This window comes from Flammeovirga agarivorans (assembly GCF_012641475.1).
GTDB lineage: Bacteria > Bacteroidota > Bacteroidia > Cytophagales > Flammeovirgaceae > Flammeovirga > Flammeovirga agarivorans.
On sequence record NZ_JABAIL010000003.1, the window covers coordinates 729,002 to 844,344 of the forward strand.

Below are 115,343 nucleotides of genomic sequence, written 5' to 3' on the forward strand. Positions count from 1 at the left end.
GAAAGATTGCAATAGCAAAGAGTGGAGCAGTCACTAAAAGTCTTTGCAATAAACTTTTTTGTTTGACATTAAAAGCATCTGCAACAGTGAGTCGAGCACTTCTAAAGGCCGTATCTCCTGAGGTGATTGGTGCAGCAACAACACCGAAAATAGCCAAGATTCCACCTATTTTACCTAGCATTGTATTACAGATTTCATTCACTACCCATGCGGCATTGTGTCCTTCCTCTGCCATTGTTTTTCCTAATGCTTCTACGCCGCCAAAAAAAGCAATAGCCGCCGCCGCCCAAACCAATGCAACGATTCCTTCCGTTATCATTGCTCCTGCGAAGATGATTCTTCCTTGTTTTTCATTTGTAACGCATCTAGCCATCATTGGAGATTGAGTAGAATGAAAACCAGAAATTGCACCACAGGCAATAGTAACAAAAAGTAGTGGAAATATAGGATTACTCGCTTCATCACTATGCATATTTCTAAAGGTAGAAGCGGTTAATTCTGGAATTTGATAATCACCAACCAATAACACTGAAAGTATTCCGACAGCCATAATCAAAAGGCATACACCAAAGAAAGGGTATAATTTGCCAATCAATTTATCAATTGGAATCATGGTAGCGAGTAGGTAATAAATAAAGATGGCTACCACTAGAATTTGTGTATCAATATCAGTCAACTGATGGATGATGGTTGCGGGACCTTTTACGAAGACTACTCCAACTAATATCAACAACAATACAGAGAAGCCCGTCATAAAAATGCGTACTTGCTTCCCAAGAAATTTACTGACGATTTCAGAGATACTGCCCCCACCCATTTTAATGGACAACATACCCGATATGTAATCATGAACTGTACCCGCAAAGATGCACCCAAAGACAATCCATAAAAAAGCCACCGGTCCCCATAAAGCTCCAGCAATAGCACCGAAAATTGGCCCTAACCCAGCAATATTTAAGAATTGTATTAAGAAGGTTTTCCACAGTTTCATGGGGACGTAGTCTATTCCATCTTCTTTGGTTATAGCAGGTGTAGGAGCTGATTCATCTACACCAAATTGTCGCTCTAAATAGCCCGCATAGAAAAAGTATCCACCGATTAAGGTAGCTATGCATAACAAAAATGTGATCATTATGTATGTTCAGTCAGTTGTATTGTAATAATGTTCTATTGTGAGGTAGTGCCCTCAATAGAAAGAGAAACGAGTCTTCAATTGTCTCTCAAGTTAATAGATATCAATAAAAATCCTTCTACATTCAATACTTTTTGTAAGTAGAGTGTAAAATTATTCCATATTATACCAATCCACTTCTTGGTAGTCACCATCAAAATTACCTTTTGTAAATATGCGGTAGCCTGTAAACGACATTCCATTGGGATCTTTTGCCTTAATTTTAATGATATGGCTTCCGTCTTTAAAATCTTTAGGGAATTCACCAACCCAAATATGTGAAGGAAGGTTTTTGGGATACCCTGGACCAAGGTGTGATTTACGATTAGCAATCTTCAAAGAATCCCTGATATAGACTCTTCTGGCTGTAGGGTCTACAATCTGTTCTTTGCGTTCTAATTTTTGCCATTCTGCATCATCAACTTGTGCATAGACTTCTGTATGGATTGACCCTGCCCAGATATTTGTGAGGAAATGGTTTTGAGTGAGCCCATTGGGGATATGAATCGTAGGATCTACTTTAGCATTTTCGGGTTGGTACACCCAAATTTTCATCTGCTTATTTTTAGGTTTCCCCGTCGCTTTGTATTCCATTGTTACCTCATTCCCATCAAAATGTGCAAGATAATACCCTTTGGGAGAACCATCACCCATTAACCCATGAGGTATGCCATCAAGGTCTAATTCTCCTCCCCACCACAAACCACATGTGGCACCGGTTACTACTTCATGTAAAATATTATTTTCACCATAAGGCAAATACATATGGGTCATAGCATGTAAATGACCAGAAAACGAAGAAACATAAGGGAATTCGCTTATCATCTCCATTAGTTCATTTCTACTTTCTTCCAGCATATGGCCTAACGGAATATGTTGTAAGAAAACGATCAATCGATCTTTAGGAACAACAGACAAATCATTTCTAATCCAATCCATTCGTTCTTTTGGAATATAATCTTTGTATTGAATCCCTTTGATCGTAGTAACATTATTGATCGCAATAAAATGAACATTACCAATATTAAAAGAGTATTGATCAGGGCCATAAAACTTCTTAAAAGCACTAAAGTCTTGTGATACATCTTCTATATCGTAGTTCCTATCATGGTTTCCCGCTACTGGATAAACGGTAGTAGTAAACTGTTTGAAAAGCTGATTTAAGGCAGGGAAAATACCTGCATTATCATCCCCCATATCCCCAAGCATCACAGCTCCTTTTAGGTGAGGGTATTGGTATAACTCTTCTGCTATTTCATGTGCAAAGTTTACTTGGTATTGATATCTGGCTTGTATATCACCGATCATTGCAATGGTAAACGGAGACGACTCATCCACCTTAGCTAAAGGAAAATTAAGGTACTCAGGTACTTCCTTATTTTGTTGAATAGTTGGCCCATACGATGATGCTGTAGGGTTGGGGTAATAATGTAAAAAGTCTGACATGGTATTGTAGTCGTTCGTTCTTAGAGAATACCCGCTTGGCTTACTAATAAATATTGTTTGTTGAGGTTGTAGAGGTAGTTGGTAGAAACCTTTCTCATCGGTAACGACTACATCTCTACCGTTGGATACAGCAACACCCTTAACAGTTGGTTCATGATCATCGAAAAGGCCATTATTATTAAGGTCTTCATAGACATACCCCTTGACATATTTTGGTCTTTTCTCAGTGACGCCAAAACTGGGGATATATAAAATCATTAAGAGTAGATAAATTGTAGTTTTCATTTAGTTTAGCTTGAAATTAAAAAGTAATACGATAAAATAGTTGTACTAAAGTACTCGGACAATTCTGTTTTTGGACCCGTAAAGATAATAGTAATCAAACGTATTTTAATGACGATGATTAAACTTTTCCAACCGTTAACTTTTAAGTAATTTTTAATAAATCGCTGACAATGTGATTACAAATAAGAGATGGTGTTGTCATAATTATAAATCAGATGATTTTTTTATCAAACTATAGAAAATATAAAGGGTCAATAAACAACATAAAAAGCATTCACAGTTATCAATTAAAGGGGATATATACACAGAATCACGACATAAAACCCAGCTATATAAATGTGCACTAACTTCTAACATTGGGGTGTTGCTTACGAGCGACACCCTTTTTTGTGTCTTATTGCTAGCATTTGCTGAATAATATTTAATGTAGGAGTGAATCCCTTTAAGTTACCTTTCATTAACTAGTAGAACCTATTGTTTTTAATATTTTTGCAGTCCAAAATTCTAGCCCTATTACTCTATTAAAATAATTTTTAAACATCATTATAAATTAAATTAATATGAGAAATGGCAACCCCGCCGTTGTTGGTTTAGCTGGTTTTGGCTTAACTACTTTACTGTTACAATTCCACAATTTAGGGCTTATCGGTATTGGTCCTGTATTATCAATGGGTGTGATCTTTGGTGGATTGGCTCAGTTTATTGCTGGTTTCCAAGAACAAAAAATGGGGAACAGTTTCGGTTTTTCAGCATTCGTTTCTTACGGAGCATTTTGGATGGGCCTTTGTATCATCTGGTTGTGCAACCACTTTGGTATATATGAGTCGAGCCATACAGATGTAGGCTTCTTTCTTTTAGCTTGGATGTTATATACAGCTATTATGTTTGTGGGTAGTTTACGTATTCATACAGCAATGGCATTTACATTTGGAACATTACTGTTAGGTTTCCTTTTCTTAGTACTTGAGCATTTTGTTTCACCTGCTTTCAAAGTGATTGCCGCTTTAGATCTTATTGTTTGTGCCTTATCTGCTTGGTACATGATGGCTGCTGCAATTATCAATGAATTGGCCGACAAAGAAGTACTTCCATTAGGAAAGAAAATCATCAAATAATAGATATAAAAGAGAGCAAGTATTCAGTATTTGTTCTCTTTTTTTTTATGAATTTACCCAAAAGACTGTCAATGAGACTATTACAAAAAGTGATCTTTTAAAAAATTATAGGTTTCAAAAGGTTACAATGCTATGCGTAGTGATTGTGAGCCTTGTTGAGTATATCTAAACTCCCTAATTTTGTAATAATTAAAACGCATACTTTCATCTACTTTATTCTTAAAACTACCTCACTCGTCCAAGTCCAAATGATTGGATGCAATAGCTACTTTTTAACTAAATAGCATGAAAAAACTTCTATTCTCTTTGGTGTTTATTCATCACATCTTTTCAGTTTTTGCTCAAGAATCTTTAGAAGGAGTCTATACCGTTAGTGAATCAGGAGACTTTCAAACTATAGATGATGCAGCAGAAACACTCAATCAAACTCCTTTTGGTGGTGATGTTACTTTATTAATTGATGAAGGAACACACTATGGTAATCTAATTTTAGATAGCCTAGAGTTGAATGGGTTTACATTGTCCATTACTTCTAATGGAGAAAAAGAGAATACAATTATTTATCCTTTGGAATCGGAGGATAATTACAAAACAGGTTTTTATTTTAAAAATATTTCTGGACTGAATATCTCAGACCTCATCTTTAGAAATGATTCCATTGGTGATGCACCTTTAGATAGACTAGTAATTACTAATAGTGTCATAAAAATAGACTCTTGTGATAACGTTCAGATCAACAATATTACCATAGAGTCGGATACAGTTGATGATTTACAACTTGAAATGTTTGTTTCTGCAAATATTGCCATGGAAGGGGTCAATGAGGTGGAGATCGATTCTTGCTTTTTTGAATCAGCATTCTTTAACCTTGCTTTTTCAGACTATGACAGTTCAACCAATATAAAAGTACAGCACTCTACTTTCCAATATTCTATTTTTGATTTAATCGGTAGAGGACAGTATGGAGGAGACTTCGAAATAAATAATAATCAGTTTTTATCGGAAAGAATTGTCTCATCGACCAACCATATTTATCTACATGGAAGTAGTAGAGAATACCCTTCAAGAACTGGTTTTATTGGAGATGTGAAAATCACTAATAACGCATTCAATGGGATAAACTCTTCGGGAAATACAAAGTGCATTTATCTGCAATATTTCTCTAATGCTTTAATAGAAGACAACGATATTCTAGGTGGATATTATGCCATGTTCCTAACTTACGGTGATACAGTGTTGGTCAATAGAAATAAGATTTCCACTACCTTATATTCAGGAATTGAATGTGCAGCCAATAATGTCTATCACATAACAAACAACACTTTTATTTCTCATAATGCCAGCTATATCATCGATGATCAGGTAACAAGAGATGAGCTGGTCATTGCGAATAATACTTTTTACAGGCAAGAGGTTCCCAATCATTCTACTTCTGGTTTTCTTCGTCTAAGAGACTTTGAAGGGGACTCATTGGCGATCGTCAATAATTTATTTGTATTAAGTGATACTATTAGTAGAGGCATACGTTTAGAATACTTCGATTTTGATATCAACTCTTCTAAATGCCTGATTGACCATAATGCTTTTATTAAGAGTAACGATCAAGCAGAGTTACTAAGCCTTTACTCTTTCAGAAGAGTAACAGTGAATGGGGAATCAGATATCGATTCTTCATTTGTAACATTGGAAGATTGGCAAAACTTTCAATCCAATTGTGATCAGAATACGATGGTTACTGCTGATCATAATCTTAAATATATTCCGGCTTCTTCTACAGATGGAGAATCCTTTATCAAAACGGCAGATTTTCATCTCACCAATGGAACAACTTTCCGTAAGGGTTTATTCTATGAAGGAATCGGTACGGATATCGATGGAAATCCCCGTAGCGAATACGCGGGGGTAGACTTAGGTGCTGACCAATATTATTTAGAGCATGCGGTAGTTGCGGAAACATGTGATGAAGATCTAACCTTGTCATTTTCCCATTTGGATGAAGTAGTAGTTTCCTACACTTGGTATTTTGGTGATAGTACTACTTCCTCTGAGGTAAACCCTACGCATACTTATTCAGATTTAGGACAGTATACAGTGTCTTTGGTCGTTTGTGATAGCAGTGGCTATTGTGATAGTACTTCTTTTGTTATCAATATTGAAGACGAGGATTGTAAAGTAGAATTAGAAACCCCTCTTGCAGCTTCTCTGACAGACAAAGTATCAATTTTAGTATATCCAAATCCAACGAATGGGCCTATCCACTTTACAAGTCAATTATTAAGTGGAGATGTGGGTGCACAGTTGATCAATCTTTCTGGAGAACTGTTATTTGAAGGAATAGGAACCTTACAAGATATCAGTGTGGATTTAAGCGAGGTACTGAAATTAGTCTCGCCAGGGGTTTATATCCTAAAGGTCGATGATGAAGAGAATCATTTTACTAAGAAGATAATTGTTGGAGACAACAACAAATAATATAAATACAAAAATCTTTCTCAAAGTTTATAATCAATAGCAAATAAGACTTAGGCCCAGGGGATATCCTGGGCTTATTTATTTCCTATAAATGCCAACTTTATCCCCAAAGTTTTTCATCTTAGTAATGAATTAAAGAAATAGCATTAGAGTAAGTATTCTATGGAGTTGAATATTAAGGACGGTAGTGCCTTTGAGATTTTAAGTCAAGTACATGAGAAATTAGGAGGCGAATTGACGGAAAAAAAGTATGAGGTTCATAATGAATTGGTAGACATCGTCGCACATCAATTTATCTTGATTAGAGGAAGTAACATTATGGTCAATTCAGTCAATACCAAAGAAGATCTGAATTATAATGTTATTGGAGATACTTCCGGTAGCCGCTTTATCAACTTCCGTTTTGAATATAATGCAGACCTTATCCGTAACACTTCAGACTTAAATGAAGAAGTAGACTTTCCTGTAAGTGGTATCGCCATTTATGATACTTCCTATTCTTTTAAGACCTTCAATAAAAAAGACCGATTGAACCAATGGGTATCGCTTCGCATAGAGCGTACACAAATTAATGGCTTGTTTTATGAATTTGAACGCTATTTGGATGTGATTTTCCCAGAAGGGCAACAGTTGGTCCGATATGATATTGTGCCTCTAGAAATGCATCTACTTCTAAAGGATATTTTTGATCTTAATTTGGATGAAAGAACACCTGTTGTCAATAGCATTATTCTTTCTAGATTAATTGAATGCTTAGGCATCTTTTATCAACGCTCCATCGATAAACATTATAAGGCGACACATAATCTACACCCTGATGATTTAAAACAACTGATGGAAATGAAAGATACATTGATTAATCCTTACAAACCTTTACCTTCCTTAGCCAATTTGGCTGAAGGGTATGGATATTCTTTATCAAAACTGAAGAGAGATTTCTCTAGTGTCTTTGGATCAAGTATCAAAAAGTTCCATACCGACTTACGCTTAGAGACGGCAAAACAGTTATTACAGAACGAAAATAGGAGTATCACAGAGGTATCGAGAATGGTAGGGTACAACAGTATCTCTAAGTTTTCGGCAGCATTTAAAAAGAGTTATCAGATTTCACCTAAGGAAGCATCAACTAAATATCAGAAAAAATAACATTTGGCTTTTTGGTATACAGTTAGAACTTTAATCACAAATTGCAACTGCTTTACCCGCGTTTTTAATTACATAAAGAATTTAAATCAACCGATGCTTCTCAACAGAAAAATCGGTCTAGAATCAATTGTAATGAGAAACAACTTAACCACCTATTTTAGTAAAAAGCTGAGTGTAATAATGGTCAGTCTAATAGTGATCACTTCCACTTTTGCTCAAGAAAATCACAAAGAAACAGTGGCCTACAAACAAGCTTATAATTTAGCTGTACAGGCTACTATTTATGGTTGGGCACCTGTAATGATGGATGTCGCTTTGGAGCTACAAACAGACGTTGATGCTCCCATGAATAACGGTCAGGCTCCTATCAATCAATTGGGGCCCATCACAAGACTTTGGGATTATAGAGACCGTTCTTATACTACACCCAACAACGATACTTATTATATCCAAGGTTGGGCAGACTTGGAAGATCAGCCGATGGTGTTATATATTCCCCCAGTAAAGAACAGGTATTTTATCGAACAAATATTAGATATGTATACCGAATCTGTAGTAGACCTTTGTAATGCTACTATCGGTGAGGAGGGCGGTTACTTTATCCTTGCCAAGAGAGGAAAGGCTTTTGACAATCCGAATTATCTACCTGTATTTTATTCTAACACAAGATATATTTGGTTGGCAGGGCGACTTGGAGTAAGTGCTTCAGCAGAAGACCATAAAATTGCCCAACAATTACAAAAAGAATTTAGATTAATGCCTTTAAGTGAATACCCTAATGGTGGTGTTCAGCCAGTGCCTTTGGTTAGAAAGGGAGCACCTAAAGTGAAATTCCCTAAAGGTTTGGCATGGTTCAAACGATTTGAAAAAGTACTTTTAGAAAACTATCTGGAAGAAGACAAAAGCATCACAGATCAGTTTAAATATATAGGCATTGGTAATGGCCAAATCGATGAGCTTTCGGAGGTGCAGAAGGAGGCACTAGTACAGGGTTTTGCAGATGGTTTTGAGATGATATTACATACTGCTCAACATACAAATACACCGGTAAATGGTTGGAATTATGAATATACAGCAGGGAAATATGGGGCAGACTATTTACAAAGAGCAGCCATTAATATGAACTCTATTGGTCTGAACTCGCCAGAAAGAGCCATGTATCCTAAACGATATTTTGATCAGAATGGAGAAGTGCTTCATGGGAAGAATGTCTATGAAATCACTTTGCCAAAAGACATGCAGGTCAATCAAGCGATGGGTGGTTTCTGGTCGATTACGATGTATGATGCTGAAGATCGTTTTATGGTAGACAATGCCATCAATAGATATAAAATTGGTTCGATGACAGAAGAGCTTGAATACAATACGGATGGGTCGCTAACGATTTATATCTCCTATGAGCAGCCCAAGGATCCAAAGCAGTTGAAAAATTGGTTGCCTGCGCCTAATACTGACTTTATGTTGCAAGCGAGGTTTTACGAACCAACAGAAAAAGTAGTGAATGGAGAGTTCCATTTACCACAGCTATACCTAACGAAGTAATAAAAAAATAGGCTATTTCCATAGATGGAGATAGCCTATTTTTAGATACCAAGATCTTGTGTGTGTAGTGTAATAAAATTCGCAGTTCCTTTCGAATCTTATAAGAAGTCTACTTTTCCTGAATCTAAGTTATAGTAAGCAGGAACGATTTTCACCTTACCGCTTTCTACTGCTTCAGTGATAATAGAAGATCTCTTCACTAACTCATCAGCATTTAACTCAGCATTTTTCTTCACTACAGTGTTTACGTCAGCACCTTCACCTGAAGCTACAACTGCAGGAGTAATTTGACATAATAAGTGGTTTAAGTTGTGTCCGTTGTCACCTCCGCCTAAAGCAGCTCCTACAGCACCACAGCTTTGGTGTCCTAAAACAACAATTACAGAAGATCCTAAGTGAGCAACAGCATACTCAATAGATGCAATACTGTCTGTATTTGCAATGTTACCTGCAACACGAACTACGAATAGTTCACCTAAACCTTTGTCGAAAGCGATTTCAGGAACAACTCTAGAGTCAGCACAGCTAAGAACGATTGTATTTGGCTCTTGACCATCTACTAAATCTGCTCTACGAACACTATCTCTAAGGTTTCCATCTGCTTTGTCTTGGACGAACTTTTCGTTACCAGCTTTTAAGCTTTCGATAATTTCCTGTTGTGTCATACTTAGTTTTAAGATTAAGATTGTACTTCTTGTGTAATAAATTCTTCTGAAAGATAAAGGCTAGATCTCAAAAATAAAAAGGCAGCCATATATTTTCATTAGTATACAAATCACACTTTATTAACGGACCATAGTTCCTCGTCTATGATAAATTTTGTCTAAAATCTTCAGTGATAACACCTTACAAAAGGTTTTGTTTATTGATAATCATTCACTTTCATTGTCTTAATTTAATTGCGCTGCACTGTGTTTTAGTGGTATCTTGCAGATTATTAATGAATTAAGCTATTTTCAACTTACGATTCATGAACACTCAACTATCAGAAAGCAGCTACAAAGAAGAGGTGAAAATCTATTATGATTCTCCTCAGAAATTAACACAATTTTATTGTGGCGGGCTTTTCGTAATTATAGGCATACTATTGACACCTTTTAATTCAATAGACCTTATCGAATACATTTTTCCGGTAATCGTAGTCCTTTTTGGAGCATACATTACTGTGAAATCCTATATACAATGGAAAAATATTAACCCTCAATTGCTTTTCAATGAGGAAGGCATCAAGCTAAGTAATGGTGAGATCATCCACTGGAATGAAATCTCTATTATCGAAGCGATAGAGAAGGAGGGATACATGAAAGGGAGTACTACTTTTTTAGTAATTGAAAAGATTGATGGCCAATACTTAGAGCTATCGCTCAATGATTTCAATACTACGGCAGAGGAAGTGAATAGTATACTTTATAAGTTTATTCGTGGCCTGTAGCTCACCCTGTCATGAAAATAAAAAATCCGAAGTAGTCATCACTGCTTCGGATTTTTTTATGTTATAAATCTGCTTTTAACTCTTCCATATCCTTTATCATATCCTTCAGTTTTCTAAACTGAGCACCATAAACAATATTCATGTCCATATAATAAAGTTTTTTAGTGAAGAGGCAGAGTAAAACCGCACCAATTCCAAGTATAATTAACCAATGGATTGGCATACCATAGAATAACTCTTCCGGAGCAAAATTGTCTTGGATGGTTTGTTGTAATTCCGATTGCCATACCCCCATTGTAAACAGAATCAACAAGGCAGGGTAGACATAGCGGTAAATTTTGGTATATCCTTGAATTAGTTCTTGCAACCAATCATTAAACTGATGGATATACGTATAGCTATTGTCCGTTTTATCTAAAGAAGTGAGTTCATCTAATTTTTTCTTACCATAGTAAACAACAAACCAGAGGTGTAGTGAGATAAGTACCCCAAAAGTGAATGCTTTGAGTAGCCCACTAACGATTAGGATGGGCACAGTAAAGATCAGTATACCCCATAAGTTGATCTTAAAGTCTCGAATAAACTTATCGACAAAATTAATCGACTTCTTTTCATAGAGTGCATTTATCTTTGGAGCCACTAACGCGTCTTGGTCGATAAATCCTTTTTTCCAGATAGATTCAATTGACTTTTCCATTTAATATCTTTTTTAATCGTTCTTTAATTCGTTTAATTCTTACCCCAATATTATTGGGGGTTACCTGAAACGTATCAGCAATTTCCTTATTACTCTTCTCCTCTAGATAGAGAAGAATAATGGCCCTGTCGATTTCGGAGAGTTGACGGATCGCATCATAAAGCATTGCAAGGTCCTCGTCAGGAAAAGCTTTACTTTCCTCATAGAGCTCTGGAGGAAGGTAATCACTAGCAAAGTTCTGAGCGTTGTTCTTTTTCTTTTTGAGTAATGTTAGGCAAACATTTAATGACAGTCTATAGACCCAAGTCGACCAATCAGCATCTTCCTTAAAATTGTCTTTGCTTCTCCATAGTTGTAGACAAACTTCTTGGAAGTAATCTTCAAAATCCTCTTGGGAGTTGGTATATGCCCGGCATATCTTAATAATGATACCACTATGAGGCTGTATAAATGTAGTATAGAAATCACTGCTCACGTTTCTTTTTTATTTTTATTAGTGGCTTGCGTTAGGATAATATTACACCCTTCTTCAATTTTTTTCAAAAAACTTTTTTGGGTATCGAAATACTGCCCTAAAATAACGTGGTTATAGTTTGGGATTATGATCATTGCTTACAAAGAAATGACTCAACTATGATGTCTCACTACGAAATAGATATTTATTCTTTAAGTAACTCTTGGTAAAAACATTCAATATTTAGTGTCGTTTGTCAAAATATGACAAGTAATTGGCTTTATTATTCTCCTGTGACCTCAGAAAACAAGAGATGACTCTTTGGTATATCAATTGAAACATAGGGTATATAGAATGAACCAAAACTTTTTTTATTATGTCATCTCTTTTCAAAATAGTACTTTCCTTTACCTTGTGTTGGTTACTTCCAATGAGTTTACAAGCACAATTTGCTCAAGTATTTTTCCATAAAAATCAGCATCAATTAAATTATAAAGCGAGAACGGTCCTCGATAATATTATATCAAAAAGCAAAGAAAGTGGTGCTTGCCGCGAACTTACTTTATATGGATTTACTGATCAGGATGCTTCCTTTGAGCACAATAAGAAATTGGCGTTGCAGCGTTCGATGTCGGTCTATCATTATTTATTAGAAGCAGACGCTCCCTTTATCTATAATTTTGTAACCATTGGTGAGGACGATATAGAAAAAGTACCTGATCATATCAAAGATAAAGAAGCCTATATGAGAAGGGTCGACTTAAAGTTCAAACGCAGCCACTATGATCGTACCTTTACAAAACAAGACTTCCCTAAAGAAGAATTTCTTATTGACCTGACCAGAGACACGACCATAGTAGGTCAGCAGGGAACAATACTGAACATTCCTGCTTACAGCTTTGCACTAACTGAAAATAAAGAAGTAAAGATTGTTTTAAGAGAAGCATATACTGCTTCTAGTTTTATAAAAAATAAGCTGACTTCTGAAACAAACGATGGTGGTTTACTATCCTCTAAAGGAATGATACATGTAGAAGCCTATAAGGAAGGAGAAAAGGTAGATTTGGCTCCCTATAAATATATCTCTGTGAAGTTTAAAGGGAAGAAAGATGGAGATGGAATGTCTCTGTATTATCCAAAAAAAGTAAGAGATGAGATGTTGTGGGAAAACGAACAAGATTTCTCCTCCCAATATTTAGCTAACAATATGTACTTCTCTTGGAGGTCGTATGCCTATTACGAAACCTATGAGCCGGTAAAGGATACCATCAGCTTATCACATGAAATTGATACCTTGATTGATGGAAAAAAGTATGTCTATACCAGAATTTATAAGCCAAGAGAGAATATCAATTATACATCTCTTACGGAAATGTCTATGGATGTGCCTGCAGTGGACAATTACTTTAATGCATTTAGTCTTGGTTGGTTGAATTGTGATAGACTGAATGGTTTCTCTGAAAACCAAGTCACAGAATTATATGTAGATATTAAAAGTGATGACCAAGCACCAAAAGCAGTGCTATATTTCCCCAAATTAAACGCGATTACTTCGAGTCATTATCATATCGATGGGAAAGCTTATTTCTATCAAATACCTAAAAATGAGGAAGCCTATTTGGTGTCTTATTTTTCAAGAAATGGGGAAAACATTCTGTTTGGTAGTAGAAAGATCAACACCTCTACAGAGAATATTCAATTGACATTACAACGCATTACTCCCTATACTCTAAACAGAGAGCTTGAGAAATTGGATCAGTCCATCAGGCAATGACCCTTATTGTACTTCAAGCAAACTTCAAAAAAAAGCGGAAGGTGTAACTACACCTTCCGCCACTTTATTTTATACGATAACGCCTAAACTTTCAATGATCTGTTCATCATCATCGGTAGCAAAGCGAGCCGCGACCATAAACTCATCGCACCATTCGATCAGTGCGGAGATGCTCTTGTTTTTCTTTTCAGTAAGTGTCTGATCCAACCCTTTATCTAGAGTATTCTGCGATAACAGTTTCTCAAGTTCTTTGATCTCTTTAGTGAAAAGCTTTAGATTTTCTTCATCCAGTCTTAGTGCCAATAATTTAGCATGAATCGCCTTATTGGCCTGTAGCTTTTGGATTAGTTTCTTTACGTTATCGATTTGATCCGTCTTTGGTCTCGGAAAACGTTGGTTGAGCCCCAGATCAGCAATCAGAATAGCATCCTTTTTAAACAATACCTTTAAGCCTTTTCTGATCTTACTGATTTTGTCTTTAAAGACCATATAAGCCTCATCTCTCTTTATTCTGGTCTTTTGTGATTCTACCTGTTGAAGGTAGTTGTTGTCTACATCTTCTTTGGCCTTTTTTTGTAATGCTAGCCCTTGTTTGATTTTCTTCTCATCGTACCCCACAGTAGTTAACCGTTGCTGAAGCCCTTCGACCTCTGGGATATTACTAAACATACGTTCAGTAAAACTTAATAGTTCGCTTTCTTTTAATGATTTAAAGTTCATAATAGTTGAGTTTTGAGTTCATAAGAATAACGTTAGCAGTTTTGTCTATGCTCTGAGACATTTTACGGTTACACTCCTCTGTTTTAGTCTTACCCGCCCTTATTTTGGCGTTGCATATAGGCATTTTTACATTACATGCCCCTGTTTCACCGTTACTTCAAGGCAAATTCGTATTACATACCCATGAATTATCGTTGCATATACCCATTTTTATGTTGCAAAGGGTCATTTTACCATTACATCGGTCTATTTTATGGTTACCTAACCATAAACTGACGTTACATCAGGGCAAATCAGGATTGCATCCATATAAATAAGCGGATTGAAGGTATAAATCGAATAAACAGTAGGGTATTGGACTAGAAATAGCACTTCTATAGTTAGAAGAATCGTATAATGAATAGATCCATAGACATAAAATTCCCCTTAGAAAGTAGAAGGAAACACATAGTTAGCTTTATTATTTAATGAACAAGTTGAAAAATTAATTACGTTAAACAGCTGATTAGCTTTCGGTTGTAAAGATAGACTTAACCAGATGAAATGCAAAAGTCTAAGTGTATTTATCTGTTTCTTGTAAAATCATTTAAATAGTAAGTACTTTTTTTACTACAATTTCTTTATAGACCCCTAATATTATTATTAAATAAATAGAATATTGCTGAACGTATCAAGGTTATGTTCTTTGTAGTTTAATTTGTTTTAGAAATAGTAGTATTTCTTGACAAATAAAAATGATTCATAATTCTTAAATAATACATCTAAAATGGGATTTTTCAGTTGGATAACTCAGGACACTAACAGGAGCATAGCAAACGTAAATTCTTCTAAAGAAACGTTTCCTGTTTACTTAGTTGATAACAAAGGAAACTATTGGAAAGAAAATCTTTACAAAGGTTACGGTTCTTTTTGTGGTAAGGATTATTTTGAGCTTTTAGCTGAAATGAACGGAATTACAGTAGTAGAAGCTCAAAAACAAAATAAAGAGTTGAGAGAACTTGGAATTTGTTTAGAAGGAAATAATATCAAATACCCAAACCTTGTAGAAAATTTAGAAAATTGGGTTTGGAGAAATGAGGAGCCTAAGAGTTGTAGAGATCAAGGTTTTTTTTATGATTGATGACTTTCTTTTAATGATAAGATAAAGCTACTAATCTGTTTGGTAGCTTTTTTTATTTCTTCAATCGTATTTAATATTGAAAATGAAAATCTTAGACTTGAAAAAGCATCATCGTCAGAAAAATTCATAGCTCTTAATACATGAGAGGGTTCAATAATTTCAGCTGTACATGCTGACCCTGAGCTAAATGCTATTTCATTTTCAAATTTCCTTAAAAGCATATTACTATCTATACCTTTAAAATTGATGTTTGAAATATTAGGTAATCTATCAACCTTATTAGCATTTACTTCAACACTTTTTAGTTTAGTTATTTCCTTTTCAAAATACTGTTGAAAGTGTTGAAGTTTTTCAATGTTTTCTTCCAAATCAATAAAAGCTAATTCACATGCTTTTCCTAGGCCAATGATATTTGAAATATTATATGTACCTGATCTAAGACTATTTTGTTGTTGTCCTCCATGTATTTGAGAAATAAGGTTAATTCCTTCCTTGATCAATAAACCACCAACTCCTTGAGGGCCATGAATTTTATGACCAGAAAATGTTAGTAAGTCGATATTACTGTAATTTAGATCAATTGCTAATTTTCCAACAGCTTGTGTTGCATCAGTCATAAAAATAACGTCATTCCTTTTACAAATATCACTGATTTCGTTTATAGGTTGTATAACCCCAGTCTCATTATTAGCATACATGATAGTGACAAGAATAGTTTCATCAGATATTGATGTCTCAATATCTTTTGGATCAATAATACCATTTTGATCTGGGGTTAAATATGTTACTTCAGCTCCTATATCTTCTAAAAATTCACAGGTATCTAACACAGCTTTATGTTCAGTTTTAGAAGTAATAATATGATTTCCTTTTTCAAAATAGGATTGGAAAATTCCTTTTATAGCAAGGTTTATTGATTCTGTAGCACCAGAAGTAAAAACTGTTTTATAATCTCTTGCATTAAATAAAGCTTCAACTTTTTGAATAGAATTATTTAATGCATTCTTAAGTTTTTTCCCATAAATATGAGTACTTGAAGCATTGCCAATTTGATGCTCATAAGTATCGATAATAACTTCTAATACTTCTTTTTTAATAGGTGTAGATGCGGCGTTGTCTAAATAAATCATAATACTTTTTAAACGTACCTACTATACGTTCATCTTTTTTACTTTTACTTCTAAATATAAGATGTATTTCTACGAATATAGTTGTATTTTTGATGTTTGTCGTTAAGAAAAAAATATAAGATGAGATATAAATTTAGTGGTCATGATACTTTTAGTTGTAGAGCTCTATGGCTTAAGAAAGGAGTTGACTATGCGTTATTGGAAAAAGCCTTTAGTTCAGACGAATCTATTATTGATTTAGGTGTAGGAAAAAATATGGTTACATCTATTAGTTTTTGGTTGAAGGCTTTTGGATTAATGACAGAAGATAATAAAGTAACTACTATTGGTGAGAAGGTGTTTTCTGATGATGGTTTTGATCCTTATATTGAAGATATTGGTACATTATGGTTATTACAATACTTAATCGTTAAGAAAGAATATGCATCTATTTATCATATCTTATTTGTTGATTATAGAAAAGAGAAAAAAGAGTTTACTGTAGACTCTTTGAAAGAATATCTTAATTTAAGACTAGAGAAAGATAACTTCAATCTTAATTTGAAATCTCTAGAAAAGGATATTCGAGTTTGTTTTAAAAACTATTTGGTCGAAAAGACCAAAAAAACAAATATTGAGGAAGAGTATTCTAATGTTTTATTGGATTTAGAGTTAATTTATAAAATACCAAGAACTGAAAATGGAATTTCATTTTATCAGTTAAACATTACTGATGGAAAAAGGATTCCTAAACTATTATTTCTTTACTGCTTATTAGATTTTGTAGGTGAAGAACGTTCTATTAATATGGAAAATATTGAAAGATTAATAGGAGGGGCATTTGCTATTACTAAAGCCGGTATCTTTCAAATAATAAATGAATTATGTGAATTATACCCTGGACACCTTGTTTATACTGAAGATGGTGGTTTAAAACAATTACAAATTAAAGAAGACCTAGATAAAGATTCTATCCTTGAGGAGTATTATAATGGAAAATAATTTAGTACAAAACACTTTTAATGTATCTACTAATATTCTTAGAGATACTGATGTTGATATCAAATATATTGTTACTCCTAACACAAAAAATATCTTTGATAGAATCATTCAGAATTTTAACTCAGGTGTTAAGTCATTTAATATAATCGGTTCATATGGTACAGGTAAATCAACTTTTGCTTGGGCTTTTGAAAAGAACCTTACAAATAAGATAAATTTCTTTGGTGATCAATTAAGTTCTTTGCCTGTTGATAGTTTCGAATTTATCAAATTTGTTGGTGAAGCAGCTTCTTTTAAACAGTCGTTTATTCAATATTTTGAATTACCATTAGAAGCTACTGATAAAGAAGTATTTGATGCTTTACGTAAAGTATATGCTAGAGCTAAGAAAAATAACATAGGTCTAATTATACTGGTTGATGAATTTGGCAAGTATTTAGAATATGCAGCTAGTCATAACGCAAGTGAAGAACTCTACTTTATCCAACAGGTTGCTGAATTTTGTAACACTAGAACAAGAAATACAATGTTTATTACAACATTGCATCAGAACTTTTCTAGCTACGCATCAGGACTTACTTTTGAACAAAAACAAGAGTGGGATAAAGTAAAAGGTAGAATTAAAGAATTAGTTTTTAACGAACCTGTTGAACAACTTTTGTTTTTATCAGCTCACCGTTTAAAAGATCGTTTTGAAGGTGATGAAAGTAAAATAAATGAAATTACTAATCTCTTATCGGACCATAAAGTAACAGATAAGAACGATAAGATCAATAGAGATTTAGTTAGAGATATTTATCCTTTAGACTATTTTTCAGCTGAGGTATTAGTAAAATCTTTACAACGATATGGCCAAAATGAAAGATCATTATTTACATTCCTTGATGTAGATGATTCAAATAGTGTCTATCGTTTTCCAACTTTCAATGTTCCATTTTATAATTTAGCTAATGTCTATGATTATCTTGCTGATCATTATGAAACAGCATTATGGACAAAGTCTAATCCTAATTTAACAAAGTGGAATATTTTAAAATATGCTTTAGAAAAAGTTGAAAGTAGGGTTTCTCAGGAGTTTATAAAAAATGCACTAAGTTTAGTAAAAGCTATTGGCTTAGTAAACATTTTTATGCATCAAGGGGGTAATGCTAACTATGACTTTTTAATGTCGTATGCAAACCTTTCTTTAGGCATAGATAATGCAGATGAAATTCTTCAAGAGTTAGAAAGAAAGCATATTATTAGATATGTAAACTATGCTACTCGATATGTTTTTGTTGATGGTACAGATGTAGACATTGAGCAAGAATTATTAAATGCATCTCAAGAAGTTGATCAAATAGAGGATGTAGTATCTAGGATTAAAGAGTATTTTACATTCTCATACACTTTTGCTAAAGCAGCTCAATATCGAACAGGTACACCGAGAATCTTTGAATATGTTATATCTAAAAAGGTTGAATCGGAAATAGTAGCTGAAGGAGAAATTGATGGGTATATTAATTTAGTCTTTAACAAAGATCTTTCAGTACAAGAACTGAAGAAAGTGACAAAAATAGAGAATTCAAATACTGTTTTTGTCTGGTATAAAGATACTTTTGAGATATTAAATACACTGTATGAGCTAGATAAATTAAAGTACCTTAGAAAGAAACATTCTGATGACTTAGTTGCTGTAAGAGAACTTGATGATCGTTCTATTGTTGAGCTACAAAAATTGAATTCACAAGTAAAAGAAGGGTTATACAGCAATGAAAAAACTATTTGGTTCTATAATGGAAAACAAAGAGATATAAACTCTTTGAGAACTTCAAATAGTTTACTTTCAGAAGTTATCAATACTATCTATTCTCAGACACCAGTACTAAGAAATGATCTGTTTAATAAGCATAAGATTAGTGCTGCAATTGCTACAGCTAAGATTAAGTTAATTGATGCATTTATTGAGAATCAAGGTGTAGAATTATTAGGGTTTCCTGTTGAAAAATTTCCTCCCGAGAAATCAATTTTTATGTCTTTATTATACAACACAGGTTTGTATAATAAAAATAGTCATATAATTGAAATACCTAAGAAAGATTCTCCATTATATGGTCTTTGGAAATTCTCAATCGAATTTTTAGAGGATGCAAAAAATGAAAGATTACCTTTAACGGAATTTATTGATAGGCTGAAATCAAAACCATTTAAACTAAAACAAGGTTTTATTGATTTTTGGTTACCTGTTTTCTTAATTCTTAATAAAGATAAGTATGCCTTTTTCAATGAAGGGGGATATGTACCTGTAATTGATAGAAGGTTATTGGACCTTGTTTATAAAGACCCTAGAAAATATGCTATTAAAGCTTTTGATTTCTCAGGTGATCGATTAGATGTCTTTAATTTATATAGAGGTATTATTAATTCAGAAGAAGTTGATAACAATCCAACATCAGAATTAATGATTAATACTTTTGTTCCATTAATTCAGCTTTATAGAAAATTACCAGAATTAACAAGAAATACACAAGCTCTATCATCACCTACCAAAAGATTCAGAGATGCAATTTCAACTGCAAAAGATCCTGAATCTGCTCTTTTTGTCACAATACCAGAAGCGTTTGATTTTGATGCAAATACATTAATTAAAGAAGGTAAAGGTGATAAGTTTACAGAGAAGGTTTCTAATGCTATTCAAGAGTTAATTAACTTTGAAAAGAGTCAACTAAAGAAATTTGAAGAGAACTTTTTATCTACTTTAGGTTTTAAAAATATTCAATACCCACAATACAGAGAGTTATTTGAAAGTAGGTATACACAAATTGATTTACAGAGAATCAAAAATGATAACCGACTTTTTAATTTCTATAAGTATGGCATACAACCATTAGATTTTGCTCAAGACTACCTTTCAAGATTAATGGGATTATTATTAGGTAAAAATATTAAATCAGCGTCAGATAAAGATTTAGAAAATCTACCAACGACTCTACCTAAATTAATAACCAAATTAGACCAATTAGTAGTTGTACATAAATCTTTGGGTAATGTATCTAATAATGAAGAGATTTATAATGTAATGATTACTAGAGAAGATGGTTCTAGTGAAAATGAAAACATTATTATTTCAAACTCACAAAGTCAAGAATTAGAGGAAAACCGTAATGAGATTAAATCAATTATTGATAAATCTAATTTATCTCTTAAATTACGTAAAGCCCTATTAGCTCAACTTTTAAATGAGACATTAAATAATGAGTAATGTAAGACATTTATTGGGGATATCAGGCGGAAAGGATAGTGCTGCTTTGGCAATATACCTGAATAAGCTTTACCCAAAATTAGACATGCAATATTATACTTGTGATACCGGTAGGGAATTACAAGAAACATATAAATTGATAGATCAATTACAAATTGAATTGAATAAGGATATTCTTCAATTAGATTCTGTTGACCTCTCAAATCAAAACCTTGAAAGTGCTTTTGATTATTTCTTAGCCCAATATGGTGGTTTGCTACCCGCTCAAAATATGAGATGGTGTACAAAAAAAATGAAGCTTGATCCATTTGAAAATTGGATTGGTGATGTACCAACTATCTCTTATGTTGGTATCAGGGGTGATGAAGATCGTGAAGGGTATATTTCTACAAAACCGAATATTCAATCTATTTTTCCTTTTAGAAAAAATATTTGGAGTGAAGATGTTATCAAAAGAGTACTTGATGCTAAAAATGAAGAGCAAATTTTAGAGTACTACCCAAAGTATCTTGAAGGGACTAAATTGGAGAAAGCGGTAAAGACTTTTAAAAAGAAATTGAATTTCGCTTTTTCAAAGAAACAAAAGGTCGAAGCTCTTTTAAATATTGATATCAAAGCATTTAATAAAGTAGTTTTTGATTATCTAAAGACTACAGAGCTTCCTGTTGGACAATTGGATGAATTTCCTTTAGTTGAGAATAATGAAATTCTTGTAAGAAATGACATATTCCAATTAATAGAGGAAAGTGCGGTTGATTTGCCTGGTTATTATAAACCTCTAGATTATGTAGTTGATGGTGAAAAAGGAAAATACTTCAGAAGTAGATCAGGATGTTTCTTTTGTTTCTATCAACAAAAAATTGAGTGGGTATGGTTATTAGAAAATCACCCCAAGCTTTTTGAAAAGGCAAAATCTTACGAAAAAGAAGGGTACTCTTGGATTGAAGGAGAAACACTTGATGATCTAGCAAAACCTGAAAGGGTAGAGGCGATTAAAAGAGAACACCTTAAACGTAAAAAAAGAGCTTATGAAAAGCTCTATAAAAGTACAGATTGGCAAGATGCTGTACTTGGTGAAGATAACAAGCGTAGCACAACATCTAACGCTAGTTGGTTAGATGAGCTTTCTGATGCAGAAGGCGATGGTTGTGCTAGTTGTTTTATATAAAATTTAGCCTCAGATAATGAGGCTAAATTTTTCTATTTTATTTTATCACTTAGGCATTTAGTTGTGTTAAGCGTAGAAGTACTATAATCTTCTGAATTGTTAAAAACGCTCAAAGAATTAATAAATATATCTTTAGATTTTAGAATCTTTATTTTCTCTTTACTAAGTTCTCCAACTTCTATAAAGTTATTTCCATTTTTATTTTTTTTACCAATCAAATATTCTAAGTCTAAATTATCAAAAGTAAATGATTGAGTTATATCCATATTGTCTTTACCTTCAATTGGTATTTTAAGTAATCTATCTTTGCCTTTACCCGTTAAAGAGATTTTTTCATAATCAACCTTAAATTTATTTTTCTTAAAAAAGATATCTAAGTTGTGTTTTACAATTTTACGATTTAAAAATAATTGACTATCCCATAAATATGAGATTTTTTTGAAAAATTCTTGGTTACCTGCTTTTCCATTATGCAGTTTCTTTAAAATTGTTAGGTTACCAGGAAAACCCTTTAATGATTTATTTTTACTTTGAGGGTATATATGCTCTACTTGTGGCTCTAATTCCCCTTCATCACAAATAATATTAAAATCTGGTTTTAGTTTATTGAAGTCATTATCGTTATTAAATCTAAGGAAACCTTCGTGTAATATACTAATTATACGCCCAAGTTCACCTCTAGAATAAAAGTCGATATCACTATCGATGAAAGCTCTTTCAATTTTAGAATCTTGGTCATCTTTTAGTTCAAAACATTCTTTAATTTTACTTTCTAACTCGTAAAAATTATCCTTTGCACTAAGAAGTTCTTCGAATTTTGGAACTAAACCTTTTGTGTTTTCAGTTACAGTATACCTAACTAAATAAAATAATAAACTATTGATTAAAGATAGTCTGCCTTCAAAATTAACATTATCATTACTTAAATTAATAATACGAACTAATACAGGATATAAAGTTTTATTTTTTCTAGCATATCTACTTAATACATGAAGTGATGCTGAATAATTTGAGCTTATAATACCATCGTTTATTGAATTGATATTTTCAAGAAACTCGTTAAATTCTTCAATGAATTTGATAGGGTCGTCATCAAGGTTCTTTATTACCTTTTGATAGGATCTATATAAGTCTGCTTTAGAATATTTCTTAAGATGAAATGATAAGAAAAATTTAATAGCATCATCAGTTTTAAAGTTTAATAACTGATTTTTCTTTATCAAATCAATCTGAAACTGATTAATCTGATCATCTATATCCTTACCTTTTAATAATAAGTCACTATTAATGATGTCAATTACATTTAAACCTTGTCCAGTACTATTAATACTTTTGAATGCAGATAAGGCGGAATCTATAGCTGTATTTCTATCACTTGAAGTAATTTTAACACTTGAAAATTGACAGTTTTCTAATCCTTTTTTAATAGCATCAATAAAATAATCATCATATGAGTAATCATTAATATTTTCTTCTATGAAATTTTCATCATTTTCAAGATTATCAGGATGTTTGATGAAATATTCTTTATAAGTGTTGTGTTTATGTGCTATATTATTAAGAATAATATTTAAATTATTTTTAATAGTATAGAAAGGATCTTTCTTATTTGTTTTGAAGAATTTAAGAGTTTTTTCTTCGTCAAACACGATGAAAAACTGAAGAATACGATATAAGAATTTTGAATCATTAAACTTAGCGATATTTCGGTCTGATGGTGTTTTGTTTGAATTGAAGTACTCTTTTTTACAATTTATCAGTGATTCATTGAATGCCTGTTCAATTTCTGAATTACATAAATTATCAAAGAACTCATCTTCTAAAATATTTTTTTTGTAAATTTTATTTGCCTTACACAAGAAAATACAATTTACAAGTGAGAATATTTTTTTCTCCTCGATAGAAGAATTAGATTTTTTTATTAATTCAATATTATCTAAAAAAGTAGAATTTACATCACTTGATTTGTCAAAATTAGATGAAATATCATTAAAGGTTTTTTCATCTAATTTTGAATGTTTAGATAGATTATTATACTCTTCGTCCTTCGATAATATTTTTAAAATGTTAAAAATATATTCTGGAGTAATTTCTTTATATGATAAAACATCTTTTCGGAGAAGTCTATTTACCTTGAAACTATTGCTATCATTTTTGATGGAACTTAAATAAACATTTTCTGTTTTATCTAGATTTAGATTCTTGTATTTATCAAGGTTTAATAGTCTTATTTTTTCTTTTTTGATGCTAAAATGACTAGAGTTAAATAACTGTTCTAATATATAAAATAAAAGAAAAGTAGAGATACTTCTTTGCTGACCATCTATTATTTCGACTCGTTTATTATTAGTCTCAATAACAACCATTGAGTTAAAAAAATGGCTATTACTGTAATTGTTCCCTTCAACTACATTGAAAATATCATTAATGAAGTCTTGTAAAACCTCATCATTCCATTCGTATTTTCTTTGAAACTTTGGGATTTCTACATTTGTTTCATTATAAATTTTTCTTAAATCATATAAGTTTTTTACCTCATTTTGTATTTGAGGTGTATTTGCTTCACTAATTGAGTTTATTAATTTCATGTTATTAATTGTTATTCCACTCCCAAAATGCCTTATCTCTAATTTTAATTGGTGCACTACCAGCATTATTTACAATACTATAGTGTTTTTCAAGTCCTTTAATTACACCAATTAAGTCATCTCTATCATTACGACTTGGCAGATCGAAAAGTGATGATACTTCTTTGTCTTTTATTTCGTTTACTCTATGTATAATCCAAGTAAGGATATAGTTTGAATACTCATTGTCACCTGTAGAGAAGTGATTTAAGAATTGAGTAGATAAAATTGTTCCTACGCCATATTCTCTACCTTCTTTAAGTATCTTTCTTAGTGATTCGAAGTTTTTACTAAGGAAATTATCAGCCTCATCCACTAAAATCATTTTGTTTAGTTGTCTGAAATTTCCATCAATTTTACTGTGACCTCTGTTTTGCATTTGAGAGTAGAATTGATCTAGAGTAATTGCCACAACTAAGTTTTGAATTTGTGGGCTATAACCACTTAAATTGATTACTGTAACACCATCAATCAAATCAAATAGAGGAGTTGCATTTTTACCATTTGGTTCGAAAATTTCGTAATCATAAAGCTCCTTTAAAGCTGCATTTAAACTGTCTTGTGCAAAATCTTCATGCTCCTCAAAAATACGGTATACATCATGTAGAGTAGGAGAAGGTTGTTCCCAAGTATCTCTTCTATGTTTTATGATTCCCTTATTTTCATACGCTTGCATTAAAAGTTCTTTTAAGAAACTTCTTTGCTTATTGCCTAAATTGTAAGCAGTAGATATTGTATTTTCAAGAGCACTTGCTGTATGTAAAGGTAACATTGGTTTTGTGGTACTTCCTACAGCTAGTGCTAATGGATTATAAGGTAAATGGTACAATTCGTATACCTTAGCATCTGTGGGTTTAGTAAAATCTTCTTTGATATAATCACCCTTATAATCAAAGATTAAGATGCCAATTTTTTTACCATCAACGTTTTGTTCAGCATTTTTACTCAATTGTAAAATCATAGATTTAGTGAATTGAGTTTTACCTGTACCCATTGTTCCAATGATACCAGTGTTAGTATGCATTACTTTATCAGTAGATGTTGGATACCAATAAAGTTCTTCTTTGGTATTACTTTTTGTACCAAATAAAATTTTCATTGGTTCTGTAATTATAGGTTCTTCAACTAATGTAGGTGAAGGTGTAGATTCATTATCATTTGTTTCTTTTTCTACATAATCACTAGTTGAAGTAGTTTCTATATCGTGTTCCTCAAAGCCAGAAAGGTTTTTATCAATAGAATATGCTTTTCTAAGAAGTGTACAATGAATAGAACAATCTCCTTCATCATCATGGTACCTTTCAATTAGATCATCCATTGTTGTTTTTAGATCATTTAGACCATCAGATTCCAATAATTCAATAATTAAGGCATCATCATCTAATTTGATTGACCTAGCTTGGAACGAATCATTAGCTTTAAATGATAAAACGGAATATTTACCGACTATCTCATTAATATTCTGACTGATTATAAATTCATCATTATAAAGCTTACCTTTTAGCTCGTGTAGGTTTTTCCACTTTTCATTATAATCTTCCCATACCTGATAAAGTCTTAATTTATCAGCAATAGTGATGATTTGTTTAGCAAAGAAGTTTCGATAGACTTTATTTTTGAAGTTGTCACCACCTAAAACTTCTTCAAAAAACTCAGCAGTCTTTGCTCCTTGTTTTAATGCTTTATTCTCTTGATTAGTCTTTCCAATTTTCACTTCAACGGGATGGAAGTATAGTTCAATACCATTTGAAGTTTCTTCTACACCAACCATTAATAAATCATCGCTATACATTCCTGACTTCCCATGACTTTTTACAGACATCAAACTGTTTTGAGGCAGGGCAACACTACCAGATACTCTTAAGATTTCTTCTAATGACATTGGTACCCAAGTGATACTTGGGTGTTCTAAAATAGCCATCATTTCTTTTACAGCACTTAGGACACTAATTTTTTCTTTGTCCATTTGATACCTTTGGTTGTGTGCTGCAATTTTTAGGAGCCAATCTCCATTAATAGCATTGAACATATTGATGATAGGAATAGTATCATCTTCATTAACCTCTAATTGATTTTTCTTTAGATAGTTAAGAATAACATCTCTATATTGTTCCCATTTCTTAGTTACTGTAATAGCATCATAGCCACTATTAGAGGTGTAAAGATCACTGTAATGTATTATTACTACACTATTGTCCTCTTTAAAGAATGATAGATCTACCTTTGGGTCAATAAACGTTGTCCATTGAGAGCTTTCATAGATTTTTTCTAACTCACCCTTAACCTCTTTATCTATTGTTAGTGCAATTGTTTTATTAAACTCTAACTTATTTGGGCTATTTAGAACATTAGCCACTTGATTATAAGATGTACTCAGTTTTGAAATTGAGTTCTCTTTTGGTCCTTTTTTAGTTCCGTAACTTGACCAGTATGCGCCTCCATCGTAAGCTGTTGCAGTTTCAGATAATACCCCTCCTAAACTTAAACCACTATCCATTTTATCCATCTCATTGTGTGCGTAACTAACATCACTAAGATTGCCTTCATCATGAATAAATTGATAGAATGAGATATGAGCATACTCGTAAGTATCACTTTTCTTCTTAGTAAAGAAATTTACTTTATTATGATATAGTTTTAAAAGTTCGTAAGCATCAATCTTTTTCTGTGATGAGAATAAATCGATACCAAATACACTCTTTATCTGTTCAGGGTTATCATATTTAGATAATTGCTCAAATTTCGTAATATAATCGTCAGAACCATAAATAGTGAAATCGATAGGTGAAATATCTTCAGGTGTTTTATTTCTTTTTGAAATTAAGAAATTGAAGTATCTAAATATACCTAGTAAAATCTCAGAACAATCTCCTTGATTTATTAGATTTACTTTAATAGGAGCATTAGCATCCAAGAAAAGGAAAGAAAAATGGTCAGTAAATTCAATGATCTTCTCTTGAAGTAATTTTGGGACAAAACGATTAGTGGCTGTTTGTCCTTCAGTTTCTTCCTTTACATAGTGATTCCAAAGAATAGAATCTTCATTCTCTATCACATGATAAAATGTATTCTTTTTACCTCTTAAATAGGGTAAAAGGTTATCACTATTAAGTTTTGAGATGATTTCTTTAGGTAGATCACTATCTACGTTTTCTTTTAAAAGAAGTTGATAAGCAACATTAAGTGGGTGAAGCGAAGTGAATTTTATAAATTTCTCTCTGTCTTCACTTATAATTGTTCCAATTTTTAATAAGTTTTCTTCTTCTAGGTTTAATTCATCACCTTCTTTTATACCATCTAAAGAGGATTGAATAACTTTTAAATAGGTTTGATAAAGTTCTTTTAATTCTTCATCAATTACAGTAAGAGAAGGTAATAGATATTTATCTTTTTTAGACTTTTTATTGAAATATTCTATTAGAGCTTTATATGCAAGCTTTACTTCTTCATCTACTTTAAGGTCAGTAGCAGTAAGTGTTTTACCATCAAGAGCTTCATTATAAGAAAGGTAACCTGGGTTATTTTCTTTATGTTGAATAAAAATTTTGAACTCTTGAGTTAGTTGTTTTTTTAATCGTTCAGATGGGTAGTATTTATGTAAATTGTGTTCTAAACTTTGCACTAATTTTTCTTTAGAAGAATCAATACGTTCAGAATATAGAAAAGGATCTTTTGATTGTAACTTAGTATTAATCACATTTGAAGCACTAATTACTTTTGGTTTTAAATCAGCTAAAACCAGAAGATAGCTCAGTTGAGCATTTCCATATTCTACATCAAACTTTAATTTACCGGTATCAGAATGAGTTTCATCTCCATGTCTTAAATATAAAGTTTCATTTTCTTCAACTAAATATTTTTGATTTGATACTATTACATCTTTTCTTTCTCTTTGATGATTAGGATTGATAATGATATCACTATCAGAAGATATTTCTAATGCATTCTTATTAATTTTAAGAGTACTTATTTGATCCTCTATTACCTCTTGATCAAAAGGAAGGACAGCAAACTTGAAAATGTGTTTAATTGTCTTACCATTTTCAACTTCATTATATTCTATCCTATTGCCGACTTGAGCAATACTTGCATCATTCAATGAGATACTAATAACTAGGCTTTTTTCAGTTGGGTTTACTTCTGCCTTTAGTACATTATCTTTATCTTGTTTAATAAACTTTTGGTTAGGTTTTTTATCAAACAATAATTCATACTGAATATTTTGATGATGATCAGGATTAAAGATGAAGATATTTCTTGTACGTTGTTTTGCTTTTGAAGTACCATCTTCAATATCTCTACATTTTAAATTGTCTGTAGTTATATTTTTATCATTTGGTCTGAATTGTATACCTTCAATATTTTTACGACTTTCTTCAGATTTTACCACATCTTCGAAAGTAACATCTTGCCAGGTATCTTTATTTTTTAACTTTTTCTGCCCTAATTCATCAAATTTCTTCTCAACAACAGAATCAATATTTCCGTATTGATGACCATTTCTAATTTCTGTAAAAACTTTCTGATTTTCCTTTATTCTTTTATCAATTTCTTTCTCATTGACTTTACCTCTAATAATTGAGTTGTCTTTAAAAAGACCAAGAAGGGGATAGTCTTCATTAGAAATTTGACCTTTTTCTAATATTTCAAGATATATACTATAGTCGAATATTGATCTACTAATATCACCAATCTCTTTATCTTGGTTCTTTAGTAATTCAGATAGAATTTTCTTTTCGAACTTTGTTATTGTAGAATTTTGTTCATCATCATCCGAAACAGATTTTTCAATTCTTTCTTTTACATAATCTAAACTTAATGGATAACCACTTGATGAAATATTAGCAGCTCCACCAATGATACTATCTAATTGAGTGTTATGTATAAATAGAATTGAAAGACCACTAAATTCACCTTCTTGAGATTTAATATAGTTTCTAAGAGCTGTTAGGTAGTCTTCATTTACTCCATTAATATTTGCTGCAATTAATAATGAAGTAGATTCAAATTTTAATATAAAACTTTTAAACTCACCAAAATTAAATTCACTAAAAATATTATGTGAATTACCTTTTTCTTTTAATGCGTTATAAAGACCATTTACATCTTTAGTTAGCTCAAATTGGGCTTGATAAGATTGGCCTGTAGTTAGAGTGAATCGTTTAAAATACTCAACAATTCCTTCTGCTAAATAATTATATATATTAGACGTAGTCATTAGAATTTCTATTTATTAAGTTTTTGAATATATTGAGCATCTCCACTATCACTTTTTTTCTCGATCAAGTTGATTTCTTCATATAACTTGATGATTTCAGCTTTTGATTCTTGATCAAAACGTAAACCTCTTAATTCAAACTCATCCCAAAGTTCTTTTAAAAGAATTTTATTATTTGAACCTACAGCTAAATCAGTGAGAAGAAGTAAAAGACTTTTATCAATACTTAAAGAGAAACCTAATTGACCTCTTCTTTTAGAATAGTTAACTTTGCAAAATTCAGTAAACCATCCTTTATATGCTTTAAATGCTGAATTTCTAGGACTATTTTGGAATTGGAAAAGAATATATTTATAAAGTGTAATTATTCTATTGTAGATGTCATTTTCAGTATCAGGAGTTAGGTCTACTTCTTCCCATTTCCTAGATAACTTCTCTTCATCAACATAGTTATTTTTGTATTTGTCGATAATCTCGTCAATAGATGTGCTCAGTTTGCTCCTTTCAAAATCATCTAAACTATCTATTTCACTTTTTATATCGCTATAAATTTTATTGTTATCACTTGACCATTCAATTGTATTTAAAAACTCTAAAGTATTTGCATGAGCAAAAAGAGTTTCAACATTTTTATCTAAGAGTTTCCAACCATTTATAATACCTAACCTACTTTTTGATATTTTCTCCCATTTTAGTGTAAAGAATAATTTAGGTACAGTGTCTTCATCTTCATCGTAGAAGAATTGATTCAATTGTATAGCGAGTTGAGATACAAATTGAAAGAAGTAAAACTTTAATAAATTGTGAATATTATCAATGAAGTAATTTTCATCTTCAGATAGAATAGATATATCTTGGGCAAATAATTTACGTAAATTTTGAGTTAATTTACCTTCATAATAACCTTCTAATTTACTATCTGTTTTCTTAGATTTTTCCTTCTCACTTTCCTCCTTTATTGTTTCTAATACTAAACGGTAAAGTAAATTTTCATTTGCAGGAGTATCTGTTTTTGCAATTATTTTCTTTAACTCTTCATCATTTCCCAATAGCACACCTACAGTATAATTGGAAATATCTTTAAGCTTAGCATTTTCCTTTAGAAAATTTAAATAACGTAATACTTTATAATCGAATTTGAAAATATCGCCATTTTCTTCAAATAATAATTTTTCAATATTATCAAGAAGAATGTCTAAAGATTCAATGCCTTGAAAATCATCTCTTTCTTTTATAGATGATAGAATACTTTCTTTATCTAATTTAACTTTAGTTTTTTGTGGTAAATTTTCAGCAGTTCTAATAAGATTACCTACAGTACCATTAAATGTATATAGGTCTATTGTACTATCATTTAATCCTGCTGCATCTGTTGCAAACGGAAAAGCCTTAATTAATCTACCCTTACAATGTTGGAATTTACCAGTTAAATCATATATCCCGTTTTCATCTTTATCTATTTGTCCTTTGCTAAATGACTGTTTTAATTTCTCGTAATTAATTGAATATTTTGAACTCATTTTTAGTCTTCTTTTGAAAATTCGTAACCTAATCCTTCTGTATAACCAAGCTTAAATCGCTCTTTTGATTTGCCAGAGATTTGTTGGAAAGTAAGATCTTTCATTCTACCAGCATCCCGTGATATATGTCTGATAAACAATTCAAAGCTTAAATGCCTTTGTTTGTCTTCTCGGTTAGGTCTATATCCTTGACCAATTTTATATAATAATTCAAATAAATTGTAGTCAATAACAGTTTCAAATATTTCAGCTCGATTTGCTTTAAAAGCTAGCTTTAAAGAAAGAGAAAATCGATGTAATTCATCATCTTTTTCTAGACATCCATTTTTTATTAGATGTGGAATAATTTTTAATTCTTGACTTATTTTATATTCGTTCTGCTTTTTCCCAATTTCAATATTAATGTGAGTATTATTATTAGAGGTTCCATTCCAATTGTATATGCCAATTAGAATGTTCTTAATAATTTTTCTAGCTTTTGGATTTTGAGGATTAATATAGCTGTAGTATAGCATTATAATATAATCCTTAACTACTTGTTTAGGTTCCCACTTTCTAAAGTAATTTAATCTTGTAAATAGTCTGATTATTGCCCTAGTTTCCTTATAACCTAATTTCTCAGAGTTCTTATGAATTAATTCCTTAATAAATTCAGGTAGGATTAATTCATTATCTTTAAAAACTGATTCAATTTGTTCTTTATTACTTAGCTTAAAGATATGTTGATCTAATTCTGAATCTCTATTTCTACAAGGATCAAAATATTTAATTGATTTAAAAATAAATGCATCTTCATTATTAAAGATTAAAAAAGGAGTAAGACTAGTAATATAAGCCCTGATGTCATATCTTTTAATTGATCTAGCAATTTGATTTTTATTTTTAGATGCTAGGTTTGTTGGTACAATTAGCTGAAAAATAAAATTCAATAACTGCCTTACAGGAACAATTAGTTTATCACTAATAATAGCATTTAAAATAACTTTTGTAATGATATCTTGTACTTTTTTGTCAGAGATAAAATTGTAGTTATAATATATAGGATCTTTATATTTATTTTCATTGTTATCATAATCATTCTTAAAAGCCTGATAAAAAGGATTATCGTTACTTTTTGAAGTAATTTTTTGTAATAACTCTGAAATTACCTTCGACTTAATTTCATCAGGATTTTCTCTTATTGAGAATAATTGATAATCAGCAAGATTGATATATTGAAAAGGCGAACTTTCGGGAATATTGACTTCTTGAAAAGAACTATTTAAAAGGTTATATTCTTCTACAAACTTTTGAAGTTTGTTATATTTATCATCTTTCTGATAATCCTCTAGGAAATTAGTTAATGTACCTAAGTTAATCGCCAATATTGCTTTACGATTAATACTCTCCTTTTCTTCTAATGCTTGATCAGTAAAATCTTTAAGAAATTCATCTAGTTCTTGTTTCCAAGACTTATCAACACTCTGACTTTCTGTAGCATCATTTTTAATTTTGAATTCTTTTAACTGTTCAGGGTAAAGCTCATGAAGACGAGCTAATAAATGTGACTTACCATCTCCAACATTACCAGAAATTAAAATAAGTTGAGAAAAAGGAGTTTCAAAACTTTGTAAAACTAGTTCTGTTAAAACCTCTTCAACAAACCTTTTAACGTGTAGGTACTTCTTTATCGGGTCATATTCTAACGAGTTTTTATTTCCATCAACTACTGCTTCTTTTGAAGAGATAGAAAGGGTATCAAGAATACTCTTGAAAGTGTTATTTTGTATAGACATGTATGATACTCATTTTCTTTAGGCTAAGAATAGAGTAAATATAAATGCTCGTCTGGATTTAAATAATAACATAGATTAAAATCAAAAAAAAAAGAGTAATATATTAAAGTTATTAACATTTGATGTTTGATAAGAATAACAACTTTATAATAAAACAAAAGCGGGAGAAAAAATCTCCCGCCTTATGCATGTTTAACCTGTATCAATTTTTGTTTTCTTGATGGAAATATAATTTTCCAAATATCTTAAGTCTGCTTTATATGTAATCTTTAAGTGAAGAAGTATGGCTAAAAACGAGGGGATACCCCCTCGATTTTAATTCACTGAATAAGCCATAAAAAAATAAAGTAGTTAGTATATCAATACTTATTTTAACAATCTAGAAATAGATAGTATTTGAATGAAAAGTCTTACTGTTTTTCGGTTATAGCATACGATAAACTCCCGTCTATAGTAGCTGTAGAAATTTCTAAACTATCTATTGAAATAATTGAATTGGTAGAAAGGCTTTGAGCTTTCGCCCCGAAATGACATATAGTTAGAACTAAAAAAATACTTAGCTTGATTCGCATTTTATTGAATAGATGAAAAGTAATATTTAAGTAGCAAATAATATTGACCGGCTGTTTCGATCTGATACAAATGTGGGAGGAATCGCTTGTAAATGCTAAAAAACAGGGGGGACAAAGGGGGGACACCCATAAATAAATGTGAATTTTTTAAAAAATCATCGAAAATGAATACTTTTGAAAGCAAGTAATGCTGTGATTTTATACACTATTTCGAAATGATGACTATCAAAAAAACTCTACTATTTTTTTATTTACTTTTTACTTCCTGTATCCTATGCTGTCCTCTTTATGCACAGTCAGCACAAGAGCCTATTTTTGAACAGTTATTGACATTGGATTCCTTACTGTCCATCAATAAATATGAGGCCGTAAAAAAGGGATTGAAGGACTTTTCTCCAGAACAAATTTCTGAAAAAGATACTCCATCAAAAGTACTTTATTATCGTATGTTGGGGGAGTTGAAAGAGAACGAATCCAAACAAGAAGAATCCATTGTTGCTTACGAGCATTTGCTAGAGATTTCTTCAGAATCATTAGATGCTAAAATTGCACTTATCCAAGCCAAAGGGATTAACGATTTAGGTATTGCCTATGCACAAATTGGTGAACTTGAAAAAGCCAAAAGGGCACACTTTCAAAGTTTGGCACTCTATAATAAATACAACGATCCACAAGGAGGTTCATTTAATTATGGAAACCTCTCTATCATTTATAAAGAATTAAAACAGCTCGATTCTGCTTTGTACTGTCTTGGTGAAGCCACTAAAATGGCTAAGTTGGCACAAGATACATTGGGAATGGGTTACCATTCTTTGAGTCATGGAATTTTATTGATTGATAACAATGAACCGGTAGATGGGTTGGCGGAGTTAAACTATGCTTATCATATTTTCCATTTGATGAAAAATGAGAAAATGAAACAGTATACCAATAGAATTCGAGCGGGTGCTTATAAATCCATCAATGACTATTCTACAGCACAATCATTATTGTTTACTTCTAGAACCTATTATCAAAGTGTTGGAGATACCAAGCGATTAGGTCAAACGGATTTGTCTCTTGCGGAGGTGTATTTTCATTTGCAGGAGTTAGATAGTGGATATCAATTTGTACAAGAAGGCATCGAAGCCTTTGATAGTGTCAGGTATGTGAAAGGATTGGTAAAGGGGTACCATCTTTTTGGGGAATATTATGCTAGAAAGAATAGCTATGACCAAGCCATCAAGAATTACAAAAAATCTTTGACCCTGTCAGAGAATAAATACAAAGGGATGATGGCCAATTCTTTGTTGGCAATGGGTAGTATTTACTTGCAACAAGGGAAAATCAATGAGGCACAAAAATATGCTAAAGAAGCCTTTAAGGTTTCCAATGGTAGTCTGTCGGAAGGTTCTGAAAGAAACTACTACGATGTGATGTATGAGACCAGTAAAAAACAAGGGAACATAAGAGAAGCATTGCATTACTTGGAAATATTGGATCAGAAGAAATCTGAAACTTTTAATCAGGAAAGAGCCAATGAGATTGCTAGAATAGAATACAAGTCAAAACTTATTTTGGAAAAGGAACGCTTGGAGATGGAAAAGAGACAGGCTTTCGAAAACCTTCAGAATGAGTTGGCCAGAGAGCAAATTATCTTACAAGCAATTATTGTGGGTGTAGTATTAATTCTTATTATTCTATTTGTGTTGTACCGTTCTTATCAACTAAAAAAACAAGCCAATCTGAATTTAGTGAGGAAGAATGTGGAGATCAATGAGCTTAGAATCTCTGAAAAAGAATTGGCCGAAGAGACATTAGCGTTGAAAGAAAGAGAATTGGCGACTACTACAATGCTCTCCCATGAAAGAAATACATTATTGGAACAACTGAATGAACAGATTACTGCTTTATCTGGCAAAGTAGATGAGACAATAGTTCCAGAAATAAAAGAAATTAAGAAGACAATAAAACTCAATCTTAGTGAGGATAGCTGGCAAAGTTTTACCTATCAGTTTGAGAAAGTTCACCCAAGGTTTTTCGATAAGCTGAAGACAAGATATCCGTCGCTTACACAAAGAGATTTAAAGATCTGCGCTTACCTAAGAGTGGGTATGGAGAGGAAAGAAATTGCTACAGTTTCCAATATGAGCCCTGAAGCAGTAAAGAAAAGTCTTTACCGTATTAAGAAAAAAATGGAGTTGACGGCAGAAGAAAATTTACGAGAGTTTGTGATTGCGATTTAGCGATATAACAAAGTACAGATGTATCTATAAGCCAATGTAATACGCTCAAAAAAACACATATTTTATAGAGATATTGATGCAATAATATTTTAATTAAAATTATATTAAATATCTATTTAAATGTTATTAAAAGTTAGATACAACAAATAATATTTCGATTAATGTTAATTTATTTTTGTTTTCTAATCCTTTTATCAATAGTTTTGCACAGTGTTATTTATCCACTGGTTTAGTTACTATTGTTTTTAACAGGCAAAATTATTTTGAATTCTTTATCAAGTTTTTTTACTCTTTTTTGTGTTTCTTTACTTCTATTTGTGCCTACTATTACTCAAGCTCAAACTCCGCAGATAGAAAAAATAAAAGCCGCCCAACATGTATATATGTGGGGTGAAGGAATGGGGATCACAACCGACGAAGCCGATCAACAGGCTTTGAGAACTTTGATTTCACAGATTTCATTATCTGTAGAAAGTCAGTTTAGTACGCAGTCTTGTTATGGTACAGGAAGTGAACTAAAGGAGAATGTTTCTTCTGTAGTCAACACTTACTCTAGTGCCACTCTGAACAATGCAGAACGTATCGTATTTGGGGAAGAGCCAGATGCTAAAGTCTTTAGATATATCAAAAGAGAAGATGTGGCAAAAGTCTTCACGAATCGCTACAATAAAATCAAAGAGTTTGCTCATTTTGGTGATAAGTATCTAGAAGAATTAAAAATTGCAGATGCAGTAAGGTATTACTACTGGGGTATGATTCTTACTCGATCACATCCAGATGCTAATGAGCTCACATACAAATCCGAAATAGATTATCAGGAAAGAAATCTGATGACATATTTTCCAAAACAATTGGATGATATCTTTGAAGATATCGACTTTAAAACAAAAGAGATCGAACTTGAAGAAGATCATAAAATTGTTCATCTAGGAGTGTATTACAAAGATCAAGAAGTACAAAACCTTGATTATACCTATTGGGATGGAAGAGATTGGTCAAGTATCGTTTCGGCAAAAGATGGAAGAGGAATCTTAGAATTTATGGGCCCTATGGCTGAATCAAAAGAAAATTCTAAGATCAAGATTGAATATATGTGCAAGAAAGAAGCAAAGATGGATAGAGAAGTGGAAGATGTTCTTTCAAAAGTGAAAGGTATTCCATTTAAATCTGCCTATCAGCCCATAGAATTCAATAAGAAGCAGAAAGTAGAAGTAGTCAAAAAGCCAGGGTCACCAACTACTAATACGACAAAAGACCTTAAATTTTCTGATGTCGTGGCATCAGAAGACTATCAGAATATAGTAGAAAAAGCAATTAAGTTATCTCAGAATCATGACTTTACCTCTTTATCTGAAATCTGTACTCCACAAGGGAAAGACTTTTTAGAAAGACTTTTTTCGTATGGTAGTGTCTCTATTTTACCCTCTGACGATGTGACTACTTTTAAAGTAGGTGATGTTACTGAAGTGAGAGCCGTCCCGATGTCGTTTTCATTTAGAAACAATAGAAAGTTTATTGAGGATGTAGTTTTTGGCTTTGATGTGAATGGGAAAATTGATCATGTCAACTTTGCGTTAAGTAAAATTGCTTATGAAGACATCTTAAGCAAAAAGAACTGGCCCAAAGAAGAAAAACAATTGATCATCCATTTTATGGAGCAATACAAAACTGCATATGCACTAAAAAGATTAGATTATATCTCTTCGATATTCTCTGATGATGCACTAATCATTGTCGGTAACATTGTGAAAAAGTCGAATGGTCCTGAAAGTAGATTCGGTGATCATACGGTGGTGAAGTACAATAAACAGACGAAAGCGGAATATATCGGGAAACTAAAATACCAATTCCAAAGAAAGGAATTTATCAATTTAAAATTCGAGGACAGTACAATCAAAAAGGCAGGATATGATAAGCCAATTTATGGTATTCAGATCAAGCAGCATTATTTCTCTAACAACTATGGCGATAAAGGGTATTTGTTCCTAATGGTAGATTTAACTTCTATCAAAGAGCCAATGATCCATGTCAGAACATGGCAGCCTGAGAAAAATGCTAATGGGGAAGTGTTTGGTCTTGCCGACTTTTAAGCAACAATCATTCAAAATTTTTAGTATAGATAAACCCTAAATGGGATTTCATTTTCAATAATAGTAGAATAAACTTTATGAAAACTTTTAGATTATTTACCTCACTTTCAGTAATGTTACTGATGGTCTTTGCCGCCCAAACTTCTATAGCTCAGTCTAAAGCTCAAAAGAAAGAGATCAAAGCGAAGCTGAAATATTTCAAAAAAGAAAAAGCAGAAGTAATTGGTTCTTCTCGTTCTTTGGAAGTGCTATTAGAAAAGCACTATGCAAAATTAGATGCTGAAGGATACGAAGAGACTATTGGAGTTTCTGAAAACTGTCCAACAACCAACCTTTGCATACAGCATGCAACAAACAATGCTCAAGTACAATATGCCACGTTAGCGAATAGCTTTCTAAAAGGTAAAATGGTATCAGAATCAGGTTTGGATGCTGCTCGCCAAGAAGGTGCGATGGATAAATTTTATGCCGCTTATGAGAAGCAAATTTCTTCTAATTTATCAGGGATTCTAAAGCAAAGCTTTGCTGTAAAAACAAAAGATCGTTTTGAAATTTACTTCTTAATCGACGAAGATGGTGCTGCTAGAGCGAGAAGACAAGCCTTAGAAAGAGCAGTGGAAGAGTCGAGAGCCAACCAAGAGTGGGCAAACAGTGCTAGCAACTTTATTAATCAATCTCCAGATTCTTCATTAACAGAATAATATGATTTGACATACTTCATTATTGATAGAAAATAGTGAAGTATTTCTTTCGTTTTACACCACAACAATCTTTACTCCAATGAAAAAGCATTTACTATCTTTCTTTCTATTCATTCTATCTACTTCTTACCTGACAGCTCAGAGTTCTTTTCAAACTTGGTTAAACCAAAAGGACCGTGACTATATGGCTTGGAAGGCTGCGGCTGAAAAAGCAGAACATGATTGGCGTTCAAATAGCGAAAGTGAATACGAAAGATGGCAGAGAGCCAATGGTATTACACCTTCACAACAACAAACGACGCAATCACCAACACAAAATCCTCAGAATGAGGAGGTAGTACAGCAACAGGTTGAAGAAATTCAACCCGAAGTAGTGGAAGAGACTATTGAAGCAGTAAATGGTGCTGCCCGAAAAAATCATAAAAATTGGGCAGTGATCGTGGGTGTTGCTAATTATAGAGACGAGGAGTTACGACTAAATTACACCAACGATGATGCTTACAAGATGTATGCATTCTTTAAAAGTAAAGAAGGTGGGAACATCCCGGAAGATCAAGTAATTCTTTTAATTGATGAGGACGCTACTAAAAATGGAATAGAATCGTCTTTGAAAGAACTGTATTCTCAGGCAGGAGAAGAAGATGCGATTTATTTTTACTTTTCAGGCCATGGGAGTACCCAACATTTGGTAGCCCAGGATTGTGATGCGACAGTAAAACCATATTACGAAACAGTTGGCAATGAAGATATCCCGGTAGTACCTGGTTTAGTTACACATGCTCTTGTGAAAAAAGTGATGCAAGAAAGTAAAGCAAAATATAAGTTTTGTATTGTTGATGCTTGTCACTCTGGAAGTTTAGCTGCAGATAAAGCCAATCATTCAGAAACTATAATTGCAAATATGGACGCTCCAGTTCAGCATTATCAGAATCTATCAGATATTGATAAAGGCGAGGTGTTCATATTATCCTCTAAAGGAGAAGAAACATCGGTTGAAGCTTCTTCAAAAAGACAAGGAGTATTTAGTTACTTCCTGATCAATGCACTATATGGTCAAGCGGATAAAAATAAAGACTTGTATGTTACGGTTTCAGAAGCATTTGCCTTCACAAGAGAAAATGTTAGAGACTATACAGACAAACAACAAACCCCAATTATTTGTGGTGATTTCAAAAACAATCTCATCATGTCAATTGTGAATTAATTATTATTATGAATAAGTCATTTTTTAAACTACTCTTATTCCTTTTGGTATTTATGAGTACTGCTTCTTATGCACAAAAACTATCAATTATTGATTTTGAGCATAAGCAAACAGACATGGATGCAAAAGTGAATTTCCCAAGGGAAGACATTAATGGTGATAAATGTGCCATTATTAAAGTTCAAACCGATCGTAAGGACTTGGAGTTTTCTCTAGGTACCAGTATTCAACATGAAGGTGTGGTACAAAAGATCGGAGAAGTTTGGGTATATGTACCTGAAGGCACTAGAATGATCTCTATTGCTTCGCCAGAACTTAACAAAAAAGCCAATTATAATTTTCCAATGTCTATTAAGAAGTCTAACGTATATAGCATTACGTTAGAAGTAGGAGGAAAATTCATTTTTGAGCCAGAAAAGAAGAAATCCAGCTATGTGATTTTCTCTACTAAACCAGAAGGAGCATTGGTATATGTAGACGATCAGTTTGTAGGAACGGCCGAAGAATATGGTGGTGAAATACAGAAATTATATGAAGTCGGAACCTATAAATACAAGATAGAATTAGGTGATGAAACACTAGTTGAAAGTACTTTCAAAATTGTAGAAGGTAAGAATACAAAGATTCATCATGACCTGATTGGAGGTGTTTATGTTACTTCACCTATTGAAGATGGGGCAACAATAAAAGTAGATGGGATGAATACTGGCCAAAAAACACCAGCTTATATTCCAAACATTCCTATTGGTAGAAGGAAAATCCAACTAACTCATAAATGGTATATCCCAGAATCTAGAACAGTAGATGTTGAGGCGTTAAAAAGTGATACATTAAGAGTTTCAATGCGTCCAAATTTTGCTACAATTACTGTTAACTCTGAAGATAGAGGGGGGTATTTATATGTAAATAATAAATTATCTGAAGAAAGAACGTTTAGAGTGAGACCAGGTTTAGTAAAACTGGAACTAAAAAAAGATAAACATAAAACTGCGTATAAAGACATTAATGTTACTGTTGGAGAGAAGAAAATAATTGATTTAAACCCAACTCCGATTACAGGTACTGTACAATTCTCAGTAGTGCCAAGTAACGCAAAAGTATATTTTAATGATGAGTTTTTAGGAAACACTCCTTTCGTTAGAGATGATGTGTTGATTGGTACTTATAGAGTGAAGATTCAGAAAGATAAGTATGCAACGTTAGCTAAAGATATTGTTGTTGAGGAAGGTAAAGTTACAGAGATCAATGATAGATTGTTAGAGTATAATCCTGACCTTGATGCTTGGAATGAAGCTTTGGCACTGAATACTGTAAATGGTTACAATAACTACATCTCTGCTTATCCACAAGGTGATTATGTAGCACAAGCAAGAGAAAGTATATTGGAAGTGGAACGTCAGAAAGTCGCTCAAAAAGATCATGCCGCTTGGGAAAATACAAAAGCGGAAGATACACCTGCAGGTTATAGAAAATACTTAAGAGAATATCCGAATGGGTATCATCAAACAGAAGCGAATTCTCGTTATAAAGAATTGGATAATCAAGCCTATAATGAAGCCATTACAAATGGAGCTTACTCTTATTACTTTAACAATTTTCCTAATGGAATGCATTATCAAGAGTTAAAGGATAAGTATAGTAATGAAAGAATCGATGTAGATTATAATAACATGGTGAAGCATCCTACTATTGCCAATTGTAATGCATTTATTCAGAATTATCCGAATAGCTCTAAGACTTCAACAGCGCATAGATACTTATATGAATTATATAAACAATCAAGTGATGCGTCATATAAGAAAAGAAAATATCAAGATGCCATTGATATGTTGAGTGGATATGCTTCAAAATACCCCAATTCACCATATACCAGTATGGCGTATTCGGAGATTAAACAGATCAAGAAAAGGAAGAATAGAAACAGTTCATTCTTTATGTTGTATTCTTATGATGCTGAAAGTGATTTAGGGATTACAATGGGATCAATCAACCATAATAAGATGGGCTTCTACACAGGTGTAAAGATGAATACAAACATGTTCTCTATCAACAAAATTAAGGAAGACGAACTGGATTCTGAAGGGTATAGAGCGACTGGAGTGGTGAAAGATACGAACCTTTCCATGTCAATGGGATTCACTTTTAATGTGGTTTACCCAGTATGGTTCTATGTAGGAGCAGGTTTTGGCTACTATGGTAAGTACGTTGAGGTAGAAAGCAATAATCCATATGCATACGAGGATGTTTTTTATGCAGAAGATAAAGATAATTCTGGTATGAAAGTATTCCCTGAGGCGGGTGTTTATGGTAGATTATTTAATGCTGTTGTATTAAAGTATGGTATTAAATATCAAGACAAAGGATTGACACATCAATTTGGTGTTGGCTTCCCATTCTGGAGATATTCTTACTAATTTTTATAAAGAAGAAAATAATGAGAAAGTTTATAAAATTTCTTTTTCTCCTAATTTCCTGTGGTTTAATTCAGGCATGTAATAATGTTTCTTTACAGGAATTAGAAGAGCAGAATTTAATTGATACATCTGCTTTAGATGAAAAAGGAGCAGTGAGCCAGGCAACAATTATGCTTCCTGGAGGTGTGCCATTAGAGGTACTTAGAATTAATGGAGGTACTTTTATGATGGGTAATGAAGTGGGGAATGACGATGAAACTCCGCGTCAAGTTACTTTAGATTATTACTATATTTCGAAGTATGAGATTACACAAGAACAGTGGCAAGCTGTTACGGGATCAAACCCAAGTAATACCATCGGCTATAACTATCCTGTAGAGTCAGTTTCTTATTATGATATTCAGAATTTTATTGAATCTCTTAATAGTTATACTGGTGAACAATTTAGATTACCCACTGAAGCAGAATGGGAATATGCCGCTAAAGGAGGTGCAAATACCATGTATTCTGGTAGTGAATTTTATGATGATGTAGGTTGGTTTGTCAATAATTCAAATTCACTACAAGAAGTAGGAACCAAACAACCCAATGCTTATGGTCTTTATGATATGAGTGGTAATGTTTGGGAATGGGTATATGATTGGTATGGGGAATATCCTACATATGAAGAATCTAACCCAACTGGACCATCTTATGGTGAGTACAGAGTGGTAAGAGGTGGTTCTCATAATTCATCTATTGATATTGGAGTAACATTAAGAAATGGTAGTGAGCCAGATGCTTCTTATAATGATGCAGGTTTTAGGTTAGCAGCATCGGATGTTACAGCCAATAATCAAGAGGAAGAAGTAGAAAATGAATCATTGACTATCAACATTGCTGAATATACTACAATGGAAGTGATAAGAATTCCTGGTGGTGAATTCAATATGGGATCTGATTATGGTGATTATAATGAAACGCCGGTACGTAGTGTTAGTGTTTCTGACTTCTACATGGGTAAATACGAGGTGACCCAAGCACAATGGGTTGCTGTAATGGGATACAATCCAAGTACCTACTATGGAGATAATTATCCTGTTGATAATATCTCATGGGAAGAAGCTGTTAATTTCCTTGAAAGAATCAGTAACTATTCTGGTTACATATTTAGGTTACCGACTGAAGCAGAGTGGGAATATGCAGCAAAGGCAAATGAAAACTTCACTTATGCTGGTAGTGATAATATCAATGATGTTGGTTGGGTTGGAAGTAACTCATTTGAGGCTCCAAGTGAAGTAGGTACTAAAAAGAGTAACGCTTTTGGTTTGTATGATATGACTGGTAATATCTCTGAGTGGGTATACGATTGGTATGATACGTATTCATATGATGATACCTATAATCCTTATGGTCCAGCTTATGGTACCTATAAAGTATTAAGAGGAGGGTCTTATTTAACGATTGATGATGCTTCAACAAATACTTACAGAGGGTATATTTTACCAACAGGATCTGTACAAGCATTAGGTTTTAGAGCGGTAAGTTCTACTGTTCAAGAAGATCCTATCTATGAAGAGGAAGAAAATGACTATTCTCAGACTATTTATTTAAATGAAAGTGTGACAATGGAAATTATCAGAATTCCTGGTGGATCATTTAATATGGGTGGAGACTCCAATCATGATAATACTTTCCCAATTCATGAAGTTGCTGTAAACGATTTCTATATGTGTAAATATGAAATAACCCAAGATCAATGGTTTGCGGTTATGGGATATAATACAAGTTCTCATAGAGGTGGGAATTATCCTGTAGAGAGTATTTCATACAATGATATCATCAATTTTATCAATAGGTTAAACGAAATAACTTCTTATTCCTTTAGGTTACCAACAGAGGCAGAGTGGGAATATGCGGCTAATGGAGGTGAAACATATCAATATGCAGGATCAAGTTCAATCAATAGTGTTGCTTGGTCTAATCAAACATCTAATTCTACCCAATATGTAGGTCAGTTAAATCCTAATGGTTATGGATTATATGATATGAGTGGCAATGTAGCTGAAGTCTGTAGTGATTGGTTTGGAAATTATCTTTACGGATATCAGAATAACCCTACTGGTCCAACCTCTGGAACATATAGAGTAATTAGAGGTGGTAGTTTTGCTCACAATTATTCCTATTGTTCTACTAAAGCAAGGTTATCTTTTTACCCTACAAGTAAGTATAACTATGTAGGTTTTAGGTTAGTTGCTGATTATTAATGATATGGGACTCTCTCATTTCTACTGTTCTTGTAAAGCTTAGATTACTTGAATGATAGTCTTGGGAGAGTTTCTTTTTACTTTACTCAATAATGAAACATCTATCTTTACTTTACATTTTTGTTTTTTGGACAACGTATCTAATTGCTCAAAAACCTGAACTTGCTGTGGTCAATTTTCAGGAACTAACACAAGACATGGAGGCGAGAATTAAATCACCTTTGGAGGATCAAAATGGGGAAATATGTGCTATAGTAAAGGTTGTAACTTCTGAGAAAAACTTTGAATTCGAAGGTGATGGAAATGGGATAGTAAAAGTATTACCAAAATCTGGTGAATATTGGGTATATATTCCAGAAGGATCAAAAAGGTTAACAATTAAACACCCCAATTTGGGCATTTTAAGAAATTATATTTACCCGCATAAAATAAAAGAAGCAACAACTTATGAAATGATTTTAAAGTCTGGCAAGGTCAGGGTTATTGTTGAAGAAGAGGAGAAAAAATTCCAACTAGTAACTTTTAATACAGTAAACAGTGGGGCAGATATTTATATCAATAATGAGTATTATGGACAAACACCAAAAGTGATATTATTGGAGTTTGGTAAGTATAACTACTCATTAAAAAGACCATTATACCAACCAATAAGTCAAGAACTTATTATTGATAAAGAGTTTTCTGTTGAACTAGCTCATGAGTTAACCCCCGATTATGGAAGCATTCGTTTAATTACTCCGGCGATAGTAGGAGCTGAAATATATATTGATGATAAACCTACAGGATTAAAAACACCTGGATTGGTTGATTATTTGGAAATTGGAAAACATACAATAACAGTAAGGCACCCAGATTTTCTACCTTTTACCCAAGAGATTGAAATATTAGAACCGAAAGAGTATGATTTATCTATAGATCTTAAACCACACTTTGGTTTTCTTTCATTGAACACATTAAAAGGAGCAACAATTAGAATTAATGGGACAATAATAAAATACGAAAATTATATACCACTTTCCACAGGAAAATATAGAGTGGAGGTGAGTAAGCCATCTTATAAAACAAGTGTAGAAACAATCGCTATAACTAATAGTGATACCACCTTTTTAAATTTACAACCCTCAATAAAGAAAGGTAAATTATTGGTAAATTGTTCGCCTACTTCTAATCAGTCACAATTATATATAGATAATAGATTAATAGGTCACCTCCCTTACGAAGGAGAGATTACAGAGGGAGAACACTTAATAAAAGTACTTCAAGAAGGTTATGGTAGTAAAGAAGAGGTGATTTATATTAATGATAACGAAAAGAAAGTTTTAAATTTAACAATAATAAAAGGAAAATACCTAACTGCTCAAAATACAATTTCTCAAATTGATGTTGCGATACCCGGTAACCTATTTATTGAAATGGTAAAGATTCCAAAAGGAGAATTTATCATGGGTAATAAGAAGGGTGATCCTGATGAGAAAGATGAAAAAAGAGTTGACGTTGAAGAATTTTATATGGGTAAGTTCGAAGTGACGCAGGAACAATGGTGGTCTATTATGGGTAAAAAGCCTTCTTTCTTTAAAGGAGAAAAATTTCCTGTAGAAACTGTCAGTTGGGAGGAGGTACAAAAATTTATTCAAAGACTAAATCAGTTGACGAATAAGAAATTTAGGTTACCCTCTGAGGAAGAATGGGAATATGTAGCAAGAGCACAGCAAAAATTTACCTATAGTGGTGGAATTGACTTAACATCAGTGGGTTGGTATAGAGGCAACTCCAATGGAACTACTCATGAAGTAGGTACAAAGTATAAAAATAGATATGGTATCTATGATATGAATGGGAATGTTTGGGAATGGTGTAGTAATGATTATTTACCTTCTTATGCATATCATGAGATTTCTAATCCTACTCCTGAAAAAGTTCTTAGAGGAGGTGGTTGGAAGGCATCTGAAAATGGGTGTAGAAATACCAATCGCTTTAAAGCAGCATCTACTGTGAAAGCAAATAATATAGGATTTAGGTTAGTCTGTGATTGACCTAAAACTCTTTTCAACTTTATCTCCAACTTGATAGTCGTAGTACTATTGATTTGGAGATTTTTTATTTTTATAATTTTCACTGCAAAATCACCATTTTTTATATAGTAGAATAATCATATTAATAGTAGATGTACTATGTCTTACTACTAAATAAATAATGTATTCTAAATATGAATTCATTTTAAAATTATTCTGTCTTATAAAAATAAAAATATATATTGAGTCAAATTTGCTATGTACTCATAATTTTTTGCTATGAATAACAAACTCTCTATTCTCGATGTTGCTGTAATTGGTGGCGGTGCATCTGGTGTGTATAGTGCTTGGAGACTACAAAATGACGCTCAATTTGCTAATAAATCTATCAGTGTTTTTGAATCAAGTTGTAGAATCGGTGGACGCTTATTATCGGTTACACCTCCGGGTATGCCCAATACAAGATGTGAACTTGGTGGGATGAGATTCCTATCTTCTCAAAAATATGTTGCCTCTTTGGTCGATTATTTAAAATTAGAGACTAAACCTGAAGCGGTATATGAAGATGAAAATATCGCCTACCTTAGAAATATTAGACTAAGATTTAGTGAATTAGTTGATAAAAAATTACTACCCTATAACCTTACTTTTGCTGAGGAAGGAAAAACAAGCGATGAAATTTTAAGCTTCGCATTAGAATCCATTATTCCTGGAGTGACAACCAAGAAAGGGGATGAGTTAAAGGAATTCCTTCAGTCTTACAAGGTAAATGGGAAATATCTATACGAATACGGCTTCTGGAATTTATTGTCATTGTCATTAAGCAACGAAGCAATAGAGTATGTTAAAAAAGCCGGTGGGTACGATTCAACATTCCAAAATTGGAATGCTTATGATACCATAGTTCTAAATTTTGATTTAGCGGCAACAGATAATTCTTACCATCTATTGGTTGATGGTTATGAAAATTTACCGATTACCTTGGTGGATCAGTTTATGGAGAAAGGAGGAGAAGTGAAGATGTTCTATAAACTAGAGAAGCTCAACTTAACTTCTGATGAAGAGGGAGAATTATTCGAGTTAGTATTTGATATAAATGGTTCAAAAGAAACGGTATATGCAAGAAAAACAATTCTAGCGATGCCAAGAAGATCTTTAGAACTTATCGATATTGATCCAAAACTGATGAAAAAGGATGGATCGTTCAAAGAACTGATAGAGTCAGTTTCGCCAATTCCTTTGTTTAAGATGTTTATGTGCTACCCTTACCCATGGTGGGAACAAGTGGGGGTAACGGAAGGTAGATCTGTGACAGACTTACCGATTAGACAAACTTATTATTGGGGAACTGAAGGTAAATTGGATAAAGCCGATCCTAACAATACCAACTCGGTATTAATGGCTACTTATGATGATGGCCAAAGTGTCTTCTTCTGGCAGGGATTAGAAACTCAAAAGAAGAAAGAACATTTTAAGACAGAACAACATGATCATGAGCATGGAGATACTTCTCTTTGGGAAGAGCATAAATCAAATCCATTAATGGTGAAGTACATGCACCAACAGATTCAAGAAATGCATGGAGTAAAATATGCTCCAGCTCCTTATGCTGCTGCATTTAAAGATTGGAGTGAAGACCCCTTCGGTGGTGGAGTAAACTTCTGGAATATTGGAGAGAAAAGCTGGGAAATCATTCCAAAAATCTGTAAACCAGTGGATAATGTAGATTTATTTATCTGTGGTGAAGCCTACTCAAATGGGCAAGGTTGGGTTGAAGGAGCTTTCGAAACAGCTGAAATTGTTCTTCAACAGCATTTTAAACTTTCAGCACCCTCTTGGGTTAATAGCAAAGAGGAGGTTGAAAGTGAGTAAGGATTTAAAAGTGAGGATAACAGGCAAAGGTTGTAGTTATCCTGCTAGAATTAGGTATAATGACGACCCTATTTTTAAAGGCATCCAAGACGATGGTTTATTTAGAGGGTATAAAGAACGCAGAGTACTAGGCTTGAATGAAAGTATTTCTGAATATATGACTGCTGCATCGTTTAAAGCTATAAGCGATGCAGGAGTTCCTGTTGATGAAATTGATTTATTAATCGGGTATGGAAGTATCTCGGAGTACAGTACTCCTAATATTTTGGCCAAGTGTCATTATGAATTAGGTTTAAGCTCTACATGTTCGATTATTCCATTAAACGATGAATTCAACCAGCTGAATACTGCCCTTCATTTGGTGAAAAGCTTAATCGAAACAGGGAGTGTAAATACAGCTTTGATTTGCCTTGGGTCCAATTGGACAAAGCATGTTGATTATAAAAGTAGTGCAAGTATTAGTGCGTCTGATGCTGCTGCTGCTCTAATTGTAACAAAATCAGAGGACACCAATTGTTTTTATATCGAAGATTATGGAGTAAGTGTAGACTCCAGTGATTATTCATGTATGTCTAACTCCCCCGATGTAGAGGGTAAAATGGAGGAGGACCCATCACAACCAATTCTTGAAAATACAAATACATTTTCTTCCCCATATTTTCACCTTACAGAACAAGGAGTTAATGTATTTAAGCAGTTTGGTATGAATGAACCTGTTAAAGTGTCGAAGGAAATTTTAGAAAGAAATAATGTGTCTAATACAGACGTTACTTTAATTTCACACCAAGCCTCATCTGTTCTTATGGACTTCTGGGGAGAGGAAATTCAACCAAATCAATATATAAATACCATAGCAAACTTTGCCAACATGACATTGGTGACAGTCGCATTCAATTTTGCTTTGCATTATGATACGATTGAATCTGATCATCTACTCTTACTTTGTGTTGGTTTAGAGCAAAAAACTTCAGTTATTTTATTGAAAAAATAGGACTAGCATGTTAGAAAATATCGGTACAATAAATGATGAACTAAGAAGGCTACAAGAAACAACAAACTATAAAGTTTGTATCTCTAAAGCACATCAGTTACACAAGATTGTAAAGTCTAAGAAGTATCAGGCTTACATGAAGTATGAAACAGAGGTTTTAGAAAATCTTTCTTTAATTGATCAATCTAAATCTGATAAGGAACAAATCGTTTATAAATTTGGTATCCTGTCTAGATTCGCTGAGATTGATTATAAGTCTCTCTCTTTACTCGAGAAAATAGACCTTTCAATTAAGCTCTTAAAGAGAGTAAAAAAACTCCACGAATCTGGCTTAATTCACTATAATATTTCCAGACAGAATATCTGTGTTACTGAAAATAGAGACGTTGAATTAATCGGTTATGAACTAAGTGCTGAAGATGGTTCTAGCCCGAAACTTCAGACACTTGTTATCTTAGAAGATGATAACTGGAATTATATCGCTCCTGAGCAAACAGGGCGTATCAATACTTATTTAAACGCAAAATCTGATCAATATAATATTGGGGTATGTTTATTTGAGTTATTCACTAATAACTTACCCTTCAGAGGTAAAGATAAATTAGAGTTAATTCACTCACATATTGCCTATTCGCCACCTCCTGTACATAAATTGCACCCGGACCTTCCTCCATTCTTGTCGGAAGTGATTGGTAAGTTATTAGCAAAGTCTTCTAATGAAAGATACAATAACTTTGAAGCGGTAATTAAAGACTTTGAAAGGTTAAGAGATTTCTGTTTTGGTAGAAACCTTAAACTTCCTCAATATGCAGGTATCGATGATATCGAGATCACTTTAAAGATTCCGAATAAATTATACGGAAGAACAAACGAAAGTGAAATCTTTGTTGATGCCTATAATTCCATAAAGAATGAAGGACTTTCTGTTTTAGCGTTAACAGGTGTATCCGGTGTGGGTAAAACAGCCTTTATTAAAGAAGGAATTAATAAAATTCTAGATGAGAAGCTGATTACGGTAGCGGGTAAGTTTGACCAATACCAACGTAACGTACCTTATCTAGGGATCATTCAGATTCTAAAGAATTTAAGTAGTCAGCTTTTATTAAAGTCTTCGAGTGATATTGAAGCATTAAAAGAATTGATCGCTAAAAACATTGGTACCAATGGTAAAATCTTAACAGAACTAGCTGAGGAATTAAAGTTTATCGTTGATGATAAATATGAGTTAGCAGAGTTAGGAGCTAAGGAATCAATGAAAAGATTTACCTATACGGTTTCTCAGTTCTTTAAAGCGATTATCTCTCAACACCCGATTATCTTATTCGTCGACGATATCCAATGGGCAGACCTATCTTCTGTCAACCTTCTGAAGGCATTGGTTGCTGATCTAAAAGATGAGCGCCTATTATTGGTATTTGCCAGTAGAGTGGAGGAAAGTGAGATTTTCCAATCTATTAAAGAGGATATCAATAAAGTAAAACCATTAATCAATATCGAATTGGAGCCGCTTGGCAAAGAGATGATTATTGAAATGGTCAGAGATATACTTCCTAAATCTCCAAGTATAGAGGTACAACGATTAAGTGAAATTATCCAGAGAAACACAGAAGGTAACCCTTATTATATTCATGAATTTATCAATGAATTAATCTCTGCAAAAGATAATTTCAATTATCATAAAGATACAGGTAAGTGGGTGATTAATTTTGCTAAGATTGAAGAAAGTATGGCCACTGAAAATGTTGCTGAAATCAGTCTAAAAAAGAAAGATCTACTTTCAAGCGAAATTAATGATAAGTTAGCCATTGCTTCTTTATTGGGTAACCGATTTGATGCCGTTGTTTTATCCAATCTTATTGGTAAAGACCCTAAGGAAGTCATCGATCAGTTAAAGAAATCAGTAAAGATGAACATTGTAGTTCCCCTTTCTGATAACTATAAATATTACGATAGTGAGTCTACTGAAAAAATTGAATATCAATTTATTCATGATAGAATTAGCCAGACTTACTATAATCACTTTAGTGAAGAAGAGAAGAAGAATTGGCACTTGAAAATTGCTTATTCTTTACTTGAAAACATCAATATTACTGATCCGAAAGTAAGGTTAAAAGCAGTAAACCATGCAAATATTTGTATTGACGAAATTAAGGAGAAAGAAAATGCTCTTGATTTTGCTCAACATAACTATGAAGCGGCTTTACTAGCGATTGAAAATGCGGCCTATGACGAAGCCAAAAACTTCTTGGAGTTTGGTTTACAATATGTAGGCGAGGAGATCAATAAGGAAAACAAATTAATTTGGTTAAATATCAAATTGAAATTGGCTCAGTGTTATTATGCAAGTGCTAATTACGATGAGTGTATGACGATAGTGAATTCATGTCTAGAGTATGGTACAGACCGTACATATTTACATGAAGCAGTATTAATTAAGGTACACTTATATGTGGTATTAGGTAAATACTCAGAAGCTATTGATCTGATTAGTGCCTCACTGAGAAAAAGTAAAATACGATTTAAAAAGCATCCGAAACAATTGGATGTCATGATGGGAGTCATGAAATCGAAGATGAAGTTAAAGTCTTATTCTTTGGAGAAATTACAAAAGATGAAAGACTTAACGGATGAGAGTAAATTAGAGCAGTTACAACTATTGAGTGAGTGTTTCTTCCCTGCCTATATTTCAAGACCATTGTTGTTCCCGATACTAATTTTCAAGGTATTGGAACTAAGTATGAAATATGGAAACTCTCCAGTATCAGCGTTTGGTTACTCTTGTTACTCATTACTGAATTCAGGAATTGGTGATTTCGACGATGCCAGAATGTATGGTGAATTTACTATTGAACTTGAAGAAAAGTACAATTACAAACCATTAAATTGTTCTATTGAGCAGAACTTGGTGGCTTCATATTACCCTATTTTCAAAGGGTATAATGAATCTATTGAAAAAGCTGGAAAAGCCATCCTATTGGGAAATGAGTCGGGTGATACCTTATTTACAGGTTTATTAAACTTACATCGATCAGCACAATTGTTCTTTGGTGGTAAGAATTTGAACTATGTAAAAAAAGAGGTTCAGAAAAGTATTGAAGTATCAAGTTTAAGTAATGAAACAAGATCTCCACTTTTACAGGCGATCTTAAAGCTTTCGAATACATTATTACAAGAGACGCAAGATGAAAATGCGTTGATGTCTTGGGAAGAAATTCAAGATCATTACAAAGAGATCAACAGTATGGGTGACCTTTGTAATACTTATTTATTCGAAGCGATTGAATGTATACTTTCTGGAGATATTGAATTCGCAGTAACGTTATTAGATAAGATCAAAGCTTCAGAAGATGCCTTAATGGGTGTGTTCTATCAAAATGAGTTTATCTTCTATTATTCAGTTGCTCACTTATTAAATCCTAAAAGTAATAAGAAGGCACTTTCAAGTATCAAAGGGTATAAAAAGAGGTTAAGTAAATTAGCTGCTATTAACCCTGAAAACTTCCAGGCCAAATTCTTATTAATTGATACCTTACTGAAGAAATATCATTTGAAGCAAAATGAACTTCATCTATTGGATCAAGTACTAGAGTATAGTAAGGAAAAAGATGATTACTTAATCACTGCGATTTGTTCTAGAGTAATATTCGAAGCGTATGAATCGTATGGAAATCATTCTTTAGCGGGCTATTATAAAAAGTATTCAGTTCAAGCCTTTGAGAAATGGGGTGTTAAGAAAGGAAATCATTTATTTGAAGATCACCTGAACTCAAGTGAAGATGAAAGCATAAATGCGACAAGTAATCAAAATGAGGATTTTGATATTAAGAGTATTCTGAAAGCTTCAAATATGATCTTTGCTGAACTTTCTGTGGATAAACTTGTTCCTTCCATTCTAAAAGTAGCTATTGAAAATGCTGGAGCAAATAATGGTTTATTTATTACTAGTGTTGATAACGAACTATACCTTAAAGCCAGAAGTTCAAGTCGTACTCATAAGAGTATTGAAGCCGTTAACTACCCAATTTCTTCTATCAAAAACGAAATACCTGCATTAATTATCAATAAGGTCATTGAAACAAGAGACCATCTGATTTTACAGAATGCCAGTCAAGATTTCGAATTCGGAAGAAGTAGTTATGTGACGACAAACAATACGAAGTCAGTATTATGTTATCCTATCGTTTCTAATAATGAAGTAAAGAGTATTATCTATCTGGAAAATAGCTTGGTAGAAGGTGCTTTTAGTGAAATTCATTTAGAAATTATCAAGATACTTTCATCTCAAATTCGAATTTCTTTAGAAAATGCCCACTTATACCAAACAATGGAGAAAAAGGTGGACATGAGAACAGAGGAGATCCGTAGACAGAGTGAAATTATTAAGAAAAGGAATTCTGATATCACCGATAGTATTCGCTATGCTAAGAAGATCCAGCGTTCACTTTTACCGACACATGATAAGATGGAGTCATTATTAAGTGGACAGTTCTTTGTGTTGTATAAACCAAAGGATATTATTGCTGGAGATTTCTACTGGGTAGATAAAAAAGGTGATGAGGTCATTTTTGCTGCAGCAGATTGTACAGGTCATGGTGTTCCTGGTGCAATGGTAAGTGTGGTATGTAGTAATGCATTAAACAGAGCAACAAAAGAATATTTACTTTCTAAGCCTTCAGATATTCTTAATAAAGTTAGAGGTCTTGTGATTGAAAACTTCAACACAAGTACTTATGACGATGTAAAAGATGGTATGGACATCGCTTTATGTAATTTAAATAGGAAAGAAATGAAACTGAACTATTCTGGAGCACATAATGAGTTGATCATCGTTAGACAAAAACTTTTCAATACAGAAGGTGTCAATTTTGTTTTTGAAGATGATGATAAAGGGCTATTCCACATTAAGGCAGATAGACAATCTATTGGCTTATCGAATAAACCAAAACCTTTTACCAACCATACTGTAGATCTTATGCCAAATGATATGATCTATGTTTTCTCTGATGGTTTTGCCGATCAATTTGGTGGTCCACAGAATCGTAAGTTTTTGATTAAAGCTTTTAGAAAACTATTATTTGATATCAGTCAGGAAAGTCTACAAGACCAACATGATGTCTTAAATTACAGATTCGAAGAATGGAAAGGACACAATAATCAGATTGATGATGTATGTGTTATGGCCGTTAGAATATAATTAAATAGATCGCTTTCTGATCTAAAAATATCCGTCTCTTGTTCACCAAATAGTAAACTATTGGAGAAGAAGAGACGGATTTATTGTTTCTAAACGAATCTATTCCCCCTTTTTACCCCGATTTATATTTACCATCCATTATTAAAAAATCGACTTTTAAATAATAGAAAAACAGTTAGTTACAGAAGTGTGTAGTGGAGATGTAGTAGTGAATTTCATTAAAATGTAGTAGTCGATGTGGAGATTTGTTTGACTGCCGTTAAGATATTCTTTTCTCATTATGAGCTAATGTTGTGTATTAGTGTTTTAGAGACCAATTGACTTCTATGACAAAAGAGAAAAGTTCTGATGCTTCGGATAAAGACGAGATCATTAGACGTATTGAAGAACGAAAAAAGGAAATCGACACCCTTAGGAAGATCTTTAAAAAATTGTCTTCCTCTTCAACCAATTCATTCATTAAAAACAACTCAAAGTAATGAGAAAACTTTCACTATCATTGTTGTTGTTAATATGTTGTATTTTTTCTCCCATACTACAGGGAACAACATATGCGCAACAACGACCAACTCCTGTAAGCTATAACGCTGATGGAAATGCAATGGGGGTAATTCATATTAAATTTGCTCCTTCTACTGCATCACACTTACAACTTTCTAATGCAAAAGCAATTGCTACAGCACAATTAGGTATCGCTACTTTTGATGCTGTAGTGAAACAATTTCAGGGACATGATCTAAAGCGTTTATTCCCATACAATCCTAAATTTGAACATAAACTACAGAAGCATGGCTTACACTTATGGTATGAGTTATCTTATGATTTAAACTCTGACCCCCTTACAGTATGTCAAACTATTGGAAACCTTGCTGAGGTAGAAATTTCAGAACCTATTTTAGCAAAAAGACTTATCGGAGGTGAAAGTGGAGTAAGAAGATTGACAAAAGCAGAAATTGAAGCTTTATCAACTACTGAAAATTCAGCTACGATGAATGACCCATTATTAAGTAATCAATGGCATTACGATAATGATGGTTCGGCAGGGAAAAGAGAAGATGCTTCTATTAATCTTGCAGAGGCTTGGTCTCAAGTGACAGGAAATAAAGAAGTGATAGTGTCTATTCATGATGCCGGTATTGATGTTCATCATGAAGATTTGATCAACAATATGTGGATCAATGAGGCCGAACTTAACGGTACTGATGGAGTAGATGATGATGGAAACGGTTACATCGATGATGTATATGGTTTTAACTTCTCCAACAATTCAGGAGCTATTGATCCAATGGTTCATGGTACACACGTTGCAGGTACTGTAGCGGCTACAACAAACAATGGTATTGGTGTAGCAGGTGTAGCAGGTGGCTCAGGTAATAATGATGGAGTTCGCTTGATGGCTTGTCAAATCCTTAGTGATAATGGCGGAAATGAAATTGCCAACTCTTACGTTTACGCAGCCAATAATGGTGCTGTTATCTCTCAAAACTCTTGGGGTTATATCGCTCCTGGAAATTACGAGCAATCAGTATTAGATGCCATCGACTATTTTATCGCTGAAGCGGGTGATTATGATGGTTCACCAATGAGAGGTGGTATTGTAATCTTTGCAGCAGGTAATGATGGAGTGGATAATAAATACTACCCAGGGTACTATGAAAGCTGTTTAACTGTTGCTTCTTCCAATGGTTTAAGAGAGAGATCTTCTTATTCTAACTTTGGTGAGTGGGTAGACCTTACTGCTCCTGGTGGAGACACTCGTTTAGGTACTTCACATGGGGTACTTAGTACGTTACCTGATAATGAGTATGGTTATCTTCAAGGTACTTCAATGGCTTGTCCTCATGTTTCTGGTGTGGCTGCCTTGGTCGTTTCAAGATTAGGAAATGAGACTTTCTCTCAAGATGTACTGAGAAATCAGTTATTGTTTGGTACGCATAGCATGGATGAGTCTGCACCTAATTATATTGGTAAATTGGGTACAGGTTTGATTGATGCTGCTTTAGCGATTAAAGAAAATGATGGGATAGCTCCAGAAGTTGTTCAAGACATTGAAGTGTTAGCCAAGTCGTCAGATTTTGTAGATCTACAATGGACAGTGCCTAGTGATGAAGATGATGATCAACCAAGTAAATTTATGATCTCTTATTCTGTAGGTACTTTTAATGAAGAAACAGCAAAGTCAGTATTTGTTTTCTCAAAACTAGAAGCTGGAGCTAAATTCAATTATAGATTAGAGAATTTATCAGCGGAAACAAACTATGAAATTGCAATTAAAGGTTTTGACCGTTGGGGAAATGCTTCAGCCTATTCAGAAGTAATTTCAGTTGGTACTAACCTTGGCCCACAAATGTCTTATCCAATGGTGGATAATGCATGGTCATATTCGGTTGAAATTAATGCAGATGCTGCTGAAAAGTCAGTTTGGGAATCTTCTTTTACTTTAGGAAATACCAACGAAGCATTGTTAGAGTGGTCTTTAGAAACGCGTCAGAAGAGCTACACTATTAAAAACTGGGCAACTCCTTCTTTGGGTTATGAAGTGAAAAATTCAGGAAAGTCTCTAATTCTAAATAGAGTAGTACCGATGGAGTCTGTAAGAAATGAGGATTACGAACCCCTAAACCCATTTGTGGAAGAGTATTTAAGTTACACTAACTACTTCTATGCTACTTTCTTGATTGGTGATAATGATACGTCAATTCCTAATATGACAGCTTCTGCTTTTAAAGTAGAAAACGAAAATGGCTTTAACGTGACGAAAGTAGATGCCTATTTGAATGACATTACTTCTGGTCAGGCTACTTATGAAGTATATCATGGTAATATCCTATCACAAGCGAAACTAGTATTCTCTAAAAAAGTAGAAGAGACAGATGAAGGAAATCATGAATTAACTTTAGATGATAGTGAATCTTATTATGTTCCTTATGGTGATATTGTTTGGTTGGTAGTAAAAGTACCTGCTGGTAACCTATATCCAATCGGTATTAGCTCAACCAACGATCATAAAGATGCGGTTAATTATCAATGGATGTCTTTTGACGAAGGGAAGTCTTTTGTTCCGTTAAGTATCGCATTGGGTACTGACGAGTATTCGTTTACTCAAGGAATCTTTACGGATGAGGAATACCAAGGTGATTTTATCTCACTTACTCCATACGAAGGTCAAATCAATGGTGAAGGAGAAACAGAAGTGACATTTACAGCTGATGTATCTAAAATCAAGAATGGAGACGTTAAAACAAACATCATTATTTCATCAAATGATGAGAATGCAGATGGTGCAAGAATTCCTACGATTGTAAAAGTATCGGGTCATGATCCAGAGTTAATTACTCCTGGTATAGTTAATTATGGTTCTGTACAGTTAGGTAGAGAGAAAGATATAGCGATCAAGTTAGAAAACTATGGATATGGTGTTTTCAAAGGTTCTTTATCAGTGACAGGATTAGAAGGAACAGCTTTCTCAGTAGTAGACAAGCCATCTAGAGTTTCTGCTCGTTCGACAGAAGATTTAGTTGTTCGTTTCCAACCGGATATGGCAGGGAATACCAATGCGGTATTAACGATTACGGATAAGAACGGTTTCGCTAATGAAATCAACCTTTTTGGTAATGGTGAAGAGCCTTCTGAAATTAATATCACACCAGAAGTGCAGTTGTTTAATTTGGCTCACGGGGCTTCAACATCAAGCAGCATCGTTATCGAGAATACGGGTAATTTCCCATTAGAATTTAATATTCCAAAGTATAGTGATAAGCCAAGCTTCAGTGGCCATAAATTTGGTTACTCTTGGGAGTTGAAGACGGAAGACTTTGTTTGGGAAGAACTGGATGGTATGGAAGGTACTGTTGATGTTTCTAACCAATTTAAGGAAAACCCATTCTTAGACTTTGTTGAGGTGGATTTAGGATTCCAATATCCTTTCTATGATACATTGGTAGATAAAATGTATATGTCTCACATTGGTTTAATTGCCGTAGATGATAAAGACCCTGTGAATGGATCATGGGGAGAATTATTAGGTTCTTCTTTCACATCAAATGGTTATTTCGCCATCTATTATGAGTACTTTGATCTACTTTATGATTCAAAAATCTTATATAAAACATTTGACGACAAAGTAATTTTCGAATACAAAAATGTTCATTCAAAAGTTACTTATGGTGAGTCGGGAGATCCACTTACATTCCAGTTAGTGTTGCACTACAATGGACATGCAGAAATGCGTTATTTAGATTTAAGTTATTCTAATATTAAATCAATCGGTCCAATGTTGGGTATGGAAAGCCCAGATAAAAAAGATGGTATTTATTTCTATGACAAGAGCCATCAGCCTAATTTCTTATTTGAGAAACAATGGCAGAATGTATGGATAGACATTAATTATCCAGGTCCACAAATCGTTTCAAACTTATCGCAAACGAATGGTTTTGTTGGCGTTGGAGAATCAAAAGAAATTACTTTTGATGTAAACACAGATGGACTTGTAGAAGGAATGAATACTCAGTTTATTAGTGTAGAAAACAACGATCCATTCCAACAAATTGCACATTTCCAGATCAATGTTGATATCAACAAAGGTGGTGAAGCCATCGTAAAAACTTCAGAAAAAGCAATTGATTTTGGTCCTGTTTATAAAGGCAGTGATAAGATGATCATGTTGACGTTCTTGAATGAAGGAAATAGCAATACAGATATTGTATCAACAACATTTGAGGAAAATACTAAGCTGTCAGTAGACAAGTCAACTTTTGAGTTGAGAGCGAAATTGGGTACTCAGGTAAAACTTTATCTGAATACGGATGAGTTAGGAGAGATAAATGAACAAGTCACTTTTACTCAGGAAAATGGTGATACTCATGTTTTTGAGATAAAAGCCAATATCGTTAAAGCCCCAAATATTGCATTAAACTATACTGTCGATCCTTTTGTCTTACCTACAGGTGATAAGGATGAGTTTACAGTAGAAATCTCAAATTTAGAGAGCGATACAACACTTAGAGTATTAGTTGAAGGTAGTAATTGGGTATACGAGAAAGCAGCTGATGTTGAAGTAAATGCATTACCAGACCTTAGAGACTTTACTTATTTCTCTAAAGATAATGATAGAGCTTTAGCTGGGTTGGAAGACAAAGATGCTCCAACATTTAAATGGATTGATATTGTCAACAATGGTGGTACTAAATTGGAGTTTGATCAATCTACAATGTCTGCAGAGGTTGAATTTAATAAGCCAGTACCATTCTATGGTAAGATGTATGACAAAGCATGGATGGGATACCCAGGTATTATTACGTTTAGTGAGCCGACTCAGTTAGTTCCAATCATTAACAATATCATACCTTATGCAGATGGTTTTAATAACTTCATTGCCTCATTATGGGGTCTTACAGGATACGACTATTTTGATGAGAACTTAGCAAAGGGTATTTATTTCTATCAAGATGATGAAAAAGTAGTTTTCACATATCACCGTTGGGTTCACTCATTCGGAGAAGGTGCTGGAGGCTTAGTAGACACACAAACGATCATCTATTTTGACGGAAGAATTAAAATTCAATATAAAACGATCAATCAAGGTACGGTTGATTTCTGGAATCAATATTTAGTGATTGGTTTAGAGAATGAAGACGGAACAGAAGGTGTATTAACGAGTTATGGAAAAAGTTTAGCGAAAGACAAGCTAGTTATCGAATATCACCCTAGTACTGTGATGAACGTAGAAGCTGGAGAAACAAAAGAAGTGACTTTTGAAGTTAACGCTCATGATATGGTTGCAGGTAATTACTATACGGATCTTACTTTCTTAAACCATACTCCTGGTAAAGAAAATATCAGCATCCCAGTAGAATTAGAAGTAACTGCAGACTCAAAGTTATCTTGGGATACAGAGGAAATTGATCTTGGAGATATTGTTTACGAGGAATTCAAAAATTATAAATATGAATTTGCTTTAGAAAATAACAGTATGTCTCATCATACGTTAAAAACTGGCGATATCGTTGCTGATGCATCACTGAACTTAGAACTATGGGGGATCTTAGAAGAAGTAGACCCTTGGTTACCAATGACGCCTGTTCCGGGTTGGGTTCCTTACGAGTCGTATTTCAATGAATTCTATATTGCTACAAGTATTCCTGCAGGCGAAAATATGAAAGCTCAGATCAGAATTATTCCATCTGAAGCAGGTTTATTTGAAGGAAAAATCACTGTAAATAATGCAGATGGTAGTTCAACTGACTTAGTTGTAAAAGCTAATTTCTATTTACCTCCAGTATATGAGTCGGATGTTGCAGATACACTTTCTGTGAATGCGTTGACACATGAATATGTAGAGACTAAACAGTTTACAGTGTCTAACGAGAATGGTGCTTATCCACTAGATTATCAATTCGATATCGAATATGTAAGAAAAGGTTTACCAATGAATGAAGTGTATAGTGCTCAAGCGAATAATGCTACTATCAAATCTTCAGTAGTTGGAGCAAATACGATCCAAGGTACATCAACTATTAATCATAATGATTTCCACCAAGTACTTTATTACGGTGAAGTTGATGCGGAAAAGGTACAATCGATTGGCTACGGTGGTGGTCAAAGCATGATTAGTATTACGAAGTTTGTAACACCTGAAGAAGGGTTCCAATTATCTCATGTTTCGACTTGGTATTCTCCATCTGGAGTGAAGAATGGTGATGTGAAAGTGGAAATCCTTTCTGGAACTATTGACAACCTAGTATTAGTGCATGAAGAAACATTTGCAACAGAGACAAGTTCATCGGACCAAGTGGGTAGATTGGAGTTATTTGAGTTAAGTACTCCTCTTGAGTTCTTTAATGGAGAAAATATCTTTATTGCATTTACCTATGAAAAGTTCTCAGGTTATCCTCAAGGAATGATGAGATTTGAAGAGAGTATTCCTGAAACATTCTACTTCCATACTACTCAAGGATTAATTGATATCACTGAAGATATCCGTTTTGCAGATTTCGGTTATTATGTAAGAGCATATGGTAAAAATGTTGGAAGTGACTCTTGGTTCTCATTGGATCAGTATTCAGGCACTGTAGAGGTAGGTGAATCTCAAATGATCAATGCAGGTTTTAATAGTGCTAATTCTAGAGGTGAGAGCAACCTTTTAGCGAAGATCAATGTAACGACAAATGATCCAAACATGGTAGATGAAGATGCTCAATTCTATGCAGCCATGATGATCAACACTGCTCCTCAGATGATTGAAGGTATTACAGAATTGACTATTAATGAAGGAGAAGAAGTAACATTTACTTACACATTCGAGGATGTGGAGGAACATACCTTCTCATTAGAAGTAAAAGATTTTGTAGACTTCGGAAGCTTTACAACGACCGATAATTCAATATCATTAGAGCTAGCTCCTACGTTTGATGACGCTAATGATTATGCTTTCACTATTGTAGCCTCTGATGAACATGGAGTATCGTCAGAAACAGCCATACAGTTAACAGTAGAAAATGTAAACAGAGCGCCAGAAGCCATTGAACAAGATACCATTGTTCTTTCAGTAGGTGATGTTTATTACCTGTCAACTTCAGAAACTTTTGTTGATCCTGACGGTGATGAATTGACGTTTAGTATTGCTGATAACAACGATGGTTTAGCGATTACAGGTATAGCTAACGATGAATTTATTATCTCTGCTTTAAAAGAAGGTATTACAGAAGTAGCAGTCATCGCATCTGACGCAGATATGGCATCTTCTGTACAAGTAATTCCTGTAAAAATAGAAGCAGCAAGTACAGACGAGGAGGAAGAAGATGATGAAGTAACGAATATTACAGAGGACAAGGTGACTTACAATTTGTATAATTATCCTAACCCTGTTTTAGACCATACGACATTCACTTTTGAACTTCCTGAAAATGGAGAGGTAGAAATTAATATTTATACGCTTCAAGGTAAGTCTGTAGATCGTATCAAATTGGGACAACAGCATGTTGGTAAAGTACATTATGAATATGCGACGGATCGTCTTCAAGCGGGTGTATATGTTTACACTTTGATTGTAAATGGCGAAGCGAAATTATTTGGAAAAATGATCAAATAGATCAACAGATAAATTGTTCAACAAGTACCCCTTCCTGGATATTCTGGGTTGGGGTCTTTTTCATTCTTTAGATGAATTCGTTGTTCACTTTGTTTATGTTATATTATCCTATTTCATTGATTAATAATATACTATCACTGATTATGTTTGTTAATTTTGATGTTCTAATTTATAGATCAAGTGATAATTAAAACATTGGAAAATCGACAATAGTATTTGCTATTAATAGTTTACATCCGGATTGATATTATCTCCTATCATAGAACTTATCTACAGCTAAAAGTATTCAATTCATTTAAACCGAACTTCATTGAGACCAACATTTACTATCTTTTTCATGGTATTGCTATGCCATACTATTTCTGCTAAGTCAGTAGATAGTTTACATATTCAACTTTCAGGCACTTTAGCGTTAGAAGAAAGGACCGTTTTACTAAAAAAGCTCGCAGATTATTATCTACAGCATGATTTAGATAAATCACTTACTTATATCGAAGAAGGGATTTTGCTATTAGAACAGCATCACAAAAAGGCTCTTCTCCTTGGTAAATTTTACCATTTGAAAGGTAATGTATATTTATCGAAAGGATTTTTAATTAACGCTAAGTCAGCCTACCATCAGGCAGAAAAAATATTTCAAGCCAATGATAATATCGAGGAGTTAACGAAGACTCAGATTAACTTATCCATCTTATATCAGAGAGAACAAAAATTTGAAAAGGCAGAGAAGAAATATTTAGCGTTGATCACAAGGTTGGAAGGGATGAAGAACACTTTTTCAGAACGTCTTCTTCCAACTCTTTATATCAACACAGGAAGCTTGTATGATGATATGAATGACTCAGATAAAGCAATCCAATTTTTCTATAATGCCATACAGTCTTGCAAAGGGGAATCATATGAAACAATCAAAGGAAAGGCATTGCACAATATAGCTATTCAATATATTGTACTTAACCGTTTGGATGATGCCCAATTAAGTATAGAGGAAGCATTAAGAATCAAACGGAAATTAAATGACAGTGAAGGAATTGTGACCTCATTGAATATCTACGGTAACATTTATCGAATAAAAGGAACATTTGATCAAGCACTTCCTTTGTATTTTGAAGCCTTAGCTCTAGCGAAACAATTAAAGTCTCCTTTGCTTTTGAAATACACTTATAATAACCTTTATGTTTACTATGAAGAAGTAGGTGATTACAAAGAGAGCATTAACTATTTTAAAAAATTCAAAGAAGTTTCTGATCAGTTATTAGAACAAGATTATATAATGAAACTGAACGCTTTTGAGTATGAGTATCAAGTAAAACAGGAACAAGAAAATTTAGAGAATGATAAGAAGTTTCAAGAATATATAAGTGCTGCTTTATTTATCGTCCTGTTGTTTTTCTTGGTTGTAGGGTTCCTTATTTTCCGCTATTATAGATTAAGTTTGAAACACTCTAAAGCAACAGCGTCGAAGATTAAAGCGGAATATGAAATGACCAATTTATCTCAAGAGAAGATCAAGTTGGAGAACGAAAAGTTACAGGCAGATATCTCTTATCGCGACCGAGAACTCACCACGAATATCATGCATTTAATGCAAAAATATGAATTGATTAATGCGGTTTCTGAGGAACTTATGATTTTACATGATCAATTGAATGGCAAAGCAAAAAAAGAGCTGAGATCAATCGTTTTCAATCTACAGAACGATAACCAAAGTGATGTTTGGAAGGAATTGGAGATACGTTTTGAGAAAGTCAATCAGGAGTTTTATGACCAATTGAATCATCATTTTCCTAAGCTCACACCTAATGAGAAAAAGCTATGTGCTTATTTATATTTAAATCTAAGTACTAAAGATATCTCTAATATTACACACCAAAGTATAAAATCTATTGAAGTAGCAAGGTTTAGACTCAGAAAAAAATTGGGGCTAACCAACACAGATACAGATTACCAGACATTCTTCAATACTTTAAAAGATTAAACTGTATTATGTTATTTAAATTCATTTTTCAAGTTTTCTTTTTGTATTAAAAGGATATTTTTTTGTCAGATTTGATAACAAAGGAAGATTAAGAATAACTAATTTTTTTATCTACTGATCAAATCGATAGCTTGTATAAAATAATTAGATATTATGACGTGGTTCTATGCTTGGTTATCTTTATACTTTGAGCAGATGGACATGAAAACATAGTTTTCTCAAAGCCTTTAAAGCTTTTAGTAGGGGTTTACTTCTCTTTCTAACCGTTCGGTTACTGATGTCAAGATATCATAAAGATCGTTACAGAATGGTCTTTAGAATCTTAAAAGAAAATCAAAAAGATGGCTCAAATAAGAAGTGACCAAAAAACCTTTTTAGGCATTAAGGCAAATGCTACTGTATCATTGGTTTCGATTGGTGTTATACTGGTATTGGTCGTAAGTACCTTAGTGGTGGGAAAACCTATGGAAACATGGTTTAAGGAGACACAAAATAGCATTGCAAATAATGTCGGATGGTTATTTATCTTATTAGTGAATTGTCTTTTGTTCTTTGCCCTTTTTTTAGGATTCAGTAAATTTGGGAAGATTAAAATTGGTGGAAAAGATGCCAAACCTGAGTTTTCTCAGACCGCATGGTTTTCTATGTTATTTAGTGCAGGTATGGGTATTGGCTTGTTATTTTGGTCAGTAGCGGAACCTGTTTTTCATTTCAATAGTAATCCTTTTTTAAAGAATCAAAATAATTTGTCTCAAGCAGCAGAGTCTGCTATGGGTATCACCTTTTTACATTGGGGAGTTCATGCTTGGGCTTTGTATGCTGTAGTAGGTTTGGCCTTAGCGTTCTTTACATTTAACCTTAATTTACCTTTAACGATACGATCCATCTTTTTCCCATTATTTGGCAAAAAAGTCTACGGTCTTCTGGGAGATCTTATAGATATCATTGCTGTGATTGCTACTTTGTTTGGTTTGGCCACTTCTTTAGGTTTTGGTGTACAACAAGTCAATGCAGGTTTAACTTACCTTTTTGGTATTCCTACTTCTGTTCAAGTAGAGTTAGTACTTATTGTTATCATCACAGGCTTTGCAACTTTATCATTAGTATTAGGCTTAGATAAAGGTATTCGTTTGTTAAGTGAATGGAACATGCGTTTGGCAGTGACTTTAATGATCTTGGTTTTAGCCATCGGGCCCACTCTTTTTATTCTAAAATCATTCGTTCAGAACCTTGGTTACTATTTGTATGAATTTTTTGAGCTGAGTTATTGGACTAATTCATACAAAGGTGTCGGAAAGGAAACGAATTGGCAGAACTCGTGGACAGTCTTTTATTGGGCTTGGTGGATTTCTTGGTCTCCATTTGTGGGTATATTTATCGCAAGAATTTCTAAAGGAAGAACAATCAAAGAGTTTATTCTAGGTGTATTGATTGTACCGTCTTTATTTACATTTTTATGGCTAACCGTTTTTGGTGGGAGTGCTTTATTTCAAGAACTTACAGGTAACCACAGTATTACAGAAGCGGTAAATAAGAATGTGGCGACTGCCATTTATTATTTATTGGAACAGTTTCCTTTCACAACTTTTTCTTCTATCTTGACGATATTATTGGTGACTAGTTTCTTTGTAACCTCTTCAGACTCAGGTTCCTTTGTAGTAGATACATTGACGTCAGGAGGAAGACATGATGCCCCAACAATTCAAAAAATTTTCTGGGCATGTATGGAAGGCTTAATCGCAGGAGTTTTATTACTTGGAGGTGGTCTTACTGCTTTACAAACGGCATCAATATTAACGGGTTTACCCTTTGCCATATTAATCATCGTCATGTGTTTTAGCTTTTACAAAGCACTGAGAGATTATTATGATAAACATTACCGAAAAAAAAGCAACGAAGGCTGATGATAATGGCCTCTAATTAACTTACTACAATCTGATTATGAACTATAAAAACTACCTATTACTATTTCTTCTTTTCTTCTTTTCTTTACCACAATCTTATGCTCAGGATAAGCCTGAAATACATTTTGGTGGAGCATTAAGGTTTAACTACAATTATTCTGATTGGAAAGAAGGTCATAAAAAAAGGGGAGGAGATTTTGGATACGATATGTTTTCGCTTCGCCCTACTGCTTCATACAAAGGGTTGGGTTTAAATGTGGACTTAAGGATTTATTCTGATGCTTTTGGTGGAATTATGCTAAAACAAGGATGGTTTGACTATGACTTCTCAGAACAAAATCAAATTCAGTTGGGCTTAACCCAAGTTCCTTTTGGTATTACTCCATATAATTCTCATAACTGGTTTTTTAGTATCAATTTCTATTTGGGATTAGAAGATGATCATGATATGGGGATTAAGTATATCCATAAAGGAGAGGAGTGGGAATATAGCTTTGCTTTTTTTAAAAATGCCGAGGAACTTTCATTCGGTAGTAATTCTGACCTATCCAATAGTAGATATGCTTATGATGTCGCATCAATGGATGAGAGTGAAGATGGTCAATTAGAATACCGCAATAAAGAAGTGAATCAATTGGCGGGTAGTGTATTGAAAAAATTTATCAACGATAAAGCATCTCATCGTTTTGGTATCTCAGGGTTGTTTGGAGGTCTTTATAATTTAGATACCGAAAATATGGGTAACCATTACGCTGTGGCAGTACATTATGAGTTGGATCGTGGTCCTTGGAACTTAAAGGCTCAAGTTTCTCATTATCAAAAATCGCCCAACGCTCCTGAAGGAGAAAGAACAGATGTGTTTGGAATGACAGCTTTTGGAGCCGCATATCTTGTAGCATCCCAAGCTACCTCATATACTGTAGGATTAAGTTATACACAACCTGTTGAATGGGGGCCAGTTTCATCCCTACAATTTTATAACGACTTTGGATACGTAGATAAGACAAAAGAAACATTTTTCGACTCTTATCAGAATGTGACAGGTTGTTTGGTAAACGCAGGGTTACTCTATACTTATTTTGATGCAGCATTAGGAAATAACCAACCTTGGTTGGGACCCAATTACAATACAGCATTGGCATATGGTGATTCTGATGCAGATTGGCATCTTAGATTTAATATCAACTTTGGATTCTATTTTTAGGATAACAAAAAGCCCTTCCAAACTGAAAGGGCTTTCTAATTTCTTTACATCTTTAAACTATCATCATCTTAACAAAGCAAAAAAGTTGGATGTCAAAAAAATCATCAACTAGGTAAAAAAATAGCAGTAATTGAGTCAAAAAAATAGATTGTAAAACTATGAACTATACTATATTATACTACTGTAAATGAGCGATTTATTTTAATATTTCGGTCGAAGGCTTTCATAAATCGATTTTGTTGTATAAAAATTGATTTAAACCTATCAAGAAAAGCTCAAATACAGTATTCTACTATTGTTAATTTCCTTGATTATTAATGTTGTAAGTGAATCCAAGGAAGATACTCATCGTATTTTCCCAAATGCTCATAGAGTTATTTCTATATCCTTGTAAGATGGTATTTGTTGAAGGATCATATTCAATGGGATCAGAAAAATCAGCAAACTGTTCTAAATGTTGATCTTTTGAGTAGGAATATTGAATGCCTATAATCACATCAGAATGTAGAAATTCGAATTCAACTCCACTAGTAAAGTGGTACTGATCAATAGATGGCGTAATTATTTCGGCAGGGTTGTGATAGTCATGAGCTCCATTATACTTATCAAAAGAGAAATCTGTTCTAAACCCTCCCATCAATTCAAGGTGATCATTTATATCACCCCTCCATCCAAAAGCAATATTTGTTATACCTTCTCTTTTACTGGATACACCTAACCAATTATCAGATGGAATAGAATACCCACTACCACTAGATAATACCTGATTTTGTGTTTGGTTAATCATAGCAAATGAGTCAATTCCACCAAAATACTCTGCAGATAAGTAAATAGAGTGCTTCTTGAAACTTCTTTTTGTTCCCAAGGATAGACTAAAGGGAGTTTTGAAGTTTGTGCGTAGTTTCAATTGTTGATCTGTGATTAAAAGGTCTTCTTTACGGCTCCCATCTTGATTATGGATATTATGTGTACTTACTTCTCTACTCACAGTAGACGAACCGGTGATTCTCATTGAAGGAGTGGTGACTGCCATCCCAAATTGCCATTTATCTCCAGAATAGGTAAGTCCGCCTTTAAAAAGAATTTTGGAAGTAAAGCCAGAGATATAATGATTGTAATTGTACTCGACTAAGTCTAAACTTTTATTATCAAGATTATAGGCTCTTGTCGTGACATTGTAATTGTATCGGATATAAGAATAGGAATAAAAACCGCTTACCCCAAACTTCCATTTGGGAGATAGTTCTCTTGCAATACCTCCACCAATCCAGTAATCTTCATATTCACAGCGGTAATAAAAATCGCCAATAAATTCTTCATCACCAGGGTAAGTGGCTATTACGTCGACTTCCCTAACACTACGCGATAGTTGCTCATATTTATAAGAATCCCGAGTAAAAGTACATATCTCAATGCTTGTGTTTTTCCATTTTTCTGGTCGTAATAAATAGGCTACAAATCGGGGTTGTACTCTAAACTTTAGGTCTGAGGTTTTTTCTCCCTCTACTAAAGCATTTTTGAAATTGGTATTATAAAAACTAAAGATATTCGCAGTGATAGCAAACTTTTTATAGCTGATATCAGCTATTTGTGCAGGGTTATAATAAATAGCAGTAATGCCACTTCCTCCACCCACTACAGCACCAGAAAGTAAGCTAGCATCTGTATTAAAGCTATTACTCCAATACCTATTGTATTGTGCCGAAATAGAGAAAGAGGTCAAAAGAAACAGAATCGTTAAGTAATATGAGAGGTTGATATTCAAATAGTTAATGTATTGGTTCAGTATTAATATAATAACTTCAGAAATAAATGAATAGTGTTACTTCTATCTTTATTTGATCTACAATAAAGAATACCCTTTTGATACTATTTTTAAGAATAGCTTCGATTGCTCATAGTAATGGTTCAAAAATAGAATTCTAATTTTAACATTTGTTTTGATTGGAATCTTTTATTAATATTGAAGTGCAAACTTTATGTAATTACTGATAACAGTAAAATGCAAACTATTTAAACTACTGGAAAATGATGCTTTACATGGAAAGATAATATCTATTCATCACAGCTGTATTTTATATGCACAGATTTGATTATCTATAAAAAATCATAAGTAAACTAATTGTGTATAGTGATAAACTACTAACACGACGTATTTTTTTATTTCTTAATAATTATGTTTTTCAATAAAAAACTATTGAAGTACGCTGCACTGTCAGCTGTACTGTTGTCTTCATGTAACAACAAAGTGGAGGACGAATTGCAAACTATTACTTCAGATATGCTGCCTACATTGACATTATCCGAAATGGATTTTTTAAGAGGTGAAGCATCGTTTGAAATGGAAGTATCCAACGAATATGCCGACCTTGTATCTGTTGCAGATGTGAAAGTGACCTCTAATGGTGCTGACTTGGATATCGAAGTTTCTCAAGAAAGTGATAAATGGCAAATATCTTTCGATTCAAAACAATTGACAGATGGTATTCATCCTATTAAATTATCTGCGTCGTTGAGTAGTGATTTAACACTTTCTCAGTCAGAGATCACTCAAGATTTTGATGTTGAAGTAGATAATTACCTTCCAACAATTTTTTATGAGGCGGGTTATATTGAAAGTTTAAATAGTAATCGTACGGTTACATACTTCTCTAACATCCATAATGGAGAAATGCGAGAAGTTGAACAAACGTATTCTAATTACCAATTAAACTTCATGATTGTAGATGAAACAGGAACTCCTCTAACAAGCTACAATGATGCAAAAACAAGTAATGATTCTATCTTCTTTTTAATTCCTGCTGAAATTAGAGGCAGAAATTTTTATGTAAAGGAAGCGTATTCATATGAGTTTGATGAAGTATCCACAGAATTATTTGATAATAGTGTTACTACATATAAAAGGTATGATAGAAACATAGTTTTTAATTCTATCACTTCAAACTTAGATGAACCATTAATTCATACCAAAGATGAAGATAGCTCTTCGGGAACTGATGAAGATGTTATAACAAAACAAGTGGTTGTGGGAGTAAGTGAGGAAGTAGAGGCAATTACTAATTACCACTATTCTTACTATAATAATTCAGAAACAGAAACAATTGATGGTGTTGTTTATTACACATTACATTTAAAAGAAAGTAACAAAACTGAGTCTTTGTATTCAAACTATCCTAATAGTGCTTATTTCTATTCTGTTTATACTTATGCTCAGGATGATCCTAGTGAAGCAAAAGGTGTTAATATTGCCACTGATTTTATTAATGATGGGGATACAATATTAATTACTATGGATGATCTTGTCTCTCCAAAAACATATAGTGTTCACTATAAGGATAACAATACTTATACTAGACTGAATACTATGATCGGAGATGGTGAGTATCAATTAATGTACAATAATGCTTTCCAAAGAGAAGAAGGAGAAGAAGAGGATATTTATTACACTTTTGACTTTAAGAATCTTAATTCTGATGATTTCAAATATATTGAAGAAAAAGTAAATAGATTCGGAGATCATGGATTTTCAATAGTTGTACATCACTTGGATGATATTAATGATAAAAGTAATAGTTATTTAAACGCTGATAACCTTAACTATTCTGACAATGGTACAACAGCTAGTCTTGGTGTCCCATCATTTACGGATGTATCTGTAGACATGACAATGATTCAAACATATAGTAAAGAATCAGAAGGAACTACCTCATATGACTATGATGTGATTTTCAAAACGAACAGTAATACAAATAGAACTTTAAGCATATTAGATTATTCTGATGAGGAATTATCAGACCTGCAAGGAGGTTTATTTAATGAATTCTCTAGCTTACCTGTAGAATATAATTATGTATCGTATGTAGCACAAAATGGCAGGCTTGATGACGGCCACTTCTGGATGACTGATTACTATTATAAAAATAGTAATGCAAGGTTGAGAGGGCCATACTCTATTAGAGAGATGGCAAAACAATTCTTCTATGAAGAAGATCTAAAGCAAGCCTTAAGACAAGGTTATAAAATCAATAAAAACTAAACAGTAGCCCAGGAAAATATCCTGGGCTATTTTTTTACTATCTAGTATGGCCAATCGTTGAAATAATCACGCCTGGGCCATTTTTTATTCTTTTTATTTCCCAATAGTACTTCTCTTCAGGATCAGCTTTTAAGACCAATTTTTTCATTTCTTCAACGGAGTATGTTCGTATAGAAGAAACTATTCCATCCCACATGACAAAAAAGGGAACAATAGGAATAAGATAGGTAAATAGAATTCTTCCCCATCGAAACGGTTTCATCAGCAATGTTGTTAAAAGAACTGTGATTGGAGAAAAAATCATGGCCATAACACTTAGCACTGACCTTTCTTGTCCTTCAAATATTGCAATGGGTTGATTGGTTTTTACTGCATCTTCTAAAATCTGAATTGCATCCTTTTCATTAAAATGATGAAAGGATAAATATTGAGTCCGTATTCCTTGTAAAGAAGCAGGAACATTTCTAGCGTCTACCTTTTCTTTAGAAAATGAAATGTTTTTATCCATTTCTGATAATTTTTCCAAAGCAGGAAAATTCGGATAATAGTCTGTTAAGATTAATTGAGCTGAACTATTTTTTTGTTTTAGCTCTGAAAATAAAGTCTCCCAACTTCCACCTCCCCCTGAGGCTAAATCTATTATTGTATCCACTCCAGTTTTCTGCATCAGGTCATGTAATATATTGGCAGTAGGAGAAAACATCTTACTTTTATTTGCAAGAAATTGTAAAAAGTCTGTACCGTAATTTCGAAGAGTGGAAGGAAACCAAGATTGGTCTTCGAATTCAAATAGATGTTGTCTTGCCATTGGTTGTTAGATTTATTTTCAAACCAATTTATAAATAAATCAATTAATGTATAGTGATATTTTAATACTTTGACTTTTTAGTGTTTTAATTTATATAACTTATATAATAGAGAAACTATTGACCTATAATTAACCCAAAAACCAATTATAAAATGTTTTGGCATACTACCAAAGCCTTACTACTACTACTGCTATTATCAACGATTTCATATGGACAGAATACTGAAATATGTAATAACGGTATAGATGATGATAATGACGGCTTAATTGATTGTTATGATCCCGACTGTGCTTTTTCCCCTGATTGCAGAGGAAGTATAGTCAATAACTTTTCTTTAGGATGTAATTTTGATGATTATCCAAATACACCTTCAATTTATTTTTCTGAGAAACTGAATAGTCACGATTTAGGTATTGTGATTGATAAAGCTTCTGGGGTTTTAGTTGGAGATATGGATAATGATGGGGTCGCTGAATTAGTAGTGAAAAGTTCTACTGATGGAATGATCTATATACTCAATACCGTCGATCAATCTGTAAAATATAGTATACCAATAGAAGGTAGTAGCCATAGTTATTCGCAAATGGCAATTGCAGATGTTGATGGGAATGGTAATGGGGATATTTTCATTAATGTCGGAAAAAATATTCATCGGTATGAATTTGGATCAAGTGGGGTTATTGCCAAAACTACGGTAGGAGTAGGTCATGAATACCAATCTCCACAACTTGCCGATTTTAATGAAGATGGTATTCCTGAAGTTTATATAGGGAATGCTATTTACAATGCTATAGATCTTACATCCATTATTGCCTTTGATAATGATTTATCAAGTGGAAATAGTGTTGGTCAGGAAGCTTTTTCTATTGCCTATAACATTTTTGATGTAGGTGATCGTAAACCTACTCTAGGTACTTTTTCATCTTCTGACCATGTTGATGGTTTAGAATTAGTGGCAGGAAATGTGGTATACGCAGTGGATATTAGTGGTCAGAGCTTAACAAAGATATCAGAAGTACCCAACAACGATGGATTTGTATCTATCGCTGATTTTGATGGTGATCATAGACCTGAAATTGTTACAGTCACTCAAGAAAATAATCAAGCTGAGGTTTACCTTTGGTCACCTTATAATCAAACAGTTTTAGGAGAGTACTTCTTAACTTCTTCTACTATTGGAGGTAGAGTAGCTATTGGTGATGTAGACGGTGATCAAGTTCCTGAAATTATTGGAACAGGTCAATACCAACTATATATATTAGATTATGAAGATGGAAATCTTGACGAACAATGGATATTTGATCAGACGAGCAATGATATTGGGCTTGCAGGTGTGTCATTATTTGATCTAAATGGAGATGGAAAATCGGAAATCTTTTTTAACGATGATACGAAAGTATATGCTATCAGAAATCAGGAAGGCACATTTAATGTTTCATCTTATGAGGTGTCAGGAGAAAATAGAGCAGAGTACCCTATTGTCGCTGATATTGATAATGATGGACAAACCGAAGTTATAGTGACTTCTGGAGGTACTGATGATGGTGGATTAATTGCGATTAATGCATACGATCAATTTTGGGTGACCGCACAATCCTATTGGAACCAAAATGGCTTTCATATTACCAATACTAATTTTCAGTTAGAGATTGCTCAAGAGCTTCAAAGTAATTTACACAGCTATTTTGATGGTATATTAAATACATTTTCATCACAAGCTTCTTATTATACTCCCGAAATGGATGTATTGAATGCAGCTCCTGATATTGTATTAAGAAGAGTTCAATCAGATGTAGCCCTTTGTAATAATAATGGAATTCTGAATATGATAATGACCGTTCAGAATGTAGGAAATCAAGTAGTACCTTCTAACATGGTCGTTTCAATATTTGATGGTAATCCATATGAAACTTCTGCTACACTAATCGATACATTGCATACTTCTGTACCAATTCATCCATTAGACACCTTACAATTTACATTACAAAATCGCATACCAACCGATGGAAGTACGGTTAATGCATTTGTGGTTTTAAATCATAATCCCTATAATTTTGATAATACAGTAAAGGAAATGCCTATTCCTGCTGATTCTGTTTATTCAAATATCCAAGAATGTAACTTTACCAATAATCTTATAGGTCCTTTTATCATCGAAGATTGTCTAGTTCCTGTTATTGTAGACTTAGATAATGATAATAGTTCAGGTAGAACAGGATTAGATTATGAAAGCAACTATTTCGTAGGTACACAGCAAAGCGGAAGAATTTCAGATATTGATACAAGAGTATTTGCATTTTCTGCTGGTGCATTAAATAGAGTAGAAATATCATTTGCAGATGGACAGCCTTTAGAAGCAACGGATTCATTAATGATCAGAGGAGTATTACCATCAGGTATCGGTGTAAACTCTCCTTCAGATACTCAAAATATAGTATTATTAGGGGTGGCTTCTACAGATGCTTATGAAGAAGCATTAAAACTGATTTATTTTACAAATGCAGCATTAACGGACCGATCACAAAGACAGATTGAAGTCAAGGCACAATTGGTTCCTAACGAAGACTTTGGCCCAGTGGCTACAGCATATGTTAATATTAAAGCAAGACCAACTTCATCAGATCAGTCATTAACTATAGATGAAGATGAGTTATATACTTTTAGTACGACCAACTTCCCTTTTAATTCATTAGATGCGTTATCATTTGATGGAATAAGAGTATCATACCCTGATGATACGAATGATTTTAAGGGGACACTATCATACGATGGACAGGAAATAACACCTTTACAGTTAACCACAGGCTATTATGTGGAGGATGTTTCTTTATTAACGTATCAACCTTTACCCTATGAATTTGGAACTAATTATTGTCAGTTTAAATTCAGAGTAAAAGATGATGGAGGGGAGGCCCTCATCGGAAATCATTCTGAACTATACGATTTCGTGATTCATGTGAATAATTTAGATACTCCTCCAATTTCAAAAGATACAACAATTGTTCTAAGGCAGTCAGAAACCTATACAGGAGATATCGACGATGATATTTATTTTCTCTCTTATGATAATGCGAGTTTTGCTAGCTTTATTGTTACAACCCTACCTGAAAAAGGAACACTTCAACATAATGGAAGTGGAAGTTTTGCAAATGTTGTTGTCGGAGAAGAAATACCTTCTACAGCTACGCTTCAATATTTACCAGGAACTTATGATAATACTGACTTTAGGAATTGGGGTACATTTAATTTTAAAGTGAAAGATAGTAACAGTCTAGAGAGTGAAGAATATACCTTTCATATTCATCTACTTGTTACCCTTTATATAGTAGATTTTGAAAAATCTCAATCGAAAAATGATCACATACATTTTACACAAACTGATTTTGATGATCATTATTTTGACTTCAACAATGATCCTCTAGATTCAATTATTGTCGCTTCTGTTCCTGTAAATGGGGAGTTATTTTTCAATAGTGTTTTAGTTGAAGCAAATGATAGAATACCCTATGCGAAAATTGAAACAGAAGATTTTCATTTTCAACCAGATTCATTCTATCATGGCACTACTACTTTTGAATACAGTGTGATTAATACAGCAGCGGAGGAACCTCAATATAACGCAACGATCTCATTAATTTACTCAGATGATCGACACCCTCCTGTAGCTGTCGATGACGTTGCTTCCACTACAGTAAATATTCCTGTTTGGATCGATGCTTTAGCCAATGATTATGATGAAGATGGGGATTCTATTTACCTCGAAAGAATAGTTTCAGAAAGTAATGGTACAGCAGAAATAATAGATGAATTGGTCTATTTTACACCCGATCATCTATTTAGTGGAACTGCGACAATAGACTATGAAATTTGTGATGGAATTGATGGCTGTAGCCAAGCAACAATCACTATAACCGTAACCAATGATATTCCTGAAATTTCAGATATCTACTATTCTGGTTACTTACCAGATACTATTTATTTTAGTCAAGAAGACTTTAAAGCACACTTTGACGATGCATTACCAATTGATCGGGTGAAATTTACTAGTCTTCCAGATGGTTCTGAAGGAACGTTATATAGAATCTCGGGAGTTGCTTTGGCTCCCAATGAAGAAATTACCGTTTCATTGATCGATAGTATTCATTATGTACCTGTTTCTTCTAATGGAACTGTCGCAGAACAAATTCTATGGAATGGTTCAGATGGAATTGATTATGCTGATGCTGATGCCACAGTATTTATCAATATGAAGGAAAGAACCTACCCACCTGTGGCAGTAGATGATAGTGCAACTACAGATGTAATCACAACGATTGAAATTGATGTTTTAGCGAATGACTATGATCCTGATGGAGATCCTTTAAGAATTATAGACGTAACTCTTGAGGAATCTGAAGGAGAAAGAGGAGAGATAAGTATCATTGGAGAAGTTCCAAACCAGAAAGTAGAGTATATACCTACTCAATTATTCTCAGGAGAAGTGATAGCACATTATACGATCACCGATGATCGAGATGGAACAGCAGAAGCGGATATTTATATTACAGTAAATGCCGCAGAAGGAACTCCTTCCACATCGGGTTTTGAATATTATCTGAGACAAGATACACCAAAGCATTTTGTGCGATTTGATTTTGATGAAAACTTTGATGATCCTAATAATTTACCTTTGGAAAAGGTAGTATTTGATTCCTTACCTAGAAACGGGACACTAACTTTAGAAGGAAACCCAATAGTACGTCTTCAAGAGATTCCATACGATTTATTAGATAGTGTTCTCTATTCACCAAATGACGGTTACGCAGGTTTAGACTCAGTGGATTGGACAGGTTCGAATGGAACTTTATATGCCAGAGAGTTTTCTCAAATTAACCTTACAGTGATTCCAGGTTACAGAGGTAATTCAGTGGTTTTAGATGATATATTAAAACAAGGAGAACATGGTTCTCAACTGACAGTTGAAAAGCAAGATTTTGCAGCAGCCTATCATCACCCTAATGGAGATACTTTAAAATACATTAGGATAGAATCAGTCCCTGAAAATGGATACCTTCTTTATAATGAAGATACGATTCAAGTAGGAGATGCTATCGAAATGGCTACTTACTCTTCCTTACATTTTATTCCTGATGATGGTTTTACAGGTATCGATTCTGCCAAATGGAATGGTAAAGCTAATATTGTTTATGCAGACACTGCCGCTAATTTACTTTTCGAGGTAGGACCAGAATTGCAACTATTTAATGCCTTTACACCCAATGGAGACAGCATCAATGATTATTGGCATATAAAAGATATAGAATATTACCCGAACAATACTGTGAAGATTTTCAACAAATGGGGATTGGAAGTTTTCAGTACTACGAGTTACAATAATGAAGATATAAGATGGGACGGCACCAATAGTAATAACGGAAAAACGTTAGGGGTGGGAACCTATTATTATACCGTTGACTTGAAGGATGGTTCAGAAGTTAGATCAGGTTTCGTTGTAATCGCAAAATAATATGAAAAAGCTACTATTAATGATGGGTATAGTGTGTTCAGCATGGATACATACAAATGCTCAACAAGTTTCACTTTACTCTCAATATATGTTTAATGGATTGGTCCTAAATCCAGCTTATGCAGGTAATTACGAAGGGATCAATACAAATTTAATGTACCGTCAACAATGGTCGGGAGTAGAAGGAAGTCCAAATACATCAACGATCTCTGTGGATAGTCCATTAGGGTCTAAAAAATTATCTGTTGGAGGAATCTTTTCACAAGATAAAACTGCAGAAACTACGACTCAGACCTTTTACATGATGGCAGCTTATCGTTTACCGTTAGGCAATGGCAAACTATCTTTTGGTTTACAAGGAGGAATGAATTTTTATAGAGTGAATTTTCAAAATCTAAATACTTTCTTGCCTGATCCAACATTACCTACCTCCATGCAACAAGAAAGTACACCCAATGTAGGTTTTGGTCTTTTTTATCAAACTGATAAATGGTTTGCAGGAGCATCGGCTCCTAAATTATTAGCAAATGATTTGAGCGATGGTCAATGTACATTAGTAGCAAAAGAGGAGAGACATTATTTTGTTACTGGGGGGTATTTATTTGATGTATCTCCTACAGTAAAATTAAAACCCAATGCATTACTAGCATTTGTTGAAGGTTCTCCCACCTATTTTGACATTAACCTGAATGCGTTACTCTACGATTGGTTATGGTTTGGAGCAAGTTATTCACTCAAAAACTCATTTACATTACTTACACAATTGGAATTCGGGGATCATTTCCGCTTTGGTTATTCTTATGATATTGTCACAAATGCTGGACAAGGTGTAACCAGAGGTTCTCATGAATTTATGTTGAATATCTTCTTTACAGGGAAGAAAACTAAAATGTTAAGTCCGCGCTATTTTTAATCAAACATCATGAAAAAATTACTAACAGTATTATTGTTGATGAGCTTTGGTCACTTTATTCTTGCTCAAAGAATTTCTGATGTTGAAATAAAAAATAAAGAGCAGAGATTGGAGCAAGACATGGAAGATCTCAATTATTCCAGAGCTTTGGAAGAGTATCAAAAGCTTTTTGTAAAAACAGAATCGGATGAGCTTAAGAAAGAATATGCTTTAAAAATTGCAGTCTGTTATGAGAAGGTCAATAAACCTTTAAATAGTATTGAGGTGTATCAAAAGTTACTAGAAAATGATGTCGCTTTAGAAGGAGAGTATGCAGAATCTTACGGAGATGCATTATTTGTGGCAGGGCATTATGATGAAGCTTCGGCATGGTATCAGAAAGCACTGGATACCTCTACGGATAGACAACAGGTATATGAGAAAATCAAAAATATTGAAGATATAAGAAACACACCGAAGAACATTTTTTATGATGTATCCGCCGTAAGTTTCAATTCAGAATTGGATGATTTTGGTCCTGTTCCCTTTGAAAATGGGTTCCTATTTATATCGAATCGAAAAGGAGCTACAGGAAACAAGAAGTCAGCTTGGGATGGAAAAAGGTATCTAGATATTTTCTATGTAGATTCAGCCGATACGGTTTCCAATTTCTCTAAAAAATTGAATACTAATTTTCATGAAGGATCAGCCTCAATTACTGAAAATGGGGACATGATTGCTTTTACAAGGACTTCTAGAAAAGAGAAAGATGAAGCTGGAGTGAGTACTATTCAGATTTATATCTCTGAAAAAAATGACAAGGGAGAATGGGATAAACCGTATTCTTTTATATGGAATTCTGATGACTATTCAACGGGTCACCCATCCTTGACATTGGACGGGAGTCGTCTATATTTCGTTTCTGATAAAGAAGGAGGAATCGGGGGAACAGATATTTATTATTCTGATAGGTCAGGGGATTCATGGTCCTCACCAATTTTATTAGGGAAAGATGTAAATACAGAAATGGATGAAAAATTCCCTTTTATCAATAAGAAAAACCAATTATTTTTCTCCTCAAACGGTAGAGGTGGTTATGGTGGGTTAGATTTTTTTATGCAAGATATGAATCAGCCTACTCCAACGCCACATCATCTTAGGTATCCTTTAAATTCAAGTTTTGATGATTTCGGTGGAGGAGCCAATTCAACCGGAACAGCTTACATCTCTTCCAATAGAATCACCGAATTGGATTCTTCCATGAATGATAATATTTATGAGGTAGTCATCAATAAGTTTAAAGGTGTTGTGATTGATGCATTTACGCGTAAGCCTATTCCTAATGTAGGTGTTATGATAAATGATACAAGGATTACTACATCAGATTCTTCTGGATATTTTGAAATTGATAAACAATATTGGACAGAAAAAAGTCAACTGATCGCATCACTTTCTGGCTATACTGCAGATACATTAAGTGGAGTAGAAACGGCAAAATTTATTGATAAAAATGAATTGTGTGTCTTAGAAATTGCTCAGCCATATGTTGAAGGCTATGTAAAAGATACAGTATCGATGAAAGCTGTACGGGCTAGAATTACAATCACAGAGCGACATACTGGAGAAAAGTTTGAAGTGTATCCTGATTCCACAGGGTATTACCGATTTGCCGCAAAGCCTGAGACATTTTATGATATGATTGCTGAGAAGCCTAAGTTCTTTTCTAGAAGAGCCGCAGTAAATACCGCTAATAATATGGTGTCGGAAAGAAACTTTGATGTCCGAGAAATTCAAGGTCAGAGAATAAGAATCTATTATGATTATGATAGGGCATTTATCAGAGATGACGCCTCACATGCTTTAGATACAGTGGTACATGTACTCAGTTATAACCCAACAATAAAGATTGAACTCTCGGCACATACAGACAGTAGAGGATCAGAAAAGTATAATTTTAAGTTATCAGAAAGAAGAGCTCAGAAGGCTTATGAATATGTCGTTTCTAAAGGTATTTCACCAGAACGAATCACTTATAAAGGATATGGTATGACAAGACCTGTGGTGGATTGTTTTGATAAGGAATGTACAGAAGAAGAACATCAATTGAACCGAAGAACAGAGTTTTATGTCACAGGATATTTTGATGAAGAAGCTTATTATGGAGAGGATTATGATGAATTAGAAGGGAAAAACCAAGGCTTCTTAATGGTTGATACAGATGGTGAAATGATGCGTATCTCGAAAAGAAATATAACAGGTTCCTTAGCTACTTTAGAAGGTCAACTCTCTGGCTACGAAGTCACCATCAAAGATGATCAAGGAAAAATATTGAATACAAAAACCACAGGAAGTGATGGTGTTTTCAACATCACTGTTGAAGATAAATACAAATATTCAATTGAAGTTTCAAAAGACGGAGAAACGATCAAAAAGTTAATTGTCACCTCCAACAATTTTGATGAAAATAACACCTATGATGTTCTGCTTTACCTTTAATGTATAAAGGTCATTGACTCATTTTCTGAATCAATGACCTTATATTTTATTCATATGATTTTCTAAGCTTATCAGAGTGGAACTTTAATATTAAGGTTCCTTTTTTATTATATAATTCGACAGTTGCGGCATAACAACTACCTTCTTTTCTATATATGACTTTAGCAGTAGTAAATGTTTTAGAGTTGGTGATTTTGAATGCAGAAATAATATCTTCATTTTGATCACTAGAAACATCAGAAAGAAACTCCCAATTATATAACTTTACTTGATTTTTATATTCATCCATAAGTAAGAGATAACTCTCTTCAACTTGCAGGAATTTGATTTCATTATTAGAAATTTCATCGACCTCATCTACAAAAGTAGCAGTCGGTCGTTCCATGATATAGTATGGAGATTTTATATCAATGCTCTCTACACATTGGGAGAAAGCAGGTACACTAAAAAGTATCAAAGAGATATATAATAAAATAGATTTCATGAGATTTGATTTTTTAAAAGTATACCTTTAAATACGTTGATTCTCATTTTGTTGAGTAATAATTATTTATCGATTTCTATAAAAATCAGCTTATTCTATTTTTCAGCTCATTTACTCTGGGTTATACCAATTGTAATAATTATTAGAGTTATCATGCTCATATAAATCAGTTAAGAGCATAGACCAAACGTCTCTTCTGCCGATATAACTAGCTAAACCTGCGTAATAAAATCGATGTAGATTTTCCCTTTCATAAGCAATTTCTTTTTGAAGAGATTCAGGTAAAATACTAAGGTCTTCTTGTTGATCTAATAATCTTGGGAGGATATCTGTAATTACTGATTTTTTAACCCACCCATCATATTCTAAAATCGGGTGATTGTCAGTAACAGGGGCTGCATTTCTACTAAATACATGTAACCCATTTCTACCCATCACATAGGTGCTTAGAAATTGAGCTTCATTATGAATGCCAATTTCATCCAACGCCTGTTTTACTTCAGGGTAAGCCAAACGTTTTCTTATTTGTTCTAAGTCAATATTCAAAGGTTGCATTGAACCAATAACAAGCATTTCATGCATTTCTGTAGTCCATAAATTGGCGTAAGGGAACACATCAAGAATGGCCCTTACCATAGATGCAGAAGCTTCCTCCGTTTGTGTGGTTATCGGCCACCATTGTGCCATCATACCATTTTTTGATAATCGTTTTTTACATAATTCATAAAAATCTTTACTGTATAAATTATTAACACCAATAGCGGTTGGTGGAGGTGGTTCCAAAGTGATAAGGTCGTATACTCTATCTTCTTTCATTAATAGATGTCGACCATCTTGCACAAGAATTTCAATGGCTTTATTTTCTGATAACTGATAATTACCATTAAAATATTTGGTAGCTTCTACTACCTCAGGAAGAAGTTCTACCACTCGTCTTTCTTTTAATTCTGGAAATTGAAGAAGGGCTCCTGCAGTTATTCCAGTTCCCAGACCCACTACTAAAACAGATTCAGGTTTTCCATTAAATGTAATTAATGGGATAAGGGATTGAAGTCTCATGTAACGAAGTGAAGGAAAGACATCGCCCGTATTGGAAACACCTTGGATATATAAACGGTTAAATTTGCGGGTATCATCTCCTTCTTCAACGACGGCAACTGTATGTCCTATTCCTTCTTGGAAGAAAACGATATTACCACCTTCTTTTTGAAGGAGAAGATCAATAAATTTTGTTTTAGGTATAAAAAAGACGATAGATAGAAACAGGATTAAACTAGGTGTGAGTTTTCTTAACGATTCAACCTGATAAAATGCTACAAAAGAAACGCCTAAGGAAAGAACAAATAGAAGAAATAAACTATAAATAGTACCTAACGTCGGGAATAAAATAAAACCTGTAATTAAACTACCGAGTACTCCTCCAAACGTATTCCATGCCAATAACTTCCCACTATTCTCGGATATATTCTTTCCGTCTGATACTATTACTGAAATAATCGGAAATAAAGCACCCATACAGATAGTGGGTATTAAAATAAAATAGCAGCTAATAAATAAAAACCGCCCCATCATTAATGCCCCCTTAGTGTCAAATACGGAATACATATAATTACCAAATTGCTCTTGAATTGTAATTATATTTTGATCAATAAATAACACTGAGAGAAGTGTCACAAAAAGCCCCGAGAGAGTGATTGTACCAAAAGCAAACCAGAGGTTTTTTATTTTATTGACGTATTTCCCTGCAATGAAATTACCAATAGATAATCCTAAAAGGAATACACCCAACATAGTGGCAAAAGCATATGTTCTTGTATTTTGAAATTGAACTACTATTTGTCCCCACAGTATTTCTTGTGAAAGACCGATAAACCCAGCGAGACCATACAATAGGTATCCAATATGAAATTTCCCTAATGGAGCATGTGCTGCTTTTATATACGTTTCTTTTTTCGCCTTAAGAAATAAAAATATCGTAAAAGCACTTAGTAAAAGGTTGATAAACCCTGCAAATATGGCTGCACCGATCACACCAAATACAGGTATTATTAAAAAAGGAGTTGATAATGTTCCTACTATTGCTCCGGTGGTATTACTACCATAGAGGTAACCTATTTTCTTTCCCGTATTTTCTTCAGATGGTTTAGAGTATTTTAAAAGTGCTAAGAAAGTTCCACTCATAAAAAAGGCAGGGAGCGAAATGAGGAACCATGGAATCATATAAGCAAAAGCTCCCAAAGTATGTTCCATTTGAATGTATGTGGTCTCTCCATAAAAAAGAAGTAAGCTTATAGTAACCCCAAGAAACGCAGTCACTATTTCAAAAATAGCATAGTATAATAATGGAGAGTTATTCTTTTCTACATACTTCCCTAAGATATAATTCCCGATTCCTAAGCCAGTAAAGAAGCCACTGATAACGATAGAAGTGGAGTAAATATCCACACCGATAACAATGCCTAATTGTTTTACCCATAAGGTCTGAAATAAAAGAGAAGTGATTCCAGAAAGAAATAATAATAGAGAAAGTAATATTGTTCTTTGATATTGTTGTAGAGATCTGAGCATTAATTTTTGGGGTTCAATTGGAGATAGTGAAATAGTTTATTGATGTATTGCTTAATTAAATTAATAAGAAAATCATCCTTTTCCAATAGTATAATTTGTTGATTATAAGTAATAAATGTCAGTTATATTCTTTATGAAGTTTGTGATAAGATGATATGAATAGTACTCATTATAATTGATTGACGTTTTCATTGTGATATTAGTAGAAAAAGAAACTTTAATAATTCAACCATTAAAAAATCTCCTTTTATCTCATTAATTTATGTCATACTAAAACCCTTGAAATAAATAATTAATTACAACCCAAGAACAATAACTCAATTGAAAATGAATCTATTTAGAGCGAAACTATCTTTTATGTTCGCGTCTCTCTTTTTGATTTCAAGTATTGTTTTCAGTCAAAAGAAAAACAAAAAAGGAAAACAAGAGAAACCCAACATATTAGTAATGTGGGGAGATGATATCGGCTTATGGAATGTTAGTGCATATTCACATGGACAAATGGGCTATACTACTCCTGGTATAGATCGAATAGCTAATGAAGGAGTTTTATTTACAGATTATTATGGAGAGCAATCTTGTACTGCTGGAAGGTCTTCTTTTATTACCGGACAATCTGGATTAAGGACAGGAATGACAAAAGTAGGGATGCCTGGTTTTCCACAAGGACAGGCCGATGATGATCTAACGATTGCTGAAGCATTAAAAAACCATGGCTATATGACAGGTCAGTTTGGTAAAAACCATCTTGGAGATAGTGATGCAAGTTTACCAACAAAACACGGATTTGATGAATTTTATGGCTTCCTATATCACCTCAATGCAATGGAAGAGCCTGAATATGCGAATTACCCAAAGGACCCTGCCTACCTAAAAAAGTTTGGTCCAAGAGGCGTTTTAGATTGCACATCTGATGGCCCCGTAAATGATACTGGTCCCTTGACTGTAGAAAGAATTAAAACGATTGATGATGATTTAACAAAACGTACAAAAGCATTTATGGATAAAGCCATCGAACAAGATAAACCATTCTTTGTTTGGTGGAATGCAGCAAAGATGCACTTCAGAACACATATAAAAGAAGAATCCAATGGCCTTTCGAGAAGAGGGTTTTATAATGATGGAATGGTAGAGCATTCAAATCATATCGGTGAGCTACTCAAATACCTTGATGAAAAAGGCATTGCAGATAATACCATTGTTATCTATGGTACGGACAATGGTCCACAGACTAACTCTTGGCCTGATGGTGCAATTTCACCCTATCGAATGGAAAAGGAGACACAATATGAAGGAGCTTATCGAGTGCCATTTATGATCCGATGGACAGATGGAGGAATTACTGGAGGTAAAAAACTAGAAGGTATGGTGGCTCATCTCGATTGGTTACCTACTTTATTGGCAGCAGCCGGTGATACAGAAATCAAGGAAAAACTGCTCAAAGGAGATTATAAAGCCAATGGGAAAAACTTTAAAATTCATTTAGATGGATACAATATGTTGCCCTATCTACAAGGTAAGGTAGATGAATCTCCTCGTAAATGGTTTATTTACCATACTTCTGAAGCGGAACCTGTTGCCGTTCGTCAAGACATTGAAGGAAAAGAACAATTGATGTCTTTAAAGTGGGTATTTGGTGAACAAAGGGGAGTCAGTGGAGAGCTTTGGCAGGAACCTTTTACTTGGCTACGAATGCCTAAAGCTTTCGATCTAAAAATGGACCCATTTGAAAGGGCAGATTACGATTCTAATACTTATATGGATTGGTTTATCAATCAAATTCCATACATGTATGGAGCTATGGCCCATATGCAAGAGTATGTGATGACCTTTAAAGAATATCCTGCTTCGCAGAAACCAGGTTCATGGAAATTAAATGAGATCAAGCAAAAAAGTTATGAAATAGGTCCTGTAGGCCCTGGTGGCTCTACAAAATCAAAAGATTGATCAACTGATAAATATTCATAGACAATTTACATATATCCAAAAACAACAATTATTTTATTTAATCAATTAATTATGAGAAAGAACAGTATTAAAGTTCTACTCCTTTCTTTTATTACTCTACTGATTTGCAACTTCAATCTTTATGCTGAAAAGACAGAGAAGATTGAGAAAGACAAGCAACCAAATATTCTGGTCATGTGGGGTGACGATATTGGTCTTTACAATATCAGTTATTGGAATCGAGGATTGATGGGGTACTCTACTCCTAACATTGACAAAATTGCTAATGAAGGAATCGCCTTCACAGATTATTATGGAGAGCAGTCTTGTACAGCCGGGCGTTCTTCTTTTATCACAGGGCAATGTGGTTTACGTACAGGAATGACAAAAGTAGGTCTTCCCAAGGCTCCACAAGGGCAAGCAGCTGATGATATTACCATCGCAGAAGCTTTAAAAAACCTTGGTTATATGACCGGTCAGTTTGGTAAAAATCACTTAGGTGATAGTGATGCAAGTCTACCTACAAAACATGGTTTTGATGAGTTTTATGGCTTCTTATATCATCTAAATGCAATGCAAGAGCCAGAAGATGCAGACTACCCTAGAGATCCTGAATTCTTAAAGAAGTTTGGACCAAGAGGTGTTTTGGATTGTACTTCTGATGGCCCTGTAAATGATACAGGACCGTTGACAATTGAAAGAATGAAAACGGTTGATGATGAAGTGAATGCCAGAGCAAAGAAGTTTATCCAAAAAGCGGTCGATCAGAAGAAGCCGTTTTTCTGTTGGTGGAATGCTTCAAGAATGCACTTTATTACCCATGTCAAAAAGGAAAATAGAGGTATCTCCGGTCAAGGCTTTTATAATGATGCGATGATGGAACATGACCAACATGTTGGTGATATGCTCAATTTCTTAGAAGAGAAAGGGTTGACAGAAAATACTATTGTGATCTATGGTACAGACAATGGCCCTCACTATAATGCTTGGCCTGATGGTGCGATAACCCATTTCAGATCTGAAAAAGAGACCAATTGGGAAGGTGCCTATCGAGTTCCAACATTTATCCGTTGGCCTGCAAAGTTTAAAGGAGGACAGGTATTAAATGGATTGATAGCTCATTTAGATTGGTTCCCAACATTGTTGGCGGCTGCAGGTGATCCAGACATTAAAGATAAATTAATGAAAGGAGGTTACGCTGCCAATAATAAGAAGTTTAAAGTCCATTTAGATGGATACAATATGCTTCCATATTTAACTGGAGAAGTAAAAGAATCTCCACGTAATTTCTTTATCTATCAAAATGCGGATGCTCAAATTGTGGCTTTACGTTACGAACAAAGGAATTATGTCACAGGAAATTCCACATTTATGGCAGGAGGAGGTACAGGTGATACCCCTGGAACCTCTAAAGAAGGAATGTCTACCGCGTGGAAAATTGTATATGCAGAGCAAAGAGGAAAAACCATGGAGTTATGGGCAGAACCGTTTACTTGGCTTAGGATGCCAAAGATTTTCAATCTAAGGCGTGACCCATTTGAAAGGGCGGACCATAATTCAAATAACTACTGGACATGGTTTATCAATCACCCATTTGTTTTCTATGGAGGCAATGGGATAATCATGGAACATATTCAGTCGTACAAAGATTATCCACCTTCTCAACGACCTGGTTCATTTACCATGGATGGAGCATCAGAAATGGTGTACAAAAACTTTGGAATGGGACCTGGTGGTTCAACAGGGGAAGGAATTCAAAATAAATAATTAACTAAATGCCCCATTCGTAATAACGAGTGGGGCTACTATTGATTAATAAACAAAATGAGACCATTACTTCTTTTGACTTTTTCATTGATGACTTTTCATGTGCTTGGCCAGGCCTATTTGATTGGCTCACCCTTTGAAAAGGAGATGAAATCGGAATCTTCAGAGAAAAATGAAATGACCGCAGCTGTGCACCCTGCCTTTTTTAATTCCAATGATGTGATTGAGGAAGAAGGTGCTCCTGCTTTCTTAGGGGATTATATCAAAACATTTAATCAAGCAATTAACAATAAAGACATACAACAGCTTTCTAATTACTTTGATGGAGCACAACATCTCATCAATCACGAAGATCAATTAACAAAGTATATTGATAACTTTTTATGTGGATTTGAAGAGGAAAAAAAGTACAATGGGACGAAATGCATCACTCTTGAACAAGTAATGAAATCAGAAACCGTTTCACATAAGCTCTTGGGAGATAAAACATTAATTATCAAGCAAAAACTGAAAACTAAAGAAAAGAAAAATATAATGATCGAATTAGTACTTCAGCTTACGAGTACTAGTCCCAAGTTTATAGGAACGATGTAATGGAGATCAACCAAGAATATGATAGATCAAATTAAAGACTTACAAGAACGTATAAATGCCTCTATCATTGGACAAGAGGAATTGGTTGAATCTCTAATTATAGGTTTAATCACAGAAGGAAATATTTTATTGGAAGGCTTACCTGGAATGGCTAAAACGAGGGCAGTAAACACTTTAAGTAAAGTAATGGATATAGATATGAATCGTATTCAGTTTACGCCCGATTTATTACCTTCTGACATAACCGGTACTGAGATTTTCAACCCGGATGCGGAAGATGGTAATAGCTTCAGTTTTAAAAGAGGTCCCATTTTTACCAATCTTGTTTTGGCAGATGAAATCAATAGAGCTCCAGCCAAAGTACAATCAGCATTACTCGAAGCGATGGAGGAACATCAGGTAACTGTGGCTTCGAAAACATATAAGATAGATCCTTTTTTTATGGTTATTGCTACTCAAAACCCAATTGAACAAGAAGGTACTTATCCTTTGCCAGAGGCCCAATTGGATCGTTTTATGATGAAAATAGTGATTGAATACCTTACGACTGAACAAGAAGAAAAGATGTTGGAATTGGTGAGAGGAGAAGTTTCATCAGCATCAAAAAATTCCAAAGAACCTATTAATAAAAAAGTGATTTTTGATCTGAGAGATCAGTTGAATGCGATCAATGTTTCTGAAGCCATTAATAAATATATTGTTAGAATTATCGATGCTACGAGGTTTCCAGAAAAATACAATGAAGAGCTAAAGAAATACATCAATATTGGAGCCTCTCCTAGGGGAAGTATTGCCTTGGATAAAGCATCAAGATGTATGGCATTAATGAAAGGTAAAGATTATGTAGATACAGATGATGTTAGAGAAGTTTGTCATAGAATTCTAAGACATAGAGTTTCCTTAACCTATCAAGCCAATGCTGATAAAAAATCTGCAGATGAAATTATTAATGAACTACTAAAAGCAGTGCCTGTTTAAGCTTTGACAAAAATCAAATTAAACATACAAGATCTCTTAGAATTAGAAGGAATTACTGAGGGGACCGAATTTTTCAAAAATCAAAGAGTTACAGGATTACTCTCAGGTCGTCATGCTTCTATGTTAAGAGGACGGGGATTAGATTTTTCTGAAGTACGCAAATATGTTCTTGGAGATGATATTAGAAACATTGATTGGAAAGTAACTGCAAGAACAAGGGAAACACATACTAAGGTTTTTAGTGAAGAAAAGGAGAGGCCTCAGATGACTATCCTAGATCAAAGTTTATCCATGTTATTTGGAAGTACTGGCGATTTAAAAGCGAATATAGGTATTCAGTTAATGGCTATTCATGGATTTCGAGCTTTGAAAATGGGTGATCGTTTTGGTGGAATTATCTATAACGATCAGCAAAATCTTATTTTTAGACCTTCTCGAAGTAAAAACCTATTTCAAGCATTATTGGAACATGCTTTACAACTCAATCATGATTTAATAGAACAGAAAATCTCTAAAAATACATCATTTCATAAACTAGAAGAAGCATTATTTCAGATGCTGCAGATTGCCCATCATGACTTCATTATCAATGTTGTTACTGATATCACTTTGTTAACCGATCTTGGATTGGAGAGGCTAGGTACATTGGCACAAAGTAATAATGTGATAGTAACACACATTTATGATCCATTAGATGAATATTTGCCAGCTCAACGTATCCCGATGACAGACACTGCAGTACAGATTGATTGGGATATCACAAAAATGAAGCAGAAAGAGTTTTCTGAAAAGTATAAAGTAATGTATCATCAATTAGAAAAAAGATTGATGGATTATAGAATACCACTCATCAAATTTGATACAGTAAAGCCATTAAAAGTTCAAGTAAAAGAAGTTTTGAATGATCAATATCAAGGATAATATAGGAACAGTAATTCCACCTCCTTCCGTTCAATTTTCTTTTGATACGTTGGGGTGGAAAGTAGTAGGAGGAATAATATTGCTTTTGATAGTACTTCTAATATGGAAGTTATGGAAACATCATACTAAGAATTTATATCGAAAAGAGGCACTTCAACTTTTATATAAAATTGATCAAAATCAGGCGTCGCCAAATAATGTGTATGAGATCGACAAGTTATTAAGAATTACAGCCTATACAGCTTATCATGAAAATAGAATAAAGCAATTAGAAGGGAAAGAATGGAAACTTTTTTTAGACCAGAAAATAAAAAGAGATGTATTGAAAGATGATAAATTTTTGATGCTACAGCAATTCATCTTCTCAGAAAAACTTAATCCAGAAACGAAAGAAAATTTTAAAGACTATTATCAATATGCCGAATTTTGGATACGAAAACATGCACTTTGAATGGACTTATCCTTGGGTATTTACCTTTGTGATCATAGTTCCATTAGTGTATTGGATTTTACCTCCAATGCGGAAGAAAACTGCTGCTTTAGTTTTTCCATCTTTCTCTAGAGCAGTTCAGGTATCGGGTATTAACCCTAGAAAAAAATCAAAGGTCTCAAAAAAGAGTGTCTTCCAATGGTTTATTTTATTTCTTATCTATATCGGGATTTTAGTAGGTGCAGCTGGACCTAAGTTAGTCGGTCAACCTGAGAAGAAAATTAAGACTGCAAGAAGTTTTTTAATTACTGCTGACATGTCATTTAGTATGGACAATAAGGATTGGGTAGTAGAGAAACAACGACTTACCCGTTGGCATGCCGTACAAAAACTGATGACTGAGTTTATTAAAGGTCGTAAATCTGATCGAATGGGATTAGTCCTTTTTGCAACTCATCCCTACCTACAAGCACCACTTACAGAAGATTTACACTCAGTCATGTTTATGCTAAATGATGCAGAAGTGGGAATGGCAGGACAAATGACTGGTATTGGTGATGCTATTGGATACAGTATGAAAGTTTTTGAGCAGGATACCACTAAAGAAAAAGTGATTTTATTACTGACTGATGGTGTTGATAGTGGAAGAGGAACAAACCCTTTAGATGCAGCTGCTGTAGCAAAAAATGATAGTATTAAGATTTATACCCTAGGTATTGGTGATCCTACAGGAAGAGATAAGATAGACGAGAAGACGATGACTTACATTGCTGAGTCTACCGGAGGACAATACTTTAGAGCGATGGATGAAAAAGAATTGAAAAAAGCCTACAAAGCTTTAGATGATCTTGAACCCATTAAGTACGAGACCTCTACTTTAAAACCCGAAGTGTTACTTTATTTTTATCCAATAGCAGTATCAATTGTACTTTCTTTTCTTTTGATATTCTATTTAAACGTTGTCTCATTATTAAAATCGAAAACTAATGGATAACGAACAACTCATTACATATATCAATGATTTCCATTTTTTAAGGCCAAAATTCTTATGGTGTTTTGCTCCCTTGCTTTTTGTTTTTGTCTTGTATCTGATCAACTATAAAAGATCACTTTCATGGCAAAAATTAATACGAGAAGATTTGAGAAAAGTAATCATACTTGATCAACAATTGAGTAAGATCAATTTACCGGCATTTTTAATGTTCTTTAGCCTTTCATTACTTATTATTAGTGTTTCCGGCCCAACTTTTAAAAAGAAAAAGCTGCCTACGGTGATCAATAAAGCTGTTGTATGGGTTACTTTGGATTTGTCTCAAAGTATGATGACAAAAGATATTTCGCCAAATAGATTAGAGCGGGCTAAATTAAAAATCAGAGATTTATTTGCTGAAAAAATGAATACAAAAGTGGGATTAGTGGCCTACGCCGGTACGCCTCATGTCATTTTTCCACCTAGTTTGGATAAGGAAATTATGGTCCCTTATATGACGACAATTAAACCTCGAATTATGCCGGTGAAGGGAACAAACTATGAGTTGTTATTGTCATATATGGATACTTTAATTCAGAAGGAAATTGCTCCTCCAACTATAATTATTGTAACAGATGAAATCGATCAAAAAGTAAGTCGAGAAGTGGTCAAATTTGCAAATAAGACAAACTCTTGGGTACAAATATGGTTGGCGAGTTCATTTAATGGTGGTTTTGTACCTAATCCATACAATTCGAAAAAGCATTTAATTCATAATGGAAAAGAAGTTTTCTCAAAAGCTGATAGGAGTTTATTATCACAATTAGAGAAGAATGAAAGGATTTCAGTAGTTCCCATAACATTAGATAATAGTGATGTGGAAGTGCTAAAAAAACATATTGTGCAGCATCAAGTCATAAAAACTGAAGATGATAAGAAAGAGAGTGATTGGAGAGATGATGGGAAGCTATTGATTTATCCATTATTAATAATTACTCTTTTCTGGTTTAGGAAAGGATGGATGGTCAATTGGGGATTAATGCTACTCATTTTTCTAAGTGGCTGTAGTGAAAAATATGATAATTTATGGTATTCGAAAGATTATCAAGCCCAACAAAAAGAAAAAGAAGGTGACTATGAGAGTGCAGCAAAATTATATCAAGATCCTTCGCACAAAGCTTTTGCTTACTATAAAAGTGGAAACTATGAAGCCGCAGCAGAAAATTATGAATTAGATTCTACAGCAATATCTCAATATAATCTAGGGTTAATGTATGTGGAATTGGGGAATTATGAAATGGCACAGGCCGCTTTTAGGATTGCTTTAAAGAAAGATTCTACTTTATCGGTAGCTACTGTGTCTTTAAATAAAGTCATTAAAATAATTGAAAGTAATGTTGCCGATAAATCGGCTTTTAAGAATACTCAAAAAGATGTTCAACAGGCAGTGAAAGCCCTATCAGAAAAGGAACGAAAGCTTTCAGATCATGACTACAATAAGAAGAAGGATAAAGATGCAGATAGAGAAAAAGAAAAAGTAGTAGATCCTAAAAAGAGAAAATACAAAGAACAAGACTGGCCGAATCAGAATAAGAAAAAAGAGAAGGACATGAATCAAGTGAGTGCCGCAAGTATGGTGATGGAAAAAACAAATGCGGACCCTTCAGAATTTTTAAGAAAGAAGTTTATTCTTCAAAAAAGAAAGTATTACCCACACATAAAGAATCCAGAAAAAAAATGGTGAAGAAAATCTTAGTCATAGCATTTTGGTTTTTGTTCATCCAAGAAGGATTTTGCCAGAAACCATTTGCAAAAGTATATTTAAATAAAAAATATGTTTTTGTTCAACAACCTATTCAAGTAACTATCAAAGTGTATTCACCGACATGGTTTACTCAGGGTGTTGAATTTGGTGATCTCAAGGTCAAAGATGCTTTTATTATACCTTTTACTAATTCTGTTTCGGGTAACGAAGCTGTAGGAGGAAAGAACTATGCAGTGATCTCTCATTATTTCTTATTATTTCCATATAAAACAGGCGCATTAGAATTCCCTTCATTAACCATGACCGCATATGTTCCTCCTCCGGGAGATTATGAAGGAAAACCAACACCAGTGAAAACTAGGTCGATACAATTTAAAGCGAAAGCATTACCAAAATCAAAATATCCATCTTTTCTTGCGTCAAGGGTTTACTTACAAGATTATTGGAATAAAGACTTTAAAAAGCTAAAAGTAGGAGATGTTGTGGAAAGAACGGTAAAGGTAACCGCAGTAAAAACAATTGCTAATTTTATTCCTAATGTTACTATCGATTCTGTTACTTATGCTAAAAAGTATGCAAACAATAACCTAACGGATCAAAACATCAATTCTAAGAAGGAAACATTAATAAGCACACGTACAGAAACGTTCTCGTATCTATTTACAAAAGCAGGAGATTTTGAAATGCCTGGGGCAAGTATCTCCTACTTTAGCCCATATACAGGAGAGTATAAAACCATCAAGTCAGAACCCACCAAAATACATGTAGATACGACCTCAGATCTCGGAATAGTTGCTTCTATTGCCGATAGCCTTTCTATGTTAAATCAACCTATGGAAATAAATAAAGAACCTAAGAAGTCATTAAAAGAACAGGTGATTGAGTTCATTGTAACTTATAAATATAAATTAGGTATAGTTTTCCTTTTATTCATCACCTTTAGAAGAATCATTAAAGGTTTGCAAAGTGTATTTAATTACTATAGAAAAAGAAGAGAACAATACCTGCTTTCAGAAAAATATGCTTTTAAATTAGCGTTAAAGGAAGGAGGGAAAGAGAATATACCATCAAAATTAGATGGAACATATAGATGGTTATTACATCCAAAGTTGAATAAGATTTCGATAACTCAAACAAGTAAAGAAATTAATGATGAGGTGTCACACTCTTTTTTTATTCAATTATTTCATGATTTAAGTATCAGTAGTGGGAAATCAAAAATAATGAATTACAAAAAAAATATCATTGAACTAAGAAAGAAATTGATGAAAAGAAGTAAGTCTAAACCTTCGCATTTGAAAAAATGGTAGATATTCTTATTAGATTGAAAAACAGTCAACTATATTAATGATTCAAGAGTAAAAATTGAACAGATTTTTTTGTATAAAAGTTTCAAATAATTAGAATTAATTTCTATTTTTATGGATAATTACGTATTGATATTCTTTTAAACTGTTGTATCTCATTAAAGCACTCCAAATTGTTATCTTTTAGACCCACTAAATATTTTACGACTTAACTATATTATTTCTATTCATTCTAAAAGTGAAAGCTATTTGAGGGCTTAATGACCAAAAATTGCCCAAATGAAAAATTTATTAGCGACTTTATTTCTTACCTGTTACTGTGTATTCAATAATTCTTATGCCCGATTTGTTGAACAAGACACAGTAATTAATCACATTGATAAGACGATTACCATTGTAAGGGATGTAACCTTTAATGCAAATCAAGATGAAGATGGAAATACAATTCCCAATAACACTGAAAACTATATTATTTTTAATGTACCTGATGGTTACACTCTTGTTGTAGGAGAAAATGTTGAATTTGACATCCAAAAAACAGATACTGAAAAGCAATATGTTGAGATTATAGGAGACATGAAATTGTTGTCGGGTGCATCATTTATTGTTCGGAGAGAAGCATATTTCACTTTATATGGGTCTTTAACTGTTGAAGGTACGGGTAGTACTATTAAGGTGGAAGATCCCGGGCATATTTCTAAATCGTCTTACTTTTTAGTAACAGGAGACTTTAATAATAACACAAGTCCTGGCGGTAACACAACGATAGATATTGATCATAAAGGATCATTATTTATTATGGGTGATGCAACGGGAGACAATTCTACGCTTACTTTAGCGATCAGAAATGGGGATGAAACAGGCATAGGAGGAATACATGTTGATGGGGATGAAAATATTGATAACTTTCATGATTATAATAAAAAATCAGACGGTACTTTCCCTTCTGCACTAAACTCTAAAATCCAATCAGTCAATGATCTTCCTGTTGAGCTTATTGACTTTACAGCAAGTGTTATAAGCGATCAAGTAATCGTTTCTTGGTCAACAGCCACTGAATTAAATGCAGATTATTTTGATTTACAAAAATCAAATGATAAAGTGAATTGGGAATCACTAGAAAGAATATCCGCACAAGGTAATTCTACTCATGTGACTAATTATGAATATATAGATACCGACCCAGTAAACGGAGATTTTTATTATCGTTTAATTCAATATGATTTTGATGGTAAAAACGAAACGTTTGGACCAATTCATATTAATAATAGAATAAATGCTGAGCGTTTTAATGTCTCTGTTTATCCTAACCCTTCTACTTCAATTACTAGGCTGGATGTAAATAGGGTTGATCTAAATTCCATTATAAAGATTAACGTCTATGATAGTAAGGGTAAATTAGTTGGCGAGAAAGAACTTTCTGTTGGACAGTACAATTTTACTTTCAACCTAGATACAATTATAAAGTTGAACAAAGGAGTCTATTACCTTACTATTCAACAAGGCAAATTTATCGAAAAGAAGAAAGTAATCAGATATTAAGGTTTTGATTATAACATAATGCAGTAAGGGTAATATTCTTGATAGGAGTATTGCCCTTTTTCTTGTTTTCAAGAATATGATTTATATAACATTGTATTGTTAAAATTGAATATTTTAAATATTTCTGAACCAATACTACAATTAACTCAGTCCATTAATTTTTTGTTAATCTATATTTAATGCCTGTTTTGTAATTTCGATACTAAAGTACGATATAGGAATATATCAAGAATGTTATATCAGAATATTATGAGATGGGAACTTTTAAATTGTTTTTTACAAAGATTATAAAATTATTTTACTTCTTGTTTAAACTTCAAAAACTTTAAACACTACTTAACTATGAATGCTACTATATTGACAAGACTACTGACTTTATGTATCATTTTGCTATCCTCAAATATCTTTGCTGCTAATATCTCTTGGGATGGAGATGCTGGAGATGGGTTATGGTCAACAGCCTCTAATTGGGATGGAGATGCATTACCAGATAATGGTGATAATGTAACCCTAGATTGTAATTGTACAATTACGGTAAATGGAGATATTGAATATAAAAAATTAGCATTAGAAGCAGGTACTACACTACATTTTACAGCAAATTCTACTATTGATAAAGCAGATGAAACAACAATTGATGGTACCATGATTATTGATGCAATTGTCACTTTCCCTCAAGGTATAGAAGTAGAATTGACTGATGACGATGCCATATTACAAGTCAATGCATCTGGAGAAATCACTGATACTGGATTAGGTTTAGCTGAAAATTCGCGTATTGAGATAAAGGCTGAAGGTACGAATACAGGAGTTGATGAAGGTCCTTTTATTTATAATTATGGTGAAATGACTCTAAAAAAATTAGATATTGGTAAAGATGGAAATGGAGAGTTGTATAATTATTCTGACGGTATTATTAATGTAAGTGATGAATTACATGTTGATGGTGAATTATGTAATCAAGGTACATTAAATATTCATAATGAAGATGGAGATGCTAAATTTAAAGTACATGGAGCTACTATCTCTTGTGGTGGTCTAGTCAATGTTGATTTAGTTGAATTAGATGATAAGGAGGATAGACAAGCAAACTTATCAGATATCGTAATTAGTGATGGTAACGATTGTGAAGGTGGGGATAGTGATACTCCACAATACAAAGTAAAGGACGTTGATGGTATTCATACTTTTAATGAAGTTGTATTACTTGATGCTGGAAATAACACTTTCCAAATAGATCCTGAAAATGTATATTCTTGTAATAGAAATGCTGCTAATGAAGATTTGCCAGTAGAGTTAATTTATTTTGAAGCATATGAATATGAAAGTGCAGTTGAATTAATTTGGGAAACAGCTTCTGAAATTAATAACTCACACTTTGTGTTAGAAAAATCACAAGATAAAGTAAACTGGTATGAGATCACTCAGGTTCAGGGAATGGGTAATTCTAATATTGCAATGAATTATAGTTTTATGGATGAAAATCCTTATCCTGGAGTTTCCTATTATCGTTTAACACAAGTTGATTTTGATGGAAAATATGAAATGTTTGAGCCAATTATGTACAAGAATGGTGAAGAAGTGATTACTAATATTCTTGCGTTTCCAATTCCATCAGAAAAAATTGTAACCATTACATCCACACAAGATATTTTAAAAGAAAGAATTCAAATCTTTAATTCTATTGGGGTATCAGTTCAGCATTTGGTTAATATTGAATCAATGGAAACAAAGCATATTCAGTTAAATATAGAAGAACTGAAGCAAGGTGTTTATTATTTTAAAACGCAAGAACAGATTATCCGATTTGTAAAAAATTAGACTTAATGTCGATAATATAAAAAGGAGTATAGACTTTATTGTTTATACTCCTTTTCTGTTTCTTCTATATACCTAAAAATACTTTTCCGATATTATCAATCAAATCTGAAGTGGTCATGGCTTCAACACTTTTATCTATTGCAGTATAATCTCCAGCTTTACCATGTATGTAAACACCAAGAATGGCAGCTTCTTGAGGAGTGTAAGATTGGGCCAATAACCCGCTGATGATACCCAATAATGCGTCTCCACTACCACCTTTTGCCATACCTGGATTACCTGTAGAATTAAAGTGAATGTGTCCATTAGGTAAGCATATAGCAGTATTCGCACCTTTCAATACGATAATTACTTTTCTTTCTTGTGCCATTTTGGATGCAGCTTCCAAGCGATCAAAAGAATTGATAAAATGTATATCAGTAAGCCTTTCGAACTCTCCCACATGAGGGGTTAAAATGGAATTTTCTGGTAAAAAATCCCACCATTCTTCGTTTTCAGCAAGCATATTTAAAGCATCTGCATCAATAACAACAGGCACTTTTGCATCTTCTAAAATCGATCGGATGGCTTTTGCAGTTTGTTCATGTCTTCCAATACCAGGACCAATTCCGATTGCACTAAATGGAGACAATAAGGTTGAGGCAACAATATGGTTTCTTGACGGATCAGCGATACACATAGCTTCCGGACAAGTTGCTTGCATTATTTCATAACCACAGGCAGGGACTATTACAGTAGTTTTTCCACTTCCTGATCGTAAGGCTGCTTTAGTGGAAAGCTGAACAGCACCAATCATTCCTTTAGATCCTCCAATAAGTAAAAGATGACCATATTTTCCTTTATGATCAAATCGTTTTCTTGGTTTGTATATTCCTTGAACGGTCTGAGAAGTGGTAAAGAAATAGGGAGTAGTGGTCGTACTATGATACCCTTTATGTAAGCCAATAGGAACAATATGCAGCTCACCCACATTCTTTTCGTTCTCAGGGAAAAGCATTGATAGTTTAGGGATTTCAATACTTAATGTTATATCAGCATTAATGATACTCTGGAAATGCGTAGAGTAATGATCTGTATATAAACCGGATGCTATATCAACAGAAATCACTGGATTATGTGAGGCATTGATCCGTTCAATTACTTGTAATGTAGTACCTTTTGGAGGCCTTGAAATACCGGAACCAAAGATACAATCAATAATGACTGTTTCGTCTGAAAAATGGGGGATGTCCTCAACTTCTCGTATGTCTTCACAAGAAATTTTCTTAGGTAATCGTTCTAGGTTTTCTTTGAAATCATCGGATGGGTGATCACCAAAATGTACAATATAACATTTCAAATTGTAGCCTTGTTGATGAAGAAGTCGGGCCATTACTAAACCGTCTCCACCATTATTTCCAATACCACAAACGATAGTAATATCTCTATAGCGATCTAGGTTTTCTTCGTACCATTCTGTGAGAGCAGTTGCGGCGCGTTCCATCAGGTCGATTCCTGCAATTGGCTCATTTTCAATAGTATATTTGTCCCAATCTCTAATCTGCTGTGCCGTATATAGTTTCATGTGTTATTGCTTACTTTATTATTAAATAAGTTAACAAAATATCTATATAAAATCACTTAAATAGAAAGAGAAAATATATTTAAAATTGTATTTTTATCCATAGAATGATTTTATACTTACCCATTACTTATTATCCCAATGTTTGATATCAAAATGACCTTTTTTAGGTAGTTATTGGTCTTTTTGGGAAAATAAATATCACGTTGTGTGCGTATAAAAGATTATATATAAAATTTACTTACTAATCTTCTTATGAAACGAATTGCAGTATTACTATTATTATTTGTATCACAGTTTACATTTGCACAAGATAAAGTGGCAGTTTTTGATATGGATGGCACATTAATATCAGAAGAGCCTGCTTATGCTATGGCAATATTTGCTAAAGAATACGGACAAAACCAAATAGAAACAGTCAACGATTTAGTGAATGAACTAAAAGCATTGACGAAAAATCCAAGGTATGATAAAATGCTAAAAAGCTTTATGAAAACTGACCCGATTAAAGTATATCCTCAAATGATGGATGTAGTGGACAGTTTAAAAGCTGAAGGATATAAATTAGTAATTTGTACTGGTTCCGAAGTTCGCTTTGCCGAAGCGGTTAATAAGAAATACTTTAACAATAAGTTTGATGTTGTTATTGGTTCTGAATTTAGAGCAGAGAAATTAAAACCTACAAATAGCAGCATTAATGATAAAGAAGGTAAAATAGATAACCTGAAGTCAAATGGAATAACACCAACAATTGTATATGGTAATTCTCATGGTGATTTCCCTATGATGAAATGGGTAGGAAATGGTGTCTTAGTTATTCATGATGATAAAGCTTCAGGAGAATATGATAAACCTGAACAATACATTAAAGAATGTAATGAGCTAGGTTTTAAGACCATCAAAATTAGTGATTGGAATTTATCTGAAAATCCATCATGGAAGACTAAATAATATCAATATATATATTATGTAGCTAGAGAGCTATCACTAACTATTTTGCAGTTTGTGATAGCTCTTCTCTTTTTTTACTGAATTGAAAAAGTTGGAGGAGAACAATACATAGAAGTAATCCTGCAATCATAAACGTCCAAGTATAATTGTATCCAAATATATTTACTGATTGCATACCCAAATTGTGTCCCACTAAATGTGAAATAGAGAAAGCAATAGTGTATAACGCCATATAATCTCCTTGATACTTACCCGATGCTCTACTCATTGCCTCAGCATTTGAAAGAGGGAACATCAGCATTTCCCCTAATGTGAGTAACATCATACCAATGAATAATACCCACAAATCATGTCCAACGATCAATAAGATATAACTTAAAAGCACTAATACAATAGAGCTCATCATGATCTGCATCGTTGAGTATTTCTTCTGTTTTTCTACCCAATGTATTAGAGGCATCTCCAATAAGAAAATTACAAAACCATTACTCGATAGTAGTAATCCAATTACGGCTTCATTTAGCTCATGGACCTCTTTGTAAAATAAAGGTACAGTACTGAAATATTGCATAAAAATTACCCCAAAAAATACCATCGAAAGGATAAATAGTAAGTAAGGGAAATCTCTGTAGGGAGACTGACTTTTCTTATTTTCCTCAAGTGAATCATCATTCTCTTCAACTATCTTTTTCTTTGGTTGAATGGCTAAAACGAAAATAAGTAAAGCTAAGATACAGCTTACGCCATCAACCCAGAATAATGATGTATATCCCCAAGTCGCTATCAATAATCCTCCAGTGGCAGGACCGGCCGAAAAACCAAGATTAATGGCCAATCGGATCAATGTGATAGATTTAGTTCTATTCTTTTCACTACTATATTGTCTTATGGCCACAAAAATTGGAGGTCTAAGAATATCAGTGAACAAAGTCACTAAAAAGAATCCCCCACATATCTCGTAAAAGGTATCTAATTCTTTTAGAAGGATTAAGCCAATACCCGAAGTGAATAAACTGAAAATAATAATAGGGTAGAAACCAAATTTATCTGTGAGTTTACCACCTAGCCATGAGCCAATTAATGACCCTACACCAAATGAAGACATGACCCATCCAATCTCAGCCAGTGTAAACCCTTTTGCATCAGCTAAATAAATAGATAAAAAAGGAATCACCATGGCTCCAATTCTATTTATTAAAGAGACAACCGAAAGTACCCATATTTCTCGGCTTAAGCCTTGGTATATACTAATGAAGTTATTGAAAGCTAATCTGATGGAAGTGTTCATTTAGAAGTAAAGTTAGGTTTATTGAAGTGTTGCAAGTTAGTTATTAAATAATAAAAAAAGGTAACCTTTTGATGAAGTTACCTTTAATTTTGTATTATCTATTACATTTAGTTTACAAGTTCAGCGTCAGAAGGATACCACTTGTTATCAAACCATGGTTCTAAAGGTCCATATAGTCTGAAAATAGTATTCCAGCCTTTAGAAGGATTAGTTTGAATCCAATTGTTCTCCATTCCTTTAGGTGCTTTTGGGCCAATAAAAATATCCCAAGAGCCATCTTTATTTTGAACTAGACCTTTTTGGTTACTATCAATTCCAGGAAACTGTTGGTCTGTTTGTAACATAGATCTGGTCTGATTATCATAGATAGTGAATGACCAGAAATCTTTCATTGGAGGATTGGCAGGTACATGGAATTTATAGGTCTTGCTTCCATCAAATACATTTCCATTTTTATCGCTGTAAGCAATAGAGTATTGAGAGCCTTTGCCAATAATTTTCATCGACATTGCAGGGGTTATACCAGTAGCATAAAAATGGAAAGCACTTCTAGCATCCAAAAGCCTTGCTCCATTATGTTCAAACAAATAGCTTTTATAAGCCAAAGGATTTAACCATTGAGTATTTGGAAATTTATATAAATACTCACTTCGAGGTTTTGCCATTTCAGTTCTTACAATAGCACTACCAATTTTAGAAGCGTCTTCTAAAATTTTTTTCATTCTTGCATCAGGAGCAAATGTCTTCCCTTTTTCAATCCCGATTGCGGCAAGTGAACCTAAAAGTTCTGGATTTTCTGCAGCAGTAGGTTCAGATTGAACGACAGCGTTTATCTCTTCATAAATTTTTTCATCCATTCTATGAATGGTATTAAAGCTTTTTCCTGAAACATTCACAAAATTCATTTTAGGAGGGTTTTTCTTTTGTGAAAGTGGATAAACTTTATAAGTTTCCTTTGTTGCATTTACGGCCGGCAATGGGCTTCCATCTTTTTGAAAACCTCTCCATATAACCCAATGCCCATAAGTATTTGTCTTTACGACATGATAGCCTCTTGGTACTTTACCATTATAATTAGGTGGAAGTATTAAGAATTTACCTCCTTTAGATTTATCAGGACCTAAACGACCAAAGTCCGCTACATATTTAAAATAATGATCATCAATAATACCCAAAACGTCGGGTGGAGTTTCAATGACCATAGGTTCATCGCCTAACTCTAACCATGACATCATATACACTGATGTAGTGTTGGCTGTCAAGAACAAAGCTTTTGAATCCATTAATCCTTCGAACAAAAGAACAGTTTCATTGGCAGGGCCAAAAGATAAAATTCCCTGTTTCATAGCTTCCATAGAGGCGATTTGAATCCCTTTAGTGTAAGCATCAACTGCATTATGTAAGTCGATATAATCGTAAACTTTGTCAACAGTTTCTGGTAAAGGAACGCCATCAAAGAATTTTAAATCTCCAAGTTGTGAAGAGTGAATGACGTTGGGGCTTTCAATTCCTTCAGGAATTGGTGTTGTCATTTTCATAGAAAAGACTTCTTTTGCCTTAACTTCATTTTCTTTTTTGGGTGATGTAGAAGTTTGGCAGGCACCGAATAAAGTGCCTGCTAAGAGTACCGTGAGTAATCTTTTAGCTTGCATGTAAAAATGGTATAGATTGTTCAGTATATCTATACAATTTAAACAGAAATGCAGGAATAATCTAATTAAAAAGTTGGCTTATTCTATTCTTCTCTAATAAAAATGAAGACCACATATCATCTACCACTTCTTTTGCTGTAATGATATTATCTATCTGTGCTGAGATCTGTCCTATTTCTATCTCACCTTCTACTAAATCTCCCTCGAAAATACCTCTTTTTGATCTTCTTTTACCCAATATTTCAGATAGCTCATCTTTATTTGCACCTCTTGCTTCAGCATCGGCTACTTTCTGATAGAATTCATTTTTTATTAATCGAACAGCAACTAAATCTTTTAAAGTAAGGATGGTATCTCCTTCTTGTGCGTCTACTATCTTATTCTTGAAATTATCATGAGCGGAAGATTCCTTTGTAATTGCAAAGCGAGAGCCTACTTGAACACCCTCGGCACCCAAAGCAAATGCGGCCAACATCGATTTACCAGAACCTATTCCACCTGCGGCGATGACTGGGATGGATAATTTTTCAGCAATCGGAGGGATGAGGCAAAGCGTAGTTGTTTCTTCCTTACCATTATGTCCACCTGCTTCAAAGCCTTCCGCTACAATAGCATCAACACCCGCTTCCTGAGACTTCAATGCAAATTTTAAGGAGGAGACCACTTGAGCTACTTTAATTCCATTTTCCTTTAAAAATGCGGTATACTTTTTAGGGCTACCTGCTGAAGTAAAAACAATGGGAACTTTCTCATCAATAATAATTTCCATTAATCTGTCTACTTCAGGGTAGAATAAAGGGATATTGACACCAAAAGGTTTATCAGTAGCTGCTTTACACTTCTGAACATGTTCTAAAAAAGTTTCAGGATGCATCGAACCTGCACCAATAAGACCTAAGCCTCCAGCATTACTAACTGCTGATGCAAGTTTCCAACCACTGCACCATACCATTCCACCTGAGATAATAGGATATTTAATATCGAATAGTTGGCAAATTCTGTTGTCTGTTGTCATAACTTTATGTGTTTATACGAGTAGTGAAGTTACTTATTACCTACTAAAAAACTATGAGAGACTGAAAAAAATGAAGTATAGTTTTTTAAGTATTTCTCAAAGGCGAATGTTGAAATAGTATTTAAAATAACAAAGAATAATTATCAATAAATATGATGATTCCTAATTGTTTGGTGAGGGATCATATGGCAGTAAAAACACTGATTATATCAATTTTCATCACTTTTAGCCACTATAAATGTTGAAATTAAGTCTATTATCAAATGAAAAAATAAACTACGCATCAACTTTCTATTTATGCGTCAGGATGTTAAAAAGAGTAAATTTATACTACTACTTTAATTGACGTCTATTAAAAGTGTGTGATTAATTTTGAAGTATATAAAAAGTAGAAAACAATGAGTAATTGCAGTAGATAATTCTTAGTAATCGGTCTAGGTTGATAATAAATTTCAAAAACAAGCCGATGAACGGTGTAAATATTTTTTAAGACTGTAAAGTAAAATGAAAGAATTATCTACTATGAAAGAAAGTAGCTCAAAAGAAAGAGGATACCTGATATCCTATTGGGCAAATTTTCTGAAAAACAATCTAACTAACCTCTTTATAATGTGTTTATTGATGTATTCTCAAAACATCATAGCACAGAATTATGGTATTGAGGTCGATAATGGAAATGCAACGATCTATTTTGAAGATCAACCTGGATGGACAGGGGGATGGAATTATATCTGTCTTGGAGCAAACTGTACTTCGGGAGAAAAAGTGGGGAATAGATGGGAGAGGCCAGTTACTGGAATTACTGTTGGTAATACTTACTCTATTCAATTAAAAATTGCTACCTCAAATGGACAATATATCTCTGATCTTTATGATGTGGTAGCAACATTAAAAGGAGATTCTCCTCAACCAGATCCAGACCCTGATCCATTGCCTACTTGTTCTGATGGAATCCAAAATGGAGAGGAAACAGGTGTCGATTGTGGTGGTACTTGTGAACCATGTGAAGTGGTTTCTCCTCCACCAACTTCATCAAGATTTATTGAGGCTGAAGGTGGAGAATTAATTGGAAGTGCATCAAGATATACAGACGGTTCAGCGTCAAATGGTCAAGGAGTAGCCTATATTTCTGCTCAAGGAGCTGGTTTTAGATTACCCAATGTGCCATCAGCTTCAAGTGTTGAAATTATTTACGCTTCAGAACTTAGTGGTGAAATATCAATTTTTATCAATAATGAAGATGCAGGAAATATCGCCTTTAATTCAACAGGAGCTTGGGTGGGTACGTACCAATCTGTAAGCAAAACTATTGATATTCAAGAAGGTGATACTTTTGAAGTGAAGTTTCAATCGGGTGATGCCGCTTTAAATATTGATCAAGTTAAATTTATTGGGGAGCCATCACCTTGTAGTGGCTTAAACAACCCATTAAATGTTTATACAGGCGTTTCTACTATCAATGAAACGTCAAGTGGAGCCTTGGATGGGTCGGTAACTTTCACTTTCAATAACGTTGAGAATGATTATGACTCACTTATGATCTTGTTTGATAATGACTCTTTTAGTGTTGCATTGACGGATCAATCTTTTACAATTAATAATAAAGCTGAAGGGAGTTATCCAGTAGCTCTAAAATGGTCCAATGGTGATTGTATCGAAGAAATAGGTACAGTGACAATAGGTTCTTGTGAAAATAACATCAAAGATGGAAATGAAATAGAAACAGATTGTGGCGGAGTTTGTCCTGACTGTCCAGATCAACCAGTTCCAACTTTTGAAGATTTGGTCATCTCAGTATCATCTTCTCCAACTGTTGGAGAATATTTAGTAGCAAAATATGGTGATCAACCAGCTAAAGCCATTTATACTTGGGATAATGATACCAACGAATTTAGTAGTTGTACTGGAGGTTGTATTCAAAGTTGGCCTGCAGTAGTAACAGATGCAAAAGTGAATTTAATTCTTCCACAAACTTTACCAAATGGTCTTGTAGGAGATTTCGGTTTAAGTGGTACTTGTGATGGTGAGTTACAACTTACATTTAATAATAAACCTTTATATTATTTCTCTGGAGACAATAACACAAATGATATCAATGGTGAAGCATCAGGTGGTGTTTGGTGGCTTGTGAAAGAAGAACCACAAATTGATTTTTGTGCAGATGGTGTTCAAAATAATGGAGAATCAGGCATCGATTGTGGTGGTGATTGTGCTCCATGTGCACCTATAGTTGGAGGTGAAGGAACATGTGGTGACTTTGGTTTGACTATTATCGATGGGCAAGGCTATTTATATTATAATGAAGAACTAGGTTCAGCACTTTATTTATGCTTAAACGGTGGATGTTATCCTCCTGATGTACAAGAAGACGGTTATTATAAAAGAGCGGTGAATGTACAATCTGGAGTTGATTATACGATAAAGGTGCAAGGAAGTAATGAGCAGGAAAAAGTAGCTCAAGTAGGTTTGTGTTATTTCGTACCTACTTGTAATGATGGCATCCAAAACGGTGATGAAACAGGTGTCGATTGCGGTGGTTCATCTTGTAATGCATGCCCAACTTGTTCTGATGGAATCCAAAATGGAGAGGAAACAGGTGTTGATTGTGGTGGCCCTGATTGCCAATCTTGTGAAACCATTTGTAATGGAACACCGAATCCATTTGCAACGATAACTAAACAAAATGAGACATTTGAAAACGAAGTAGATGGTATCATTACGCTTTCTTTTGATGATGTTGAAGGAAGAGAAGTCATCGAAGTATCGTTAGATGGTGGTGTGACATATCCTTTTAGTGAGAATGATGATTTGAAATGGTTAACCATAACAGGTTTATCACCACAAGAATATCATGTTTTTGTGAGATGGGAAGGAGGTGATTGTCCGATGGATCTAGGCTATGTGACGATTCAAGAAGGAGGTCCACTTCCAACATGTTCTGATGGAATCAGAAACCAAGGAGAAACTAGAGTAGACTGTGGAGGTCCATGTGCTCCATGTGAAGAAGACCCTTGTGGAGAAGTACCATTAGTACTTTATCCAACACCTGCACTTCAAACTCCTATTCAAGGAAGCCCTGCTAAAGAACATGGTTGGTCATTTGATTTAAGTGAAGACTTAACGGAGGTATCTGTTGCTATTGGAGGCGGAGTTGCTGACCAAATGCAGACGAATACGGGTACTTTTGAAATGCATTGTTCATGTAATCAAGTAACTTTCTATACTGCTGAACTAGGAGATAATCTTCAAGCTTCAGTACCTCAAGAATGTGTGGATGCAGGAGATTATTATTACTTCTTTAGATACAAGCGTAATACAACTATGAATACATATGACCCAGCCGATATTTGGGTATACTCTGGTTTATTTACAACAAAAGGAGAAAGAATAGATCCTGATAACAGACCAACAATTGTAACAAAAGGAGCAAGCTGGATGAGATTTAGGCATCCTCACCCTCAAGATGGTATTACGGAAGCGATTTTTGATGCTTCTCATAATGGCTCTTTATTAAGAACGTTAGACCGTTATGAAACGGAAGTGACAGATGGATCGGATAATATTCGCTTTGAGCAATTCTTGTACTCAACAAAAGATTATACAATTAGACATAAAGATCAGGGAAACCTTCCAGATAAAGATAAATTGATTTGGGAAGGAGGTAACAGAATACCTGTGCGTCGTATGGAATTCCTTGCAAAAGGTGGAGCATCTACACCTTCTTACGCAGCATACATTGCACCTGGAGGAGCTACCTATGATGAAGGCGGTGACTTATATCCATGGTCGGATATTGCAACTGTTAACTACGGTAATATCATTTCTTATGAGATCACTGCCGTAACAGCATTAGTAGATGGTGTACCTTGGAGTAAAGGAGCACAACATTATAACACTTTCCAAAATTATGTAGTAGGGCAAGGGTTTAACACTTTTGGAGATCCCCGACTGGCAATGGCTGGTAGAGCATCTAGTAATATGATTCTTTCAGGATCAGGACAATTTACTAAAGAAGAACAGGATGCAGTATTTACACAACACCTCATCACTTTAGAAGATGACGATGACGTAGATGATTTCCTCGAGGGGCATCATTTATTCCATGGTGTTAGACATAGAGGACAAGGAGACGGACAGCAAGACAATAGAGTATTAGGTGAAATTAATATTGGTTCGACTACTTGTGGTAGTTGTCACTTTAGAGATGGTAGAGGTTCAGAAGTAGTGAGTACACCGAAAGGTAACCTTTTACCTCCACCAGTTTATGGAGTTGGTCTGTTACAATGGATTGCTGGAGCAGAAGTTGGTTTAACTTGGGACGGTTCAGTACCTACTGTAGAAGAACAAACTGTAAATGCATTATTGAATGATCATGGTATTGATGCATCAGATGCTAACCAAATCACTCAAGAAGATGTAGACTTATTAGTAGCCTACACTAAATTTTTAACGGTACCAACTAGATCGAAGGGAGTATATGATGATCCACAAGTGGGAATTGGTCATGTGAAATTCTCGGAAATTGGTTGTGCTACTTGTCACTCTGAAACCCAACGTACAAGAAATGATGCTCCAAAAGAGTTCAGAAATATTACGCTAAGACCTTACACTGATATGAAACTTCATGATATCGGTACTGGAAACAGCTATAGAACACCAGCACTTTGGGGACTGTATTACAATAAACAATTATTAGATCGAAATGGTAAAGCTCTATTATTTATGCACAATGGTTCTGCTACTTCGGTAGATCAGGCAATTATGCAACATGGTGGGGAGGCCGCTGGATCTAGAGCAGCATATGAAGAGTTGACTGCAGAAGAAAAAGAAGCAGTCATCAAATTTGTTGAATCTTTATAATACCATCAAAATGAAAAAAATATTTTATATATCAATAGTATTAATTCTATCAGCATTTACATCAGCTTTAGCACAGCAAGATGTAGCGTCAATAACAGTAAAATGTCCACCTTGTAGACCTATTGCAAGCTGTGACCAATGTTTTGAAAATCAAACAGCTGCAGATGAAGCCTGTGGTTCTTCTGCAAGAACAATAGGAACATCTCTTGAGAGTGAATTGTCTGATTATTCTATTAACGTATTTCCCAACCCAAGTAAACAAGGGAAGTTTACGGTTGAGTCAATAAATAATTTAGAGGGACATGTTCAATTATTCTCACCAGTAGGTGATCTTATTGAGGAATTTGATGTTAGTGATCAAAAAATGTTTAACGTCGGAACTACTCAAAGTCTACCTTCTGGAGTGTATATTATGACATATACCGATAAAGAAGGGAATACAGTAACAAAGAAATTAGTCGTTAGTTTCTAATTTATTATATCAATGTAAAAGTCATCATAAATTCATTTTTATGGTGACTTTTTTAATGAAAAAAAGAGCCAGAAAGTAGGACCTTCTGACTCTTTACCACTTATTTTGACAAATTCTTTTTAGTAGAAAATGAAATGAACTGGGTTGACTCCTGCAGGAATTTCAGCTTTTTCATCTCCACTTTCATTATATATTTTACATTTTCCTGGATTTTCATAATCAGGAGTTAATGCTACATAGATGTCGTTTGTAGAAGGATTTTGTGCAACACCTGTAATCGCTGCTTCTTCGATTAATGTATCTACATTTTTACTTGCAGTATTGATTACTACAATTTCACCAGAACCAATAGCTAAGATTTCATCAGCATTAGTAGTTGGTTGAATATTACCTTCATTTGTGATACCAGGGTAGTTAACAAAATTTGAATAAGAAAGGCCGTTTACATCAATTTTTGCAATACCTAATTTTGCTGTGTCAAAACTTGGAGACCAATCAGGGTTATAGCCATTACCTAAAGATACCCAGATCTCATTATTTTGATATACAAAGTGTTGTGGATGAACTCCAACATCGATACTTCCTACTTTTTCAAGATCAGATGTATTGTAAACTTCCACTTCAGTAGTATTACTAGCAGCAACTAAGATCTTTCCATCTACCACTGCAATACCTTCTGGATTTGAACCTACTGAAAATGAATTTTCAATTGAACCTGTTGATAAGTTTACAACATGTACTTTAGGATCATTATAGCTGAAATCTGACTGTACAGGTCCCCATTGAGTAACATAAGCATAGTTGCCATCAAAGGCAGCATATCTAGGAGTTTCGACTCCTGAGTTGATTACATGGATTTTTTCTAATGTTTTTGTGTTTGCAATGATAATTTGCTCGCTAACTGAAGTAGTGATCACCGTTAACTCACCATTTGAAGTAAATCCTTCAACATGTCCACCAATGATCTCACCGTTTTGATCTTTGTAAGCTTGTTGAGAAACAGTTACGCTATCATCACCAAAAATGGATGCGCCCATGATTGAAGTAGTATTAGGCTTACCAAATTGACCATATGAGTTCAATTGGAAACCTTCTGAACCAGGAACATAAGGAGTTGACTCTTTATCCTCAACACATGATGAAAAAATTACTGCAATAAATGCAAAGATTAGCTGAAATTTGTAAAACTTTTTCATGTCGTTTTTAAAAATTGAAATTTGCTTTGAACATATAATTAATACCCGGCATAGGGTATTCTTCATAGTTCTGGTATTCTGAATTAGTTATATTATTCACTTTAGCAGTCAATAAAATTCTGCTATTGTTTATTTTGAACCATTTGCTTAATCCAACATTAAGGAGTTGGTAAGCGTCAAGGTTGTAGTAATCATTTGCTGTGGTTCTCTTACCAACGAAATTACCATCAATATTAAGAGACCAAGTTGCTATACCTAAGTTGATGTAGGACCTAATAAGGTTTTTAGGTACATACATAAGTTGTTTGTCTTTGTCTAAGTTCTGAGCATCAGTGAAAGAGTATGCTGCTCCAAACTTCCATTTTAATAGTTGTTTTGAATACTGATTTCCAATATCTGCACTTACTTCTACACCCCTAGAATATGTTTCTTTTACGTTGGCAGCATATGTAGGATTTCCTGGAATCCATAAGATTTTATTAAAAGTTCTAAGATAAAATCCCGTAACTGATGTATTGAATGTTAGATGGTTGTTGCTTTTTGTATAGTCAAAACCTAAATCAACATTATATCCATCTTCTGGTTTAATGTCTGGGTTAGCTTTTTCTCCCCAATACCTTTCGTTGAGGGTAGGGACTCTATAACTTCTTCCAGCCGAACTTTTTATTTTTAAAGATTGACTCCCATCTTCTAATGCGATATAAGATAAATTCAGTGAGGGTGTAAATGGAGCAGAGTATCCAGTAACGACTGTTTGTCGTAATGTGGTAGATACATTAAAACGATTGGTGACATCCCATCTAAGGGCTGCAAAAACGGACCCTCTAAATTCCTCTGTGTCGGCAGCGTAGGCATAAACATCTGGCCAAATGTTCATTAGAGTCAAACCAGTTTGTAATGTTAAACTGTTGGTTAATGATGTTTCACCTCTATAATCTCCCTGAACTCTTTGTGTGGCAATTTGGCTTCCACCGTTTAATAATTCATCCTGAATATAGGCGACACTTGCAGTATGTGTCCATTTATCATTTTTCACTTTGTAATTTACAACTCCTCTGAAATTTGTATTTTCAGTAGAGTCATAAGTACTCGGCTTCATGTTATTGCCCATGATTGGTTGAATACCCCTTTGATCTTGTGTATACCATAGATTAACGGACCATTCTTCGTTTTCATTTGGTTTAAAATGAGTTTCATGAAGAATTCCTGCATGCCAAAAACCAGCATTTTGTTGTACCTGATCTTCTTTGGCATATTCATTATAAAATGTATAATCATTATCAGCCATCTGATAAAGGCCTACTGTCTTATGCTTCCATTTATTATTACCATATTGAGCTTTAAAACCATAAAATTGTTGGTTGAAGCTTCCGTATGCTGTTTGTAATTCAAAATGATTTTCTCTCTCCCAATCCAATTGATCTTTAAGGATAATGGTACCACCTACTGCCCCAGAACCATATTGTGCAGAACTTGCTCCATACTGAAGGTCAATATTATCAAAATAGAAAGTATTAATGGTAGACATATCTGTTTGACCTAACGTCAAAGAATTTAAGTTAATGCCATTCCATACAATCGCAGTATTTTCTGGAGATGCACCACGAATAGAGATACTAGAAAGTTGCCCTGGAGCACCATATTCTCGAATATATACTGAAGCTTTATCTCTTAATAAAGTCGCTAGAGTACCTTCATTATAGAATTGCATTTCAGTACTGTCAAAGGTTTGGATATGTGCCCCTTGACTATAGTACTTCATTGATTTGGCAGTGATCTCAACTTCTTTTAATTCTCGATCAGGAAGCTGATACTCTTGACCTACACAATAAGTGGAGATAAAGAATAAAACGGCCATTAGACCTTTTAATCTCATGATTAATTAATTTTTTGAAAGAAGTATAATTCGTGATCGGGAAGAAGTTCCGGATGGAAAATCTTAATAAGGTCAGCTAAAATGATTTCTGGGTGTAAAATTCCTGTACCCCAATAATCATTGGCTGCTTTATTCATTTTATTATTGTTGTTGTAGATTCCTCCGTTGGTAAATGCATCAAATTCAGCATACCTCTTGTCAACGCCTTTTAACTCTTCCAAGGAATTGATCATACCAACGTTAATCCAATACTTTGCATCTTTTCCTTTTGCATAAACGCCTTCTAAGTCGAATTGTAAACTACCTTTTTGATCATTGTCGAACCAAGGATAATCTACATGAACATCATGAAAAGCTTTAGCCAAATAAGAGGCTCCACCAGGTACAGACCAAAGGCCTTTGTACGGTAAACCACTAATCACTTTCGGAGAAGATTTTGCCTGAGTAGCTAGATGTTTATATTCGTTGTATTGCTTTGTAATGCTTTCAAACAAAGCATTTGCTTCGGCTTCCTTGTTAAGAAGAGCACCAAAAACCTTAATCCATTCGGCTCTTCCCAATAAGTCACTTTCTTGCCAATCTGTATTGGCTAAGATAGGAATGCCTGCTTTTTGAATAACAGGGAATGAATTAGAAGAGGTTGAACTGCTTCCTACAACCATAACCAAGTCAGCATCACTTAAGATTACTTTTTCAGCATTTCCTTCCATATCATAACCAACAGAAATAATACGACCTTCTTCCATACGGTCAATAATGTCTTGGCTATACATATAGGTTTTATCAACATACCCCCTAATAGCATCAATACTTCCAAGTTCTTCCATCATAGAAGTTTGAGCGGTGGTCGTTGTAATTACATTTTTTACTGGAATTGAAATAACTTGATGGCCTTTGTATTGATCAGGAAGAGAATTCCCTTTTGGTAATAATACAAATGTCTCTTGACCGTCGTTAAAAGGATTGATGAAGTGTAATAATTTAAGATTGTCCTTATACTCTAACTTAAAAGTTTTAGCATGTAACACTTCCGATTTTACTGAGCCAATATTTTGCTCTTGATTCTCTTTCTGAGACGTTTGTTTGTTTTCCTTCTGCTGACATCCAAAAAATAGGATGAGGAAAGAAAGGACTATAGTATATAGTGACTTGTTTAGCTGCATTCCTTTTTACTTTACACCCGAAGAATATTTCCAAACAAAAGATATCCTGACTTTCCTTTTAGATGAGCCTTCCCGAGTGTACTCAGTGGCATTTTCATCAACCCTTACAGGTAGGATTACAGTAGCGGGGACTGTTTTGGATTCTCACCAAATTCCCTTTCGTTTGATGCAAATATGATAGATGATTATTTACAATACAACTAAAAAGATTATTTATGAAGCATGACTGTGATCATTAAAAATCATTTGCAAATCCATTATCAGTAGCAGTTTTGTCAAGAAATACTATTATTCAAAAGACAAACTAGTTGATTCTTGCAACTGTTATCCCGGTGTTCAATTTGCTATTTTTTAACCACTCTGCTAAAGGTTTTTTTGTGATTTCAACTTCCCCTCCAGATTGTGAGGCATGTAATAAATGTATACGGTGGTCTTCCAATCTTACTGCAAAACCGACATGAGAGACATCTAAACCATCTACTTTACAAACCAAAGCAATAATATCTCCAGGTTCTATTTTACTTTCTATCTCAGCTATTTCTTTAATATATATTTGAGAGAGTGGCTTTGTATTTATTTGATCTTCAATTTTCTTGACCTCTACTAAAGCGGAATCATTACCAACTAACTGTTTGTACGCAGTGATATGAGTACTCATAAAGTTGATTTTCTTATCGTATACTGTTCCTCCGATTTTCTCCGTAACGTCAGTAACAATACCTTTTTTCTGATTATTTCTTACCCAT

The 115,343-nt window shown here is 33.7% G+C and carries 66 protein-coding genes and 1 riboswitch (2 of these 67 running past the window's edge); of the genes, 43 read left to right on the top strand and 23 right to left on the bottom strand.

Annotated elements, in window-relative coordinates; translation table 11 throughout:
* Both HGP29_RS11805 and HGP29_RS11810 read right to left on the bottom strand, forming a co-directional pair.
* On the bottom strand, positions 1-1,132 hold the 5' portion of the coding sequence (locus HGP29_RS11805; RefSeq protein WP_168882610.1) for a carbon starvation CstA family protein. The gene continues 326 nt to the left of window position 1, outside the view; only the first 1,132 of its 1,458 coding nucleotides appear in the window; its start codon is at positions 1,130-1,132; its stop codon lies off the left edge, out of view.
* 153 nt (positions 1,133-1,285) lie between these two features.
* The gene (locus HGP29_RS11810; RefSeq protein ID WP_168882611.1) at positions 1,286-2,902 is read right to left on the bottom strand and encodes a calcineurin-like phosphoesterase C-terminal domain-containing protein; all 1,617 of its coding nucleotides are present in this window, start codon (positions 2,900-2,902) and stop codon (positions 1,286-1,288) included.
* Between the two features lie 560 nt (positions 2,903-3,462).
* Between HGP29_RS11810 and HGP29_RS11815 the strand changes: the two genes are divergently transcribed.
* The 4 genes from HGP29_RS11815 (at position 3,463) to HGP29_RS11830 (ending at position 9,177) form a co-directional block, all read left to right on the top strand.
* The gene (locus HGP29_RS11815; RefSeq protein WP_168882612.1) at positions 3,463-4,017 is read left to right on the top strand and encodes an acetate uptake transporter; all 555 of its coding nucleotides are present in this window, start codon (positions 3,463-3,465) and stop codon (positions 4,015-4,017) included.
* Between the two features lie 285 nt (positions 4,018-4,302).
* Positions 4,303-6,489, top strand: coding sequence for a PKD domain-containing protein (locus HGP29_RS11820; RefSeq protein WP_168882613.1), 2,187 nt, complete (start codon positions 4,303-4,305; stop codon positions 6,487-6,489).
* Between the two features lie 162 nt (positions 6,490-6,651).
* Complete coding sequence (locus HGP29_RS11825) at positions 6,652-7,635, top strand: helix-turn-helix domain-containing protein (RefSeq protein WP_168882614.1); 984 nt, start codon at positions 6,652-6,654, stop codon at positions 7,633-7,635.
* A gap of 132 nt (positions 7,636-7,767) precedes the next feature.
* Positions 7,768-9,177: a DUF1254 domain-containing protein gene (locus tag HGP29_RS11830; RefSeq protein WP_211093276.1), complete on the top strand. Its 1,410-nt coding sequence runs from the start codon at positions 7,768-7,770 to the stop codon at positions 9,175-9,177.
* Between the two features lie 98 nt (positions 9,178-9,275).
* On the opposite strand, the gene HGP29_RS11835 is transcribed toward HGP29_RS11830, so the two are convergent.
* Positions 9,276-9,842: a carbonic anhydrase gene (locus HGP29_RS11835; protein ID WP_168882616.1), complete on the bottom strand. Its 567-nt coding sequence runs from the start codon at positions 9,840-9,842 to the stop codon at positions 9,276-9,278.
* A 305-nt stretch (positions 9,843-10,147) separates the two neighbouring features.
* Here HGP29_RS11835 and HGP29_RS11840 point away from each other — a divergent pair, with 305 nt between their 5' ends.
* Positions 10,148-10,609: a hypothetical protein gene (locus HGP29_RS11840; RefSeq protein ID WP_168882617.1), complete on the top strand. Its 462-nt coding sequence runs from the start codon at positions 10,148-10,150 to the stop codon at positions 10,607-10,609.
* 61 nt (positions 10,610-10,670) lie between these two features.
* Here the strand turns inward: HGP29_RS11840 and HGP29_RS11845 are convergent, their stop codons facing one another.
* Positions 10,671-11,306, bottom strand: a complete 636-nt coding sequence (locus tag HGP29_RS11845) for a hypothetical protein (protein ID WP_168882618.1) — start codon at positions 11,304-11,306, stop codon at positions 10,671-10,673.
* Positions 11,290-11,781 carry an RNA polymerase sigma factor gene (locus tag HGP29_RS11850; RefSeq protein WP_168882619.1) on the bottom strand — a complete coding sequence of 164 codons (492 nt, stop codon included), beginning with the start codon at positions 11,779-11,781 and terminating at the stop codon, positions 11,290-11,292. Before HGP29_RS11850 ends, HGP29_RS11845 begins: the two co-directional genes overlap by 17 nt.
* Before the next feature lie 355 nt (positions 11,782-12,136).
* Between HGP29_RS11850 and HGP29_RS11855 the strand changes: the two genes are divergently transcribed.
* Positions 12,137-13,534, top strand: a complete 1,398-nt coding sequence (locus HGP29_RS11855) for an OmpA family protein (RefSeq protein WP_168882620.1) — start codon at positions 12,137-12,139, stop codon at positions 13,532-13,534.
* 69 nt (positions 13,535-13,603) lie between these two features.
* Here HGP29_RS11855 and HGP29_RS11860 read toward each other — a convergent pair whose 3' ends face one another.
* Positions 13,604-14,254 (bottom strand): hypothetical protein, encoded by a 651-nt coding sequence (locus HGP29_RS11860; protein WP_168882621.1) that lies wholly within the window; start codon positions 14,252-14,254, stop codon positions 13,604-13,606.
* A gap of 766 nt (positions 14,255-15,020) precedes the next feature.
* Here HGP29_RS11860 and HGP29_RS11865 point away from each other — a divergent pair.
* Positions 15,021-15,374, top strand: coding sequence for a hypothetical protein (locus HGP29_RS11865; RefSeq protein ID WP_168882622.1), 354 nt, complete (start codon positions 15,021-15,023; stop codon positions 15,372-15,374).
* On the opposite strand, the gene HGP29_RS11870 is transcribed toward HGP29_RS11865, so the two are convergent.
* Positions 15,365-16,504, bottom strand: a complete 1,140-nt coding sequence (locus tag HGP29_RS11870; protein ID WP_168882623.1) for a cysteine desulfurase family protein — start codon at positions 16,502-16,504, stop codon at positions 15,365-15,367. The genes HGP29_RS11865 and HGP29_RS11870 overlap by 10 nt on opposite strands.
* A gap of 120 nt (positions 16,505-16,624) precedes the next feature.
* Here HGP29_RS11870 and HGP29_RS11875 point away from each other — a divergent pair, with 120 nt between their 5' ends.
* Genes HGP29_RS11875 through HGP29_RS11885 form a run of 3 tightly spaced genes read left to right on the top strand, consistent with a single transcriptional unit; the run spans position 16,625 to position 21,894 of the window.
* Entirely contained in the window at positions 16,625-17,485 is an 861-nt protein-coding gene (locus HGP29_RS11875; RefSeq protein WP_168882624.1) for a DUF4007 family protein, read from the top strand.
* A complete protein-coding gene (locus HGP29_RS11880; protein WP_168882625.1) occupies positions 17,475-20,726 on the top strand; it encodes a hypothetical protein in 3,252 nt (1,083 codons plus the stop codon). Before HGP29_RS11875 ends, HGP29_RS11880 begins: the two co-directional genes overlap by 11 nt.
* Complete coding sequence (locus tag HGP29_RS11885; protein WP_168882626.1) at positions 20,719-21,894, top strand: phosphoadenosine phosphosulfate reductase domain-containing protein; 1,176 nt, start codon at positions 20,719-20,721, stop codon at positions 21,892-21,894. The genes HGP29_RS11880 and HGP29_RS11885 overlap by 8 nt, the downstream gene beginning before the upstream one ends.
* A 32-nt stretch (positions 21,895-21,926) precedes the next feature.
* On the opposite strand, the gene HGP29_RS11890 is transcribed toward HGP29_RS11885, so the two are convergent.
* The 4 genes from HGP29_RS11890 to dptF are packed head-to-tail and all read right to left on the bottom strand — an operon-like array spanning position 21,927 to position 33,034.
* Positions 21,927-24,482, bottom strand: a complete 2,556-nt coding sequence (locus tag HGP29_RS11890) for a GmrSD restriction endonuclease domain-containing protein (protein WP_062618077.1) — start codon at positions 24,480-24,482, stop codon at positions 21,927-21,929.
* Positions 24,483-24,486: 4 nt separating this feature from the next.
* Positions 24,487-29,739 (bottom strand): type IV secretion system DNA-binding domain-containing protein, encoded by a 5,253-nt coding sequence (locus HGP29_RS11895; RefSeq protein WP_168882627.1) that lies wholly within the window; start codon positions 29,737-29,739, stop codon positions 24,487-24,489.
* 8 nt (positions 29,740-29,747) lie between these two features.
* Positions 29,748-31,259, bottom strand: a complete 1,512-nt coding sequence (dptG, locus tag HGP29_RS11900; protein ID WP_168882628.1) for a DNA phosphorothioation-dependent restriction protein DptG — start codon at positions 31,257-31,259, stop codon at positions 29,748-29,750.
* 2 nt (positions 31,260-31,261) lie between these two features.
* Entirely contained in the window at positions 31,262-33,034 is a 1,773-nt protein-coding gene (gene dptF / locus HGP29_RS11905) for a DNA phosphorothioation-dependent restriction protein DptF (RefSeq protein WP_168882629.1), read from the bottom strand.
* Positions 33,035-33,821: 787 nt separating this feature from the next.
* Between dptF and HGP29_RS11910 the strand changes: the two genes are divergently transcribed.
* From HGP29_RS11910 to HGP29_RS11980, 15 genes are all read left to right on the top strand, one after another.
* A complete protein-coding gene (locus HGP29_RS11910; protein WP_168882630.1) occupies positions 33,822-35,831 on the top strand; it encodes a tetratricopeptide repeat protein in 2,010 nt (669 codons plus the stop codon).
* 317 nt (positions 35,832-36,148) lie between these two features.
* Positions 36,149-37,921 carry an LPP20 family lipoprotein gene (locus tag HGP29_RS11915; RefSeq protein WP_168882631.1) on the top strand — a complete coding sequence of 591 codons (1,773 nt, stop codon included), beginning with the start codon at positions 36,149-36,151 and terminating at the stop codon, positions 37,919-37,921.
* A gap of 77 nt (positions 37,922-37,998) precedes the next feature.
* Positions 37,999-38,622, top strand: coding sequence for a hypothetical protein (locus tag HGP29_RS11920; protein WP_168882632.1), 624 nt, complete (start codon positions 37,999-38,001; stop codon positions 38,620-38,622).
* Between the two features lie 79 nt (positions 38,623-38,701).
* The gene (locus HGP29_RS11925) at positions 38,702-39,826 is read left to right on the top strand and encodes a caspase family protein (protein ID WP_168882633.1); all 1,125 of its coding nucleotides are present in this window, start codon (positions 38,702-38,704) and stop codon (positions 39,824-39,826) included.
* Between the two features lie 8 nt (positions 39,827-39,834).
* On the top strand, positions 39,835-42,240 hold the full coding sequence (locus HGP29_RS11930; protein ID WP_168882634.1) for a PEGA domain-containing protein: 2,406 nt from the start codon (positions 39,835-39,837) through the stop codon (positions 42,238-42,240).
* 20 nt (positions 42,241-42,260) lie between these two features.
* The gene (locus HGP29_RS11935; RefSeq protein ID WP_168882635.1) at positions 42,261-44,486 is read left to right on the top strand and encodes a formylglycine-generating enzyme family protein; all 2,226 of its coding nucleotides are present in this window, start codon (positions 42,261-42,263) and stop codon (positions 44,484-44,486) included.
* A 92-nt stretch (positions 44,487-44,578) separates the two neighbouring features.
* The gene (locus HGP29_RS11940) at positions 44,579-46,519 is read left to right on the top strand and encodes an SUMF1/EgtB/PvdO family nonheme iron enzyme (RefSeq protein ID WP_168882636.1); all 1,941 of its coding nucleotides are present in this window, start codon (positions 44,579-44,581) and stop codon (positions 46,517-46,519) included.
* A gap of 258 nt (positions 46,520-46,777) precedes the next feature.
* Positions 46,778-48,370, top strand: coding sequence for a flavin monoamine oxidase family protein (locus HGP29_RS11945; RefSeq protein ID WP_168882637.1), 1,593 nt, complete (start codon positions 46,778-46,780; stop codon positions 48,368-48,370).
* Positions 48,363-49,361: a beta-ketoacyl-[acyl-carrier-protein] synthase family protein gene (locus tag HGP29_RS11950; protein WP_168882638.1), complete on the top strand. Its 999-nt coding sequence runs from the start codon at positions 48,363-48,365 to the stop codon at positions 49,359-49,361. The genes HGP29_RS11945 and HGP29_RS11950 overlap by 8 nt, the downstream gene beginning before the upstream one ends.
* Positions 49,362-49,368: 7 nt before the next feature.
* Positions 49,369-54,555: an AAA family ATPase gene (locus tag HGP29_RS11955; protein ID WP_168882639.1), complete on the top strand. Its 5,187-nt coding sequence runs from the start codon at positions 49,369-49,371 to the stop codon at positions 54,553-54,555.
* Positions 54,556-54,881: 326 nt separating this feature from the next.
* Entirely contained in the window at positions 54,882-55,034 is a 153-nt protein-coding gene (locus HGP29_RS11960; RefSeq protein WP_168882640.1) for a hypothetical protein, read from the top strand.
* Positions 55,034-62,644, top strand: a complete 7,611-nt coding sequence (locus HGP29_RS11965; RefSeq protein WP_168882641.1) for a S8 family serine peptidase — start codon at positions 55,034-55,036, stop codon at positions 62,642-62,644. Before HGP29_RS11960 ends, HGP29_RS11965 begins: the two co-directional genes overlap by 1 nt.
* A gap of 337 nt (positions 62,645-62,981) precedes the next feature.
* Positions 62,982-64,622, top strand: coding sequence for a tetratricopeptide repeat protein (locus HGP29_RS11970; protein WP_211093277.1), 1,641 nt, complete (start codon positions 62,982-62,984; stop codon positions 64,620-64,622).
* Between the two features lie 341 nt (positions 64,623-64,963).
* Positions 64,964-66,526: a BCCT family transporter gene (locus HGP29_RS11975; protein ID WP_168882643.1), complete on the top strand. Its 1,563-nt coding sequence runs from the start codon at positions 64,964-64,966 to the stop codon at positions 66,524-66,526.
* A 37-nt stretch (positions 66,527-66,563) separates the two neighbouring features.
* A complete protein-coding gene (locus tag HGP29_RS11980) occupies positions 66,564-67,730 on the top strand; it encodes a hypothetical protein (protein WP_168882644.1) in 1,167 nt (388 codons plus the stop codon).
* Between the two features lie 298 nt (positions 67,731-68,028).
* Here the strand turns inward: HGP29_RS11980 and HGP29_RS11985 are convergent, their stop codons facing one another.
* Complete coding sequence (locus HGP29_RS11985) at positions 68,029-69,495, bottom strand: hypothetical protein (RefSeq protein WP_168882645.1); 1,467 nt, start codon at positions 69,493-69,495, stop codon at positions 68,029-68,031.
* Between the two features lie 411 nt (positions 69,496-69,906).
* Between HGP29_RS11985 and HGP29_RS11990 the strand changes: the two genes are divergently transcribed.
* Positions 69,907-71,766: a hypothetical protein gene (locus HGP29_RS11990; RefSeq protein ID WP_168882646.1), complete on the top strand. Its 1,860-nt coding sequence runs from the start codon at positions 69,907-69,909 to the stop codon at positions 71,764-71,766.
* A gap of 37 nt (positions 71,767-71,803) precedes the next feature.
* Here the strand turns inward: HGP29_RS11990 and HGP29_RS11995 are convergent, their stop codons facing one another.
* Positions 71,804-72,574 carry a hypothetical protein gene (locus HGP29_RS11995; protein WP_168882647.1) on the bottom strand — a complete coding sequence of 257 codons (771 nt, stop codon included), beginning with the start codon at positions 72,572-72,574 and terminating at the stop codon, positions 71,804-71,806.
* A 152-nt stretch (positions 72,575-72,726) separates the two neighbouring features.
* Here HGP29_RS11995 and HGP29_RS12000 point away from each other — a divergent pair, with 152 nt between their 5' ends.
* The 3 genes from HGP29_RS12000 to HGP29_RS12010 are packed head-to-tail and all read left to right on the top strand — an operon-like array spanning position 72,727 to position 81,469.
* On the top strand, positions 72,727-78,081 hold the full coding sequence (locus HGP29_RS12000; RefSeq protein WP_168882648.1) for an Ig-like domain-containing protein: 5,355 nt from the start codon (positions 72,727-72,729) through the stop codon (positions 78,079-78,081).
* 1 nt (position 78,082) lies between these two features.
* A complete protein-coding gene (locus HGP29_RS12005) occupies positions 78,083-78,994 on the top strand; it encodes a PorP/SprF family type IX secretion system membrane protein (RefSeq protein WP_168882649.1) in 912 nt (303 codons plus the stop codon).
* 9 nt (positions 78,995-79,003) lie between these two features.
* Entirely contained in the window at positions 79,004-81,469 is a 2,466-nt protein-coding gene (locus tag HGP29_RS12010) for an OmpA family protein (RefSeq protein WP_168882650.1), read from the top strand.
* Between the two features lie 46 nt (positions 81,470-81,515).
* Here the strand turns inward: HGP29_RS12010 and HGP29_RS12015 are convergent, their stop codons facing one another.
* Positions 81,516-81,953, bottom strand: coding sequence for a hypothetical protein (locus HGP29_RS12015; RefSeq protein ID WP_168882651.1), 438 nt, complete (start codon positions 81,951-81,953; stop codon positions 81,516-81,518).
* Between the two features lie 111 nt (positions 81,954-82,064).
* Positions 82,065-84,521, bottom strand: coding sequence for a fused MFS/spermidine synthase (locus HGP29_RS12020; RefSeq protein ID WP_168882652.1), 2,457 nt, complete (start codon positions 84,519-84,521; stop codon positions 82,065-82,067).
* A gap of 327 nt (positions 84,522-84,848) precedes the next feature.
* Between HGP29_RS12020 and HGP29_RS12025 the strand changes: the two genes are divergently transcribed.
* The 11 genes from HGP29_RS12025 to HGP29_RS12075 all read left to right on the top strand — a co-directional run bounded on the left by HGP29_RS12025 (position 84,849) and on the right by HGP29_RS12075 (position 98,563).
* Complete coding sequence (locus HGP29_RS12025; protein ID WP_235958293.1) at positions 84,849-86,468, top strand: arylsulfatase; 1,620 nt, start codon at positions 84,849-84,851, stop codon at positions 86,466-86,468.
* A 72-nt stretch (positions 86,469-86,540) separates the two neighbouring features.
* A complete protein-coding gene (locus tag HGP29_RS12030) occupies positions 86,541-88,235 on the top strand; it encodes an arylsulfatase (protein WP_168882653.1) in 1,695 nt (564 codons plus the stop codon).
* Positions 88,236-88,292: 57 nt separating this feature from the next.
* A complete protein-coding gene (locus tag HGP29_RS12035) occupies positions 88,293-88,829 on the top strand; it encodes a hypothetical protein (protein WP_168882654.1) in 537 nt (178 codons plus the stop codon).
* 18 nt (positions 88,830-88,847) lie between these two features.
* Positions 88,848-89,807, top strand: a complete 960-nt coding sequence (locus HGP29_RS12040) for an AAA family ATPase (RefSeq protein WP_168882655.1) — start codon at positions 88,848-88,850, stop codon at positions 89,805-89,807.
* Between the two features lie 3 nt (positions 89,808-89,810).
* Positions 89,811-90,728 (top strand): DUF58 domain-containing protein, encoded by a 918-nt coding sequence (locus HGP29_RS12045; RefSeq protein ID WP_168882656.1) that lies wholly within the window; start codon positions 89,811-89,813, stop codon positions 90,726-90,728.
* Positions 90,709-91,179: a DUF4381 domain-containing protein gene (locus HGP29_RS12050; protein ID WP_168882657.1), complete on the top strand. Its 471-nt coding sequence runs from the start codon at positions 90,709-90,711 to the stop codon at positions 91,177-91,179. Before HGP29_RS12045 ends, HGP29_RS12050 begins: the two co-directional genes overlap by 20 nt.
* A complete protein-coding gene (locus tag HGP29_RS12055; RefSeq protein ID WP_235958294.1) occupies positions 91,145-92,152 on the top strand; it encodes a VWA domain-containing protein in 1,008 nt (335 codons plus the stop codon). The genes HGP29_RS12050 and HGP29_RS12055 overlap by 35 nt, the downstream gene beginning before the upstream one ends.
* Entirely contained in the window at positions 92,145-93,872 is a 1,728-nt protein-coding gene (locus tag HGP29_RS12060; RefSeq protein WP_168882658.1) for a VWA domain-containing protein, read from the top strand. Before HGP29_RS12055 ends, HGP29_RS12060 begins: the two co-directional genes overlap by 8 nt.
* Positions 93,866-95,203, top strand: coding sequence for a BatD family protein (locus HGP29_RS12065; protein WP_168882659.1), 1,338 nt, complete (start codon positions 93,866-93,868; stop codon positions 95,201-95,203). Before HGP29_RS12060 ends, HGP29_RS12065 begins: the two co-directional genes overlap by 7 nt.
* A 276-nt stretch (positions 95,204-95,479) precedes the next feature.
* Complete coding sequence (locus HGP29_RS12070) at positions 95,480-96,742, top strand: T9SS type A sorting domain-containing protein (RefSeq protein WP_168882660.1); 1,263 nt, start codon at positions 95,480-95,482, stop codon at positions 96,740-96,742.
* Between the two features lie 342 nt (positions 96,743-97,084).
* Positions 97,085-98,563: a T9SS type A sorting domain-containing protein gene (locus tag HGP29_RS12075; protein ID WP_168882661.1), complete on the top strand. Its 1,479-nt coding sequence runs from the start codon at positions 97,085-97,087 to the stop codon at positions 98,561-98,563.
* Between the two features lie 64 nt (positions 98,564-98,627).
* Here the strand turns inward: HGP29_RS12075 and HGP29_RS12080 are convergent, their stop codons facing one another.
* Complete coding sequence (locus HGP29_RS12080; RefSeq protein WP_168882662.1) at positions 98,628-100,127, bottom strand: NAD(P)H-hydrate dehydratase; 1,500 nt, start codon at positions 100,125-100,127, stop codon at positions 98,628-98,630.
* Between the two features lie 252 nt (positions 100,128-100,379).
* Here HGP29_RS12080 and HGP29_RS12085 point away from each other — a divergent pair, with 252 nt between their 5' ends.
* On the top strand, positions 100,380-101,075 hold the full coding sequence (locus tag HGP29_RS12085; RefSeq protein WP_168882663.1) for an HAD family hydrolase: 696 nt from the start codon (positions 100,380-100,382) through the stop codon (positions 101,073-101,075).
* Between the two features lie 40 nt (positions 101,076-101,115).
* Here HGP29_RS12085 and HGP29_RS12090 read toward each other — a convergent pair whose 3' ends face one another.
* The 3 genes from HGP29_RS12090 to HGP29_RS12100 all read right to left on the bottom strand — a co-directional run bounded on the left by HGP29_RS12090 (position 101,116) and on the right by HGP29_RS12100 (position 105,030).
* Positions 101,116-102,363: an MDR family MFS transporter gene (locus HGP29_RS12090; RefSeq protein WP_211093278.1), complete on the bottom strand. Its 1,248-nt coding sequence runs from the start codon at positions 102,361-102,363 to the stop codon at positions 101,116-101,118.
* A 107-nt stretch (positions 102,364-102,470) separates the two neighbouring features.
* Positions 102,471-104,015, bottom strand: a complete 1,545-nt coding sequence (locus tag HGP29_RS12095; protein ID WP_168882664.1) for a DUF1254 domain-containing protein — start codon at positions 104,013-104,015, stop codon at positions 102,471-102,473.
* A 61-nt stretch (positions 104,016-104,076) separates the two neighbouring features.
* Positions 104,077-105,030 carry an NAD(P)H-dependent flavin oxidoreductase gene (locus HGP29_RS12100; protein ID WP_168882665.1) on the bottom strand — a complete coding sequence of 318 codons (954 nt, stop codon included), beginning with the start codon at positions 105,028-105,030 and terminating at the stop codon, positions 104,077-104,079.
* 504 nt (positions 105,031-105,534) lie between these two features.
* Between HGP29_RS12100 and HGP29_RS12105 the strand changes: the two genes are divergently transcribed.
* Positions 105,535-109,890 (top strand): di-heme oxidoredictase family protein, encoded by a 4,356-nt coding sequence (locus HGP29_RS12105; RefSeq protein WP_168882666.1) that lies wholly within the window; start codon positions 105,535-105,537, stop codon positions 109,888-109,890.
* A gap of 10 nt (positions 109,891-109,900) precedes the next feature.
* Positions 109,901-110,362 carry a T9SS type A sorting domain-containing protein gene (locus tag HGP29_RS12110; protein WP_168882667.1) on the top strand — a complete coding sequence of 154 codons (462 nt, stop codon included), beginning with the start codon at positions 109,901-109,903 and terminating at the stop codon, positions 110,360-110,362.
* 119 nt (positions 110,363-110,481) lie between these two features.
* On the opposite strand, the gene HGP29_RS12115 is transcribed toward HGP29_RS12110, so the two are convergent.
* The 4 genes from HGP29_RS12115 to HGP29_RS12130 form a co-directional block, all read right to left on the bottom strand.
* Positions 110,482-111,558 carry a beta-propeller fold lactonase family protein gene (locus tag HGP29_RS12115; protein ID WP_168882668.1) on the bottom strand — a complete coding sequence of 359 codons (1,077 nt, stop codon included), beginning with the start codon at positions 111,556-111,558 and terminating at the stop codon, positions 110,482-110,484.
* A 7-nt stretch (positions 111,559-111,565) separates the two neighbouring features.
* Positions 111,566-113,434 carry a TonB-dependent receptor plug domain-containing protein gene (locus HGP29_RS12120; RefSeq protein WP_168882669.1) on the bottom strand — a complete coding sequence of 623 codons (1,869 nt, stop codon included), beginning with the start codon at positions 113,432-113,434 and terminating at the stop codon, positions 111,566-111,568.
* Positions 113,435-113,436: 2 nt separating this feature from the next.
* Positions 113,437-114,597, bottom strand: a complete 1,161-nt coding sequence (locus HGP29_RS12125) for an ABC transporter substrate-binding protein (protein ID WP_168882670.1) — start codon at positions 114,595-114,597, stop codon at positions 113,437-113,439.
* Between the two features lie 19 nt (positions 114,598-114,616).
* Positions 114,617-114,802, bottom strand: a riboswitch (cobalamin riboswitch).
* 99 nt (positions 114,803-114,901) lie between these two features.
* Positions 114,902-115,343 carry the 3' portion of an N-acetylmuramoyl-L-alanine amidase-like domain-containing protein gene (locus HGP29_RS12130; RefSeq protein WP_168882671.1) on the bottom strand. 425 nt of this gene lie beyond the right edge of the window, so the window shows 442 of its 867 coding nt (coding positions 426-867); its start codon lies off the right edge, out of view; the stop codon is at positions 114,902-114,904.

Bases quoted from the DNA above. Each gene is read 5' to 3' on its own strand.
- HGP29_RS11810 (WP_168882611.1), bottom strand. From the start codon at position 2,902: ATGAAAACTACAATTTATCTACTCTTAATGATTTTATATATCCCCAGT.
- HGP29_RS11815 (WP_168882612.1), top strand. From the start codon at position 3,463: ATGAGAAATGGCAACCCCGCCGTTGTTGGTTTAGCTGGTTTTGGCTTA.
- HGP29_RS11820 (WP_168882613.1), top strand. From the start codon at position 4,303: ATGAAAAAACTTCTATTCTCTTTGGTGTTTATTCATCACATCTTTTCA.
- HGP29_RS11825 (WP_168882614.1), top strand. From the start codon at position 6,652: ATGGAGTTGAATATTAAGGACGGTAGTGCCTTTGAGATTTTAAGTCAA.
- HGP29_RS11830 (WP_211093276.1), top strand. From the start codon at position 7,768: ATGAGAAACAACTTAACCACCTATTTTAGTAAAAAGCTGAGTGTAATA.
- HGP29_RS11835 (WP_168882616.1), bottom strand. From the start codon at position 9,842: ATGACACAACAGGAAATTATCGAAAGCTTAAAAGCTGGTAACGAAAAG.
- HGP29_RS11840 (WP_168882617.1), top strand. From the start codon at position 10,148: ATGAACACTCAACTATCAGAAAGCAGCTACAAAGAAGAGGTGAAAATC.
- HGP29_RS11845 (WP_168882618.1), bottom strand. From the start codon at position 11,306: ATGGAAAAGTCAATTGAATCTATCTGGAAAAAAGGATTTATCGACCAA.
- HGP29_RS11855 (WP_168882620.1), top strand. From the start codon at position 12,137: ATGTCATCTCTTTTCAAAATAGTACTTTCCTTTACCTTGTGTTGGTTA.
- HGP29_RS11860 (WP_168882621.1), bottom strand. From the start codon at position 14,254: ATGAACTTTAAATCATTAAAAGAAAGCGAACTATTAAGTTTTACTGAA.
- HGP29_RS11865 (WP_168882622.1), top strand. From the start codon at position 15,021: ATGGGATTTTTCAGTTGGATAACTCAGGACACTAACAGGAGCATAGCA.
- HGP29_RS11870 (WP_168882623.1), bottom strand. From the start codon at position 16,504: ATGATTTATTTAGACAACGCCGCATCTACACCTATTAAAAAAGAAGTA.
- HGP29_RS11875 (WP_168882624.1), top strand. From the start codon at position 16,625: ATGAGATATAAATTTAGTGGTCATGATACTTTTAGTTGTAGAGCTCTA.
- HGP29_RS11880 (WP_168882625.1), top strand. From the start codon at position 17,475: ATGGAAAATAATTTAGTACAAAACACTTTTAATGTATCTACTAATATT.
- HGP29_RS11885 (WP_168882626.1), top strand. From the start codon at position 20,719: ATGAGTAATGTAAGACATTTATTGGGGATATCAGGCGGAAAGGATAGT.
- HGP29_RS11890 (WP_062618077.1), bottom strand. From the start codon at position 24,482: ATGAAATTAATAAACTCAATTAGTGAAGCAAATACACCTCAAATACAA.
- HGP29_RS11895 (WP_168882627.1), bottom strand. From the start codon at position 29,739: ATGACTACGTCTAATATATATAATTATTTAGCAGAAGGAATTGTTGAG.
- dptG (WP_168882628.1), bottom strand. From the start codon at position 31,259: ATGAGTTCAAAATATTCAATTAATTACGAGAAATTAAAACAGTCATTT.
- dptF (WP_168882629.1), bottom strand. From the start codon at position 33,034: ATGTCTATACAAAATAACACTTTCAAGAGTATTCTTGATACCCTTTCT.
- HGP29_RS11910 (WP_168882630.1), top strand. From the start codon at position 33,822: ATGATGACTATCAAAAAAACTCTACTATTTTTTTATTTACTTTTTACT.
- HGP29_RS11920 (WP_168882632.1), top strand. From the start codon at position 37,999: ATGAAAACTTTTAGATTATTTACCTCACTTTCAGTAATGTTACTGATG.
- HGP29_RS11925 (WP_168882633.1), top strand. From the start codon at position 38,702: ATGAAAAAGCATTTACTATCTTTCTTTCTATTCATTCTATCTACTTCT.
- HGP29_RS11930 (WP_168882634.1), top strand. From the start codon at position 39,835: ATGAATAAGTCATTTTTTAAACTACTCTTATTCCTTTTGGTATTTATG.
- HGP29_RS11935 (WP_168882635.1), top strand. From the start codon at position 42,261: ATGAGAAAGTTTATAAAATTTCTTTTTCTCCTAATTTCCTGTGGTTTA.
- HGP29_RS11940 (WP_168882636.1), top strand. From the start codon at position 44,579: ATGAAACATCTATCTTTACTTTACATTTTTGTTTTTTGGACAACGTAT.
- HGP29_RS11945 (WP_168882637.1), top strand. From the start codon at position 46,778: ATGAATAACAAACTCTCTATTCTCGATGTTGCTGTAATTGGTGGCGGT.
- HGP29_RS11955 (WP_168882639.1), top strand. From the start codon at position 49,369: ATGTTAGAAAATATCGGTACAATAAATGATGAACTAAGAAGGCTACAA.
- HGP29_RS11960 (WP_168882640.1), top strand. From the start codon at position 54,882: ATGACAAAAGAGAAAAGTTCTGATGCTTCGGATAAAGACGAGATCATT.
- HGP29_RS11965 (WP_168882641.1), top strand. From the start codon at position 55,034: ATGAGAAAACTTTCACTATCATTGTTGTTGTTAATATGTTGTATTTTT.
- HGP29_RS11970 (WP_211093277.1), top strand. From the start codon at position 62,982: ATGGTATTGCTATGCCATACTATTTCTGCTAAGTCAGTAGATAGTTTA.
- HGP29_RS11975 (WP_168882643.1), top strand. From the start codon at position 64,964: ATGGCTCAAATAAGAAGTGACCAAAAAACCTTTTTAGGCATTAAGGCA.
- HGP29_RS11980 (WP_168882644.1), top strand. From the start codon at position 66,564: ATGAACTATAAAAACTACCTATTACTATTTCTTCTTTTCTTCTTTTCT.
- HGP29_RS11990 (WP_168882646.1), top strand. From the start codon at position 69,907: ATGTTTTTCAATAAAAAACTATTGAAGTACGCTGCACTGTCAGCTGTA.
- HGP29_RS11995 (WP_168882647.1), bottom strand. From the start codon at position 72,574: ATGGCAAGACAACATCTATTTGAATTCGAAGACCAATCTTGGTTTCCT.
- HGP29_RS12000 (WP_168882648.1), top strand. From the start codon at position 72,727: ATGTTTTGGCATACTACCAAAGCCTTACTACTACTACTGCTATTATCA.
- HGP29_RS12005 (WP_168882649.1), top strand. From the start codon at position 78,083: ATGAAAAAGCTACTATTAATGATGGGTATAGTGTGTTCAGCATGGATA.
- HGP29_RS12010 (WP_168882650.1), top strand. From the start codon at position 79,004: ATGAAAAAATTACTAACAGTATTATTGTTGATGAGCTTTGGTCACTTT.
- HGP29_RS12015 (WP_168882651.1), bottom strand. From the start codon at position 81,953: ATGAAATCTATTTTATTATATATCTCTTTGATACTTTTTAGTGTACCT.
- HGP29_RS12020 (WP_168882652.1), bottom strand. From the start codon at position 84,521: ATGCTCAGATCTCTACAACAATATCAAAGAACAATATTACTTTCTCTA.
- HGP29_RS12025 (WP_235958293.1), top strand. From the start codon at position 84,849: ATGAATCTATTTAGAGCGAAACTATCTTTTATGTTCGCGTCTCTCTTT.
- HGP29_RS12030 (WP_168882653.1), top strand. From the start codon at position 86,541: ATGAGAAAGAACAGTATTAAAGTTCTACTCCTTTCTTTTATTACTCTA.
- HGP29_RS12035 (WP_168882654.1), top strand. From the start codon at position 88,293: ATGAGACCATTACTTCTTTTGACTTTTTCATTGATGACTTTTCATGTG.
- HGP29_RS12040 (WP_168882655.1), top strand. From the start codon at position 88,848: ATGATAGATCAAATTAAAGACTTACAAGAACGTATAAATGCCTCTATC.
- HGP29_RS12050 (WP_168882657.1), top strand. From the start codon at position 90,709: ATGATCAATATCAAGGATAATATAGGAACAGTAATTCCACCTCCTTCC.
- HGP29_RS12055 (WP_235958294.1), top strand. From the start codon at position 91,145: ATGCCGAATTTTGGATACGAAAACATGCACTTTGAATGGACTTATCCT.
- HGP29_RS12060 (WP_168882658.1), top strand. From the start codon at position 92,145: ATGGATAACGAACAACTCATTACATATATCAATGATTTCCATTTTTTA.
- HGP29_RS12065 (WP_168882659.1), top strand. From the start codon at position 93,866: ATGGTGAAGAAAATCTTAGTCATAGCATTTTGGTTTTTGTTCATCCAA.
- HGP29_RS12070 (WP_168882660.1), top strand. From the start codon at position 95,480: ATGAAAAATTTATTAGCGACTTTATTTCTTACCTGTTACTGTGTATTC.
- HGP29_RS12075 (WP_168882661.1), top strand. From the start codon at position 97,085: ATGAATGCTACTATATTGACAAGACTACTGACTTTATGTATCATTTTG.
- HGP29_RS12080 (WP_168882662.1), bottom strand. From the start codon at position 100,127: ATGAAACTATATACGGCACAGCAGATTAGAGATTGGGACAAATATACT.
- HGP29_RS12085 (WP_168882663.1), top strand. From the start codon at position 100,380: ATGAAACGAATTGCAGTATTACTATTATTATTTGTATCACAGTTTACA.
- HGP29_RS12090 (WP_211093278.1), bottom strand. From the start codon at position 102,363: ATGAACACTTCCATCAGATTAGCTTTCAATAACTTCATTAGTATATAC.
- HGP29_RS12095 (WP_168882664.1), bottom strand. From the start codon at position 104,015: ATGCAAGCTAAAAGATTACTCACGGTACTCTTAGCAGGCACTTTATTC.
- HGP29_RS12100 (WP_168882665.1), bottom strand. From the start codon at position 105,030: ATGACAACAGACAACAGAATTTGCCAACTATTCGATATTAAATATCCT.
- HGP29_RS12105 (WP_168882666.1), top strand. From the start codon at position 105,535: ATGAAAGAATTATCTACTATGAAAGAAAGTAGCTCAAAAGAAAGAGGA.
- HGP29_RS12110 (WP_168882667.1), top strand. From the start codon at position 109,901: ATGAAAAAAATATTTTATATATCAATAGTATTAATTCTATCAGCATTT.
- HGP29_RS12115 (WP_168882668.1), bottom strand. From the start codon at position 111,558: ATGAAAAAGTTTTACAAATTTCAGCTAATCTTTGCATTTATTGCAGTA.
- HGP29_RS12120 (WP_168882669.1), bottom strand. From the start codon at position 113,434: ATGAGATTAAAAGGTCTAATGGCCGTTTTATTCTTTATCTCCACTTAT.
- HGP29_RS12125 (WP_168882670.1), bottom strand. From the start codon at position 114,597: ATGCAGCTAAACAAGTCACTATATACTATAGTCCTTTCTTTCCTCATC.